This window comes from Prosthecobacter debontii, from assembly GCF_900167535.1.
In the GTDB taxonomy this organism is placed as follows: domain Bacteria; phylum Verrucomicrobiota; class Verrucomicrobiia; order Verrucomicrobiales; family Verrucomicrobiaceae; genus Prosthecobacter; species Prosthecobacter debontii.
The window spans coordinates 395,395-479,796 of record NZ_FUYE01000004.1; the positions used below are offsets into that span (position 1 = coordinate 395,395).

The window sequence follows — 84,402 nt, forward strand, 5'->3', positions numbered from 1 at the left end:
GATGGTATTAACGGGGTGGCTGAAGGATTTCGCTTCAAATCTCTGATTGTTTTGGCGGGTTCAAAACCGAAGGACTCCAGGGTTTATTGAAGGGACCCGAGACTAACCTGTCGTTCATTCAATTCACGTCGGTCCTTGCCGACCAAAGGGATTGCCCAGCGAAGGCGGGTTTGCCTCCCTTTCTCAAAACTTTAAGTCCATCCATGTTGTCCTTTTAAATGGAATCGTTTCTTTTCGGTTCATTACTCGTCCGTCCCTTCGTCTGACATTGCGCCTCTCGAGTAGGCGGCACCGCACTCGGAGTCTCCGACCCAGAAGGATCAGGTTACCCCATAAAGGGGCATTCGGTGAATGCGAGTTATTGAAGAAAACGGAACTCCGCAGTTGCCCAGAGAGTCTGCACCAAACGTGCCCAAGCATCCTGCCTTTCTTCGTCCGTGGCATTGCCAGAAATGGAGGCTTCCAAGTAATCCGTAGCAAGCGCGAGTTCCTTGGGGGCTGGCTCGCGGCTGAGACTCAGGCGATAAGCCTGACGAATCCCTTGATCGTTATCCTGATTCATGACCATTGCCGCCGTGCTGCGTGCCATCTCGATCACTTGGGGGTGATTCATGAGATACAAAGCCTGAGGCGCGATGGTGCTGGTCGTTCGCTGAGCAATGGGTTGATTGATGTCAGCGAAGTCGAAGACCTCAAACAGAGGGTGACGGACATTTCGGAAAGCGGCGGTGTAAACGCTGCGGCGACTGTCGCTGAACGTGAAGTTGTATTCGAGATTTTGAACCTTGGAATCGTTGGCATTGACGGCCTTGGCATCGGTAACATTCGGACCAGCCCAGCCGGAATCCAAAGTGCCCGAGGCGACCAACATGGTGTCTCGAATGCATTCAGCGTCCAGGCGTTTGCGGTTCATGTGTGCGAGAAGACGATTGTCAGGATCATCCTTCAGTCCGGCACCGTCACTGCGCATGCGATAGGTGCGGGTCATGACCAATTCTTTAACCAATCGCTTCAGATTCCACCCGTCCTCCATGAACTTCACAGCAAGGTAGTCCAGCAGTTCAGGATGGGAAGGAAGCTCTCCAGTGATGCCAAAATTATCGGTGGTGCGCACAAGGCCCGCCCCGAAGAGCCAATGCCAGACGCGATTGACAAACACTCTAGCCGTGAGGGGATGCTCTGGACTGGTCATCCACTGAGCCAGTTGTAGGCGTCCGCTTTGTTCTTTCGGAATGGCGGGTGTGTCCGGCGTCATTGCCACTTGGATGAAACCGCGAGGCACCTTGGCTCCGAGGTTACGGATATTGCCACGGATATGGATAGGCGCGTCCTCCGGCTTTTCATCCTCAAGAACCGTCATCGCTTCCATGCGCGTCGGTCCTTCCTTCTGGACGGCTTTCAATTCCTTCTGCAGCTCATCCATTCGGCCTTTGATTTGGCTCTCGGCCTCGCTTGCTATAGCGGAAGGCATTTCAGGCATATCTGCGTCAGCCGGGACAAATTGGATAGCATCAGCCGTGACATAACCTTCAGCCCCGGCATTGGAAAGCATCACAAAGTTTTGCCCGGTCTTTTCAAACCGGTAGGTGCCGAGAGAAACGAACTGCAATCCTTTCAGACTCTCGGTGGCTTGTTTGAAATAAACCAGCTCTTCACCATCCGCGTGGAAGATGGTCGCAGGGATACGCTCTGCACGGCCAGGACCCGCGATGTAGGCCAGTCGCACTTCGTAACGACCTGCAACTGGCAGCTTGGGCGTGAAGGTCAGTGTTTTCTCACCTTTGCCTTCATTGTGATCGTGGCAGTAACCACCATTGATGTAAGGCGGGTAAAGTTTGCTCTCTTTCCAGAAGCCCACTTTTTGCGCTTCACTGTCGTCCACAACGATGCCGGGCAAGTCTGCTGTCGTCAGCGTTGGTCGTTGGCGCAAAGTCGCTCCTCCCACATCGCGCAGCTCATCTTTCAGTGTGGCGATGGCCTCGGATAGGCGGGCTACTTCTCGCTCCTTTGCTTGCATGAGGCGCTCTTCCTCTCCCTCGAAGGGCAGGGGAGTGTCAATCCAATGGGCGACATTGTCCGTGTAGTTTTTGAGCGTCTTCGTGCTCCGCATGATGCCCGCCAGCGCGTAGTAGTCCCGAGTGGAGATGGGGTCGAACTTGTGATCATGACAGCGTGCGCAGCCGATGGTCATCCCCATGAAAGACTTGCCCAGCGTATCAAGCTGCTCGTCCACGATATCCATCCGCAGCATTTGCTTGTCCTGCTCCTCATAGTTGGTTGGGCCTAGTGCGAGGAAGCCAGTCGCGGTTAAATTTTGGCGGCGCTCTGAAGCGGTCTTGGCTGGAAGCAGATCCCCCGCAATCATCTGCATGATCATGCGATCAACCGGCACATCGGCTTGCAGAGTCTCCAGCAGATAATCACGAAAACGCCAAGCATCCTTAAAAGGCAGCGAACGTCCTCCACCCGAGGATTCCGCAAAGCGGGTGATATCCATGAAATGCGAAGCCCAGCGTTCCGCAAAAGCAGGCGAGGCTAACAAGGAATCTACCATAGCTTCATACTCGGCATCGCTGAGATCTTGGGTCGAGACCCTTTCAGGAGGGAGGCCGGTCAGATCGAATGCCAAACGGCGCACCAAGACGGATGAAGGAGCTTGCTCTTCCGGTTGTCCACCCGCACGTTCCAGCCGAGCCAAGATGAATTGATCAATGGTGTTTGCTGGCCACTTCCGCTGTTGAACGGGAGGTGGCTGCGTGACCTTCGGCGATTGGAAGGACCAGAAGCTGCCATCAGCCTTCGGGCTGCTGTAGGCACCACTGGCTTCAGGGGCCTGATCTCGTGGGTCGTGAGCCCCGCTGCTGATCCACGCCTTCAGATCCTGTAGGGCAGACTCAGGCAGCTTTTGTTTGGGTGGCATCTTGAGATCGCGGTCGGCATAACTCACCGCTTTCCAGAGAAGACTCTCGTCGAGCCTGCCTGGCACGATGCTTGGCCCCGAGTCCCCTCCAGTTTCCCAGCCCGCTCGGTGATCCAGACGAAGACTGCCCTTTTGTTTCTCCGCACCGTGGCACTCCATGCAATGCTCCAGCAGCAGCGGGCGAATGCGCTTTTCGAAAAAATCAGCTGGTTCAGCCACCGCGCCAAAACCTGCGGCTGGAAGCAACGGCAAGAGCCAACGAAGGGTTCGCGGAATGGCATTCAGCATGATCGATCTAAGTAAACGAACGATACCGAAGGCCTCTTTCAACTGAGAGTCCTGAAGTGATGTGGCATTCGATATGCAGAATGAGAATGATAAACGGAATTGCCATTCGAAGCGTAACCACCTTTACTGTTCCCTTTTCATGCGTTTTTTCCCAACCAGCGCAGCCCTGCTCAGTATCTTTGTCGCATCTGCCTCTGCTCAACCTGTGTCACGACTGGTGTGGCAGCCTGTGCAAGAATACTTCATCCGCATTCAGCCCGGTAGAGCCCAGATGCCAGTCGAAGGCACGCAGCGGCTCAATTCATTTGTTTCCTACACTCATTTGGGAACCGACTTCGGGTTTCATGGGCCAGCAGAACACACGATTCAGTGGCAGAGTGATGAGATCTGTGTGCATCTCGGGCAAGATCCAGACTCTTGGGCAGGTCTTTGGCATAGTTTAGCCGGATTGGCTCGCGAGTCCTCGGAGGTGATGGATTTTGAGGCTCCTTGGCCAGTCTTTATAACGGCAAAGTACCAGCCGAAGGTGGTCAGTGTGATGCTTCAGGCTAAGGGCCAAGGTCGGCTCAAGCTGGAGATCAAATCCAACACGCAGGAGATGTTGTGGAGTGAGGTTTTAACGGTCGATAAACCCGAGTGTGAAACTTACATTCTGCCCGTGCCTTCCATGGCCATTCGGAACGCCAAGTTAATCAACTGGACGGCTGAATCTGGCAGTGAGGTGTGTGTGGACAACCTCAATCTGGGCGTGGAACTACCTGCGATTCCCTTCGATGAATACGTCGTCGCCGCATGCTACGCCAAACTCGCACGTTGTTATGATGCCAGTTCGGGCTTTGTGCGAGATCGAGCTCATACGGAGGCGGGTGCCTTCGAGTCAGTGAGCTCAACAGGCATGTTTGCCCTGATGACGGCTGCGGTTTCTCGGCCGCCACTTTCCATGGTGAGTCAGAAGGATGCCTCGAAGATCATTCGCACCATTCACAAAGCGGTCCGCAGCCTGGATCATCCCTACGGCTTGTTGCCCCACTTTGTGCGTCGCACAGCCACGGGTTACGCCATTCACCCAGGCACGGAGTTCAGTTCTGTCGATACGGCCATCTACTATCATGGTCTGCTCCTTGCGGCCGAAACTCTGCACGATGAAGACTTAAAGATGGAGTTACTCTCGGCTGTGGACCAGATCGATTTCAAGTCCCTCCATCTCACCGATGGTAGCATCAGCCATGGTTTAAAGGATGATGGTCGTAGCATTCTCCCTCACGGCTGGAATGACTGGGGGGGCGAGTCTGCGCTCGTCAAAATGTTAGAACGTATTGTCAACGATCATACGCCTCAGGTGAAAATGGAACGTCCCGGGCAGGCGTGGCAAGGCACGGGCTTTATCCCTGAAATCCAAAGTCTCTTTTATCCAGATTTTGATCGTGATGAGCCTGATTCATTGGATGGCGTGAAATGGCGTAGTGCAAGGGTGCGTATGCTGGAAGCTCAGCGCCAGTATATCCAGCGCACTTGGCCGCAGAGCCTACCCGCCCGGTTGGGAATTTACGGACTCTCGGCTGGGGAAGGAGAACATGGAGATCGCTACCAAGTGGGTGGGGTGGACTTGCCCGATCAAGCGATGATTCATCCGCACTACATCCTGATGTCAGCTTCATTGACTCAGCCCGCCGAGACTTATGCTCTCCTAGAGCGGATGGAGAAAGCGGGCTATTTCCCCCCCTGGGGACTGGTTGAAACCATCAGCATTACCGGTCACAGCTACCTACCAATGAACGGCTCGCTTAACGCCGCCTTTGAAGCTCTCGGGGCCTATCATTTGTTCGCAAAGAGCCGTGGGATCCCCGATGCCATCTATGAGGCCAGCCGCCAGTCTCCCGAGCTGCGCCGTGCGGTGGAGCTCTTTTTTCCACCGACTGCGAGGCCCATACAGTCGGCTGAACTCAGGGGAGCCCCTGGGACTCCCTGAGTTCAGAACCAACCCGAGCGATTATTTAAGAACCTCAAAAGTCTGCCCGATTTTTTTATCGAGAAATGCCCGCAATTTATCCAGCCCCTGCTCGGATTCGGCGGAGATTGGGAAGATCTTCACTCGTTTGAAGCGGTCTTTGATCCGCTCCACGTTCTCTTCAGCCCCCTCAACATCGATCTTATTAGCCAAGATAAACCAGGGGCGTTTAGACAGCTCTTTGGAATAAAGAGAGACCTCTTTGCGCACGATTTCCAGGTCCGCCACGGGGTCCCGCCCTTCAGTGCCAGCGGCGTCCACCACGAAGAGAAGAATGCGGCAGCGCATGATGTGGCGCAGGAAATCATGTCCCAGTCCTATGTTCTGGTGAGCTCCCTTGATTAGGCCAGGGATATCCGCCAAGGTGCCGCGACGATGGTCGCCAAAATGGATCACTCCCACCATCGGTTGTAGAGTGGTGAACGGATAATTGGCAATCTTGGGGCGAGCCGCGCTCAGTTTGGACAGCAGGGTGGATTTGCCTGCATTCGGAAAACCGACAAATCCAGCATCAGCAATGCTTCGGAGTTCAAAATGGAAAAAACCTTCTTCCCCTTCATCTCCAGGAGTGAATTCACGGGGCGCTTGGTGGGTGCTCGTTTTAAAATGCACGTTGCCTTTGCCACCCTTGCCACCTTTGCAGAGCACAAATTCCTGACCTACATCGGTTAGATCTGCAAATGGCTCATAACGAGTGACGATGTCGCCCGTCTCAGGATCCTCTTCCTCAATGATCTTGGAGACGACGGTTCCGCTTGGGACCTTGAAAATCTCATTATCCGCGCTCTGGCCGGTGCAAAGATTGCCCCCGCCTTTATGACCGTCTTGGGCGATCAGCTTGGCATTGAAGAAAAACTGCCGCAGCGTGTTCGTGCTGGAGTCCACCTTGAGAATCACATCCCCTCCGCGCCCTCCATCACCGCCATCCGGGCCGCCTTTGGGACGAAACTTACCGCGATGAAAGTGCATGCTTCCATCCCCGCCTTTGCCAGCGCGAGCGTAAACTTTGATTTGGTCGACAAACATGAACCGGGCATGTAACCCGGTTTCCCGCCTGACTCAAGCCGTTCGCGCTTTTATTGTCAGTATGGGGCATTTCGGCGGGTGGAAAGCCCTACTATACAGGTAACCTTAGCACTCGCGGCAGGACGGGCATCTTCTCCTGCAGGTGTTTTTGAACCCGCGAGTACCTTGACTGCTTTGCTGGTCTTTAGGGAAGAATATCGGGCAGCAAGGGGGGCGGCCCCCCGGAATCTCACAGGATGGCTTGCGCCTCATTCAGCCGTCTCACTCAGGCCGATACACCTCCAGTTTAGCTGTCACAGGATCGATTTGAACGGTGTAGAAATTGGCAGGGAGCTTTTCAGAGGAAACGGCTGGATGCTCGATGAGCGTGAAATGCCAAACTCCCACCTCAGGAAGATCTGTGGAACCATCAGGTCTGAACCGAATGGCCACATACTCACGCGATCCATCGGCCGCTAACTCTTCCTCGGAAGGCAAGGTCCATACACTGGAAAAATCTGGATTTTCACTGAGAGCGATGCCGTCCGGCAAAGTTTCACGCGGCCCTATTTTTTCGAGTTGGGTTGCGGCATGAGAGGTCTCCTCCTCTGTTGAAGAAGCATCCGCGTCACCTTCGACCCAATGAAAAAGCTGCACGGCCTGCCCCGAACGACCATCCGCTGTGACCGCTGAAGGTGCTTTATAAAAACGCAGTTCCACATCAGAGGAAAAGGTGATCGCCAGCCCTTGTGCCTCCACCAGTTTGCCTGTTAAAAACTCGCCCGCAGCTGTCAGTCGGCTAGCTCTGATGATGCTTAGCATCGGTGGTGCAGCCAAGGCCAGAAGAAGACTCAGAATGAGAATGACACACAGACTTTCGAGCAAGGTGAAAGCCTTGCTGCGTTGAGATTGGTGATGCAGTGAAAAAAGTGAACTCTTCATGATGATCTAGAGAGCTAGCGGTCAGTAAGTGCTGCTGTCCCATGCCGCATTGCGGAGAGTGATGGTGGTGGTAAAGACCCGATAATTTACCCGCTGCCGATTGAGATACTGCTTCAGGCGATCCAGATCTCTTTCATAATGCTGAGCATCTTCGAAAGGAGCTTCAGCGAGTTGACTGAGGGCCAGTGCCTCAGCATCGCCACCGCGGCCTAACCACTGGCGTGTGGAGTCCTCCTCTCCAGCCACCAAGGTCACTCGCACCTGAGGGGGCAATAGATGCTGTGTCCCCTGATGAATGCTGCCATCTGTACGCACCACAGGACTTTCTACATCGGGGGTCTGATTCTCGACATCTCGAGAATTGTAGCGGTATCCAGGTGCAATCCAGTAAGCTTTCCGGCCCGACTCCGGAGACAGCGTGTCCGATGGCACTTGAGCTGAGAACAGCAGAAGCAGGATGTTGTCTGCGATCGGGCGTGAGACCGCTTCCAGATTTTGCTGATACCAGTGACGTTGAGTGTAAACGGCGTTACCCAGCAGATCATCTCCCTGTTGAGCCACTCTTTCCGCGGGGGGGCGATACTCCATCAAGCGGTAGCGATGTTTTACCGGAATGACTCCCCCAGGCAGAAAAGCAGGCCGCCGTTCTACATTGCTCTCGAAGTGCACGTAGTAACCACGTGCGTTTAACAGATGTCCCAGTCCACGGTAAGATTGACTCAACCCTAAAGGAGCTTGAAAAAAAAGAGCGTGCCCGGGTTTGTGGGAAACATCGCCCCCAGGTGTCAACTCGACTGCAGGTAAGATCTGAAAATCCAACTCCGACTGGCGCACGTAGCCAGCCGGGGATACACTCACGTCAGATGGGGGTTGGTTAGACTGAGTTTCAGCATAGAAATAATCCCAGTAGGTATTGAGCGTGGCTTGCGAGAGATTTCGAGTGATCGTTTCAAAAGCAATCCTCGCTTCGCGGAACTGGTCCACTTTACTCTTTGTCTCCCGCCACGAACGTTGGGTTGTCTCTAAGGCCGTCATAGCCACGAGCATTAAGATCGAGAGCACTCCCATTGACACGAGTAATTCCACCAGAGTGAAACCATATCTTGTCGAGAGATTCTCACGCCTACGCTGGACCCGTGAAATGGCTTTTTCCCCAGCGGCAATTGAAAGCTGATGATGCATGGAGATCATTTGCCAGTGCGGGCGATCAGCGTGGTATGCTGGCGATAGGCCATCGGTAACACCCGATCAAAGTTGAAGTTCTTGCTGCCTGTATTAGCCACTTTGACAGTCACTCGACGCAGATAAGGATCGATGGCGTCATCTTCTGCAGCGGTGACATCCGCTGAAAGATTCACATCCGAGCGAGGGATTTTCACCTCAGCGACGTAGGCCAGATCCAGCCCGGGGTCACCCCCTTCGATCGCGATTCCTTGGTCGTCGAAAAAATAGCGCTTTTCATGAAAGGAGGAGCTTAGCAGATCCTCCCCCGTATGGGTTTCCCACTCAGCTTGGCTGACGACTCCAAGCAAGTGAGACGTGATGCGAGTTTCTGCGGCCAATCCGCCGGCATCTCGGATGTTCTTTAGCCCTTCCGGAATAATGCCTAACAAGGTGGATAAAGCCAATGCGGTTATACCTGTTGCGATGGTGACTTCAGCGAGCGAGAAACCTGATCGACGAATTTTTTGAAGAGGAAGTTTGATTTTCATTGGGGAAGGCAAGTGCAGAGTTTGAGAGAGACCTATCGAAGACGCAGAACCTTGCTTCAGCGGGCTGACGACCGCTAAAAGCCAAACCGTTGAGTCTGAAGAATTCGAAATTCGTGGTAATGATCGAGTGTGCGGCCTGCAGCATTTGTCGCGAAGTCAGGCAACCCCGCTTGAGTTGGGTCCAGGTGCCGTTCGATGAGCGTGGAACCACGAAATTCACCCGTTACTTTGTCGAGATCTGAAACTTGGTCTGCATGAGTTGACCGAGCTTTTTGAATTGTCTGCGAAATGTAATGAATGAGGAAGGTGTTCGAGCGGGTTGTGACACGAGGATAGATGCCAGCATAGGGGCGTTCACGGGTGTTATCACCGGTTAGACGATGATCTGCCCAGAAGGACTCCATTTGCTCATGACTGCTCACACCAGGAGCCGCTTGAGGCACTAGATGAATCTCGCAGATTTCGCTTGGACTGATAAAAACGCGCCCTTGAGCGAAACGCTCGTCGAATTGAACCAGTGTTTTTTCCGCATCAATCTTGTAGTGCCATTGTTTAGCCTGTGCTTGCCCCCAAAATCCGTTTTGATTCGTGGAATCGGGAAAGACTTTGTAGTTAGGCGCATCTTCATTAGGCACCGCATGGATCACCTCGCCTTTCAGCACCGAATGCATCCCAGTCGCCCGACGAATATGGGTAAAAGGCAAGATCTGATAGTTCAGATTTACTTTCCCAGCGGTGGAGAAAGGTTCACTAATGGCGTAAGGCTCGACCACAGGCATCCAAAAAAACTCCAACAGCAAATGATCCGCCGGGCTAGTGCCGCCTGAGCGGCTCGGGCCGCCAGGATGACCTCGCTGAGGTCTGAAGAGTAAGGTCCGCCAGGGATCCCCCGCTTTGACGCTCGTGGGCAGTGAGCCAAACATCACAGGTGAAGGCATCATCCGATTCGGGGAATAAAAGTCTTGTTCTGTGGTGCGGTGTTGGCTGCTTTCACTGAAGTAAGCGATGCCCTTGTCTCCCGCGACGATGTTTAGATTGCCTTCATCCGGTTTATTGATGTAAGGCCCATCGCGATGAGGACCTGGACCGTTATCAAAGTCGCCATATCGCTGAGCTTTCACCGAGGCCTCTGTATTGTAGGGTAGGTCAGGGATACGATGGTTGGCATAACCAGCCCCTTGTTTGTTAGGCACCAGCCGTTTGTCAAAATCGGTATTGCCACCATAATCGTAACCTGGCAGCTGATTGCTTACAAAGTTGGTGAAGCTATGAGCTAGGCGTTGCTTGCCATAGTAACGGTGAGGAGACCAATCCTCACTTGGCACCGTCATCTTGGCCGCTGTCAGACGATAGTCTCCATGCCGGATCATCACGGTTTGCACCACATCACTGCCTTCCAACTCCTCCGCTTCATCGATCTTGACCTGGGTATTGGCATTATTTTGAGTGCGAAAGAGACGGGGAGCACCTGCGACGGCGGGATCGAACCCGAAAAAGAAAGCCCCCATCGTATGCTTGTTGGCGACGCTCGGGGCCAAGTTATGCCGGAACAGGCGACCGCGTAGATAGGCGGTCGAGTTGGGGCCCAATTTATCACGCCCAATCAAGGAGTCCCTCTGACTGATACCCACGGCACCTCGGCTATTGAAAGTCCACCAAGCGGGAGGCTCCCGTCCTAGATCGGCACCCACAGGCCGAGCCGCAGTGCGGACCAATGTTGGCGGTTTAAGACTTGCAGCAGGAAATGCAGGCTGTAGCACCTGAACCAGCTGAGCTGGAGTTTCCTCGACGGTGACAGAGCGTCCGACATGACCTGAATAGATCTCCACAGTCAGGATCACCGGATTGCCAGTTTGCACACTTTGAAGTTCCATTGGGAGTTCTCCATTCGCTCCGACGTTAATGTCCACGTAGTTGCTGATCAGATCATAATTCAGGACGCAGCGGTGTTCATCATTCTGCTCGGCGGGTTTTACAATCCATTCGGGCTTTCCCCAGTTGGCATCAGCGGGCATGGGAGCACGCGCAGGAACCTCGCGGCCACGAAGTAGTCCTTTCAAGCCGATACCATAGCCCCCTTGCATCTGAGCTCCGGGGTGAGTCGCACGTCTGCCTGTGTAAAAAAATTCTTCGTCTTTGGGGAAAAGGCTTTGCCCATTCACACGAAAAGAAGCTAAGCCCGAAACCTTCACGGTGACATCCGGCTCCAACAAGGTATATCCAGCCCCAGGAACGAAGAACTCCAGCAGTAATCTGGCTTGCACACGTCGATAACCTGGCCGCAACGGAGTGTTTGCTTCGAGCTGATGATTCCAGTTTTCACGTTGATAGCCCGGATGCGTTTTCTCTGGGCCATAAGGGAAACCGTTGGTCAGAGGATAGGCATTTAAATTGGCTTTTTCGCCTGCTGCCGGGTTGGGCTTTGGCCGAGGCGGAAAATTGGAATACCAGCGGTCTGTTGGGCTTGTGGGCGGATTGATGCCTAGCTGTCCCTTCTCCGCACTGCCACCTCCAGGCTTACCGATGTGGGGATAAACTTCGGCCAATGGATTGTTAGGATCATTCGTGTTATCCGCGGCGCAAATGAAGTGCAACCCCACCTCCGTGATGGTTGGAAATCGTCCGATACCCTGCACATGGCGTCCTTGGTAGTTCCATTGAGAAGGCGTTACTTGGCCATGCCCTGGAAATCCCAATTTTTCTTTCAATCCATCGCTGGCATCGGGATCGTCGTCTTCTGTAGCAGAACCAAAAAAACGAGGGTCCGTGAAGGTCTTGAAAGAGGTAGGGCGAGCGGATCCTGGCGCATAACCTAACATGAAGTTTTGCGCATTTCCATCGCCATTGATGCGATCTTCCGGTTTGATTAGATTGCCATCATGCAAGTTGACGGCCCGAATATAGTCAAAGATTTCCACCAAGATTTGTGCGGTGTCTTGACCGTATTTGGTCTGAAAGCTTTGACCTGCGGAGGAAGCAAATCCTGGAATGGGTTTCGCCCATTGATCCATGAGACTGGCTAAAAGAATGCTGTTGTCCTCCTGAGTGATGTCCTGCGTCGTTGAGTCGGCCCAGCCCCGCTGAAAGATGTAGCTGCGTTTCCCACTCGCGGTGCGGAGTGTGGCGCAGTGAGCGATGAGCTGATCGAACGCTGTTCGGTAAGCCGCTCCCCGATAGCTGACTGGCCAAACCGCAATCTTGGGCATTCCGAACGGATTGGCTTCAGGAGCTCGACTGTGCGCTGTCAGGAAGAAACCCGAACGCTGAATTCTTTCTGGTTCCAGAGCTTCTCCTGCCAAAACATTTCGCTGACGATCCTCGGCAAGTAGCAATTCATCCAGGCTCGCATACAGCCGCTCACGACGATAGCGAGTCAATGCCACGGCCTCGATTTCAGGATCGCTATAAGAGCGTGTTCCAGCCCGGCTGCCTCCAGGCCCCACCTTAGGCGCGAGTTCATAGATGGACTCCTTTTGGCCCACGGTCAGAGTTTGCCCAGGAAAAAGAATCGGGCTAAGCGCCGTACTGGCCGGATGTCCTGGATAACGCTGAAACTCACCCGCCACGGGTTGGTAGCGAGCGTAACCCGCATCTTGATCATAAAAAAAGGTGGGCATGGCCCAGGGGGTGGGTTCTGAAGCGGTATTGATATTCACTTTAGACGCCTCATCATCCGTCCAGAAAGCAATGCGTCCGGTGATGGGATTATCCGCAGTGGCAGGTTTCGGCCCCACGAAGTGATTGAATTCATTGAGAGAGCCTAGGGTGCCATCTTTGAGCACATACAGCCATTCCACTGGCATCGGCACTCTCTGAGTGTCACCACCGGTAGTCCGCACGCCGCTGATTTTTTGTCCTGCCGAGGTTTGCTCCCCATACGAAAAGCCCTCCACGGTTTGGCTGCCGGCCTGCGCTCTGGGGTCCAGAATAGGAAAGAGTAGCAGCGGTTGCCCCTGTGCGGTGATGCGCACTGTAGGGCGATTCAGATCGACATAACGATGCGGATTTGTCTGCCAGTCTGGAGGGACATCGTCTTCGAGAAGCTGCCGCTCGATCTGACCGACTGAGCGTAAGATCAGCTCTGGGCTGGAATACAACTTATAGGCCGTTTGAACTTGGCCATTCGTCGAGTGGCGACGCACCACACCAGGCTGAGAAGTCCAGGCCTCCAAGCCACTCACGTTTGTATTTTGAGTCGTTGCCTTACGAAGTTGCGAGATGACGACATTGACAGCCACCTCCGCCAGTTGCTTGGCCTGCTGGCCATCGGCATGCACTTTGGCCGACTTGAGCTCGGTTTGCGAAATGGATAACATGGCTACGATGAGCACGGTCATCAGAGCTACCACGGAGAGCATCGTGACTAGAGCTATCCCCTGGTGAGGACGGCCAATAGAATGGCGATAGACGTGAAAATTCATGCGGAAGTGGGGTTGAGGAGAAACCCGCCTTCCGTGGTCGGATCGGCTATTTCATACTATATGAGTATGATATTAAATACCGCCTTATTCCTTTCTGTCTAGTATGAATTTAAATTTATCGGTGTTTGAAAGGTTCCATGCCGCCGAACACCGATCTTTCTCTCAAACTCGTCTTGATGTATTCTTGATCTTGAAGCGCTATCGCACCCATCAGATGATGAAACCATGAGTATGAACACGAAGGCGCTCAATCCCATCATCTCCGGCTGCTGTCTGGTCTTCTGGCTGATGCTATCGTCAGCTTCAGCACAGCCTGAAGGGGTCAATTACTTCGGCATTCACATCGTGGATCAGGAAACAGGGCGAGGGGTTCCTTTGATCACGCTTACTTCAGTCAATCACCAATCGTGGGTGACCGACAGCAACGGATGGATAGCCTTCCACGAGCCCGGCCTGATGAACACTGACGTGTTTCTTTACCTGCAAAGCCCCGGCTACTCGGTCCCTAAAGATGGGTTTGGTTATGCTGGTGTACGGCTCAAACCCCAGCTAGGTCAAACGGTCGAGCTGAAGGTCAGAAGAGACAACATAGCCGAGCGATTGTATCGCATCACTGGACAAGGGATATACCGTGATTCTCTTTTGTTAGGTCAATCCTTGGCATTACCTCATGCCAGTCAAACAGCGCCCAACTTAGTGCTGGGACAAGACAGTGTACAAGTGGTGCCGTGGCGTGGACGTCTCTTTTGGCTTTGGGGTGACACAAATGTCCCGCATTACCCGCTGGGAAACTTCCGCAGCACCTGCGCATGGTCCCAACTCCCAATGCAAGGAGGCTTAGCACCTCAAGACGGAGTCGCCTTGGATTATTTAAAAATGCCTGACGGAAAACTAAGGCCGATGATGCCTTCGGAGCAGCCTGGCATGATCTGGATCTTTGGTCTGCTGAACGTGACTGATGAACGCGGGAACGAGCATCTTGTCGGGCACTACGGACGCTTTAAAAGCCTAACCAAACGCGTGGAACACGGCCTCACTGAATTTGACGAGTCCCTCGGGCATTTCCGCGCTGTCAAGAAGCTGGAACCTCAGGTCTGGCAACACCCTGAGGGAAACGCCATGAGAGTCGAAAGGCCAGAGGGCAGCTACTTCTATTTCACGGAGTCTTTTCCTGTGCTGCGAGTTCGCGCAGATTACGATAGCGTACTGACTCCATCAGCCTATGAGGCCTTGGCATGGTCAGAAGGGGAAAAAACGTTTGTTTGGCAGAGTGCCCAACCCCCACTTACGCAGCAGAAGGAGGCCCAGTTGGTTCGCTCTGGACACATACGTGGAGATCAGGCTTGTTTTCAAGTTAATGACGCCGACTCCGGAAAACCCGTGATCATTCACCGATCAAGCGTCCAATGGAATGATTATCGGCAACGATGGATCATGATCGCCACGCAATCGGGAGGCACTGTCTCCCAACTCGGTGAGGTATGGTATGCAGAATCCATTGCTCCTGAAGGCCCCTGGAAAAAAGCTGTCAAGATTGCCAGCCATCCGCGCTATTCCTTCTACAATCCGCGTCAGCATCCATTCTTCGACCAGCAGGGCGGACGCATCGTCTATTTCGAGGGGACATACACGGAGACTTTTTCCGGTAATCCGGTGCCGACACCGCGCTATGATTATAACCAGCTTATGTATCGGCTGGATCTTGCAGATCCGCGTTTAGCGGCTTGCCACGAGTGAACTACTATCCCCACATTTAGGGGACACTACAGATGCAAAAGCGCAGTGGAATCTCTTGCGTCTCAGCTTTATATTTTCCATAATCAACACCCGCTCCAGGCTACTGACCTTACAAGGTCACGCCTTGAAGGGGGCCAATTTGGTTGTTTCGCCTCCGATTTATCCTGCATGTCCTCCTCTCACTTCGCTGTCCTCGGTGGCGGCATCTCCGGTCTTATCAGTGCCCTGCGGCTAGCAGAACGTGGTCATCGTGTCACCTTGATTGAGGGCTCAGATCAGCTCGGAGGCCTAGGCACTTTCTTTCAGCATGAAGGCCGCACGTTTGAGCGCTTTTACCACTGCATGCTGCCGAGCGATGGACCTTTGCTTCAGGTGCTAGAGTCATTGGGCCTGACCTCGGAGATTTACTGGAAACCGAGTTCGTTTGCCTATGCGCACCAGAGGGCCATTTATCCGCTGAATACCCCCAAGGATCTTCTGGCATTCCGTCCTCTTCCTTTCTTGGATCGCCTGCGCGTGGGTTTCACCGGTGCCTGGGGACGGGTCTGTTCTGCAAAGGGGCTGGATGATATCTCCACGGCTGAATGGCTGCGCGGGCTCTCAGGACGCCGGGCCTTTGGCACCTTTTGGCAGCCCATGCTGGAAGCTAAGTTTGGCGACTCCTACGATGATGTGCCAGCCCTCTGGTTTTGGACGCGTTTTAACCGTGAGAAGGGGGAGAGCAAGGGAGAGGTCAAAGGCTACATCCGTGGCGGCTACAAACGAATCACCGATGCCTTTCGCCAGCGACTTACCGAACTGGGCGTCACGCTCCGCATGCAAGAATCCATCCAACAGGTGGACTTGGATGAGGAGGGGAGGCCCTTCATCCAAACCGCCCAAGTTCGGCTACAGGCAGATCATCTGGTGTTAACTCTTCCCTGGCCAGTCATTCGTCATTGCGTGGGAGACAAACTCCGCCAGCAAGCGACTGTGCCTCATTGGAACATTGATTTTCAGGGCGTCATCAACCATGTGCTTTTCCTGCGTCGGCCTCTGACTCCCCACTACTGGCTGGCCACCCCAGAGACCCGCTACCCCTTCGATGGAGTGATTGAGACCTCGACACTCACCGACGAGGAGGATCGAGGAACGGGCCGACATGTTGTTTACCTGACCAAATATTTGCACAGGACAGATCCTCGTTATCTGGCATCCGATGCAGACCTTAAAAAGGAATGGCTGGCTGCCCTCCAACATCTTTTTCCCGATCTTAGCCCCAACGATGTTGAGGCAGACTATGTATTCCGGGCTCCATTCGTCGAACCTATCTACACTCGAGGTTATCTCAAAAAACGCCCGCCTGAAGTCCTCGTGCCGGGGCGTGTCAGCCTCGCCACCACCGTGCAGGTCTATCCTGTGGTGACGTCCTGGAATGGCAGCGCCATCCAAGTGCAACGCACCTTGGACTTGGCTCTGCCCTAAGAGATAGAGCTTTTAAGGTCAGGCTCCAGCTTTAGCAATCTTCTCGCAGCTCTGCACATCCAGCTTGCCCGAAGAAAGGATGGGGATGTCGGAGACACGGATCATCTTCTTAGGAATCCACAGGGGTGGCAGACCCTTTTCTAACAAGCGGTAACGCAGGTCTAGGATCTCTTGATGCTCTGGACCGCCGGGGATGGCGGTGAGAAGGATCAGTGCCTCACCTTTATCTGCATCAGGAACGCCAACGACCGCGATTTTGCGAGAGCTTTCATTCTCCAGCCCCATGGCCTTGATCAAGGCCTCCTCGACGGTCTCGTGAGGCACCATTTCACCGCCGATTTTGGAGAAGCGGCTGAGACGTCCCTCAATGTAGAGGAACCCATCAACATCCACCCGACCGATGTCGCCTGTGCGGAACCAGCCGTTCGCATCAATGACCTCGGCGGTGCGTTTGGGATCATTCAGATAACCGTCAAACACATTGGCTCCCTTGAACCAGATCATGCCGCTGGTGTGCAGAGACTGGGGTTCATTGGTTTCAGCATGCGTGATGCGCACCGCCAGCCCAGGGATGAGTTGGCCCACACTTCCGGGACGATGGCTGGGAAGCCATCCGTGCCCGCTGCCCTCCCCCCCCAGCGGGATGGGATCAGGGAGATTGACATTGGAGACCGGGGAAGTCTCCGTCAGTCCATAGCCCTCAAAAACCTTTTTGCCGAAGCGTTGTTCAAAGGCTGCGGCCACGGTGGGTGGCAGTTTTTCTGCGCCTGTGACGACGATCTTCAGGGAAGTGAGGGCCTCGCGATTGACCCCACGCAGATACCCTCGAAGGAAAGTGGGGGTGGCGATCATCAATGAAATGCGGTGCTTCTCAATGAGTTCACCGAGCTTTTTGGTTTCCAGCGGGCTCGGGTAGGTGATCAAATCCAGACCGCTGATGATGGGATACCAGAGGGTCACGGTGCTGCCAAAGCTGTGGAAAAGAGGCAGGCTCCCCAAAATGGAGTCGTTTGATTTCAGTGCCAGACGGCTGCTGAACTGAACCACGTTGGCCAGCACGTTGCGATGGGTAAGCGGAACGCCTTTAGGATTCCCAGAGCTGCCACTGGTGAAAAGCAAGACGGCTTCGGTATCGCCGCCTTTTTTGGGCACTCCGAGGATGGTGGCCAAGAGCGAGGCGGGGAGAATTTTGCTGACAGCGAGCCACAGACCGATTTGAGATTTGAGACGAGGCAGGATGCGCTCGATCAAAATGAGCTGCTTCATCGGAGGCCACGGGAACGCCTGCATTTTGCGAACAAAGATATCGGCGGTGATGTAGCGGTCCAGTCCGGCCGCTTTCATGGCAAACTCTACGGAAGACCGCCCGGCGGTGAAGTTGATGTTCACGGGGATTTTTCCAGCGAGTAAGACAGCGACGTTGGCAATGAGTCCGCCGAGCCCAGGCGGCAGGATGATGCCCACGCGCTTTTGGTTGGTTTCGGCCTTGATCACTTTCGAGAGGGTGATGGCAATGGCTAAAACACGGTCATAGCCCATTTCCTTATCGTCTTTCCCATCCACCACTTTATTGCGTGAGCCATGGCGTTTGAGCCCCAGCAGCAAGGCATAAGCCAGATGCATGCCCAGAGCAGGGTGCTCACTGAATGCGGCCTCTGAGAGGGTAAAAAGGGATTCCTGGTAAGTGGGGAGATTGACATCTGCCCCTGTGAGCAGTTTGCCAAACGCCATGATGACGGTGTCGTCGTCATAGGAGTCCTCAATGTCCAAGGCGACCTCCGTCATGTATTGCACGTACAGCGGCAGGACGGGGCAGGCGGCCTTGAGGAGAAACTCCAGCTTGGCGCCGGGGACCGTCGTGAGAGGTGTGGTGAGAGCAGCAGATTCCGCCGGCAGGTATATGATGACCGCCTCTTTTTGAATCTCTTCAGCCACGGCCTTTTGGTAAATGGCCGGATCTGTGATCTGGGATGAGATGACCAGGACGTGAATATTCTCCTGCTCCAGGTGAACTTTGAGAAGCGGTTGAAGCACAGCTCCTTCCTCAATGAGATAGACAATCCTGCGTCCTTCCAACAAGGTCTCCACACGCATCAAATCCATGTAACCCAGCCGATTGGGCAGGATCATGCAACCGTCATGGGCTGGCAGATGTTCTTTCCCCAGCAGGGTAAGGTTTTTGAGAGAGACGGGCTTTTCCGAGGACATGGCAGTATGAGGAAGAAAATGGCAATTCAGAGTAAGCGATGATGTATGCGCATTTCCAGCGGTAAAAGGATCATCCGAAGTTCTGAAAACATTTTCTGATCCTTTAGCACCGGATTTTTCGCAGGATTCGTCACAAAGGCCCTTTGGCCTGTAAAATACAATCCAGCTTGCCATGATACCTTCACCCACTCCATCTTGGGCCATGACCACGCACACGTTCCCATCTCACGATGGCACTGAACTCTTCTACCGGGCGTGGTTACCTTTCTACCAAGCGAAGCACGCCATTGTGATTCTTCATCGGGGTCACGAACACTCGGGCCGCATGCAAGAGCTCGCTGGGTCCCTGGACTTGCCTGATACGGCCATTTTTGCTTGGGATCAACGTGGTCATGGACAGTCCACGGGGAAGCGAGGAGGGGCGGATAATCTGGGGGTGATCATCCGAGACCTGGAGTCATTTTTTCAGCACATCGAAAAAACCTACGCAATTCCGCGCGAATCGACCGTGCTGGTGGCTCACAGTGTTGGCGCTGTCGTGGCGTCGGCCTGGGTTCATGACTATGCGCCGCGTCTCCGTGGGCTGGTGCTCGGCACGCCCGCCTTTGATGTGAAGCTGTATGTGCCTCTGGCGCTGCCTCTGCTCTCCCTGAAGGAAAAGCTGCTGCCAGGCGGTGTCGTGAAGAGCTATGTCAAATCCCGCGTCTTGACTCATGATCCCGATCAGCAGCGGGCTTACAATGAGGACAAGGCCATCTTTCGAGAGATCTCCGTCAATATTCTGCTCGACCTTTACGCCACTGCCAGACGCGTAGTGGCGGATGCTGCTGCCATTCGCGTGCCGACGTTGGTCTTCAGTGCCGGGCAGGATTGGGTGGTGCACACAGGCCCCCAACGCGCTTTCTTTGAGCGGTTAGGCTCCTCGGATAAAGAATTTCACACCCTGCATGGTTTCTACCACGCCATCTTTCACGAGGCTCAGCGCGAGGTGGTCTTCCGTAAAGTGCGGGCCTTTGCCCAACGTCTGTTCGATACGCCGCCTCCTGCACCTGCGCCTCTTTTAGATGCGGACCTGCGCGGCCACACTCGGACGGAAAGGGATGAATTGGCGGCCACTCGGGACTGTTTATCCTCGCGGCTGAGCCGCCGAGTTTTTGGCAGTGTGGGGCGTTTGAGCCGAGGCATCGCTCTGGGCTGGCAGGCTGGATTCGATTCAGGCCGCACCCTGGATTATGTTTATCGGAACAAGCCTTCCGGTCGTTTCCTCGTCGGTTGGTTGATGGACAAGGCCTACTTGGACAGCCCGGGCTGGACAGGGATCCGCTGGCGAGGGCAGATGCTGCAAAAGGTTTTGGCTGAAGTCCTGGCTCAGGCTGGCCCCAATCCTCATCTAGTGGACATCGCCTGCGGCGGCGGACGCTACGTCCTGCAGATGCTGCATGACCATCCGGAGTTGAACGCGACGGCGACTTTGAGGGATTACCAGCAGCCCAATCTCGACACGGCGCAGGCGACCGCTGAGGCACTTGAGCTGAAAGACCGGGTGAAATTTGTGTCAGCGGATGCTTTTGATCGGGCATCCCTTGAGGCATTGAATCCGAGCCCCTCCGTGGCTGTCGTGTCGGGATTGTATGAGCTGTTCAATGACAACGCGCCGATCCAAAGGTCACTGCAGGGCCTTGCTGACGCGATGCCAGCCGGTGCTCAGCTCGTTTACACCAATCAACCTTGGCATCCTCAACTGAAATTTATTGCCCATGTTCTCAGCAATCGCGAAGGTAAGCCCTGGATTATGAGGCGACGCACACAGGAGGAAATGGATGACTTGGTTCGAGCGGCGGGTTTTGTGAAGGAACGTCAGGAGATTGACCCAGCGGGCATCTTCACCATCAGCGTGGCACGGAAGCAGTAATCTCATGTCCCCGCCGCCGTCCCGCCCCACGTTTCTTCAAGCTGCTCAGGTCAGTGCGCTTACCAGCCTTTGCTTCTTGGTGATCTATAACGTGTGCAACTGGCTCACATCCCTGCGGCCAGATGTCCAGACGGCCGCATTTGGTTGGGAGCGCTGGATTCCCGTGTGGGATTGGATGATTCTTCCTTATTGGTCTTTGGATGCCTTTTTTGTCGTTGCTCCCTTTCTATGCTCCGACCGGCAGGAACTCTCCCTGCTGAAACGACGCCTAGTGGCGGCCAATGTCATTGCGGGTGTGTGCTTCCTGATCATTCCGCTTGAGTTGGCCTGGACTCGCCCTCAGGTCACCGGGATGTGGGAGCCCTGGTTCCGTGCGATTCAGAGCATGGATGCTCCGCACAATCTCTTCCCCAGCTTGCACATCGTCCTGCGCACGATCATGGCGGTTCATTATGCTCAGCATTCACGCGGGGTGATGCGTTCCTTGTTGCATGTTTGGTTCAGCCTCATCGGTCTGTCCACACTCCTGACTTGGCAGCATCATCTGGTGGATGTGCTCGGCGGCTTTCTTTTGGCTGCCGTGGTGTTTCATGTCGCCCCGAAGGGGGATGGCCGCTTGAATGGTAATCGCCGAGTCGGAGGTTATTACTTGGCTGCCACTGCGGTTCTTCTGTTCGCCTGCCGCCTGGCACCTCCGTGGACGTTGGCCTTGGCTTGGCCTGCGGCAGCCTGCGGAACAGCGGCTGCGGCCTACTTTGGCCAAGGGGCCCGTGTGCTCCAAAAGACTCGAGGGCGTCTGCCTCGCGTGACTCAGTGGCTGATGGCTCCGTGGCTCTTGGGGCAGGAGACGTCCTGGTGGTGGTATCGCCGCCAATCTCCCGAGTATAACAAGCTGACCTCTCATGTTTGGATGGGGTCTTTGCCGGATGAAAAAACGGCCGTGGAACTGATCGAGGCAGGTGTCACGGACATGGTGGACTTGACCGCGGAATTTGATGCCCCCGAAGCCTTTCTGGTCCAGCCGGGGTATCGTAACTTTCCCGTGGCGGACCTCACTGCACCGACGCGACAGCAGTTGCTCACTCTTGCCGAACACATCGAGCGTGTGCGCAAGGAAGGCATCGTCTTTGTCTTTTGTAAGGCTGGTTATTCACGCACGGCTGCGGCCATCGGCGCATGGTTACTTCAAAGCGGTGGCACCACGGAAGCTGCGATCCGCCAGATGCAAGAGGCGCGGCCAGGCATGATCATTCGTCCAGAGGTGGTCAGAGCACTGCATGAACTGGAAGCTTACATGACCGCTCCTGGCCGAGCGCCGGTTTTGAGTTGAAAACCGAATGGCTGCGCATCAAAACATCAATCTCCTGTGATTGAAATGCTGGTCGGCCTTATTCCCGTTTTCTTCGTCGTCCCCCTTTGGATGGCTGGCGGCAGCCGTGTGTTCTCAGGCTCCCGTTGTTCGCGAGATTCATGGGCCGCTTTGTCTTGTATAGGATGGGCCGGGATGAAGTTTTGGCTCGCCGTCGAGATTTACAAGACATTCAGATTGTGCCAGCTCGCCCTGCCAGAAGCGACCAGCGCTTGGTCCGTTGGGGTGGGCATGCTTTCTTTTGGCCTCGCTTTCGGTCTCAGTGTTTCTGGAGCGAGCGACTTCTTCGTGGCTTTATCTTGGGGCACGGGTCGAAGCTTGCCCTCGCTACTGGACAGGCCGTTCGGGGCAGCAGGATGGGCGGACTTCTGGCAGCGCTGGGGAACGCGCGCTGAAGTCGGACAGCAGGGGATGGCGCTAAGCGTCGGTTGGATTCGTTGCACTTGGTTTCTACTTAGCGTGGGACTCTGGGCAGGGTTCCATTCCGTGATGGGAGTGTGGCTAATTGTTCAATCGATGTTCTTGATGTTGGATTTATGGTTAGGTCGATCGGCTTTTTGGCAGCACCGCATCCCCCAAGGAATCAAGGTCGTGATCGTCATGCTGACCTTCGTTCTGGGCCTGCCTCTGCTCTACAGTGAAGGGCTGAAAGTCGCTTGGAGCCAATGGCAGACGCTTTTTTTGCCCCCTGCCGACAATCTTTACTCGTTAATGTTGGAGGCCCGCCTCTCCACTTCTCGCGTGTGTTGGCTTTTATCGTTAGGCGGTGCCTTGATGCTGTTACCGAGCCCAGAATGGTTTGGGAATCGGAGTGTTCGCTCGCGTATCGGCATTAAGATCGTTGGAGGTGGGCTGTGTGGGGTAGGGGTTATCGCCACGCTACCTCTCTTGCCAATGATACCGGATTCATTTCAGGAGATGGGTAAGCACGTATTAGGTCGCCTGTATTCAGATGGAAATTCAGAGGTTTATATTGGAGCTCAGGGCTGGCTTTACCCACAAAAGGAGCTGGATCGTTTTGTTCAACGGCCGACGCAAGTCCGGCAGACTGAAACCTTGCTCAAGCTGCTGCCAAAGCTGCAAGCACAAGGCGTTCATTTGTTGGTCTTGCCTGTGCCCGATAAAATCATGCTCCAGCCCGAGTTCGTGCTGCCCGCCTCGTATCGAGGACCGATTTATCCACCGGGTTATCATGCCGCGCTTCATTCACTCAAGGAGGCGGGTGTGGATGTTTTGGATTTGACCTCGAAGCTCTGGCTATCCCGACAGCGCCGTCCCTTGCACTTTCGACAGGATTCACATTGGCGCTGGGAGGCGATGAAAGAGATGGTTGTCCAACTTGCCAGGCATATTCGAGAACACTATCCCCAAGTCATTAAGGATCAAACTCCCCTCGTTGATGCCTTTTTTATCGAACGACATGCGATCGGTGACCTCGCACAGTCTTTGCGGCCATCGACTCCTGACTCATGGTGGGTTCCAGAGACTACCCACTTAGTGAGCTTGAGCGGACTCACAGATGCCGAGCCTTCCCCGGTGGTGGTCTGTGGGGAAGAACTGATCCGAGTGTATGATGATTCTCAGCTCAGCTTCCCTCCCGAGACATCGGACTCTTTTGCGGGTTTTCCCATTCAACTTGCAGCCCTTCTAGGTCGAGCCGTTCTGACTGCAGATATCGACAAGCTTTTTCGAACGAGCATGCCATCTTTTGATGGAAAACTTGTCATCTGCGTGATCCAGGCAGGTGATCTTTAATTTCCATCACCTTCTGTCGCATAATAACCGCAACGGTCCGGCGCTTGAATGTGACGTCGTTAGGTCAGAGAAGTCCTACTGACTCTTAAAAAGAAGTGGCGGTGAGAGAGGGATTCGAACCCTCGGTAGCGGATAAGGCTACGCATCTTTAGCAAAGATGTGCTTTCGACCACTCAGCCATCTCACCAAAATTGTGTCCCGCAGTGCGGGTGGGTGTGACTATTAGCGCGGTATCTGCCCTGACGTCAACGCAAAAGATTCAGTTTAGTTCATAAAACAGAATCGTCATTTCCCAGGCTGGTTCTTCTGCGTAGCCTAGGGGTATGAATGGAACTGTGATCGCTCGTCCCGGCACCTTAGAAAAGGCTTTGAAGCTCAACTTGGCCCATCGTGTGTATGGCACATTCGCTGAAATCGGAGCAGGCCAGGAGATCGCAGATTGGTTTTTCCGAGCAGGTGGGGCCTCAGGGACTGTGGCTAAGACGATGTCTGCCTACGATATGACTTTCAGTGACGAGATCTATGGCAAGAGTGCCCGCTATGTGTCTCGCCAGCGGATGGTATCGATGCTGGATCATGAGTACCAGATTGTGTTGGATCGTCTTGGCGAGCAGCGAGGGGAAAAGACCACCTTTTTTGCTCTGGCAGATACAGTCCGGGCGAAGGGATATCGTGATACGAATGAAGAGTGTCATGCGTGGATGGGCTTGCGCTTCCAGACTGAACCCCAGGGGCCGCCCAATGATATTCAACTCCATGTTCGTTTGTTGGATGCGACCAATGCTCGGCAAGCCGAGGCGCTAGGTATCTTAGGGGTGAATCTTCTTTATGGCGCTTATCTTCTGAGGGATCATTTGCCGACCTTCCTGCTCAGTCTGATGGATGAACTCTCTCGCTGGCGTGTCGAGATCGATATGGTGGACTTCAGCGGCCCGGCCTTTGAGGGACCGACCTTTCAAGATCGACTCGTGGCCCTGGAGTTGGTGAGAAGTGATCTGGCAGACGCGGCTCTTTTCGGGGCTAATGGCGAGATTTGGCAGGCTTCGGACATCCTCTATAAGCGGCCCGTGCTCCTGAATCGCGGCAGCTTTGATCCCATTACACGGGTCAATCTGGACATGTTAGAGCAGGGGAGGCAGGCTTTTCGGAACGACTTTGGCGAGGAGGCAGATACTCACATCGAGATCCTGGAAATCACCATGCACAATCTCCTTTGTCACAAGGACTGCGCCATGGAGTATGATAACTTTTTGGCCCGTGCCAGCGTGCTTCAGTCGCTGGGGAAAAATGTTCTGATTTCCAAATATGCAGAGTTCCATCGGCTAAGTCATTTTTTTGCCCGACATACCCGTGAACCAATCGGGATTATTTTGGGGTTGCCCCTTTTTGAGGAACTCTTCAATGAGCGCTGGTATGTGGATCTTGAGGGGGGACTGATGGAAGCCTTTGGCCGCTTGTTTCGGAATCAGGTGCGACTGTACGTTTACCCGGCAGGGGATCCGATGACGGGGCAGATCCGCACGGCGCGTCAGTCTCGAGTGACCAAAGAGCAGCGTCATCTGTTGGACTATCTCTTTGAAACCGGCTGTGTGCAGGAAATCCCCACGGGTGTCGATGGACAGATCTTCCAAACCAGTGCCGATGTGCGCCAGATGATTCAATGTGGCGATGAGCGATGGCGCTCGCTTGTTCCCCCCGTGGTTTTACAGACATCCCCGTGGGGGGCACTGTAGGAAGCTCGTGGCGTTTAATCAGAGAGTTTTTGAAAAGGTGGCGTCCTGTGTAACTCCTGGCAACGCTTTCGGTAACTACTGGGGTCTTGTTATGAAGATCTCCCATACTTTATCCACTGTCATTTGTCGTCTGGGGTTTATCCTGAGCCTTTCCGTGATGGCGGAAGACGCAGGGCCTTCCGAGTTGGTGACATTGAACAATCAGTATGAGGCGGGATTGAATCGAGCTAAAACCCCAGTGCTAGAGCGCTATTTAGTCACCCTCGGCGGTTTGCTCGATACGACGACCCGAGCAGGTAACTTGGAAGCCTCCTTGGCCGTGAATAAAGAGTTGGAATCCGTCAAGGCGACCGGCAGAACAACCTCGTTTGGGGAAAATCTTCCTGAACTCAAAGCTGCGCGTGATCAGTATCAAAAAGAACTGATGGGTGCCACTCAGCCGCTGCATGAGCGTTATATCACCGCCTTGGAAGCGCTGGTTACGAGTTATACCAAACGTGGATTGTTGGATGAGGCTTTGGTGGTGAACCGTCAGGTCGAAAAAGCGAAAGCTATGGCCATTAGAACAGCACCACCGGCAGCGGCTCAGTCTTCGTCACGCCGTCCGGCAGATGCGGTCTTTTTTCAGGGTAAATATTATAAGACTTTTGATTCCGTAGTGAGCTGGACTCAAGCGCAGGAGAAGTGCGTGGAGATGGGGGGACAGTTGGCTACGGTCTCCAGTGCAGCCGAGAATAGCCAGATCATCCAGATGGCGATGATGGGCAAACGAGATGCTTACTGGCTGGGGGCCACGGATAAAGTCAAGGAAGGCCAGTGGGTCTGGGTGGACGGCAGGCCCATGACCTACACGAATTGGGGGCGTTATCAGCCTAACAATAAGCAATTGGCAGAACACTATCTGGTGGTGATTGTGAGATCCAAAAATGCCAGTCTCAATAAAACTTGGTCAGATCAGCCCAAAACGGCGGATGGGCATCGTCCAGGATTCATTTGCGAGTGGAGGTAAAGCGGACGGCCATCCATTCGCTAATGCGTTCCTGTCGCTTTATGGATGCAAGTTGACTCGCCAATTCCTGGCGTATCTCTGCGAGGTGGGCATACCGATCTGAATGGTCGTCTAAAAGCCTGATGAGGTGCCACCCCAGTCGAGTTTTAATTGGCGAACTTGTGCTGCCTATTTTCAATGTTTTAAGGGCTGCCAAAAACTCTGGAGGCATTCGTTTCTCGGTCATCCAACCGAGCTCTCCCGCTCGAGTTTTGGATCGAGAATCGTCCGAATAGGCTTCGACAAGAGTCGCCCATGGCTCGCCTTGGAGAAGCTTCTGATGAAGGTTTTCAATCAGTTGGGAGCGATCTTGCCTCGATGATCCATTTTGGGCTACGAAAAGGTGAGCCACTCTCCATGCATGAGGAATGCGCCACTGTTCACGGAGGTGCGGCGGATTGTATGCCTCAGCGAGGTCAGCTTCAGTCGGATGAGAGAAGGTGGCGAGCTGATCCTCCAACCAAGCTTCATCGAGAAGTTTTTCGCGAATAGAGCTTTCGAGTTTGGACTCGTTCAATTGCTGGTTGGCAAGACGGGTGCGGCGTTCCTCATCGTTCTCCCATTGCCGCTGCCAAAGTTGCCACTCCTCCTTCAGACGCAGGCTGACATCGGCGTGAAAGGCAGTGTCGTGGATTCGAGCTTCGCGGATCGCTTGTTGAGCCCGCAGAGTCGCACTCACCAGTGGCGTGGAAGGAGATTCTCCTTGTCGAAACGCAAGGCCGATGGCCGTTGGATGAAGCTCATCGATCGATAACGTAACTGATTTATCGAGAAGTTGCTCCCGCATATCGTGGCGATACCGCCAAGCTAGAAGCGCTAAACAGGCGAGAGTAAACGGCAGTATCCAGGCTTTCATGGATCAGTGCGCAGGAACGGGGCTCGGAACTGCGAGCTTGAGTTGAGATCTTCTCACTCGAGGTGGCATGGCACGCATTCCCTCCATCTGTTTTAAAAATGCTTCCAGATCACCTCCACACTCTTTCAGCACTTTTTCAAACGCTGGGACCAAGTCATGATAGGCGGCAGCCGTGTTGAGGCGTGCGTTGTTGACTGGAGTTTTAAACCAGCGATCCAACTTTAGTGTACCGCCCTGACGTCGATTGAACTGCTCAAGGCGAGATCGTAATCGCGTGAAGGTTTCTTGTTTGATTTGCCGACGTTTTTCATCGGTGATCTTCTGGTCAGCATACAAATTCTTCAGTTCCTGGCGTGTGCGTAAGAGTTCGTGGACAAACTCCGTCTCCAATCGGGTTTCCCGCTCATACTCCTCCAGTTCATCCATCCTACCATGAGCCTTGAGCCAGCGGCGAGTGCCTTCTCGGCCTACGGCCGTGGCTAGGGCTTCATTGAAATCTGTATCGCCATTCAGATAGATGCGTTGATGGGTGAGTTCATGAAAAATCAGTTCAGCAAGGTCGGCGTCATCGCGGCCAATGAAGGTGTTTAACAGAGGATCTTTGAGGTAGCCAAGAGTCGAATAGGCCTCCACCCCTGCCACATAGACATCAAGTCCGTCTTCTTTGAGCTTAGCGGATTCAGCCAGGGCTAAGTCTTCTCTGAAAAAGCCGCGGTATTTGACACTCCCCACGAGAGGATACCACCAGCGCTTGGCTTCGACGCTGAACTCAGGGGCCGCAAATATGACCCAGACCACGTAGCGACGTCCAAGGTTGGAGTATCGTTCATATTGCCCTTTCGCGGGGAGGCCTAGATGGGTTTCAGCGTAGGCCAAAATGTCGCGGGTGATAGCGAGCTTTTGCTTCAGCAAAGGCTTTGTCTTGGGATCCATCATCACCGCAGGCACGGGTCGTGCTTTCCGCATGATTTCCAACTGTCCCTTGAACGCCTGCGAGTAAAATCCCACCGTGGAACAGGAAGATAGAAAATAGCAGCTAACGAGAATTAACCTGCGTATCCACGTGTCTAATTTGTTGCCTTTATGCGCCATCGCGTCACGATGCATGTAAATTTCCGCGCTACCAACCCGGAAGTTTTTTCAAACCATCCATCCCCCCTCAACCATGTCCTTCATTCACGACGACTTCCTGCTGTCCACTAAGACTGCGAGCCGCCTGTTTCATACGTTCGCCAAGGAGGAGCCTATCCTTGATTATCACAATCATCTGCCCCCAAAGGATATCGCAGAAAATCGGCAGTTCAAAAACCTCCATGAGATTTGGTTAGAAGGTGATCACTACAAGTGGCGTGCTATGCGCTGCAATGGAATTCCTGAAGAACTCATCACGGGCAGCGCCACGCCAAAAGAGAAGTTTATAGCTTGGGCCAAAACGGTGCCGCATACGGTGCGTAATCCGCTGTATCACTGGACCCACTTGGAACTGAAGCGTTACTTTGGAATCGATACGCTGCTGAATGAAAAAACGGCCGAGGCTATCTGGGAGCAAACGGAGGCTGCTCTGGCGAAGCCGGAAATGAGCACGCGTGGCATTTTAAAAACTCAGAAAGTGCGTGCTCTCTGCACCACGGACGATCCGAGCGATGATTTGGCTTGGCACAAAGCCTGTGCCGCTGACGGATTCGAAGTTGGAGTCTATCCCACTTTCCGTCCGGATAAAGCCATTGCCCTTAGCAATTCAGAAACTTGGAATGCCTGGTGTGATAAATTGGCGGCCACCACGAATACAGACATCAATAATTTCGGTGCCTTGCTTCAAGCGCTGGAGAAAAGCCACCAACAGTTTCATGATGTCGGCTGCCGTCTGAGCGACCACGGCCTCAATCGTTGTCATGCTCACTTTTCCACAGAGGCTACGGCGACTCGCATCTTTGAACGTTGTCGGAGTCACCGCACCAAGAGGCTTTATCCTGAAGATGTGGAAGCCTTTGGCACGCACATCATGATGCATGTGGGGCGGTTGAATGCCCAAAAAGGCTGGACCATGCAACTCCACCTGGGGCCTGTGCGCAATAACAACACCCGCTTGGCCAAAAAAGTGGGTGCCGACGTGGGCTGCGATAGCATCGGCGACTTTCCTCAGGCTGAGGCTCTCAGTCGCTTCTTGGACGCACTCGATACCGAGAATGCTTTACCGAAAACGGTGCTGTATAACGTCAATCCCGCAGACAACTATGTCTTCGGCACCATGGCCGGAAACTTTGCGGATGGGACAACACCTGGGAAAGTGCAGTTCGGCTCTGGCTGGTGGTTCGTGGACCAGAAAGAAGGGATGGAATGGCAGATCAATGCGCTCAGCAATCTGGGCCTGCTCAGCCGTTTCATCGGCATGTTGACTGATAGTCGCAGCTTCATGTCCTTCCCTCGCCACGAGTATTTCCGTCGCACCTTGTGCAATTTGCTCGGCAGCGATGTCGAGGCTGGATTGATTCCAGATGACGATGAACTGGTGGGCAAGATGGTGAAAAACATCTGCTACGCCAATGCCAAGGCCTACCTACAGCTTCCCGTGAGCTGATCGGCGCGGTCGATCCACCTCTGAAAGCACTTATTCTTGCATGCCCATGCCTTGACACCTGGCATGGGCATGCTTTTTGGAAACTGCATGTCCCTCATCGCCAATCTCTATCCGTTGCTCAAACCCTGGCTCTTTCGCATGGATGCGGAAAAGGCACATGAATGGACCACCCGCATGATGCGAGTCGCTCATGGTCTAGGCATGCTGACTGCGGGGCAGGAAAAGCTGCCGCAGATGCCAGTGGAGTGTCTGGGATTGAAGTTTCCCAATGGGTTGGGTTTGGCCGCTGGCATGGACAAATCCGCTTCGGCTGTCGAAGCGTGGGCAGCGCTGGGTTTTGGGTTTGTTGAGGTTGGCACACTGACTCCACGCCCCCAGCCGGGGAATCCGAAGCCGCGTTTATTCCGTCTGCCTGAGCATGACGCATTGATTAATCGCATGGGGTTTAACAATCCCGGGATTGATGCTGCGGTGAAACGCTTGGCTCGCCGCAAGACCAAGGCTGTTGTTGGAGTCAATATCGGCAAAAACTTCGACACGCCCAATGAACGTGCCGTCGACGATTACCTCATCGGATTGCGCAAAGCTTATCCGGTGGCGGATTACGTCGCGGTGAATATTTCGAGCCCCAATACCAAAGGATTGCGGGATCTTCAGGCTGAGGATTCTATCCGGGCCTTGCTCAGTGCCCTCAAAAATGAACAGTCGAAGCTCGCCAGTGAGTATGGGCATCAGAAGCCTGTTTTGGTCAAAATCGCTCCCGATTTGGACGGACAGCAAATCGAAGCGCTCGCCCGTGTCTTCAATGAGTTGTCGGTGGACGGTGTCATTGCGACGAACACGACCATCAGCCGAGAATCTGTGGCAGGGCACCCCCTACAGAAAGAAGCTGGAGGACTCAGCGGTGCGCCAGTGCGTGATCGTTCCACGCTGGTGATTCAAGCTCTGCGTATGCTCTTGAAAGAAGAAACCCCCATTATCGGCGTGGGAGGCATCCTCTGCGGTCAAGACGCACTTGCGAAGAGGCAGGCAGGCGCCCAGTTGGTGCAGGTTTACAGCGGTCTTGTTTTTCGAGGTCCAGCTCTGGTTCATGACGTCGTGCGGGCCATAGCGGAGCAGGGATAATGTGGAGACTGTGAATATGCCGAAGCCTCCACAAATCTATGCCAAACATCCTGCGTGTTTGAATCTAGAGGCAGGAGACCATTGGTGGTGTTCGTGTGGCCTGAGTGGCCATCAGCCCTTTTGCGATGGTGAACACACGGGGACGGGATTGGGACCCAAAAAGTTTACCTTGAGCCTCCCGACTCAGGTGAGGTTGTGCAATTGTAAGCAAACTCAGACTCCGCCTTTCTGTGACGGTAGCCACCAAGTGGTTTGATTCCCTATGAAGGTGGGGCGCGAAATCAGTCACACGCCGCCTTGCTGCCGCACCGCTTCATATAGGGTGATGGCGACAGCCGTGGCGAGGTTTAAGCTGCGGGTGCCACGCATGGGGATGCGCAGTACATGGTCGGGCTGAAGCGCCATCAGAGAAGGGGGGATGCCGCGGGTCTCTGGACCGAAAACCAGATAGAGATCCTGGTGGGGGTCTGAGAAATCCGGCTCCCAATGAGGCCGTGTGCCCTGGACTTCCACATAAAAGAACTCGGCCTCCGTAGAGGCTTGGTCACGCATGGCTTGCCAGTCGTCCCAGACATGGACATCCACCTCGGCCCAGTAATCCAATCCGCTGCGTTTGAGATACTTATCTTCCAGGCTAAAACCCAGCGGTTTGATGAGATGCAGCCGGGCTCCAGTGGCGAGACAGAGTCTTCCCACGGCTCCTGTGTTGTGGGGGATCTCCGGCTGATATAAAACGATGTGCAGCATGCGGAGATTTCTGTGCACCCGGATGACGGTTTTGACAATCCTCCTCCTCTCCTGCAGGCACTTTGATCCGTGTGTTTGTGACCGATCTCCGTGCAGTTGTCACGAATGTGCGTCTTCGAGAAAGTCGCCTGTCCCCTGGGCGTAATGTCAGCCTCCTCTTGCATGACTCTTCGCCGTCTCACCCTCCTTCTCTCCGCAGCCGCACTCACGGCCACCTCTCTCGAGGCCCAGAACATCCGTGCCGGTATCATCGGTCTGGATACCTCCCATGTGCTTTCGTTTTCGAAAACCCTGAACGCGGATCCGCAAGACCCGGAAGTGATGGGGGTGCGTATGGTGGCGGCCTATCCAAAAGGATCGCCAGATATTGAAGGCAGTGTCAAGCGGGTGCCTGAATACACGGAAAAGGTTAAGGCCATGGGAGTGGCTATTGTGCCGAGCATCAAAGATCTCCTCGATCAAGTGGATGTCGTGTTTCTGGAGACCAATGACGGTCGCCCTCACCTCGAACAACTCCGGCCCTGTCTGGAGGCTGGAAAGCCGGTCTTCATCGATAAGCCCATCGCGGGCACGCTGACCGATGCCATCAAAATTTTTGAGGAAGCCAAGGCCGCCGGCGTGCCGGTTTTTTCCTCGTCTTCATTGCGCTTTGGCAAAGGCACCCAGGCGGTGCGAAACGGCAGTGTCGGCAAAGTGATGCGCGCTGAAACCACGAGTCCCGCCTCGTTGGAAGCCACCCACCCGGACCTTTTCTGGTACGGCATTCATGGCGTTGAGAGTCTTTTCACCGTGATGGGAACGGGCTGTGTGTCGGTCAAGCGTGGCACAACGGCGGAAGGTAAGATTACGGTTACGGGCACCTGGGAAGGTGGCCGCACGGGCACATATACCGAAGCTAAAGGTTATACCGGTAAAGCTGTGGGGGAAAAAGGTGAGGCCGCGGTTGGTAGCTACGATGGGTATGACCCGCTACTGTTTGCTGCCGTGCATTTCTTTCGCACGGGCGTAGCTCCTGTGAGCCCCGAGGAAACGCTGGAAATCTATGCCTTCATGGAAGCTGCGGATGAGAGCAAGCGCCAGGGAGGGGCTGAGGTCACGCTGAAATCCGTGATGGACAAAGCGCGAGCTGCGGCTCAAAAATAACGCAAGTTCAGCATCGTTGCCTCCCATAACAGGGGGGCGGGAACACTGCAAAACGCTGGGTCGGAGGGCACCTAAACGCCGCCGCCGAGCGTTTTTGTGTGTACAATAGTTTTCAACAATCGCTCAACGTTTCCGTCAGACACGACTGTGTGCTGAAACGCATTTCGAAAACCTATCAAACCATGAAAAACACCAATCGACTCACTCAAATCTTGGCCTACTCCAGCATGCTGGCCTTTTCCCTGGGCCAGGGTTTTGCAGACATCAAGAGCCCGGAGACCAAAATGGCACCAGGAGAATTCCACGGTCGCTTGCAGATGGATAACTCCTCTCTGCCGAACAATGGCCAGTTACAAATGAGCTATGCGACCGTGGTGGATAAAATCCTCCCCAGCGTGGTGACCATCTTTGCCTATGGGGGCAAGTCCGAGGAACAGCCTCAAATCGAAGACATTCCGCCTCAGCTCCGGCCCTTCTTCTATCGTTATTTTGGCGAAGATGGTGTCCCTGATGAGGACCAGCAACAACCGCGCAATCGTCGTGGAAACCCGCGCCAGGAAGCCCCGGCCCGCCCGAATGGCGTGGGCTCCGGTTTCATCGTCTCTGCGGACGGTTACATCATGACGAACAATCACGTGGTGGGCGGATCAGACAAACTGGAAGTCGTCGTTGAGAACAGCGGTATCACACGCACCTACGTGGCCAAAGTTATCGGCACGGACCCTCTAACGGATGTGGCACTGATTAAGATCGATGCCAATAACCTGCCTCAAGCCATTTTGGGTGACAGCGATAAACTGCGCGTGGGTGACATCGTGTTGGCCGCAGGTGCCCCCATGGAGCTGAACCGCTCGGTGACGCAGGGCATCGTCAGCGCCTTAGGACGCAGTGGCATGAATATTGTGAGCCAGGGACGCACGGCCGGTTATGAAGACTTCATTCAGACCGACGCTTCCATCAACCCCGGTAACTCCGGGGGGCCTCTAGTGGATGCCCTGGGCCGCGTGGTGGGGATCAATACGGCTATCTTGTCCCGCTCGGGCATGAATGCCGGGATCGGTTTCGCCATTCCTGTCAATATGGCTCTACGCATCGTTGAGGACCTGATCGATAGCGGCACGGTTCGCCGCGGATTCCTGGGCATTGAGCTTGAGGACTTAGATCGTGAGAAAGCGGAGCTCTTTGGTCTGGAAGATCAGGGCGGAGCCTTGGTGCGTCGAGTGACCAATGACTCACCCGCCGAAGCCGCTGGGCTCGAAGTGGGAGATGTGGTCACTGCAGTGGATGGACTCCGCGTCGAAGGCAGCAGCAAGCTGCGTCTGATCGTGAGCAGCAAGAAGCCTGGCACTGAAGTGACCATGAGCGTGCTGCGTGACGGTCAGCGTATGCCGATCAAGGCTAAGCTGGGCGAACTGCCTGGCAACGGTGCCCCCGTCGCATCCAATAACAACGGTCCGCGCGGAGGCGGCACTGGTACCAGCATTGCCGAAATCATCCCAGGCGTCACCGTGCAGAATCTCACGCCTGCTACCCGTGAGCGTTATGACATTCCTCAAGAAATCACCGGGGTGATCGTGACCAAGATCGATCCAGAAAGCAGCGCTGCCGGTATGGGTATTGAAGAAGGGGACGTCATCATGTCCGTGAACAAGAAAAACGTCCGCGCTGTCGGTGAAGCCAATGAAATGGCTCGTGGCAGCGAAAAGAATGTCTTGCTCAAGGTCTATCGTGGCGGTGATACCATGCTTTTCATGGTGAAGACCGGTAACTGATTCTGATCAGATCGAAGACTCCTAAGCCCGTGGCTCCGAGTGAGAGTCACGGGCTTTCTTTTTGCAGGGTTGAGAAAGCTGGATCTGAATGCATACTGATCCCGTGACAGGTTCATTTCAGACTCCTCGTGGCAACTCCGCAACGCCTGTGTTGCCGGAAAGGCCACGCGTTGCTCCAGTGCAGCCAAAGTCGCTTCCCGAGTTGGAACCGCCCTTTCACGTCATTCTTCACGACGACGACACGCACACGTATGACTATGTCATCGAGATGGTGATGTCGATTTTCGGCTATGATCTGCTGAAGAGCTACAAAATGGCCTGTGAAGTGGATGAGAGTGGGCGTGTCATTGTGGTGACATGCCATAAAGAACTCGCCGAACTGCGGGTGGAGCAGATTCATGAATACGGAGCAGACCCGCGCATGAAAGAAAGCCAAGGCTCCATGAAAGCCACCATGGAACCTGCGGAATGAACTGAAACTTTTGTTGGGTGGCTGGGTTACTAGAGAGCCATGAAAGTCAGGCTCACCTCCCTATTGCTCACCATCATCTCCCTCACGGCTCAAGGCCAACAGGCTCCCAGCCCAGAAGAGCGTGCCAAGCGCCTGTTTGATCTCTCGGATCGAAATCGCGATGATAAGCTGACGCGAGAAGAACTGCCTGAGCGCCTCAGGCCTAATTTTGATCGTGTGGATGCCAATAAGGATGGCTTCATCTCTCGGGCAGAGCACTTGGCGGTCATGAGTCGCCAAACACCTTCAAGACCCTCACCAGAGAATGCCCGGCGTCCTCTCCTGGAAGGCATCGAGGCCAAGCTCGATTTACCTTATGCGGATACCGAAAATCCACGGCAACGTCTGGATCTCTATTTGCCCAAGCTGCGTAAAACTGACAAGCCTTTACCAGTTGTCGTTTTCATTCATGGCGGTGGTTGGCGCAATGGTGACAAAGCCACAGGTGCTAATAATGTCGGGCGTTATGTGACCAGCGGCGAGTATGCGGGTGTTTCCATTGGCTACCGCCTGACGGGGGAGGCAAGATGGCCGGCCCAGATCCACGATTGCAAAGCTGCGATTCGTTGGATCAAAGCCCACGCTCAAGAATACAATCTGAATCCCGAGAAGATTGGGGTTTGGGGCTCCTCCGCGGGGGGACATCTCGTCTCTATGCTAGGCACCAGTGGAGACGTGAAAGAGTTGGAAGGTACCTTGGGCAAACATCTGGATCAGAACAGCAAAGTCGCCTGTGTGGCTAACTACTATGGCCCGGAAAACTTCCTCACGATGATTCGGCAGCCGAGTCAAATTGACCGAACCAAGGGCGCGGAATACCCAGAGGCCTTGCTGCTTGGCGGTGCAGTTCCTGAGCGTGAAGAGACGGCTCGGGAAGCTTCCCCTGTGACTCATGTGTCTGCGGGTGATGCCCCATTCTTTACCGCGCATGGCACGGAAGATCCCTTGGTGCCCTTTGCTCAAGGCGAAGAAGTTCATGAGGCCCTCAAGAAGGCTGGTGTGCCATCCATTTTACAGCAGATGACTCATGGGGGGCACGGCTTCCGCAGTGAGCTCTTGGACCAACGCTTGAAGCAATTTTTCGATAAGTATCTGCGGGGCATCGAGTCAGAAATCGATAGCTCTCCGATCACTGTGGAGACCCGACAGAAGAAGTGACTTATCTCTTGGGTCGGTGACGCAAAACGGCCCGGAGAGAGCATTCAAAATCTGCTCAGAGCAGGATCTGAATGCCATTCCGGGCCGTGATTAAATACGATCAAAGGTGCCGTGGCTTATTTAGCGGCTTTTTCCTTTTTCTGTGGCTTGGGAGCTGGGGGCTTAGGCTCGACGTAGGGTGGGTTGGTGTAGGCCCCTGGAGCCACGTCTTGGAGGTTGGCTGGGACATCGGCTTGAAGTTCACCGAGAGCCCAGCGGATACCGCCGATGAGGATGTCTTGGAACACGGGGTTGGTCCAGATGTCTTCGCGATGACCCATAGAGGTATACCAAACGCGACCTTCACCTTCTTTACGTGCCCAAGTGCTGGGGAATGGCGGGCGTTTGTATTCGTCACCTTTCATCGCAGGTGCATCCATCACACTGAGGACGTGGATATCTGGAGTGAAGTCCTTCAAAGAATACCATTCTTCATGGAAGGTGTAGTCCGTGCCCAGTTTTTCAAAGCCGGGGAACTTGGGATTGATGACCGAGTTTTTAGCTTCTTGCTGAGCTCCATGTTTGATGAACTCGCCGCCGAGGAAGCGGACATAGGAGTCGGCCTTGTCACCATGATTCAAATAGCGATCCGGGCCTTTGGTGGCCTCGTTGTTGGTATGGAAGGTATCGCTAGCGGAATGAGTCCCGATGAATCCTTTGCCGCTTTTGACAAACTCGAAAAGAGCCTGCTTGCCTTCGGCAGTCATGGCTGGCTGCTTGTCCGTGCCTTCTTCAAGCAAGTTGCCTGTGGTGTAGAAGAACACCGCGTCGAATTGGTTCAGGTAATCTTTGCTAAATTTAGAACCGTCCTTGGAAAACTCAAAGTCCCAGCCTTGCTTGGCACCTAAATCGAGCAGCACTTTTTCCGCAAAACTAGGCTGACCATTTTTCCAGGAGATGACGCTGTGTTCGTATCCACTGGACTTGGTAAAGAACAGAATGCGCGGCTTCTTGGCAGCCGTAGATGCAAAAACAAGACTGACGGCCAGACCAAGACAGGCCAAAGGAGCGAGGATTTTCGGAAACATGGTGGGTGGCCCTTCTATCGCTAGAGCCCCCACGTGTAAAGCCTCCGCCGCAGATTTATGCGGGTGTGGACACCCAGTGAATCACTGGCACTGAGCGAACCTTGGCTTCGACATTGTAGGCGGCTAAAAGTAGCGCACTGAAGCCCAAATCACTGAGCAGGGAATTCCGGAAGAAGGTCCATGTCGGGGCAAAGGCTGGCAGACCGGTCGTCATGGCCTGGACGAAGCCCGCCAGATCTTTGGTGTAATAAGGTTTCACCCACCAGCAGAGGGCGTTGGTCACCACATAAAAAGCCACGCCACAGGCAATAACGCCTAACAGAGTCTGCACAATATTGACCTTGCCTCGCATCTGACCCGCCCACCAAGCGGCTCCAGCATACAGACCATAGGTGAGAAATACTTCAGCTCGACCATCGGCCAACGACCACATCTGAGCCCCCATGGCGGCAAAGTCGACTCCCATCAACAACGCTGGCCAGGCCCACCAAGGCATGGAACCCCGCGGGAAAACCAAGGTGCCAGTGAATGCGAGAGCCATCCATGGAGCGAAATTGGGAAGCAGGGTCATACCATCGACTCCGAGCTTTACCCACCGCAGCGCCAGAGCTGCCAGAACCAACAGCAGCGGAATCCAGGGTAGGGAAGGGACAGAGCGGGAAGAGGACTTCATGAATGGTGAGAATAAGTCGAGATGAGGACCATGCAACCACAGGGTGCGGACATTACAGCTTCTCGGGTTCTTGAAGCAATTGAGCGACGCGGGCCAACAGACGCCCAGCACCGCCGCCATCAAGGATACGATGGTCAAAGCTCAGAGTCAGTTCAGCTTCCGTGACAGGGATGAACTGCTTCACTTCGTCACTCCAGTGAGGAACTTTGCTGCCTGCACCAAGGCCCAGAACCAAGTTCTGCTCGGGAAGAGGAATAGGAGTGGCCCAGACGATTCCGAACGTTCCAAAGTTAGTCACTGTCGCGATACCTGGACGGTTAATGTCCATGGGCAGGCGGCGAGCGCGGGCGAGTTCAACGAGCTTGTTGTAGGTGGGGACCAACTGCACCAGCGGAGTCTTCTCCACTTCACGCAGCACGGGCACGAGCACTCCATCTTCCACCTCCACGGCAAATCCGATGTCTATCGCACGTGGATGAACGATGCGACTGCCGATGAGACGTCCTGCCACAGCCGTGTTTTCAGCGAGCGCTAAAGCCAGCGCCCGGATGATGTAGAGAGCTGGCCCAGGTTTGGGATTGGTTTTTTTTCGGTGGGACAGGATAGCATCGAGGATGACAGGACTGCCCACGGTCGCGAGTGGACGGCTCCAACTGCGACGCATGGAGTCTGCCACAGCAATACGCATCGGTGAAGCCGGGGTAAGACGATGCTGCTCTAGACCTCGAAGGAAGTTTTCGAAATCCTCCACGGTAACACGTCCTCCCGCTCCTGTGCCCGCAATGCCAGCTAGATCTGAGGCGTTCAAGCCAAGCTCATTCATGCGGGCACGCATGCGCGGTGAAATGTAGCTGGCTCCGGTAGCTCCGGCGGGAACAGGCAAGGCACCGCCTACAACCGGCTCCACCTTGGGTTGGTAGTCGGTGATGTTGTCCTCTTCATTGAACTGGAAGTGCAGTGAATCTGCGCTCGGCATGTTCACGGGCGTCTGGCTGGTGACGGTCGGCGCAGGGCTTTCGGTAAAACCGAGTGATTGCGCATCTTCATCCGAGACATCAAAGGCAGCAAGGCTGGAGCCTACAGCATAGCTTTTCTGCACTAGTGCGGTGATGCCTGAAACCTCGCCTGCACAAGGGGAGGAGACAGCCATCGTGGCCTTGTTGGTCTCCACCTCGAAAATATCAGTGCCAGCTTCAATGCGCTGTCCCGGCTCGATCAGAATGCGAACAATCGTGGCCTCGGCAATGGACTCGCCCAATTGGGGCATCAGGATAGGAATGGTCGGCATGAGGGGAAAGAAACAGGATGCAAGATGGAAGCTGGCTGCGGTTCGTCAAGACAGCGCAGTGCCGAAGAAACAGCCTCTAGAGATGAGGGAGGATCCCCCTGGCTTTCAACATGAACTTCCAAAAAAAAGCCGCTGTCAGTCAACCTGACAGCGGCTTGGACTCGAAAGGGCTTAAACAGCCCCTGGCTTATTTGCCAGGAACGCCATACACGGCCACTTCGCAATAATGGTTCATCTCGTTGGAGGTGTTACCATTGCTGTAAAGGCGGACATACTGAGCCTTGGTGTTTTTGCCGTCGATCACACGGCCATGGTTGGTTTCAATGTAGGCAGGATCACTGCCGGCACCCATTTTCAGAGTGTCGTCATGGTCAGAATTGAAGAGGGTGGTGACTCCCGTTTTGAATTCCTTGTCATCAGAAACCTGGACGACGACGTCCACGTAGGCCTGAGCCTGCTTGTGGTAGTGCCAGACGGCAATCTTGTTGATGGAGGTTGGAGCACCCAGATCGATCTGCACCCACTGAGGGCCAGGAGCCAATTCCACAAAGCAGCCGTCAGAACCATCGGGATCACCATCAGTCACGAGGGTGAGGTCACCGATGATCGGCGCTGGGTCACTGGAGGTCACTTCCTTGTCCTGGGCCAGATTGACGGTGCCTTTAGGAGCCATGAAGGACTTCACGATCTTGGACGGATCGGGCTGCTCCAAGTTTGGCAACTTGGCAGGCACTGGAGTCCCGATGAACATCGGTTTCGGAAACTCGATTTTGATTTCTTCCATGTCCTCAGCGGAGACGGAGGTGCAGAGGGCTGCGATGGCAGCGAGTGCGACTGTGGTGTGTTTCATGTGTGGGGGAAAGGTTGGTGTATCTTGGACCGCAGAAACGGTGAATTGATCGAAAAATGAAAGTTAAAAACTGAAAACTGCAAATGGCAGGTCTTGGGGAACGCTACACACTTGCAGTTTTCATCATGAATTTTTCGCTGACTTAGACGGTAAAGTCTTCTGGCGTGAAGTTGTACTTCTGGCCAGTGCGCAGGCACTCGTAAGCTTTGAGCACCGTCACGCAGGACTTGAAGGCCTGCATGACGTTACAGGTCAGATGTGAAGGATCCTTGCGCTGCACGGACTCAATAAAATTGGCCACGTGAGGTGTGTGTGGATACACATCAAGGATCACAGGGATCTCCCATGGATCCAGTGCTTTGGATTCACGAGCATCCGCCACAGCCTTAGCCACGCCGGTTACAGCATAGGATTTCGGAGCGGGCTTCACCCAGCTACGCGTATGTTCCCAGAATTTGTTCTTCACACTGTCCGGGGCTTTCACCAGCAGTGGGTTATCTCCTGTGGTCCACTGGGTCCAGTCTTGTCCAGGTTCGGCATAGACTTGGTTGTAGGTGGGGCTCTCGGAGATGATGGCAGAACCGCTCACGCCCATGTGCTTTTCATAGTAGCCCTGACTGCCGGTAGTGGTCAGCACCTGGTAGTAGGCGCGCATCACTCCCTCAGGCAGCTTGTATTCGTACAAGCACATGACGTTGTCAGGCAGCTCAAACTTAGCTTTCGGGGTGCCATCTGGGCCCGCAGTGCCATCGTAGTAATCGACACCACCCGTCGCATACAGCGAAACTGGGGTCGTTTCATACATCCAGTTGAACATGTCAATCTGGTGCGCACCGAGGTCGGAAATCGGACCGCCACCGTATTTGGCAAACCAGCGCCAGTTACGGAACTCTTCCATGCTGCCGAAACCGTATTTGGCCAGCATCTCGCTCGGGATTTCCTGCTTTTTCGGAATACCCAGCGGCTGGGATGCTGCGACACCACGGTTCCACTGACCGTAACAATGAGTGACACGACCCAGAAGGCCATTCTTCACGATCTTTTCCCGGAGGTGGATGTAACGCGGGTTGGAGTGACGCTGGTGACCGATCTGGAAAATACCGTTGTTTTCGCGGCCAGCTTTCACCATGTCGCGGGCACCTTCGATGGTGTTCGACATCATCTTCTCGCAATACACGGACTTGCCTTTCTCCAAGCACATGCGGGAGAAAGGAGCGTGCAGGTGGTCAGGAGTGGCGATAAACACCGCTTCGATATCTGGCTGTTTTTCCAGCATCTCTTCGATGGTTTCATACTGAGCCACAGGACCTTCGACTTGGTGCTTGTTCTCGTATTCCATGCGCCGGGCCACCGGATTACGATTGTATTTCCAAATATCGCAGACGGCCACCCACTGGATGCCGCTCATGATCTTGGAGGCTGCCACGCGCAAGCGGTCGCCTTGGGCTCCGCAACCGACCAAGGCACACTTGACGGTGCGGCCAGCTTCGCTGCCCTGAGCAATGGCGCTCTTGCTTGTCGCAAGATACAGACCCGCTCCGCTCACCGCGCTGGTGCGCAGAAAAGAGCGGCGATCCATGAATTTGGAAAGCCCGCTGGGCTTCGTTGGTAAGGAAGGTGTACTCATAGCTTCACGTTAGTTTACGAAGTGCAGCTGCGATTAGCCCTCAGAAGAGACGGATTTTTTGGCGCGGCCACGACCGATCAACCCATCCACAGAGAGGTAACCGCTCTTGTTGGTGTAAAGTGCGATAGCGGTCAGCAAGATCCCGACACCGATGTTAGCCGTCAATTCCATGTCATCAGGCAGAGCGGCCAGACCGAAACCGAGAGAGAGGAAGGTCAAACCGGCGGCAAAGAGAGCGAACTCGCTGAAAATACCCACGGCTGCCCAGATACCCACGGCGATCAGAGCATAACCAATGCTATGAGCATACGACTCGATAGCGGACTGAGGAAGGATCGCGGAAAGCATGCTGTTTTCCGTCATCAGCTTCGAGATCAATCCTGTCTTGGTCTCGTAGTTGGCAGAGTTGAAGGTGGCTGCGGCACCATCACCCGCACGGAATTTATCCACACCAGCCATGAAAAGACGCATCGCCACCCAAAGACGTGTGATCAGATTCGCGAAAGCAAGGTCAAGACGGGTGCAGCAGGAGGATTTATGGTCGGACATGTGGTTATTCTTGGTTTTTCTATAGAGGAGAGGCGAGTCTGAACAGGGCACTTGGAAAATCCAGCAAAATTTAGAAGCTGGAGGGTTGGGGGCCTGAACTGTTCCTCTCAACTTAGAGAACGGCACAGAATTGCCCTGCCTATCGACTCAATTCATGGCGGATTTCATGCTTTCTTTCTCTACAGAAGCTTGCCATCGCTAGCCCGAACTCGTAGAAAATAAATTCTCCTGAAAAAATGAGCGCTGATTTCTCTACCCCCCAACTTCCCCCTCTCGGAATTCTCGAACCCTTGGGCGATGAAGATCGTGACATCCTCAGTGGCTACGGTGAGTTCCGTCCTGTTCAACCGGGCCAGCACCTGATTGAAGAAGGCATGGCCCAGACAGGCCTTTTTTATATCATTTCAGGTAAGCTTCATGCCACGGCCATGCGAGGTGGGCACAAGGTGCTGCTCGGCAGTGTTCAATCGGGTGAAACGGTGGGCGAGATCAATTTGCTGGATCCGTCTGCAGCCAGTGCCTCCGTGACGGCAGTGGATTTTAGCCAAGTTTGGTTCATTGATTCCAAGAGTCTTGAGGCCTACATCAATGAATATCCTCGTCCGGCCGCATGGCTGTTGATTGGAGTCGGTAAGACCATCGCTCGTCGCTTGCGCTCCGTGAATGAGAAAATCGCCAGCTTCTATGGCGGTTGATGCACCCTTTCGAAGACTTGACTTCAAAAACAAAAACGCGGGCTATCAGCAGCCCGCGTTTTTGTTTGGTCAATTTTACGAGCAATAAAACGCTTAACTAGCCTTTTTGGTGGCAGGCACTTTCTTCACCGCAGGTGCGCCAAGATTGTCCTGCAAGGCGTTGGACGTGATGCCGAGGAATTTAGAGGCCTTTGCAGCATCTTCCTCGTAGTGGCGAAAAGCCATGCGAGACAGTTCGCGTTCCACCCAAGGGAGGAGCTCGATGTCAGGCGTGGTCTGGGCCGTATGGAGCAGCATGGTGAGTGCATCTCGCATACGGGTGACGGTGGTGGCTGAATTACCATGCCGACTGCCTGTGCTGCCCAACGGAATATCGGAAGGCAGGAGGACATCAGAATTACAAAGCGCGCAGGCACGTTGAATGGTGTTTTCGAGTTCGCGCACGTTTCCAGGCCAGTCGTAGGCTTCGAGAAGAGCCAGCGCATCTTCGGTGAAGCGCATGGTCGGTCCTCGACGGCGAGCGGACTGGCGATGCAGGAAAAACTCAGCCAACAGACGCACATCTTCGCGGCGCTCCCGAAGCGGCGGGATATGGATGCGCACGACGTTCAGCCGGTAGAACAGATCTTCACGGAAGGTTCCCTTAGCCACTTCCGCTTCCAGGTCCTTATTCGTTGCGGCAAGAACGCGCACATCGCACTTCAGCACCTGATTGCTACCGACTCGGCAAAACTCACCTTCCTGAAGAACGCGCAGCAATTTGCTCTGAACAGCCAAAGGCATGTCGCCAATCTCATCCAGAAACAGAGTGCCTCCATCGCACTGCTCAAAGCGGCCGATGCGTTGAGTGACAGCTCCAGTGAAGCTGCCTTTTTCGTGGCCGAAAATTTCACTCTCCATCAGATTGTCTGGAATGGAGGTGATGTTGATGCCGACAAACTCCTTTTGAGCCCGGGGGCTGAACTTATGGATGGCACGAGCCACTAATTCCTTACCGCATCCGCTTTCACCCGTGACCATGACCGGCGCGTCACTCCGGGAGACACGGCCAATCATTTTAAACACGTCCTGCATCGGCCCCGAGCGGCCAATGATCGTCTCCTGAATCGTCTCGGCAGGGATTTCAGCCGCTTGTGCACGGGTGACTCGGCGGGATTCGTTTGCCCTGAGGGCGCTTTCCACTACGGTGCGAAGCTCATACGGAAGCTTTTCTTTGCCCAGCACATCGTAAGCCCCCAGACGCATCGCCTCGATCACATTGCTGGTGGACGCAATCCCACTGAAAAGGATCACCATGGCATTGGGATCCGTCTGGCGGAGGCGCTTGAGCAACTCGATGCCTGAGGTGCCAGGCAGCCGAACCTCAGCGAGGACAAGATCGGCACGGCTTTTTTGAAAACTGGCTAATGCCTCTTCGGCACGTTCCGCTGTAATAACGGCGACTCCCGGCGCTTTTAGGTGACTGGCAGCCCAGACAAGAAAGTCGGGATCACTATCCACGATAAGAATTCGAGAGTCCGAGGTATCTGCCATGTGTAAATTTCAATAAGTTCCTATCTTGAATCGGTCATGGCGTCAACTTGCGAATGATGCCACGCCAAGACTCTAGCCCTGCGAAACGATGCAGTCTTGAGAAAAGAAAACTTCTTTCGTCCTCCGACGATGGTTTTCAGCCCGTTTTAAGCCGTCTCGGCCATTTTGGGCACCAAGTGCTCAGCTGCTTTAGCAGCCTGTTCCTTCAATTCTGGATTTGCATTTTTCTGCTCGAACTCGCGGCACCAGCCTTTGATTTCAAGTTCATTGAAAATCTTACCGATGACTCGCCTCAGAAGTCCTTTGAGGTTTGGGAGTTCCACATCCTGCAGACTACGGATCGCAGCCTCCTTGTAAGTCTCCAGCATGAGAGTGGCCTTATCATAGGCTCCCGTTTCTTCGGCCCACTGGCGAATGGTCGGTTTATCTGGCAGCGAACGGGCTTGTCCATTCCAGAGGGCTTCCATGGTCTCTTTAACCTCCCCTTTCCCACGCTCACGTAGCAGAGCCAAGATGATGCTTGGACGAATGGTCACCCCATTATCCGCAGCCGAGTCATCGCCTAAATCATCCAGATCATCCCGGATCTGATAAGCGATGCCCAAATTTTCGCTGTATGAATGCAAGGCATCCGCAGTGTCGTCCAACTGCCCGGCCAGCGCAGCACCGATCTTCAAGGCCACCTCAAAGGCGGGTGCAGTCTTACTCCGGAAGATCTCCAAAACCTGCGTGTTACTGAGTGCCACAGGATGATTATTCCAGAGCAGCTCAGCTCCCTGGCCTCGGCACAACTCGCGCTGTCCTTCCGCCGCCACTTTCAGACACGCACTGCGAATGTGGCTGGCACACTGCATCTCAGCGAGGAGACGATAACCCTCACCGATGAGCAGGTCGCCCACATTGAGTGCGACGGGCGTCCCATGCTCTGAATGCAGCGTAGGTTCGCCGTAGCGCTCGGCATCGTTATCCTCGATATCGTCGTGGATCAGCGAAGCTTTGTGGAAAGCTTCCACGGAAATGGCTGCCAGTTTGAGGTCATCTGAAATAGGGCCTTCAGGATCTTCGCGCAGAGCTTGATAGGCGGCTACGGTGAGAAAGGGGCGCCAACGTTTACCCGCACGTGCCAGCCAATCACGGGCAATCTGTTCGGTTTGGCAGGTCGGTTTGCCGAGAAGGGCTTCGAGCGCCTCGGGCGTGAACCAAGTCTTCACCTCGTCGTGCAGCGAATTCAGATTCAGACGACGGGTTTTGTCTTCACTGGTGAGATGGATGTAATCCCAAACCCAATCCACATCGACAGTGGTGTCGATGCAGTCGTCCTGTAAGAGCGGCACAGCTACGGCCGGGATGGCTGCGGCTTCGACATACGGGAAAGTGCGCTCAAGAACCGGCAAGCAGGAGATCCCCACGATTGCCTCGATTTTGCCCGTTTGAATCAGGGACATGACAATGGCACTGCCCTCCGCCACCAGGACGGCATATCCCAGTTTCTCCGCTTCGTTCTGAAAGTCCTGAATGCTGCAGAGACCACACTGCTTACACAACAGACCAAATTCATCAAACGGGGCAGGGCACTTGCTTTCGACGCGAAGGCACTTGGGCATCAGCAAAAGGCGTTTTTCAAAAGGCACGGTGGCCAGAGACTCGCGCCAGCTTTCATTGGCTAATAACACGCCTGTGTAGTCGCGATAAGCCGGGTCGATCCCGTGAAGTGCCATGATTTTGTCCGTATGCACCTGCAATTCTTCAATTGGCAGAGGGGGCACCAGTTTGGTGGACTCCGCGTATTCACGGACTTTCAGCAGGACAAAATCTCGATCCTGCTTCGTTTGAGGAATGTTTTTCTTCGGCTGCCGAAACCGTCTGACAAGACCAGGGATGGCTGGCGGTAAAGTGGCGGAACGGACGGCGGCAGTGGACATTGGTAAAAAGAAACGAATAGCAGGGCTTAAAGGCGACAGTGAATCTCAACAGCAAGATGCAAGTCCTTGTCAAAACGGCCAGCATGTAACCGTGCCGCCAGTTGGAAGTCTTGCAAGGATTGCGCACGAATGTGCGAATTTTGCCATTTCATCTCGGAGAAATCAAAAGGACAACTCATTGGCTAAGGGTATGCGGAGGGGGCGATTGTCTCCCGCTCAATAGCGATGTGATCCAAGCGCCTCTGATCATGGGCGCAAAAAGACTCTCTACGATGCTTAAATTTTAACACTTAACTTTAACCTCAATAGAGGTTAAAGCTTTTAGCCGACTTTTTATTTAGGAATTCGGTGCGAAATTTGCTTTTCACCCCTGAAGGTTCATGAATAATTTCCTCTATAGATGAACTCGACCCACGATCTTTTGTCATCGTCATTCAATCCATTTGGTGGGGGGACTATGATGGGAGCAACCGCTTCCATCAAGCAAGGCGATACGGTGTTTCAACGATATGTATTGAAACGAGTTTTAGGAGTGGGGGGAATGGGCGTCGTCTGGCTTGCCCAGGATATGAAGCTTGAGCAGGAAATAGCTCTCAAATTCGTGCCTGAAGCGTTGCAGCATGATCCTGATGCCATCAATGATTTGAAAAATCAGACCAAATTAGGTCTGAAACTCACCCATAACAATATCGTTCGAGTCTTGGGCTTCGAGGATGATGAAAGGCTTGCCGCCATCTCGATGGAGTATGTGGATGGGGCCACTTTGGCCGCCATGCGTGTGGATCAGCCCGCGCAAGTTTTTGAAGCAGACAGTCTCCATGTTTATCTGCTTCATATCCTTGATGCCTTGGAATATGCCCATGAGCAGGAGAAGATTGTACATCGGGATCTCAAACCAGCAAATGTGATGGTGAATTCCGAGGATCGAGTCAAAGTGGCCGACTTTGGTATCGCCTGTAGTCTCAGAAATTCCGTAGGTCGCGTAATGTCTCTTCCTCAGCGGACTGGCTCTGGTACGTTGAACTACATGAGTCCTCAGCAGTTGTTAGGGGCACCAGCTTCTATCGCTGATGACATCTATTCCTTGGGGGCAACAGTTTTTGAACTCATGACGGGAACCCCGCCATTTCACTCGGGCGATATCAACATGCAAATCCGAGAGATTCCTGCTCCGAGCATGGCACAAAGGCGGGCTGAAAATCGGGCGATAGGTGAAGAAATCCCCCCTGCCTGGGAAGAGGTTGTGGCAGCAGCTCTAGCCAAAGACGCATCCTTACGACCCAGTAACGCTGCAGAATTTCGCAAAGGATTGCTCGGCCAACCCTTCCGACGGGGAACGGGAACCGGTGCAGTCACGAGCTCAACGGCTGCCGTCGCAGCACGCTACTCTGGGCACACCACAATCCCACTTTCGGCCCCCAAAGTAGACCGTTCTCCTTTCCCGACTGCAATTTTGACGGCGGCTTTGGTTTCCATATTGATCGTAGGTGGCGGATTGATTTTTTTGAATCATGGATCGTCTGAAGTGCCCCCGATCCCAGATCCTGAGCCCAAGATCGCAGTTCAACGATACATCGATCAGGACTTAAAGGCGACCAGCTTTGAGAAAACGGAGGCCTCCTCGAGTGCTAAACGCGAAAAGTGGGATCGCTTATTGAGCGATCTCCGAATCATTGATTATCAAGCTGAGGCTCGACTGCGCGAAATTGTGAGACGTGCAGAAGATCGGGCTGATTACTGGAAAGAGCAGGAAGATAAAGAAGACCAACAATATCAGTTGGCCTTGCAAAACCTGCGAAGTTCGTCCGAGACCGCCCGCAAAGAATGTGAAAGCCGTGATTTAGGTGCTGCTGCAAAAGCGGATTTATGGAACGAAATTGTGCTGAAAAATGCAGGTGTGTTAAGCATGAATGACAAGGGTACAGAGCACATCGCTTTGTTAGGTGAAGCCCGCAAGCAGGCATCGGAATGGATGGCCAAAGCCAAGGACGAAACTCCGTTAGTTCCACCTCAAGAAGCAGCTGTCTTTGCAATGTCGCCTGCGGCAACGTGGTCCACCGAAGGTAAAAAGAAGCTTCTTCAAGCTGTTCAAACCGCAATGACTCAGCGAGGACAGCCTACGGGGGGCAGCAACGGAATCTGGTCACCCGCAACGTTTTATGCGTTGGTTTCCTGGCAAAAAGCTGAAAAGCTCCCAGCAACAGGTATTCTTGATCTTCCAACCTTAACTCGTTTAGGGCTCCACATGATGCAAGAACCCTCCGAAGTCAAAGTTGTGACTGGGGGGACAACGCGGCAATCGAGTTCACCCTCTGGAGGCTCATCAAGTTCTGGGGGAAGTGCCTCGTGGGAAGATGTGGCGAAAATGAAGGTCTTACAGGGTGGGACTCCACCGATGGGGCGCCCCCCAGTGCCGATGTTTCGCCCTTAATTTTCACACCAGAGATTTATCACTCCCGAATGATTACTCTCCCTGCGTCCCTCTGTCATTTTGATTTTGAGCGTTTCCAACGTAAAGATCCCCTCGGGGAGAGCTGGAGAGCCATTAATCGCCAGTCTGGAGAAAAGGTCGATCTGAGGCTCTTACCCGAGTGGGTTTCTACGGCCTCTCTGGAAGCTTTTATCAGTTCATTGACTCATCTCAATCACCCCAATCTCATTGCGACACGCGGCCTTGCCGTTGAACCACCTCTTGCTGCAGTCGTTCTGGAAAGCTATGACGGAGAAACGATTCTGCAAAGGCGAGCACGGCGCCCTCGGAGATACTTTGAAGTCTCGGAGATCAAGCCTTGGTTAAGGAGTATGGTCGAGGTGCTGGAATATTTGCACGAGATGCAGATACCGCACGGAGCATTGTATGGCGGGAGTTTTCTAATCGATGGTACCGACTTAAAATTGACCGATCTAGCCGTTTCGCGCTTACTGCGTCCACAACCTCAATTCGATGGAGCTTCAGCACTGCCTCCCGCTGTGCTAAGCCCCCAGATTCTCCAGGGACACCCTCCCTCGGTCGCTGACGATATCTATGCCTTAGGTGCCCTATTGTATGATTTGCTCACAAGCGTCCCTGTTTTTTCGTCCGGAGATATCGCAACGCAAGTGGTAAACACGGTGCCCGTTTCAGTTCATGAACGGCGGGCTCAATTGGAGATTCAGTCGGTTCCTATTCCTCATGCTTGGGAAGCTTGGATAGCTTCAGCCTTGGCTAAAGATCCAATTCAAAGACCATCACTAGGAGACTTGGCTGAATTACTGCGTAGCGGAACATTTCGTGGGTCAGGTGCTAGTAACTCTGGCTTGAGAGCATCCTCCAAAGCGTCAGATGGTGCTCAGGCAGGGGCACCTATTGCATTGCCTCTATCTGAACGTTCATCCATATCAAAGGGCTCCGAAGACCCGAGTTCCAAGCCTAACGCTCCATCGATTTTTTCCAATCACCTCCTGATCATCGGAGGAATTGTGCTCTGTGTCCTTGTCTCGGGCGGCTTACTTTACTTTCTCAAAATTGCACCGCGCAATGAATTCCGAGGAGATCTCACCAAAGCTTTCATGGAGGCCCAAGCTTACGACCTGGAACATTCTTCCGAGCATGCCGCTGTTTTAGACCACTGGGATGTGTTTATAAGGAATTGGCAGACACGTGTGACAGTTGAATATCCTGATTTTCAACCGATCCTCCAAGCTGCAAAAGAACAAAGACAGACTCGTGCAGATGAGAAGGATCATGCCGAGGAATTGGCGCGACAAGAGGCCGAGGAGGCTCGGCGGCTTTATTTAAAAAAGGTTCGCGCACAGTATCTAACTGTTCAGGCTAAAGCAGCTTCGTTGTCGGAACAAAAGCCCCTGGCTCTCGCAGCCTGGGAAGCTTTTCTCAAGGAGGCGGATATCGGATATCAAGGGGCTAAACCAGACGAGTTGAATCAGGAATTAACTGATGCACGGGCCAGCAGAGATTCGCTATTAAAAGCGATTGAGGAAGAAAAACGTTTGCTTGAAGAGCAGCGGCAAAAGGCAGAAGGCGAGTTGGCGCGGCTCCGGCAATTCACCGCGGATCCCAATGCTGGCGCAGCCTACAAGATTGGTTTGGTTGAAACATTTCTGAATCAGATGAGCGCCGCGCCGCCGGATGTGCTGGGCGATTCTAAGATCCTAGAAATGCGCCAAGCAGCGGAAACACTTTTACCCGCCTTGCAGCTTCAAGCTGAATCAGAGACTCCAAAAGAACCTTTGGATATCAAAGGGATCTTTCCTGATCTACCCACCAAGGATTTTTCGGAAAATGGCCGGAAGCGTCTTTTAAAAGAAGCTCAAGCCCTCATGAAAGAACAAAACTTCTATTCCGCTGAGCCGGACGGAGGCGCGGGAAAAAACACGCATGAAGCCATTCTTGCATTCCAAAGAGCCAAAAACCTAGTTCCCAGTGCTGCCCTTGATACACGCACTCTTGTTGCATTAGGAATTCTTGACTGGAAGGACGATCCCTCGCCGATGACTTCAACAACCGTTGCTCGGCGTAGAACCACCAAGAAACCTCAGGAAGAAGAAAAGGGCTTTTTCCGAAAAGTCGGTGACGGAGCCACTAATGTTGGCAAATCCATTGGAGGATTTTTTACCGGCGAGAAGAAGAAGTGAACGAAAGCAATTACTCATCAAACGCGAGCCAAGACGATACGAAAACCAATTCGACTGCTCCGTGTTTCTGGTGCACAGCGCATTCGAGCCGCAGGTCGCCGGAGTGGAGCCGCATCGTACCAGCTGCCTCCACGCACAACCCTTTGTCCATCATTGCTCTTATGGCAAGGATCGACCGTTAGATCCGAAGGATAAGGCGCATAATGATCCAGGCACCATTGGAAAACATTTCCCGTCATGTCGCATAGGCCATATCGATTGGCCCCTCGATTTCCATCCAGCGGAAAAGTAGAAATGGCATGTGTAATCGCAGTCGCCTCAGAGCCTCCTGTTCGTGAACTGCTTGTTTGAGGTATTCCGTCGTCACCCGCACGGCACGAAAATTCCCACTCTGCCTCAGTCGGCAATCGATATTGGAACCCCAAAGGAAGCTTATCTTCGGACTGCTCCATTAGCGTTAGCTTTTCACAGAACTCGACAGCTTCAAACCAAGTCACATTTTCGATCGGAAAATGATCACTTTGGTCGTGAAATTTGGCAGGATTATTATTCATGACAGCCTTGTACTGAGCTTGCGAGATGGGATTTTGTGCCATCCACCAGCTGTGGCTGAAACGGACTGGATGCTGACTCTCATCTTGCTGCCGGCCGCGTTCAGTCATGGGGCTCCCCATATCAAATCGAGTCCCAGCCGCAGGAACTGGTTGGAGGAATAAATCCAAGATTCCACGACGAGGGCGCAACTCCTCATGAACCAACTGCAGGCGAATTTTTTTGGGCCGGGGCTTAGAGCGAGGCACGATCCCTGTCCGAGTCATCAAAGCCTCGGCTGTAATAACATTGGCGATTTCTTGCCATTCAAATTTTTCGCGAATGCTGGAGCGTTCACAGCATAACAAAATCCGCATCGGCGGTGTTCCTTCTTGCTCTAAAACGATGGGTGAATCGGCAAAAAGTCTGACACTTTGCCCCCGATCTAGCAAGTCTCGCCGGACGCTAACTCGATGCAGACCGATCTCAAAATCAATGGTGATGTGCTCAACGGCCGTCCGACCTGGCTCTTTTAAATGAAATTCAATGGCAACACTTTGACCTAACAGCAAGTGGGGAGGCAGGCCTAACTCTAAGTGCACCGGCACAATGACTGCTATCGGATCTTCGGCACCTTGCTCGTCGGACTCTCGTAACTGGGCAAATGCTTCAAGATCATAGGCCGAGTCCTTGTCGACAGGGGTTCCTGAACTATTCAGGAGTCTCGACATGCTGCGTAAGACCTGACTGGATAGACGCTCCGAGCTAACAAAGGCGACTCGGTCGAGCCCCAAGGATCTCAGCCGATCAAGATGCTGTCTTTGACTGTTGATTTCGGCCTGTGCGCATTCAAACCCTAGAGGACGTTCGGTGAATTCCTTGTCAGCGATGTGGATGAAAAGCGGAATCCCATGAGACAAGGCCATATAAGCCTCCCATTGCGTATAGGACACTTGAGCAAAATTTCCAAGGGAAGCCCGAAGGCTCGGGTATCCGGCCAAAAAATTGGGGTGGGCTTGCAGATAAGCCTCAATCTCTAGAGGTTTAGCCACACTTCCTGTAGCATCTCCAACGAGATGGACTACGGCCATGCTTTCAGAGATGTAGCGGCTTAGCTTTTCTAAAAGAGTCATTCCGCTCACAGCAAAGTCACCTTGCTCTACGACTTTGCAGGGCATATCCGGCCCCATCAGGTCACTTCGGAGGAGCTGACGACTACGCTCAAATTCACGCGTAACAGCACTCAAGAAGATTTGCCGAAACTCATGGGCAGGCATACGGAATTTTACCCGTAACCTATAATGAGATAGCTCATTAGACCAACTAAAATCGATGCCAAATGCACGATTGTCGTCGTTTCAAACCACCGTGCCACGGCTCTTGCTCTTACTCCCCTTGGATTTAGGAGGCGTTCCTGGGATGCCTTCTTCTTGGAGGATGGTGTCTTGGGGCAGGGGAGCTGCCTCAGCGTCAGACTGCGGTTCTGCTTCGGTAAAGGGGGTTTGCTTCTGATATAGATCCAGGCGGGTTTTGAATTCTTTCTCAAGCACTTGGCGTTCTTCAGAACCGACCTCCTTATCTTCCGAAAGCAGGGTCATGGCTTTCTTCTGCCAGAGCACCGCCTCTAAATATTCGCCATTGCGAGCAAGGCACGCCGCTTTGGTGTCAATCATTTCGTAGCGCTGCTCTTCCCCCGCTTCGTCCATAATACGGAGAGCACGTGAGGCGAGTTGGACGGCTTTTTCGCCATTGTGAAGGCTTTCATCGGGGCAGGTCGAAAGAAACCACGCCAGATTGTTGGATGCCCACGGATCATCGCTACGTGCTGCACGCTGATACCAAGCTCCCGCACGACGGTAATCCACAGGAACACCTGTACCTGAATAATAGAGGTTGGCCAGACGACTCATGGCGGGCACAAAGTCCTGCTGAGCGGCACGGAGATAAAACAAGGCTGCTTTGGATGGATTCTTAGAGGCTCCCACCCCTCTTTCGTATTTAGCGGCCAGGGCAGTTTGAGCAGGGGCGTGATTTTGTTCGGCCGCTTTTTCCAGCCATTCGGTAGCTTTGACAGGATCAAGCTTGACGCCGCGTCCCAGATCATACGCCATGGCAACGGCATGTTGTCCAGGCGCGAAGCCACTCTCGGCTGACTTACGATACCACTCGAAGGCTTTGGCTTCGTCTTTTTTGACACCCACGCCATCTTCATAAAGAGAGCCCATGACGAATTGGGCCCGAAGGTGCTTTTGCGCAGCGGCTTGCTCCATCCATTTGACACCTTCAGCCTCATTCTTGGTTATTCCCTCTCCGGTAAGCAGGCGTAGACCCAACTCAAATTGTGAATCGGCATCACCTTTCTCAGCCCAGGCTCGAAGCTCCCGATCATTGATCAAGTCTTGCTGCTGAGCGCTTAATGTGATGGAAAACAGGCAGGCAACAGCGATCACACAGGAAAGGATTTTCATGACTGAAGAATTGATGTTTCGAAAATCGTCGAGAAGACAGACAAACTTACGGCAGCAGTGTTCGATTGAGCGAAAGATGTTCATCTACTTTAAACGACAACCTGCCCAAAAGCTCCAAGCAGAAAGCGCCTGGGCGGTAGAAAACTGTAAGATTATCGGAAGTTTTTAAATTTTGGACGATCAAGACGCACAAAATTCTTGAGTTTCCTGATGTCATGGTTGATAATTCAGGGCTGTTGAATTCTTGACTTTGAGAATCCATAAGTTAACGATCGTGGTAAATTATGGATTCTATGGAATTAGCTTGCGCTTACCTTTGATACTGGTTATTTTTTCATCAGAGTCTGCAAAATTTTTCTTCGTTAGGCTTTAGCTCCCACCTTATGTCGAACACCCTACAACCCGAAACCAAGGATCATGCCAAGCTGGCGGATTTCATCCTCTTCAGCCAGCGTGAGTTCTTGCTAAATTTGTCGAAGGAGTTGAATCGGGATAACATCTCGTTTGCCCAATTTTTCTTACTCAGTTACTTGGCTTCGTCCAAAGAACTGACCATGACGGACATCGCGCGCAAAATGGGTCATTCAACCGCTGCCGCGACGGGTTTGGTGGATCGCCTCGAAAAATTGGGTTACATGGAGCGCACCCATGCGATTGATGATCGCCGTAAAGTGATGGTGCGAGTAACTTCCAAAGGCCTTGACCTCGTGAGTCGCCTTCGTGACGAGCTTCAGCATCAAATCGCTTCGGCTATGGATGAGACGGAAGCTACAGATGCCGCTTCCTTTATGACCTCCTACCGAATGATGGATACGGTTTCCGGTAAGTGATGAGGTAGCAGAATTTTAGGCGCATGGAGCTTGCTTGCTTCATGCGCCTTTTTCGTTTTCGATGTTTTAAATGGATACTTCTTCGCGAAACGACCTGTGGATGACTTTTCCACTCTTGAACGAATTGCCTCAGTTCAAGCATCGATTTACCCTGAGGCATCCGACGATACCTGTGGATGCAGAGAGGGCAGAGGTCGTTGCACGATTATGGGATTGGCATCACCAGCACGCCCGAGAGATGGGCTTTGAGGAGGGAGCCATGTGTATTGCCGAGCAGGTGCATGGAAATCAGGTGGCCGTAGTCGAACAGGCTCCAAACCTCCCGATTCCTGCTGCAGACGGTATTGTGACAGCTACCCCGGGCCTCGTCATTGGCATTTATGTGGCGGATTGCGGGGCCCTGTATTTGGCGGACCCTGAAACTGGCGCCTGCGGGATTGTTCATTCGGGCAAGAAGGGGTCTGAACTTGGTATCGCTGCGGTAGCGATTCAAAAAATGCAGGAGCATTTCGGAAGTCAGCCTCGGAATATTCGAGCTCAGCTCGGCCCATGCATTCGAGTCCCCGCTTACGAGGTCGATTTTGCTTCTCAAATTCGGACTTCTTGCCTTGATGCAGGGGTCCTTCCCGAACATTTCGCCGATTGCGGAATCTGCACATCCTCAGACTTGCAGCGTTATTATTCCTACCGCATTGAGAAAGGCCGCACGGGCCGTTTGCTAGCATTACTGGGACGGCCTGCAACGACTTAATTATTTATCCCCTTCACGTGGAGCTTTCCTCACCTGCGAAGATCAATCTCTGGCTACGAATTCTAGGCCGACGCGACGATGGTTTCCATGAAGTCGAGACTCGGCTCTGTCAGATCGGCATCGCTGACACGGTCCGCATTGAACAAGTCTCATCCGTGCCAGGGATCGCGTTGACCTGTAACGTCCCTGGGATCCCAGTAGATGAATCCAATCTAGCGATCAAAGCCCTTCGAGCGTTTGAAAACAAGGTAGGTAAAACGGCGGGTTGGCGGATTCATTTGGAAAAGAGGATACCATCTGGCGCAGGTCTAGGCGGCGGAAGCAGCAATGCGGCAGCGATCCTGCGTGGAGCCAATGAACTGACGGGCAGTCCTCTCAACCTCGCGGAACTCCTGGAAATAGCTGGCCATATCGGAGCTGACGTGCCCTGCTTCCTCCTGCATACAACTGCGGCCGACGGGACGGGCAGGGGAGAAAAAGTCGTGCCTGTGGAATTTTCCTGGAAACTGCCACTGGTTCTGATCAAGCCCAGCTTTCCGATTCCGACTCCCTGGGCCTACCAACGGTGGCGAGATTCTCAGGAACTGCCGGGGGTTCTTTACGCTCCTCAGATCTGTCCTTGGGGGGAAATGGTCAATAGCCTTGAGCGCCCTGTGTTTGAAAAACACCGTTTCCTGCCAGCTCTAAAAACATGGCTCCTTGAGCAGAAAGGCGTCCGCGCTGCACTGATGTCGGGGTCAGGGTCCACCATGTTTGCCATCACAGAATCTGGGGCAGATGCTGGAGAAGTAGCTGAAAAAGCCAAGGCTTGGTGCGGAGATACCGCTTGGGTGCAGCCAACGGAAACTCTCCGGTGAAAAAGTTGGGGCCGGGCGGCTCCCGATTCCACCCGGCCCCTTTTGTTTGCATCAACCTCAACACTGACCTGTGTTTCCACAGGGGTGATGACAACAACCAATCACTCTCAAGACCAGTTTTGGGGGACTACTCCCGCCATCACTGTTGATGAGTTAGATTCTCTTCTTTGAGAGTCGTTGAAAAGAATTTGAATTTTTTTCCATTTTTTTTGGCTCGTTGTAAAAGTCACTCCTGTCCCCCATCTGCGGGGCTTACGCGGGTGCTATTTGGGGGTTTTAATGGCGGCGGATGAAAACCAGCCCCCCTCGATCCTTTATACGGCTTGCAAGCGCCTTGCTGTTGGCGGTCGCCGGGCCTGTCTCCGGCGAGATTTCGACACGGCTGACGGATACGATCAAACACGGCGTCGGCTCGATCAACCTCTTAAAAGACGTCAGCTCTGCTCAGTTTGCGCAACAAGTCACCGGCACTGGCAAACTCTTTTTCGGTGTCGATGTTAACGAAAACGCCTCAGGAAACGAATCCGCTGACTCCATTGGCGTTGCGCTTAAAGGCGTAAGTCTAACGGTGACGACCACCACAGGTACCTACGTTTTCAGTGATTTTTCGACCAGCACGACAGCGGTGCTTACCGAAGCGGGGGGAAAGCAGTCGTCCTCCTACTATACCCTTTTTGGCCAAACGGGCAGCAGCCAGATCACAGGTTCGACTGCGGGTTTTGATCTCAGCCAATTCGATGATGTGCTTTCCATCTCGAATGTGAGCTTCACGGGCGAGGTCATTTCGGCACAGATGAGTGTGACCTTGTTGAATACGGGGACAGCGAATGACATGAACAGCAGCTTTTTCGATTTTTCGGGAGGCTATGAAGACCTTGCCTTTCTGAGTCCAAGGGATGCTTTAGCGCTAGAAAGTGCGGAGATTGGCCTCAGTGCCGCTCCCACTGGAATCATTTATTCAAACAATGCCCCCGTAGTCACCACGACGGATACAACAGTGGCTGTGGTGCAATCAGCTAAAACTAAAGAGACGACCACGTCGTCCTCTCTGATATCCGCTGCACCGGCGGCACCCGCACCTTCCGTCATTCTCGGTCTCCTCTTGGTGTTATCCGTTCTTGTGTTGGAAGGTGTGCGTAAGTCAACGAATCAAAAAACGCCCAGCCCTCCAAATCAATGAAGCCGACAGGGATGCCGTCTGGACTCAATCGTTGGTGGGGAGTGGCTTTCAGCGCTGCTATTCTTCTGATAGTCTGGCCGTGGCCGGGAGTATGGATGGGAATCCAATCCCTGCGTTTGATGATGCGTATCGGGACAATGCTTGGTCTACCCGTCATATTTGGCGATCAACAGCTTCAAGTAGGTGGTCTAGTCGTTCCGTGGTCAGATGATTGTGCCGGAGTTGCCTTTTTTGCGATTCTTCCCTTGTTGGCATGTTGGCGTTCTTGGCGTGAGAACTCGCCTGCCACATTGTGGCAAACCTTGCTGTTACCTTGGTTGTTAGCTGCTGCGGCGAATGGGCTGCGTGTATCAGGTATTTTGGTATGTCGTTGGTGGTTGCAGCCCGCCGTGGAGAGCTTGCAGATGCATCACTTCCTGGGATTTGTATCGCTGCTGCTTGCCGTGGTGGTCATTCTGCCCTCGTCTCATACGCGTGAGTTGAGAGTTCAAGTTTTACATCTGGCAGGGCTCTTAGCCTTATTAACTCCACAACTTCAGGCCCCAGGCGGATGGCTCATCGCGCTTTGTTCAATGGTGGTGCTTGCGATGCGAATGCGTCGAGCAGACGCCATCTCGCGACGCTTTACCAATGTTGGCTTTACCTTATTGTGGGGTCTTGCTGCAGCATGGATCGGCTTCAGCCAAATGGAGTCTTTGTGGCTTCCTTGGCTGTTGGTCTCCCCCTTCTTCAGTCGGTCATCGATGCCTCTGTGTGGCTGGCTCCTCTTGCCGGGTTGCTTACCTTTGATCGCCATCCAGCAACCTTGGTCGGGAATCATCCTTTTGCCGATTTGCGTTGTCATTCTGAGATGTCTTCACTGGAGCCCCAAGACTCCAGACGCCTCCTTTTCAATCACGCCTTCGATGTGGCGACAATCGTTCGCGACATTGGCCGTCATGCTGCCCTTTGCTGCCATCGGATTGGGCAAGCAAGCTGTCTTGCGGCAAGAAGTCCCGGTTGCTACCCTGCGGCCGCAGTTGGTTGCTCCTGCTCAGTATGAACTCCACTTGGAGCGACAATCGCCACAGATACGAGTGGATTGGATCGGGGCTCAAGGCGGAGGCCGCCATCACACCCTACCAGTGTGCATGGCTTTTCGAGGAGAACATCTCCATACGGTTCATGATGTCTCAGCAGTCTGGACGGATGGTAAGGTGTGGCGGCGAGAGTATTTTCTGCATGAAGGACAACTTCTAGATCGGTATCCGGCATACTTGAAAAGCAGCTTTTGGCCGACAAGGAGCAGCGGCGTTCACCTGATTTTCTCGGCCCTCAGTCATGCGATGAGTGCCCAAGAATTTGCTGAGATGACCGACGCCCTGGCAAAACGCGTCTTTCAGCACCAGCGAGAGCTTTATCAAACTCATGCTAAGCGACCGCTGGACCCTGCGTTAACTCTCGATAAGACGCAGATTGCTGAAACGCATACTCAGGCGTCAGATTAACAATCTCTTGGTATCCATCTAGCCATCAAAGGATTCTCAAACTGATCTTTTGATCATTTTGGTTGCGAGCGGGGACTCGAGGTCTATCAAATAGTATGGATGATCTCATGGCCGCTCGTGCAACGATGGCCTTTTCATTGGGATTCCACATCATCTTTGCTGCCATCGGGATGACCATGCCGTTTTTCATGTCAGCGGCTCACTATTTTTATCTCAAACGAGGAGATTCCGCCTATTTGGAGCTGACGAAACTTTGGATGAAAGGCGTGGCAATTCTTTTTGCCGTGGGCGCTGTGTCTGGCACGGTTCTATCGTTTGAGTTAGGCCTGCTATGGCCTGGATTCATGCAGCATGCTGGCCCCATTATAGGCATGCCGTTTTCCTGGGAAGGCACAGCTTTTTTCCTGGAGGCGATAGCCATCGGCCTCTTTCTTTACGGGTGGAAACGAATGCATCCTTGGGTCCATTGGGCCACCGGGCTGGTCGTCGGTATCTCGGGGTTTGTCTCCGGTATCTTTGTGGTGGCAGCCAATGGTTGGATGAATGCTCCTTCTGGGTTCGATTGGGTGGCTGGTGCTGCTCAGAATGTAGATCCCGTGAAGGCCATGTTTAATCAAGCCTGGCTACACCAGACCATTCATATGCAATTGGCCGCTCTACAGGCGGTCGGTTTCGCTGTAGGGGGCATACACGCAGCCCTCTACCTACGAGGTAAAGCTTGTGACTTTCACCTCCGTGCCATTAAAATCGCCATGACCTTTGGAGCCATCGCGGCTCTGATCCAACCCCTCGCAGGCCATTTTGCTGGTCAACGAGTCGCGAAATTTCAGCCTGCAAAATTGGCTGCGATGGAAGGCCACTTTGAAACCCGTGCCCAAGCTCCTCTTTACATCGGCGGTATTCCCAATGTGGAGAAACGGGAAATGCAGTGGGGCATTCCATTGCCAGGCATGCTCAGTTTCATCGTTCACGATGATTTCAATGCCGAGGTTACGGGATTAGATCGGTTCCCAGAGGAGGAATGGCCGCCCGTGGTCATCTGCCACATCGCGTTTCAGATCATGGTCGGTATTGGCTTTGCCATGGCTGCCGTCGCTATGCTTTATTTTTGGTTTGCTCGAAAGGGTGCCTTTCCGGCTTGGTTTCTGGGCATTCTCGTTCTTTTCATTCCCCTTGGAGCGTTGGCCATCGAAGCGGGCTGGGTCGTGACGGAGTTAGGGCGTCAACCCTGGATCATCTACGGCATTATGAAGACTCGTGACGCAGTCACTCCAGTGCCAGGCATGGTCTATCATTTCTACCTTTTCCTCGTGTTGTATCTTGGGCTGGCTATGGCCACGATCTGGCTGTTTGCCCGACAAGTCCACGCGGCTCAAAGTCGCATCCCCCAGAAGTTTTCATGATCGAGATCCTTATCGGTTTCATTGGGGCTTCGCTCTGGCTTTACATCCTCCTCGGAGGCATTGATTACGGCGCGGGTATCCTTGAATTGCTACCCGCGGGTTCGCTGAGAGAATCACAAAAACGGGTCATCAATCAGGCCATGGGCCCGGTTTGGGAAGCCAATCATATGTGGCTCATTCTGATCGTGGTCATTCTTTTCATGGGATTTCCAGGCATCTTCACCACACTGATGATCTCGCTGCATCTGCCTATGTTAGCGCTACTCATCGGCATCGTGATCCGTGGGGCCGCCTTTACTTTTCGCCACTACGATGCCATTCAGGCTCCCACCAGCCAGCATGTGTATACTGTTTTGTTCGGGATTTCCAGTCTTTGGACCGCTTTTTGGTTAGGCGTTATCGCCGCCAGTCTCAACCGTGGAACCATCGATCTCGAAAGCCGTGACCCGTGGCAGGCTTATGTCGCTCCATGGTGGGGGCTGTATCCCGTGGCGGTGGGTGTCTTTGTGATCTGCATTTTTGTTTTTCTTGCCGCTGTCTATTTGATCGGCGAGACGGAGGACAGCTCTTTACGTCATCACTTCACTCGCCGTGCTCTAAGTTTAAATTGGTTGGTGGTGTTTACCGGAGGGATGGTTTTCCTTGCCTCACTCACTGAATCGCAAAGCTTGGTCAGTGCCTTCCTCAAATATCCCGTTACCGTCGTCCTCATGGCTCTGGCCACTGCTCTTTTTGCTGCGCTTTGGCTGTTGATTCGAGCGGAACGAATCCGCCTGACCCGAGTGGTCGCCTCAGGGCAGGTTACCCTCATCCTACTCGGTTGGGTGGCGTTATATGCGCCGAATGCAGTCCTGACCCAGCAAAAGCCCCTGAGCTTTTACGAAACAGCCGCCCCTCCGGCTACATTATGGCAGCTTGTTCTGGCCTTGCTTATTGGCAGTCTCTTCATCTTCCCCAGTCTGTTTTATCTCTTCAAGGTCTTTAAAATGAAGCATTGATTTTCATTGCAAAATATCAAAAACGGAAGGACAACCTTGCTTCGCATCCAGGGCACACATCCTCTATAATAAATACATTACCTATCTGAAAAATACGTATCCTCATGGGAATACGGCGGTGCGCAGCAGCAGAGGAAACGGAGGGTTTGTGTGGCCGTGATCTGATGCCAAGCTCCTGGGGGGATCAGGATGGCATCACCCGGCGAGACCGTTTGTTCCGCACCATCGATTTCCATGGTGCCTGTTCCCTCAAGGATGAAATAAAACTCCTCGCTCAGCTTATGATAATGACGCTCGGTCGGTTGCCCCACGGGCACGGTGGCCTCCGCTAGGGACTGATTCTGCACGGGGGCATTGGTGCGGTCCAGGATGCTCCGGATGGTGCTGCCATCTTTCGTGGTAAATGGAACCTGCTGAGAAAGGGGGTTGATGGTCATGCGTATGCACGCATGGTCGGAGATGCGTGAGTGCCGCGCAAGTTTCATTGCATCCTTATGACCTTCGACACCCAGCATTGCCGCGCTTTGATCACAGGGGCCTCCTCAGGTTTGGGCGCTGAGTTTGCCCGTCAGCTGGCACCTGAGGCGAGAGCTCTTTTTCTCACCGGGCGTCGCCTGGATGCGCTGGAAGCGGTGAAGGCAGAATGTTTGGCCTTAAACCCCCAATTGCAGATCCATCTCTGCACGGGAGATATCGCCACGGATGAGGGCAGGGGACGGGTCCTGGAAAACCTGCAGACCTCGGGTTTTCAGCCCAATCTCCTGATCAATAATGCAGGCATGGGGGACTACGGCACGGTGGCAACGGCAGAGGCAGGTAAGTTGCGTGCGCAGATGGACCTGAATATGACGGCTCTGGTCTTGCTGACCCATGCCTGCCTGCCACGGATGCAAAGACCGGGGGGGATCATCAACATCAGCTCGCTAGCCAGCACCTTACCCATGCCCGCCATGGCGGTCTATGCCGCTAGCAAAGCCTTCGTCACCAGCTTTTCTGAAGCCCTCGCGGTGGAGTTGGAGCCCGACCACATCACGGTGACCTGTGTCTGCCCTGGGCCGACCCCCACTCGATTCAGCCAGACCGCTCGCCGGCCCGATGGAGAAGACACTGATCGAGGTGGGCAGGGGCTCTTGCGCATTCCTCCGCAGCAAGTTGTGGCAGAGGCCTTACAGGCACTCCGTGCTGGGCAGACCTGCCTTTATCCTGGGTTCGGTGTTCGTTGTGCTTCACGCCTCTTTCGTCATTTACCACGCGTGCTACTCCGTGTTTTGTTGCGTCGGCGTTTTGCTAAAGGCAGCGTTTGAGAAAACCAAGAACCCCTTCACTTACGTTTTCATTAGGAATGAACAGGCCCCCCGATCCCTCGCTCACCCCCATGGACCAGCGTGGTCCCAGCCCCTGGCCTAGTCCGCCCAAGCGCGGTTTTTTCGGCAATCTGATCCGCTTCATCCTGCTGATCATCATTGGCACCCTCCTCGTGCTGCCGTTCACGCCGTTTGCGAGCAAGATCAAAAAGGGGTTGAAGGAGCTGATTGCCGCCGCTCAGCAAGAGCGCACGCGGGTGGTGACCAAAGAAGTGGAAAAGGTCGTCGAAGTCCCCACACAGATCATTAAAGAGGTCGTGAAAGAGGTGGTCAAGGAAGTGCCTGCGCCCCCACCACCGCTGCCGGAAAACTACATTCCGCGCAAAGATGTGGATGTCTCCACCTTCTACAATGGCATCACCATCAAGACCCAATTGCTGACGGAGCAGGGGACCTATGCCAGCCTGGAGCGCCTGAATCCAGAAGCCTACAAGGCCGAGTTCCAACTCTCGGTCAAGGTGCCCAAGGCCAACCAAAGCGTTCAAGAATTGTCCCGCATCAATCCTCAACTGCCCACCTTGCTGCCAGATTTGGATGCCATGCTACCCACTTCGAAGGTGTCCGGTTTCTACCACAAGCTTTACGAGAATAAAACCAACGGCATCCAGCGTGACATCACTCGCCTGAACCGCATTCTGGACCGGCATAATTTCTTCGACTGCGAAACCATCCTGGAACTCACCCATCCCGTCAGCCAACGCAAAGCGTTGCTAATCCAGTCCGAGATGGACGTCGTGGCTGATGGCTCTGATGGCGATCGCATGGCCACGCTGGATGAGTACATCTACATGTCGGATTATTATCAGCCCTTCACGAGCTACGCTTGGGGCAAGAAGACATCGACGCCCAATCCGCTGCTGTCCCGCTGGGAAGAGCGTCTGAAAAAGGCGGAGGCTGAGTATGCCATCAAGGGCCTGAGTGCAGACCGAAATCGGGAACTCAAGGCCGCTATTGGACAACTCAAGCTTGAGATCGCCGAGATGAAGTCTCGCAGCAGCCTCATCGCCGAAAAAGATCCGTTCATCGTCATTTCACTGTTGTTCCGCCCCTACGCCGCCACCAACAAGCACACCCCGAGCATTGGCGACTATGCGGTGGTGATCCATGAGGGGAAAATGTATCCGGCCATTTGCGGTGACTACGGCCCGAGTCAAAAAATGGGCGAGGCCTCGCTCTTCATCGCCAAAGCGGTCAATCCCAAAGCCTCACCGTATCGCCGCCCCGAAAGTGACCTCAAAGTGACTTACCTGATTTTCCCAGGCACTGCAGAGAAACCCAACAGCCCACCGAATCTGGAACGTTGGCACAGTCAGTGTGCGACCTACTTGAAAGAAATCGGCAGCAGCAATGCCGAGCAGTCGCTGCATCGCTGGGAAGATCCCTTCAAGAAACCCGAGCCTCCGGCGACACCGAATCCACTGGGGGGCACCACAACCACTCCGGTTGCTACCGGGGCAGTACCAACCGGGACGACTGCGCCAGCAGGAGGCGGTGCTGTGGCAACACCTGCATTGAGTCCGACAGGAACACCCACACCGTCCAACACGCCTGACAATGGCGGAACAGGTCCTGGGCCAGCCACCCCAGCACCCACACCGACCGACATTTCTGCGCCAACGGGTCCGGCCGCGCAATCGCCAACGCCAGCGACGCCAACCCCGCCGGCGACAAGCGTCAATTCCTCAGAAGCCAGCAAGCCGTAATTTCCGACTTAGCAAACCACGACCTTGCATCTCGATCAGCCGGCAAAGGCCACTTTGGGCCGTGAGTCGTGGTTGGATGGACGATGAACATGCTGATTGCAGGTTGCCCACGGGTTGACGAGAAATAGGGCGGTACAAGCACCTAAAAAGGCAGGCTCTGGGCTTCTTTAATAACTACATACAATGTATGTAATGTGAAGTGTTGACGAATTCACCGGAATGTGCTTGCGCGGGTCTTACTGAGTATTACTCTTATTACGCTGATTCTTCGAACCTTTCAGCTCGCTTGGTTGCTTTCTACCCTCCAAGCACTGCCCGTCAGAGGCCTTACTCTGACGGGCATTTTTTACCCCTAACGCCGACATGAAAATTTCGATATCTTACGAGACGGCCACAAATAATCCGAACCAGATTCTCACGGTCCAAATTTTAGCGCCCGAAGAAGCTGGAGATATATTTCGAAGTTTCGTGAGTAGGATTTTTCCGGGCGAAGTCCTAAAATATGCAAGCTTGGGTGGTTTGAACCGAGAACAGTGGTCCATTGAGGTTCCAGAATTTACTCTCAGAAACGCGAGGCTCATTGCTGGCGAAATCAATAATCATTTATCTGAAAAAGCAGAGGAGACCGGGCGCAAATTTCGTCTGGAGTTCGGGGAGAAATTTAGAGAAATTGAAAATTTATAAAGCTCTTGACTCCTTTGAGAGAAGAGCCTTAAGCTAATTGCGCCGCGTAGAAACGGCCTCGGAGTAGAAACCGAGTCAGTCAGCAAACAATGAAAGGTTCGGAAGCACAGCGACGCGTGCCCAATGGGATTTCGCGTATACGCCCCCTCTTTTTTGAGTGGGTGCTAAGCCCTACTCGGCATGATCCGAGAGACGGGCGACCTAAAGAGGACATTCAACTCTTGCTACCGCTTCAGTTCCCTTCGCAACCGGCGAGGGCTCATGAAAAAGAGAAGATCCACGGCTGAAGTTCTCCTATCCCGAGTCCCTAAGCGCTCCAAGCGACCCTCATGGATGGCGCTGGAGTCGCCGCCCATTTCCCCCGATGGCATGAGCGACAAAGAAGCTCATCTCTGGTGGGTATCTGTCCGCGTGAAACCACAGCGGGCTAAATCTGGCAGACCAGCGGGCCACCGTGAGGGCTTGCGTGTAGCGGATGAATCCGCCGCCGTTGGAACTGCCCGCCGTGCCTCCAATCGAACCGTGGGGGCGCGGCGTCAGACTTTCCGCCTTTTGGCACGTCCAGGAACTGACCTGGCTGCTACGGATCACCCAAGCGGGCAAACCTGCCTCCCCTGCTCTGGGCCTAACACACTGGAGGCACAACCCATGAAACCCAAGAAGCCCATAGGGACTCATGTCGGCCTATCGCGCATCCGGCTGATTGGTCGGAATAGTGGACTCAGGCGGTGTGAGCTTGGGGGGCGGAGAAATCGGAGCTCAGAGGGTTGGCCGTTTATCATTGGAAGTTCAGATAGAAGGATTTCTCATCTCTTCAAATCTATTGAAAGTCTCCATAAAATGCGCGTTGACCATACGTAAAACACCTGTCTAGTTATGGAAATTACAGTTTATGTTTGACGCCGAAGTGAACCATCAGCTCCTCGCGGAAATCCGCCATGTACGAGTGATTCTGTCCCGCTGGATCATCTTTCAGGTCGTGTTGGGTGCGCTTTGCTCTTGGCAGTGCCTTTTATTACGTCCATGAGCAGGCGAGAAAGCTCAAGGAAGCTGAGATGAGGATAGCCTTTGCTGGAAACCTGGAGAGTCGCCTTGTGCGTGAGATCTCGAAGTTGGTGGAAAAGATCAGCACTCCGAAGGAACTCCCCCGTTCGCCTTCTGGTCAGGTGCTCTATCCCGGACCATCAGCGCCACCCAAGTTTCCCTCAGGCACTCGCTTTGTATCAGATCCAAGTCAGCCGAAAGGTTATCGAGCTGTGAACGAGTGAGGCCTTGAGAGTGTCTTTTTGCATCACGGTTATGTCATTAAGAGAAAGGTCATTCGAAAATTCGGAGGCTGTAAAGCCTGGGGATTCTCATCGGCTGAAATCGCTCTGGCTCTATGGGGGCATCTTTATCCTGTCGATTTTGCCAGTCTTGATTTGGGCACTCGTCCAACTGTGCGGCCACACGTGGTTGCAAGACAAGCTGACCAGTCGGCCGCGTGGTCCGCATGAGAAAAATGCTCTCCCGGAGCCAATAATCAAGACATCTTAAACAATTGAACTTCAGCGCCAAACGCTGACTTTTTACGTTCTGTTGGTACGCTCTTATCGACCCTCATAAGGGGCCTTTGGCACAACGGGCTGCTGTCTCAGCAAATCGAAACAGTGCCAGTATCCCCCGCCCGGCAGCAAACTCACCCGCCCTGATCGGCGCGGAAAGCGTGCCCAGAGGGGCAATCCCTCCAGAAGGAACACCCCTCAACTTGCAACTTAACAAACTGCGTCTCAGGGCTGGTTTCCAGGTTTTTCCGTCCAGCCCTGACCTGCATTTCTCGAGTGGGTGTGATCTCGACAAGGCGACCTATCCAAGTGGATGGCCATTTGAAGTGTTTGCTGTGCCTGGAGGGTCAAATCTCTCCTCGTTTTGGCAGGTTTTCAAAAAGCTGAATTTCTCGTTTTGTATGGGGCCGACCACCAAATTCATGAATGGCAGTCGACCACGAAAGAAGAAGACCGCTGAGCAACGTGAGATTTCAAACTTGTATGCCTTTTACCCGTAACCACGCCAAAGCGGCAAATGTAAGCGAGAGGCAAGCCGAATCCGATTTTTGGCTCTACTCTGGCATGGTGATTTTCTCCATACTGCCCGTCATTATATGGGCCGTGATTGAAATGGGTGAAGGTATCTACGCCCACACTGTGTTGTCCCCATGCAGATGCTCAGTGGAGGAGGTTGCACTGGATGAGACCGAAACACGTTGAGGTTTTTAAGGGTTCGCCGTGGTTGAAGGACGAAATGCCCCGCCGAAACCGAGGGATCAGACTCCGGATATCCAATCCGCGGAGCCTCGATTCTTAAGGGCCGGGCCAATGTTGGCGCACCAGAGCAGCGCGTGAAAACCCCCGCAAATGTGACTATATTTAATAATCAATATTTGTTTATATTCAGTCTTTTAAGCCTGCTTTTCACGTCAATTTGATCATTTGGCTCGATCTGAAGAAACACTGCATTCACATGGCAAAAATGCGGTCCATGCGGTCGGTGAGCATCTTGAGGCCATTGGGGTTGAGGCCACCGCGTTGCTCGCTGATCGCCCAGCCGGTGTAGCCGATGTCATCGAGTGCTTTCATGATCGCGGGCCAGTTGTTGTTACCTTCCGTCAGGTCACAGTCGAAGCCTTTCCAGACACCTTCGTCCTTCATTTTCTGGGTGCTGTATTCTTTGACGTGAATGCGGTTGATCCGTTTCCCCAGCACCTTAATCCACTGCTCCGGCCAACCGTAACGCAGCACGTTTCCGATATCGAAATGCCAACCGACGATGGGATCACCAATTTCATCGAGAAAACGCACGGCCTCCAGGGGGCTCAAGATAAAATTGTTCCAGACGTTCTCGATCGAGATTTTGACGCCCAATTCTTTGGCCAGGGGGACGGCCTTTTTGATCTGCGTAATGGAACGTTCCCAAGCGAGATCATAAGGCACCTCTTCATTGCACACCCCCGGCACCACCAGAATGGAGTCTGTGCCATAGGCCTTGGCGTCACGGAGGGTGGTCAGCACCCCCTGGAGGCCCTCCTCACGGATTTTTTCATCATTGTGCGTGAGGGTTTGCTTCCAATGGGTGTGGCAACAAACGCTGGCAGCCTGGAGACCCGAGGTGCCTAAGGCGTCCAAGACTTCCTGCTGATTCATGCCCCCTGCAGGTTCGACCCCCTCATAGCCTGCGGCTTGGGCCGCCTGATATTTTTCAATCAAGGTTCCTTTAATCCCAAGTGTGCCCCCCATGATGGCCTTCCGAAGCTGGCGGGTCGGACTGGCGGCGAGGGACGAAGCCGGCCGTGAGAATGCAGTTGCTGAAGTGATAGCGGCTCCGAATGTGCGACGGATGAAAGTGCGGCGGGAGGTCATGAGAGATCCAATCAATACGTCGCGATCATGCCAGGCCTGTCGCAGCATTGGCGAGAGACAAAAACAAAAAATCGGCAGCCTGATTTCTCAAGCTGCCGATAAGGGGTTTCAATCAAAGGAAGACGGGCAGCTTACTTTTTCTGCTCGACGACGGGTGCAGCATTGGGATCTGCCTCAGGCTTGATTTCCGTTTTAGGAGCGGTAGGCAGTTCGATCGGAGGAGTGGAGACTGAGGGAGCCGATGGCGCCGGAGCCAGAGGGGCTGCCGGGGGCGATGCAGGAGCGGCCCCAGGCGTCGGCATTGAGAAGGAAGGAGCTGTCGGCGATGCCGCTGCACCTGTCGGAGGTGCTGGAGCGGGCTCCGCCTTCGCTTCGACCTTAACGATCTCACTGCGCTTCTTGAAGAAGTTATTCACCGTGTACTCAGAGACTTCGAAGGCCCATCCTGCGAACTTCTGTTCTTTGGCGAGTTTTTCTTCCAGGCTCTTTTTCTTGGAGGCAAAGGCTTCGTCGGCCTTCTTTTTGTCTTCTTCCTTCTCATCCTTCACCGCTGGGCGAGCTTTGGGAATATCTGCACTGACATCGACGGTGAGGTAATAACGATCACTCCCGCCCTTGGACTGCTTGGCGGCACTGAGGTTGTAGGTGAAGCCGTCGAAGGTGACGATCTTCGCCTTCACCGCATCTTTCATCACCTCGGCCACTTTGTCTGTAGCGACTACATCGTTGAAGGTCGGTGCAGACAGCAAGCTACCCAGGGTGACTTTGGTGTTGTCCAAGCCCTCGCCGGACTTAGCGTCGAGTAGTTTGAATTCGGTTTCAGTGACTTCGCTGCGACCAGCTTTCCAGCCTTCTTCGGCTTGTGCCGGAGTTACCGTGATCTCTTTGATGTCCTTCACGTCGATGAAGGATTTATCCAGCCAGGACTCGGGTTTGGGTTCCAAGTCAAAGAAGGAGTTACTGACGACCCAGATGGTTTCGCCATCATCGGGAATGCGGACGAAGCGCTGGGTGCCGCCATCAAAAGCGGTGCTGCTACGGCCACCGGCAATCGAGATGGATTCACCGAGGATCAGGGATTTGATGATCTTATCCCCTTCCCCGATCAACTCAATCTGAGTGCCGACCCCCTCGGTGCCTTCCCCGGGAGGGAGCACCTTGATCTCAGCCCAGGCACCTTTTCCGACCTGCTGCTTGTTAGCTACCCGCTGCTCGTATAGCTCACTTAAGGCCGAATTGATGCGGTCCACACTGGCGGCATACCCCCCGCGCTCAGCCACACGAGCGGATTTGCCATCTTCATTGACGATGATGGTCGCTTCGGAGGAGGCATCGCGAATGCGCAGTTTTTTAACGGCCGTGACTTCAAAATCAGGCAACAACCGCTCACGGCTTTTCACACCGCGGGTGACGGCGGTATTCATGACGGCATTCTGCTGATTTTGATAGATGACGGCGGCGCCGATCAAGGCACCCAGCACGACTAGCAAAATAATGATCTTCTTCATGGATGATGGTTCTAACGAAGAGAGTTGATGAAACGAGGGTCAGACAGCAGCGGTTTGGATGCGGCGACGGATGGCGAGAGCCAAGCCAACACAAATCACCAGGAGCGGCACGACCAGGAAGTTCAACAGCGTGATCATGGACTCGGTGAAGTCGATGTCCTTGTTCTGAGCTTTCTTGATCTCACGGATCTCACGGTTGATGGAGACTTGAGTCACGCGCAGTTCCTCCAGTTCCTTGATCTGACGAGGGTCAGCCAACTGTCCGTTTTTCACACGAAGAGGGCCCATTTTTTGAGCGGTTTCATCCAGCTTGGCCTGCAGAGCTTGCAGCTTCGGACGGAAGTCGCGTTCCACCTTCTCACGCAGCTCGTCCATCTTGGTGAAAGGACGCTGAGTGGAGGCACGGCTGCGAATTTGAATCAAATCCCCGCCACCGCTGAGCATTTCCACGGTGTTCAGCATGAGTGGAAGATTGGAGTTCACAGCGACGAGACCCCCAGTCATGCCATCCTGCTGCACGCAGAGCGCATCGAACATCATGTCAGCATCGGAGAACAGTACCACGACGCCTTCGTTGCTGACGGATTCTTTGATGGTGCCATCGGAGATCTCGATCTCTTTTTTTGCTTCTGGCTTCGCATCAGCCTTGGGTTCTTCGGCTGCTGGAGCAGGGGCTTCCGCGGTTTTCGGAGCGGTCGCATCTTCCTGAGCTCCACCGGATTCAGGAGAAGCCGCAGGACCTTTGGGTTTACCACCCGGGAAAGCGGTTTTGAACTTACCAGTCAAGCGCACGACCATAGGCTGGCGGCGGCCACTCGGGTTGAAGTTTGTCAGACGCTCGCGGGTCAATCTTTCGGCCTCCGTGGAGTCGATCAATTCACTGGCTTCTGAGCTGCTGACCAGGACGGTGGATTCGATGCCTTCTTTTTTGTCGAAGGTCAAAGAACCCGCCATCAGCATGCGCAGAGACTGAAGGTCCGAGGTGATGCGGTCTGTTGGGTTGAGGGCCTCCCGAGGCAATTGCAACTCGACGGGGTTTTGTCCGCCCTGTGCCATGCCACGATAGTTCACGTCGGCAATGATCTGAGTTTTATTGTACGTGACACCCCAAGCTTTGAAGAGATTCGGAAGATCCGAAGCTGGATTGATCACACCACCAGGTTGGCCGGTCATCGGGTTCGGCTGGTTGCTGTAAACTCGCTGCGCCACGATGCTCTGTGGATCGACAAGAGCGATCACTTTGCCGCCTTTTAGCAGATACTGATCGATCGCATATTCTGCGAGTTCGTTGATATCCGCAGGGTGAACGACCAGAAGCGTGTTGATATCGGCATCAATTTTATCCGCTCCCATGGGAACCTCACGCACTTCATAATCCATGCGCAGACGCTGAATCAGAATCCACGGATCTTGCCCGCGCTGACGCTGATAAGGGAACATCGGAGAACCCATAATCGGCATGGCACTCATCACCCCAATGATGGTCTTGGAGTTCTTGGAAACCTTCTGGATGGCACGAGCCACATTATATTCCAAGGCGGTCTCCTCATTGGGATTCAGGAAAGGCAGCACTTCTTTCTGGGCCGCCGACTGGATGGCCATGCCCAGATAGATGTTATCGCCGTTCTGGTTCACCGTCATGCCTTGGAGGTCATCTTCACGAGCCCGGTCTTCGTCTTCCGTATTCGGATTCGGATTCAGTTTCTCGAGGATGAGTTTGCCCTTGGCCGCCTTTTGGAATTCCAAAAGCATGTCTTGGACGGCACTGGCGTGCGTCTTGAGCATCGGCGGCATAACACGGTCTTCCGTCGTCACGTAGAAACGGATGGTGACCGGTTTGTCTGGATTGAGCCGATCCAGAATGTTTCGGGTGCCCTGGGAGAGGGTGTAGAGTTTATCTTCCGTCAGATCGACCCGGAAGTTGCCCAGTCCGAGGCCGCCCACGAGGAAGTTCAAAGCCACGACAATGGCGATCACCAGCAGCGCGGTGATGCCTGCGGTTCCTTCTTTGCTGTTCAGATTCATAAAGAGTCTCAGGTGTTGAAGTGTGTTCCCATTAAGCGCGCTTCGAGCGCAGACCGATGTGTGTCGCGATCAAGGACACCACGATAACGGAGATGAAATAGAGGACGTCACGGAAGACGAAGATGCCCTTGGTCATCTCAAAGAAGTGGTCCATGAAACTGAGGTAACTCACAAAACGCACGGAAGATTCCAAAGAGCTGGGCAGCGTCCTCACGATCGAGTCCACGATGCCGGGATAACCGATCAAAGTCAGACCGATGCAAAGGGCCACAGACACGATGAAGCAAACCACTTGGCTGCGAGTATAGGCACTGACAGCACTGGTGACCGCCAAGCAACCTAAGGCATACAAATAGCTGGCCACATAGCCGGTGATGATTGGACCTGGATCTGGATTTCCCAGCCAAGAAATCGTGATCACTACAGGGAATGTGAGGGAGAGGCCGATGAGCCAGACCAAGGCAGCCGCGACGAATTTACCGATGATAGCCTGCCAGGGAGAAAGTGGCATGGTCATCAACAATTCGAAGGTGCCAAGGCGATGCTCTTCTGACCACAGGCGCATGCCGACAGCGGGAGCCAACACGATGTAAATCCAGGGATGCCAGAAGAAGAAGGGCTGGGTCAGGGATGCATTGTCCGTATCCAAAAGCCTACCGAAGAAGAAGGTGAATCCCATCGACGCCAGGAGGTAAATGACGACAATCACATAGAGCACAGGCGAATTGAAGTAGGAGAGGAACTCCCGCTTGAAGATCGCCAAAGTGTTTGCGAAATCTCTGCTTTTCATGAGGTGATTTTAAAAGATCTGAAAGAGTTCTGGAGGAATCATTTCGCCGTATCCGGACGCGTAATGGCGCGGAAAACTTCGTCTAAAGTATTGACTCCCGGCACGAGCTTTTTGAGCTGATCAGGGGTGCCATCAGCCACAATTTTACCGCGATCGATGATGATCGCTCGGGAGCAAGCGGCTTCCACTTCTTCCAGAATGTGCGTGGAGAAGATGATGGCCTTACTCTCGCCCATGCGGCGGATCAGGCCGCGCACTTCATGTTTCTGATTCGGGTCCAGACCATCGGTTGGCTCGTCCAAAATGAGCACATCAGGATCGTGAATGATGCTCTGGGCAAAGCAGGTGCGATGACGATAACCTTTGGAAAGGGTATCCACGCTCTGGTTGCGAACAGAGTCCAGGAAGCACAGTTCAAGCACGCGATCGATGGCCTTGTTACGGGCTGTTCCTGTAAGGCCACGCATCTCTGCACAAAAACCCAGGAAGCTGGCCACGGTCATGTCCGAATACAAAGGGGCATTTTCCGGGAGATACCCAATGGAGCGCTTGGCTAACTCGGGTTCTTCCAACATGTCAAAATTGCCGATTTTAATGCTTCCAGAGGTAGGACGGAAATAACCCGTCACCATTCTCATCGACGTGGATTTGCCGGCACCGTTCGGCCCTAGAAAGCCGAGCACCTGGCCTTTTTCGACAGAGAAGGAGACGTCATCCACCGCCACCTTGCTGCCGAACACTTTTCGGAGGTTTTGAACTTGGATCATACTGTCACTATCATGGTTGTTGGGGGTTGTCGTAGAGAGGAGCCTTGTGAGACAATGAGTCACTCCCTTGCGTTCAAAAACGCGAGGGCGTTTTATGGGTGACACCGTTCATTTTGCAAACGAATTTTCCTCTTCAAAGGCCTGAACGTCGGTCACTTTTGCAAAAGTCAGAATAAATGAATCTGATGAAGGCTATGATACGTTTCTATCCTTCCGCGTTAAAACCTGAACACTTACCAGACCTGCTCTCGGCTTCTTCAGGATCAGTCTCGGTCTTTGGGGATGCTCAGTTCGGACGTTCCCTCCATTTTAATGGGAGGCAGTTTTTCGGCTAATAGTGCTCTCAAGTCATGAAGAACAGCGCTGTGTTGAGCACTCGACGCGAGATTCGTGTACTCATGGGGATCTTCTTGATGATCGTAGAGCTCGATGCCATCCCGACCTTCATTCCACTCTGTGCAACGCCACCGATCTGTGCGCACACTGCGCCCCCAGAATTCGGCGTTAGCTCCTCTTCGAGCTTGAGTGAAGGCCGCGTTATGGATGGAGGATGCGGGATTTTCGAGGATCGGGCGCAGGCTCTGGCCCTGCACATGCGCTGGGAGCGGGACTTCGCATAGATCACACAAAGTCGGATAGAGATCCAGCAGCTCAGCGAGAGCCGCCGTGCGTTGTCCATTCCCTGCACTTCCGGGAGCTAAAATGATCAGAGGCACCCCTGCGCTTTCCTCAAACAAGCTACGCTTATGCCAGAGCTCATGCTCTCCCAGATGCCAGCCGTGGTCACTGGTGAAGATCACGACGGTGTTCCCCAGCAGTCCCTGCTCGCGTAAGGCATCCATTAGTTTACCGGCCTGAGCGTCCACATAGCTGACACAGGCCAAATAAGCTCGGATGGCAGCCTTTCGTTGTTCCGGTGTGGCCGAGAGTGTGTAACCAGGCACGGCTCCGTTACGGGCTGGCGCAGGAATATCCGCCACATCGTCGGCGGGTGCCTCGGGGAGGGTGATGCTGTCCAGGGGATAAAGATCGAAGTATTTGGCCGGAGCTACCAGAGGTAGATGGGGACGATGAAAACCGACGGCGAGGAAGAAGGGCCTTTCGGAGTCTCGTTTTTTTAACCAATCCATCGCGGTGAGGGCAAAACCTCCGTCACAGAGCGTTTCATCGGAGACGGGGATCTCCTGCCAGGAAAGTCCTTGTCGTTTACCGGTTTTGATTTGCACCACCGACTCTCGTTTGGGCGGATAAGGACGCTCATCCTTGAAGGGGGTGCCAAAGTCCCAAGCCTGCGGATCATCCATGCTCTCTAGGCCTGTGGGAATCCCAAGGTGGAAGATCTTACCACAACGTGCCGTGGAGTAGCCCTGTTGACGAAAATGATGGGGCAGCGTCAGCACTCCCGGGACATTGTCATACAGGTTGTCCGCATTATCCGTAACACGCGTCTGGTTAGGCCTCAAACCACTCATCATGGAGGACCGGGAGGGATTGCAGTGCGGGAACTGACAGTAAGCGCGGCTGAATAGAACGCCACGCTTCGCCAGCGCATCCAGATGTGGCGTCTTGGCTTGGGGATGACCGTAACAGCCTAAAGTCACCGCCAGATCATCGGAGACCATCAGCAGGACGTTAGGTTTTGCGGAGGCTGCCGAGAGAGGAAGAGCCAGAATGGCAGCGAAAAGACAAGGAGCCAGGAGGAGACGCTGGATCATAAGTGGCTCCAGAAACGTCCCCCAGCACGGACTCTATCCTCCTTATTGGGCAGGGATCTCGTTCAGGGTGTAATAAGCAACGGAGTGCAGGAGCGGGAGTCCTTCGCGATTCTTCACCCCTTCCAGATGTAATTCGTGTACGTCTCCTTTTGTCAGAGGACTGATCACAAGACGGACCGTTTTACCATCGTCACTGACCTTCACGGAGCTGATTTTCGGAATGACCTCATCCACCTCAGGGCCACCATAGTCTTCACGATAGGCATACGTGAACTCGCGCATGGAGTAGCTTGAGAGATGACCTGCCGTGGCCGGATCTACAGGTTGAGTGAAGCTAACCTCGAAGCCATCGGGCTTGGCACGCATCTCGTGAATCTCAAAGGGCAGCTTGCCCGTCCATTCAAGTTTTTCAAAGCAGTAAGGCTTGCCCCCTCGAGCGCCCCAACCACGATCACTGCCCCCCACATACAAACGACCATCGGCATCCATTCGTCCACCGATGAGACCGCTGGCGAAACCACTGCGAAATGGAATCACGACACCTTGTTTGATGCCATTGACGGTTTCCAAAAACACGCGACTGACATTGCTGTGACTCTGATCCGCAATGAAGAGTTGTTTGGCAAACGGCCCAAACTTCCCTTCGCTCTCGTCGCAGACAATGAAGGTGGGCGAGTTGCCAATTTTCCCATGCACCAAATAAACGGATGGCGGTAGCAGTTGCTTAATGCGTTGACGTTCTTTGACCATGCGATCTGGATCACCTGTCGGGTTGGTCTGACCACGCTTACGGTCCCCAAGAAAAGCCTCGGGAATCGGGTCGATCGGACGCTCTCCCATGTTCGGAGCCATGGAGTACCATTCGTTGCCCGCAGGGTGACCCTGAAAGCTTCCTGGAACAAGGTGCTGGAGGGTTGAGGAACCATGCCAAGGACCTTGATTATCGACATAATAGACTTCTCCTTCAGCATCGAAACCGATGCCTCCTGGACTCCGAATGCCACTGCAGGTGGGCACCAAGCTGCCATCCGGTTTGATCTGCACCGCCCAGCCTCTGAATGGCACCTTGCTTGTGAATGACCCGGTCAAACACAGGGTGACCCAAAGATCCCCAGCCTTATCAAAGCGACTTCCAATGGCATATTCGTGGTAGTCCCCCGAGACACCCCACTGATCATTGATCGTCTCGAAGACATCAGCTCGACCATCACCGTCTTGATCTCGAATCCGAGTGACTTCGTAACGTGTGGTGGCATACAACGCGCCATCTTTATAGGCGAGGCCAAGAACTTCATGAAGACCCGAGGCGAACAATTGGAAACGCACCTTCGCAGGTTCCTGGGCATGCTCAACGGTCCAGATCTCCCCTCGCCGCGTGCCGAGAGCCAGTTTCCCCTGGGGAAGCAGTTCGATTGAGCCGACTTCCAAGGCGGTCTCGGTGGGAGTGGTGAAGGTGGTGATTCGATAAAAGTCTGACTCGACGGGCTCAGCAGCCCAGAGACCCGAAGTGATCACTGCAAAGCAGCTTGAGAGGAAAGCTTTTTTCATGAGATGAAAATCCTGATTTGAAAAGACGACAGGGAGAATCACTCCGGCCACGAATAGGTGAGAGTGATTTCACGCATGGCCTCAGTCAGGGGGACTAACAATTGATTCCCCACGGCGATTCCGCCGGGTGCATGAACGACAAACTTGTTTTCAAAACGACGGCCTTCTAAGGTCAGCTCACCGCCCTCGACGATGAACCCGGTGTCTTTGGGCTGAATACGTCCCGTGGCGACTTGCAGAAAGGTGCCTTGTGGTAAAGGCGCAGAGAACTTCAGCCTGCGCTTGAATTGCTGATGATCGGCCTCACCGCGATCCTCGACCTTCACACCTTTCCATTCATACATGAAAGTCGGGCAGCGTTTGGCATCCAGAAAATATCCCTTCCAAGTATAACCGGAAGCACGGTCCTGCTTTTCTGGCCAAGGAGACTCGGTGGAGGTCAATACAGCCAAGGGTTCAGCCTGAGTTGGACTGAAGACGTCGTAACCCAGCGGCGGCTGATAGCCTCCCCCACGGCTATTCCAATGTTTGGAGGCATCCATAAAAGCTCCACGCCAGACTAAAGCTAGATTCATCTGCTCAGCACTCCAGGCGATGTTGACTCCTCCTGGATATCCCACAGCGATGCCTCGATTACCGGCTCCAGCGATGAAGTTGCGATAAATCAGAGGCTCATCTTTAACGACCAAAGGAATCGGCTCGAAGTCTTTCTTTTGCTTGCCTTTAGCCCCCTGCTGCCACCCTCTGGGAGTCCACTGTGAAAAGGGGGTAATATCAAAATTGCTCCCCTTCCACGCCGCAAAGACCGCGATCTCCCCCTTGGCTTGGAAATACTCTAAGCGGAAGTCATGGAGGCCCTGTGTCAGTTGAACGCTCGCCTCCTTGATCTCATATGGATGAATTCCGTCGTGTTCGACAAGGGTCTTGCCATCCAGCTTTAGCCGGATGCCGTCATCTCCAGCGATGTAAAAGCGATAACTGCCCGTGCGCGGAGCCTCCAGCTTGGCGGTGTAAACGATACCAAACTCGTTTTTGTAATCATCCAACTGCACCTGCACGAGGTTGTCGGGAATGGCCCCTTCGCGATGCGGCTTCAGTTGAGAAAAGTCGGGCAGAGCGGTCCAAGCGCCGAGGTAAAGAGCAAATCGTAAGTCCTGCAATCCCTTCCCCAGAGGCAGTACTTTCATCTTGCCGTTCATCGTCAAGGCATGCCCCGGAAAGGTACAGACAAAGGGGTAGTCCCCGGTCTTTTCAGGCGCGGTGAAGCTGAGTGTCTCCGTTTCGTGCGGATTGAGCATGCGTGAGTGGAGCCAGATGCGTTTGTCATCAGGCACCCAGTTCCGTTTCAGAGCCTCTTCCGCGTTCTCCATCTGCTTGAGTGCCATGGCGGCCGTATCCGTGCCGGGCTGACAAAAAACGATGTTATGAGGAAGGTCATCCCCATTCTCGAAGATGACTTTGACAGGCTGCCCTGGCCTCACGGTAAACTCCGTGAGGTCATACTTCATCTGGGCCGTCATCGTTTTGATGCGAATCACAGACGCTTTCTCGCCCGAGCTCTTTGGATTTGGCGAAGCTGCCTTGGCGGGAGTATTCGCGGTATCTTTAGCCGTCGGCTTGGTGCCAAGTTGATCGGAGTCAACCCTCAGGGGGCGTAACCAAATGTTGCGATAGCGCACGGGATTGAGGTGATCTTGAAGCAGAAGGTCTCCTTCTTGATCCGGGGCATCGAACTCGCGTAGGTACTGCACCACAATGCCATTGTGGATGACCGTTAACCGCGCCTTCTGATCGGGCTTGGCACGCTCAAAAAAGATGTCGTAGGTCTGCCATTCCCCGGGTTTGCGACTGGCATTCACCATCGGCGGGTATTGGCTGTAGAGCCCAGCCGCCTGACCGTCAGGATAGGTGTCGTTCTGGTAGGAATCCAGCACCTGGATTTCGGGGAAGCCACCGATATAGACTCCGCTGTTCCCACGTCCTTGGCCGTTGCCTGAAACGGTGCTTGGTGTGGCCCATTCAAGGTGCAATTGATAATCTCCACGGAACTTTTTCCGTGTGCGGATGCTGCCGCTTTTTCCCACGATCTCCATGCACCCATTCTCCACCTTCCACTGCGGCTGGTCATCCCCAGGCGGCGAATCCTTGCGCGGCTCGCGTTTCCACTGGGAGAGATCCTTGCCATCGAACAGCACCATCGCATCCGAAGGCGGAGCCCCCGCCTTCTCCGGCGTGCTGAATCCCGGCGGCGTGATCACCGGCGGTCGCGGACGCTGCATGTCATGCGCCCGATAGACACCGCCCGGCGTCATCGGTTGTTCTTTCTTGGGTTCCGCCGCATGTAGAGTGCCGGTCAAACCGAAGGCCAGGAGGAAAGAAAAACGCATGGTGATCAAGACCCGAACAAACGCCCTGCCCTCTGGGGGTCTATCATCGGGGTGGCGTCCTTTGTCGCGCAGGAGCGCGGACTCCGAGCAAGTAGCGCCGTTGAGCCTCAACGGCCTTCTCTCGGTCGGGATTCCGTTGTCACGGCGGTTGGGGCCCAACCGCCCTACTTGGGCTCTGCCTTGCTGGATGAAGCGCGGCCTCCCGAGTCCGCAGCGGGTCGCCGGAGCGTTGGATGAGGAACTGCCGGAACCCAAGCTTGGCAAAGTGCTTGAGTCATGGGCGGGTTGATTTGTTAAGCATCGCCAAAGATGTGGTGCTATTACGACAGGGCCGCTATGAACAGCGTGCCATCTAGCGAGGACGCGACAGCTTCCTTCGGCTAAACAAACACGCTATAATGCGTCACATCCCAGCCGACGCCAAACAACAACTCAAGGCTGCCTAAGGGCTTAAGTCCTTGCCATTCATACCTGCCCCATTTTCCCTGATGAGCCTTTTTTCCCAATGCAGACTGGCGCGGAAGAAAACCTTGTGAAAGCTGTGCCAGACATGCCTGACTCCGCCCTTCACTCAGATCTGGACTACATCTCCCGCTATCTCAGCCAAGGAAAGGCCGTGGTGGTCGTCGGCGCAGGCTTCAGTAAGAATGCGCAGCCGAAGCTGCGGCGTGATGGAGCAACGGCCATGACGGTCAAAATGCCGGACTGGAATGAACTGGTCCGACGCATGGCCGAAGAGCTGCATCCGAGGGATCCTGCTGCCCTGGAGCGCTGTCTGAATTCAGGCCACCTTCAAGTAGCCCAGCAGTATGAGGCGAATGAGGGACCCGAGGCTCTCAAAAGCTTCATCAAACAAGCGCTCCACGCGGTCCGCGTGGAGCCTGGAGAGCTGCACCATCAGCTTTTAAAGCTGCCTTGGGCGGATGTGCTGACCTTTAATTATGATAGCCTGCTAGAGGAAGCGGCCCTGGATTTCCAGCCTCCACAATACACAACGATCTACTCTCAGGCCAATCTGCTTGGTGCCTCCCGGCCGCGGATCATCAAGCTACATGGCTCCATGCCTGACGGGCCGTTTGTCATCACGGAGGAGCACTTCCGCACGTATGCCCAGGACAGGCCAGCTTTTGTGAACACAGTCCGGCAGCTCATGATCGAGAACACACTCGTGCTCGTCGGCTTCTCCGGCACCGATCCAAATTTCAAGCTGATCCACGGTTGGGTACGCGATCTGTTCGAGGCGGACATCCACCGGGTTTACATGTGTCATGTGAATGGCTTCAGCCTTCCTGAGGCCAGGCTCTTCCGCAAGACTTACAAGATCCATCTAATCAACCTGGCCGAACTGTTTAATCCGGGCACGCAGGTGTCGTATCCAGAGAATCTTGAGAGGCTTTTCACCGAACTACAAACCCGCTGCAAGATCAAGGTGGCTTCCCTTCCCATGCCAGACATGCCGCAGTGGCCCGGGGAGGTGCCGTGGCATTTCATCGCTCCGGACGAATTGGAAAAGCAGTCTTCGGACGGCCTCATTCAAATCAACGATTTGTTAGGCGAATGGCGCAGGCAGCGTGAAAGCTATCCAGGCTGGCTCGTGGCCCCTCTGGACATTCGCAGGCAGATCACACAATACACGGACTTCTGGCCCCACCCTCTGGCAACGAAGATGGCTGAAGGAACCGCGCCATCGGAAGTTGAGCTAGCAATCCTTCAGGAGCTTAAGTGGAGGTGGGATGTCTCACTGGACATCATCCACTATTCATGGGCACGGTGGGTAGAGGCAGCCGTTCAGCGCGCTGGAGATGCAAAGGCACTACCTGAGCACTCACGCAGGGCGCTGCGGGACCTGCGTCTGCTCCTCCTCCAGATCCATCGGGAAAACATGAATGAGGTAAACTTTACGCTCATCCTGGAAACTTTCCGTGCTGAGCGCGAGAACGATGCCGGGTTGGACGCGTGGCTATTGCATGAGGAATGTCTGCTGGCGTTTTACTGCCTGGACTTCGACCGCTTTGAGCCTGCCCTGGAAAGATTTGTCTCAGTCACCGCACCTAGCTTAAGACATGCCCTGAGGAAGATCGGGTGGCTTGCGGAGCAAGGAAAGATCGATGGAGTGAAGAAGCTGGCAGACATTGTGATCAAAGATCTTGTTCGGCAGGTGGACGAGACACAGAAGGACATCCTCAAACTGTCACTCGAAGGCTGGGCTCTGCTCTTCCACCAGATTACCTATCAGATGAGCATGCCAGATGTGGCAGCGGGAATTCCGAACCATCGGGACCGCCGGCGTGAGTTGAAAAGAGTGGAGTGTAACCCATGGGACAGGATTGAGGAACTCCGAAGCGCCATCGCCCTGGCCACGCCCAGAACCCCAAAGAAGCCTGAACGTGCGGGATTTGACCCAGGAACCTCCACGCACACGATCTCACTCTTTCCCCAGGGCATGGGCCAGGAAGAAATCTTAGCCTTCCAATATCTGCGGCTTTTTGACGAGGTAGGGCTGCCACACCACCCCGGCATTTTGAACATGGGAGGACCGACGATGGTGAAGGCCGCGCAGATGCTCATGCCCATTGCATTCAAGCGGGCGGTGGCCACGCGAATCCGAAATACTGACAAGACCCTGCAGGAAGAGCTGGGGAGAGGCACTGTGCTCCGCCTGCGCGCGGAAGATGCAGACTGGCTCATCAGTCTCTGCCTGCGCGGTCTGGCGCAGATGCTGCCGCGGCTGCAGGAGAATCTGGGTGCGCTGCGCAGCCACTATGCGGGCCGGGGCGCGCCCTACCTGTGGGACCTAGCATCCCGCCTGACACTCAGGATGACAACCATCCAGTTAGACGAGTTTTTTAACCTGCTGTGCCAGTTCCACGAGCACCCGGGGATCCATGCGGAGTTCATGACTTGGCGGTCCTGGGGCGAGGGACTGCGCAGGGTGCTTTTTTCAGGGACTCAAGACCAGTTGTCAGTGTGGCTGCCGGTGCTGGCGCGCATTCCGTTCGGGCCTTCAGCACATGGGGAAAATCCATGGATTACTCTGCCGTTTGAGCCATTCACCGCAGTGGAGCAGGCTCACATTTCCGATCATCACATAGGCTTCACCTTAGAGGAGGAAAATCTACAATCATGGCTGAACGGCCTGCGATCTCCGCAGGCTGGACGGCGGTGCGCTGCCTTCAACAGGCTGTCCTATCTATCTCAGACCAGCGCCTGGAATCCCGCGTGGTCTGAGGCCTTTGAACAGGCGCTGTGGACCCACAAGAACTCTGATGGGCTTCCGGCATGCAATCCGGGCCCCAGCCGCGTGTTTCTCGGCCTGCCGGAGCGGATTTCAGAAAATGCCAGGAGGCATCTCAAGGCCCACCTCCTGCGTGACGCTATCCCTCCTGTCAGCGAAACAGCCAGCGATGGAACCACCAAGTATTCCGGTGGCAATGCAAAGCACTACCTGCAGGAACTCGTCATACTGGCATCCTGGCCCTGGCAGCCTCCAGAGGAAAGAGCCTTTGGCATCACGTGGGAAACAGCGGAGGCCAGTCAAATCCTGCACCGGGCCCTGGAATGGTGGGATGCTAGCCAGAGGTACATCCTTGAAGAGCTTCTAAATGGAAAATCCGAATGGGAGCGACCACGCGAACTCCTCCAGGTTTTTGAGCAGGGGCTTTGCTGCGTGCTGGCACACTTGTCGTCTGGCGCAGGGCAGGCAGACATTGATCGTTTGATGAAGGTGGCAGCCGACATGAGCGCAGCAGGTTTCCAAGTGCCCAGGCTAGAGGTGGCCAGCTTCATGACGGACCGGCGTGATAACATGCAGCGGCATGATTTGCTGGTGGCATTAATCACTGGCGAACTCCTATCACTGGATGAGGAGCGCGTAGCATCCGCAGCTTATGCCGTAAGGCTGTGGATGGAGTGGCCTGAGGCAGAGGGAGGCAGGGTCAGCAACGTGCCTCAGCAGTTGCTGACCCTGCTCGTGAACCGTGTGAGATTCCGTATGGAACCGGGCCTGGATGACGTCCTGTCGGTATGCGGACGTCTGGCCATCTCTGAGAACTGTCCGTTCGGCACAAGCCATCTTCAGGCCCTTGAAGACGGGCTGAGATTTCTGCTGCATGAGACCGCCTTCTCTACAGCAAAGGAGTCGGGCTGGGAACCTGCGGATGAGGAGCACGATGTGTTGATGTGCAAGTTGCGGGTAGAGTCGGCCCTACTCGCCAAGAGTCTGGCGCGCCTGCATGACAAGGGTGGCGAGCCAAGGCCTGAAATCGTTACAACATGGCTCGATACGGCTGCCAAAGATCCCTTGCCCGAGGTGCGCCGTGTCCTGTGGGGAATGGAGCCCACCTCCGTAACAACGGCCGCCTGACACCGCGTTGAAAGTGGGCAGGTGTTTCAGAGCTCGATACTCCAGTTTTAGAGACTTGGGATCTACAACAGCCTCAAGATTCGCCCTCGTCGCAGCCGATCAGGACAGTCCTGTCCGCTGCGGGGAATCCAATCAGACTGCTTCATGAAATCCTGGCCCCGAGAGTCCGAATTCTTGAGTTCCCCCCTTTGAATCACCTAGAGCGTATTAAATAATACTATAACCGCAAGAAGCGAACCAACCCATGGCGTCTTTGGCGGTGACCTTTGAGAACGCTACGCTGATGGCTGCATCTAGTTGCTCCGGTGTGCGGGCCTCCAGGCTGCGCAGCGAGTTCTTGATCTTGCTCCACATCTTCTCAATCGGGTTGAGGTCCGGCGAGTAAGCTGGAAGGAAGCGC

At 54.0% G+C, this 84,402-nt stretch carries 59 protein-coding genes and 1 tRNA gene; 29 read left to right on the plus strand and 31 right to left on the minus strand.

The genetic code is table 11. From position 1 onward, the window contains the following. Positions 1 to 358: 358 nt before the first annotated feature. The gene (locus B5D61_RS08380; RefSeq protein ID WP_078812880.1) at positions 359 to 3,208 is read right to left on the minus strand and encodes a DUF1553 domain-containing protein; all 2,850 of its coding nucleotides are present in this window, start codon (positions 3,206 to 3,208) and stop codon (positions 359 to 361) included. Positions 3,209 to 3,347: 139 nt separating this feature from the next. Here B5D61_RS08380 and B5D61_RS08385 point away from each other — a divergent pair, with 139 nt between their 5' ends. After that, positions 3,348 to 5,177 (plus strand): hypothetical protein, encoded by a 1,830-nt coding sequence (locus B5D61_RS08385; RefSeq protein WP_139373140.1) that lies wholly within the window; start codon positions 3,348 to 3,350, stop codon positions 5,175 to 5,177. A 21-nt stretch (positions 5,178 to 5,198) separates the two neighbouring features. Here the strand turns inward: B5D61_RS08385 and obgE are convergent, their stop codons facing one another. The 5 genes from obgE to vccA form a co-directional block, all read right to left on the minus strand. After that, positions 5,199 to 6,242, minus strand: coding sequence for a GTPase ObgE (gene obgE / locus B5D61_RS08390; RefSeq protein ID WP_078812882.1), 1,044 nt, complete (start codon positions 6,240 to 6,242; stop codon positions 5,199 to 5,201). A gap of 261 nt (positions 6,243 to 6,503) precedes the next feature. Next, positions 6,504 to 7,163, minus strand: coding sequence for a Verru_Chthon cassette protein D (vccD, locus tag B5D61_RS08395; protein WP_078812883.1), 660 nt, complete (start codon positions 7,161 to 7,163; stop codon positions 6,504 to 6,506). A gap of 21 nt (positions 7,164 to 7,184) precedes the next feature. Next, the gene (gene vccC / locus B5D61_RS08400) at positions 7,185 to 8,354 is read right to left on the minus strand and encodes a Verru_Chthon cassette protein C (RefSeq protein WP_078812884.1); all 1,170 of its coding nucleotides are present in this window, start codon (positions 8,352 to 8,354) and stop codon (positions 7,185 to 7,187) included. Beyond that, positions 8,351 to 8,875, minus strand: coding sequence for a Verru_Chthon cassette protein B (gene vccB / locus B5D61_RS08405; protein ID WP_078812885.1), 525 nt, complete (start codon positions 8,873 to 8,875; stop codon positions 8,351 to 8,353). The genes vccC and vccB overlap by 4 nt, the downstream gene beginning before the upstream one ends. A 74-nt stretch (positions 8,876 to 8,949) precedes the next feature. Beyond that, positions 8,950 to 13,296, minus strand: coding sequence for a Verru_Chthon cassette protein A (gene vccA / locus B5D61_RS08410; RefSeq protein ID WP_078812886.1), 4,347 nt, complete (start codon positions 13,294 to 13,296; stop codon positions 8,950 to 8,952). Positions 13,297 to 13,521: 225 nt separating this feature from the next. Between vccA and B5D61_RS08415 the strand changes: the two genes are divergently transcribed. Then, on the plus strand, positions 13,522 to 15,033 hold the full coding sequence (locus tag B5D61_RS08415) for a glycoside hydrolase family 183 protein (RefSeq protein WP_176159301.1): 1,512 nt from the start codon (positions 13,522 to 13,524) through the stop codon (positions 15,031 to 15,033). 168 nt (positions 15,034 to 15,201) lie between these two features. Next, positions 15,202 to 16,497, plus strand: coding sequence for an FAD-dependent oxidoreductase (locus tag B5D61_RS08420; RefSeq protein WP_078812888.1), 1,296 nt, complete (start codon positions 15,202 to 15,204; stop codon positions 16,495 to 16,497). An 18-nt stretch (positions 16,498 to 16,515) separates the two neighbouring features. Here B5D61_RS08420 and B5D61_RS08425 read toward each other — a convergent pair whose 3' ends face one another. After that, the gene (locus B5D61_RS08425; RefSeq protein WP_078812889.1) at positions 16,516 to 18,705 is read right to left on the minus strand and encodes an AMP-binding protein; all 2,190 of its coding nucleotides are present in this window, start codon (positions 18,703 to 18,705) and stop codon (positions 16,516 to 16,518) included. Positions 18,706 to 18,907: 202 nt separating this feature from the next. Between B5D61_RS08425 and B5D61_RS08430 the strand changes: the two genes are divergently transcribed. From B5D61_RS08430 to B5D61_RS08440, 3 genes are all read left to right on the plus strand, one after another. Then, positions 18,908 to 20,617 carry a bifunctional alpha/beta hydrolase/class I SAM-dependent methyltransferase gene (locus B5D61_RS08430; protein WP_078812890.1) on the plus strand — a complete coding sequence of 570 codons (1,710 nt, stop codon included), beginning with the start codon at positions 18,908 to 18,910 and terminating at the stop codon, positions 20,615 to 20,617. 4 nt (positions 20,618 to 20,621) lie between these two features. After that, positions 20,622 to 21,947 carry a phosphatase PAP2/dual specificity phosphatase family protein gene (locus B5D61_RS08435; RefSeq protein WP_078812891.1) on the plus strand — a complete coding sequence of 442 codons (1,326 nt, stop codon included), beginning with the start codon at positions 20,622 to 20,624 and terminating at the stop codon, positions 21,945 to 21,947. 174 nt (positions 21,948 to 22,121) lie between these two features. Next, a complete protein-coding gene (locus tag B5D61_RS08440; RefSeq protein ID WP_176159302.1) occupies positions 22,122 to 23,741 on the plus strand; it encodes an alginate O-acetyltransferase AlgX-related protein in 1,620 nt (539 codons plus the stop codon). Between the two features lie 96 nt (positions 23,742 to 23,837). Here the strand turns inward: B5D61_RS08440 and B5D61_RS08445 are convergent. Then, positions 23,838 to 23,928: transfer RNA gene (locus B5D61_RS08445), tRNA-Ser, on the minus strand. A 136-nt stretch (positions 23,929 to 24,064) separates the two neighbouring features. Here B5D61_RS08445 and B5D61_RS08450 point away from each other — a divergent pair. Next, positions 24,065 to 25,474, plus strand: a complete 1,410-nt coding sequence (locus B5D61_RS08450) for a hypothetical protein (RefSeq protein WP_078812893.1) — start codon at positions 24,065 to 24,067, stop codon at positions 25,472 to 25,474. A 91-nt stretch (positions 25,475 to 25,565) separates the two neighbouring features. Further along, positions 25,566 to 26,483: a C-type lectin domain-containing protein gene (locus tag B5D61_RS08455; RefSeq protein WP_176159303.1), complete on the plus strand. Its 918-nt coding sequence runs from the start codon at positions 25,566 to 25,568 to the stop codon at positions 26,481 to 26,483. Here B5D61_RS08455 and B5D61_RS08460 read toward each other — a convergent pair. Together B5D61_RS08460 and B5D61_RS08465 are read right to left on the minus strand one after the other, a co-directional pair. Further along, on the minus strand, positions 26,464 to 27,378 hold the full coding sequence (locus tag B5D61_RS08460) for a peptidylprolyl isomerase (protein WP_078812895.1): 915 nt from the start codon (positions 27,376 to 27,378) through the stop codon (positions 26,464 to 26,466). The genes B5D61_RS08455 and B5D61_RS08460 overlap by 20 nt on opposite strands. 3 nt (positions 27,379 to 27,381) lie before the next feature. After that, positions 27,382 to 28,485: an aminopeptidase gene (locus B5D61_RS08465; RefSeq protein ID WP_078812896.1), complete on the minus strand. Its 1,104-nt coding sequence runs from the start codon at positions 28,483 to 28,485 to the stop codon at positions 27,382 to 27,384. A 58-nt stretch (positions 28,486 to 28,543) separates the two neighbouring features. On the opposite strand from B5D61_RS08465, the gene uxaC reads away from it, so the two are divergent. From uxaC to B5D61_RS08480, 3 genes are all read left to right on the plus strand, one after another. Next, positions 28,544 to 29,956, plus strand: coding sequence for a glucuronate isomerase (gene uxaC / locus B5D61_RS08470; protein WP_078812897.1), 1,413 nt, complete (start codon positions 28,544 to 28,546; stop codon positions 29,954 to 29,956). An 87-nt stretch (positions 29,957 to 30,043) separates the two neighbouring features. Continuing rightward, positions 30,044 to 31,081 carry a quinone-dependent dihydroorotate dehydrogenase gene (locus B5D61_RS08475; RefSeq protein ID WP_139373141.1) on the plus strand — a complete coding sequence of 346 codons (1,038 nt, stop codon included), beginning with the start codon at positions 30,044 to 30,046 and terminating at the stop codon, positions 31,079 to 31,081. Between the two features lie 16 nt (positions 31,082 to 31,097). Further along, positions 31,098 to 31,337 (plus strand): CDGSH iron-sulfur domain-containing protein, encoded by a 240-nt coding sequence (locus B5D61_RS08480; RefSeq protein WP_078812951.1) that lies wholly within the window; start codon positions 31,098 to 31,100, stop codon positions 31,335 to 31,337. A gap of 29 nt (positions 31,338 to 31,366) precedes the next feature. Here B5D61_RS08480 and B5D61_RS08485 read toward each other — a convergent pair whose 3' ends face one another. After that, positions 31,367 to 31,828: a tRNA (cytidine(34)-2'-O)-methyltransferase gene (locus tag B5D61_RS08485; RefSeq protein ID WP_078812898.1), complete on the minus strand. Its 462-nt coding sequence runs from the start codon at positions 31,826 to 31,828 to the stop codon at positions 31,367 to 31,369. Between the two features lie 162 nt (positions 31,829 to 31,990). On the opposite strand from B5D61_RS08485, the gene B5D61_RS08490 reads away from it, so the two are divergent. The 4 genes from B5D61_RS08490 to B5D61_RS08505 all read left to right on the plus strand — a co-directional run bounded on the left by B5D61_RS08490 (position 31,991) and on the right by B5D61_RS08505 (position 36,412). Further along, positions 31,991 to 32,971 (plus strand): Gfo/Idh/MocA family protein, encoded by a 981-nt coding sequence (locus B5D61_RS08490; protein WP_078812899.1) that lies wholly within the window; start codon positions 31,991 to 31,993, stop codon positions 32,969 to 32,971. A 182-nt stretch (positions 32,972 to 33,153) separates the two neighbouring features. After that, entirely contained in the window at positions 33,154 to 34,743 is a 1,590-nt protein-coding gene (locus B5D61_RS08495; RefSeq protein ID WP_139373142.1) for a Do family serine endopeptidase, read from the plus strand. A gap of 88 nt (positions 34,744 to 34,831) precedes the next feature. After that, on the plus strand, positions 34,832 to 35,215 hold the full coding sequence (locus B5D61_RS08500) for an ATP-dependent Clp protease adaptor ClpS (protein WP_078812901.1): 384 nt from the start codon (positions 34,832 to 34,834) through the stop codon (positions 35,213 to 35,215). Between the two features lie 39 nt (positions 35,216 to 35,254). Continuing rightward, positions 35,255 to 36,412 carry an alpha/beta hydrolase gene (locus B5D61_RS08505; protein ID WP_078812902.1) on the plus strand — a complete coding sequence of 386 codons (1,158 nt, stop codon included), beginning with the start codon at positions 35,255 to 35,257 and terminating at the stop codon, positions 36,410 to 36,412. A gap of 116 nt (positions 36,413 to 36,528) precedes the next feature. Here B5D61_RS08505 and B5D61_RS08510 read toward each other — a convergent pair whose 3' ends face one another. From B5D61_RS08510 to B5D61_RS08535, 6 genes are all read right to left on the minus strand, one after another. Next, a complete protein-coding gene (locus tag B5D61_RS08510; protein WP_078812903.1) occupies positions 36,529 to 37,479 on the minus strand; it encodes a ThuA domain-containing protein in 951 nt (316 codons plus the stop codon). Positions 37,480 to 37,534: 55 nt separating this feature from the next. Then, positions 37,535 to 38,152 carry a DUF6580 family putative transport protein gene (locus B5D61_RS08515; RefSeq protein WP_139373143.1) on the minus strand — a complete coding sequence of 206 codons (618 nt, stop codon included), beginning with the start codon at positions 38,150 to 38,152 and terminating at the stop codon, positions 37,535 to 37,537. Positions 38,153 to 38,204: 52 nt separating this feature from the next. Then, positions 38,205 to 39,440, minus strand: coding sequence for a 2-oxo acid dehydrogenase subunit E2 (locus B5D61_RS08520; RefSeq protein ID WP_078812905.1), 1,236 nt, complete (start codon positions 39,438 to 39,440; stop codon positions 38,205 to 38,207). Between the two features lie 187 nt (positions 39,441 to 39,627). Continuing rightward, complete coding sequence (locus B5D61_RS08525; protein ID WP_139373144.1) at positions 39,628 to 40,290, minus strand: discoidin domain-containing protein; 663 nt, start codon at positions 40,288 to 40,290, stop codon at positions 39,628 to 39,630. A gap of 142 nt (positions 40,291 to 40,432) precedes the next feature. Further along, positions 40,433 to 41,869: a Gfo/Idh/MocA family protein gene (locus B5D61_RS08530; protein ID WP_176159305.1), complete on the minus strand. Its 1,437-nt coding sequence runs from the start codon at positions 41,867 to 41,869 to the stop codon at positions 40,433 to 40,435. An 81-nt stretch (positions 41,870 to 41,950) separates the two neighbouring features. Continuing rightward, on the minus strand, positions 41,951 to 42,466 hold the full coding sequence (locus B5D61_RS08535; protein WP_078812907.1) for a hypothetical protein: 516 nt from the start codon (positions 42,464 to 42,466) through the stop codon (positions 41,951 to 41,953). 236 nt (positions 42,467 to 42,702) lie between these two features. Between B5D61_RS08535 and B5D61_RS08540 the strand changes: the two genes are divergently transcribed. Next, a complete protein-coding gene (locus B5D61_RS08540) occupies positions 42,703 to 43,161 on the plus strand; it encodes a Crp/Fnr family transcriptional regulator (RefSeq protein WP_078812908.1) in 459 nt (152 codons plus the stop codon). Positions 43,162 to 43,254: 93 nt separating this feature from the next. On the opposite strand, the gene B5D61_RS08545 is transcribed toward B5D61_RS08540, so the two are convergent. Both B5D61_RS08545 and B5D61_RS08550 read right to left on the minus strand, forming a co-directional pair. Then, a complete protein-coding gene (locus B5D61_RS08545) occupies positions 43,255 to 44,694 on the minus strand; it encodes a sigma-54-dependent transcriptional regulator (protein ID WP_078812909.1) in 1,440 nt (479 codons plus the stop codon). Positions 44,695 to 44,840: 146 nt separating this feature from the next. Beyond that, positions 44,841 to 46,616 carry a polyprenyl synthetase family protein gene (locus B5D61_RS08550; protein WP_078812910.1) on the minus strand — a complete coding sequence of 592 codons (1,776 nt, stop codon included), beginning with the start codon at positions 46,614 to 46,616 and terminating at the stop codon, positions 44,841 to 44,843. A 400-nt stretch (positions 46,617 to 47,016) separates the two neighbouring features. On the opposite strand from B5D61_RS08550, the gene B5D61_RS08555 reads away from it, so the two are divergent. Both B5D61_RS08555 and B5D61_RS08560 read left to right on the plus strand, forming a co-directional pair. Next, positions 47,017 to 49,047, plus strand: a complete 2,031-nt coding sequence (locus B5D61_RS08555) for a serine/threonine-protein kinase (protein ID WP_078812911.1) — start codon at positions 47,017 to 47,019, stop codon at positions 49,045 to 49,047. 29 nt (positions 49,048 to 49,076) lie between these two features. Continuing rightward, a complete protein-coding gene (locus B5D61_RS08560; RefSeq protein ID WP_078812912.1) occupies positions 49,077 to 51,248 on the plus strand; it encodes a protein kinase domain-containing protein in 2,172 nt (723 codons plus the stop codon). A gap of 17 nt (positions 51,249 to 51,265) precedes the next feature. Here B5D61_RS08560 and B5D61_RS08565 read toward each other — a convergent pair whose 3' ends face one another. Next, positions 51,266 to 53,056, minus strand: coding sequence for a formylglycine-generating enzyme family protein (locus B5D61_RS08565; RefSeq protein WP_078812913.1), 1,791 nt, complete (start codon positions 53,054 to 53,056; stop codon positions 51,266 to 51,268). Between the two features lie 81 nt (positions 53,057 to 53,137). Next, positions 53,138 to 54,247: a tetratricopeptide repeat protein gene (locus tag B5D61_RS08570; RefSeq protein ID WP_176159306.1), complete on the minus strand. Its 1,110-nt coding sequence runs from the start codon at positions 54,245 to 54,247 to the stop codon at positions 53,138 to 53,140. Between the two features lie 383 nt (positions 54,248 to 54,630). On the opposite strand from B5D61_RS08570, the gene B5D61_RS08575 reads away from it, so the two are divergent. From B5D61_RS08575 to B5D61_RS08605, 7 genes are all read left to right on the plus strand, one after another. Further along, a complete protein-coding gene (locus B5D61_RS08575) occupies positions 54,631 to 55,077 on the plus strand; it encodes a MarR family winged helix-turn-helix transcriptional regulator (RefSeq protein ID WP_078812915.1) in 447 nt (148 codons plus the stop codon). A gap of 100 nt (positions 55,078 to 55,177) precedes the next feature. Further along, a complete protein-coding gene (locus B5D61_RS08580; RefSeq protein ID WP_217698943.1) occupies positions 55,178 to 55,828 on the plus strand; it encodes a purine nucleoside phosphorylase YfiH/LACC1 family protein in 651 nt (216 codons plus the stop codon). A 17-nt stretch (positions 55,829 to 55,845) separates the two neighbouring features. Further along, positions 55,846 to 56,685, plus strand: coding sequence for a 4-(cytidine 5'-diphospho)-2-C-methyl-D-erythritol kinase (ispE, locus tag B5D61_RS08585; protein WP_245846508.1), 840 nt, complete (start codon positions 55,846 to 55,848; stop codon positions 56,683 to 56,685). Positions 56,686 to 56,974: 289 nt separating this feature from the next. Next, on the plus strand, positions 56,975 to 57,865 hold the full coding sequence (locus tag B5D61_RS08590; protein WP_139373145.1) for a hypothetical protein: 891 nt from the start codon (positions 56,975 to 56,977) through the stop codon (positions 57,863 to 57,865). A gap of 119 nt (positions 57,866 to 57,984) precedes the next feature. Next, on the plus strand, positions 57,985 to 59,352 hold the full coding sequence (locus tag B5D61_RS08595) for a hypothetical protein (RefSeq protein ID WP_176159308.1): 1,368 nt from the start codon (positions 57,985 to 57,987) through the stop codon (positions 59,350 to 59,352). A gap of 95 nt (positions 59,353 to 59,447) precedes the next feature. Then, a complete protein-coding gene (locus B5D61_RS08600; protein ID WP_078812920.1) occupies positions 59,448 to 60,755 on the plus strand; it encodes a cytochrome ubiquinol oxidase subunit I in 1,308 nt (435 codons plus the stop codon). Then, positions 60,752 to 61,753, plus strand: coding sequence for a cytochrome d ubiquinol oxidase subunit II (locus tag B5D61_RS08605; protein ID WP_078812921.1), 1,002 nt, complete (start codon positions 60,752 to 60,754; stop codon positions 61,751 to 61,753). Before B5D61_RS08600 ends, B5D61_RS08605 begins: the two co-directional genes overlap by 4 nt. A 77-nt stretch (positions 61,754 to 61,830) precedes the next feature. On the opposite strand, the gene B5D61_RS08610 is transcribed toward B5D61_RS08605, so the two are convergent. Next, positions 61,831 to 62,190: a cupin domain-containing protein gene (locus tag B5D61_RS08610; protein ID WP_078812922.1), complete on the minus strand. Its 360-nt coding sequence runs from the start codon at positions 62,188 to 62,190 to the stop codon at positions 61,831 to 61,833. A 57-nt stretch (positions 62,191 to 62,247) separates the two neighbouring features. On the opposite strand from B5D61_RS08610, the gene B5D61_RS08615 reads away from it, so the two are divergent. From B5D61_RS08615 to B5D61_RS08625, 3 genes are all read left to right on the plus strand, one after another. Further along, positions 62,248 to 63,057, plus strand: coding sequence for an SDR family NAD(P)-dependent oxidoreductase (locus tag B5D61_RS08615; RefSeq protein ID WP_078812923.1), 810 nt, complete (start codon positions 62,248 to 62,250; stop codon positions 63,055 to 63,057). 38 nt (positions 63,058 to 63,095) lie between these two features. Then, positions 63,096 to 64,820: a glycoside hydrolase family 75 protein gene (locus tag B5D61_RS08620; RefSeq protein WP_078812924.1), complete on the plus strand. Its 1,725-nt coding sequence runs from the start codon at positions 63,096 to 63,098 to the stop codon at positions 64,818 to 64,820. 363 nt (positions 64,821 to 65,183) lie between these two features. Next, complete coding sequence (locus tag B5D61_RS08625; protein WP_078812925.1) at positions 65,184 to 65,504, plus strand: hypothetical protein; 321 nt, start codon at positions 65,184 to 65,186, stop codon at positions 65,502 to 65,504. A 2,495-nt stretch (positions 65,505 to 67,999) separates the two neighbouring features. Here B5D61_RS08625 and B5D61_RS08640 read toward each other — a convergent pair. The 8 genes from B5D61_RS08640 to B5D61_RS08675 all read right to left on the minus strand — a co-directional run bounded on the left by B5D61_RS08640 (position 68,000) and on the right by B5D61_RS08675 (position 79,639). After that, the gene (locus tag B5D61_RS08640; RefSeq protein WP_245846509.1) at positions 68,000 to 68,947 is read right to left on the minus strand and encodes a sugar phosphate isomerase/epimerase family protein; all 948 of its coding nucleotides are present in this window, start codon (positions 68,945 to 68,947) and stop codon (positions 68,000 to 68,002) included. Positions 68,948 to 69,030: 83 nt separating this feature from the next. Then, positions 69,031 to 70,407, minus strand: coding sequence for a DUF4340 domain-containing protein (locus B5D61_RS08645; RefSeq protein ID WP_078812928.1), 1,377 nt, complete (start codon positions 70,405 to 70,407; stop codon positions 69,031 to 69,033). Between the two features lie 39 nt (positions 70,408 to 70,446). Further along, a complete protein-coding gene (locus B5D61_RS08650) occupies positions 70,447 to 72,432 on the minus strand; it encodes a GldG family protein (protein WP_078812929.1) in 1,986 nt (661 codons plus the stop codon). Positions 72,433 to 72,463: 31 nt separating this feature from the next. After that, positions 72,464 to 73,222, minus strand: a complete 759-nt coding sequence (locus B5D61_RS08655) for an ABC transporter permease subunit (RefSeq protein ID WP_078812930.1) — start codon at positions 73,220 to 73,222, stop codon at positions 72,464 to 72,466. 38 nt (positions 73,223 to 73,260) lie between these two features. After that, positions 73,261 to 73,989 (minus strand): ABC transporter ATP-binding protein, encoded by a 729-nt coding sequence (locus tag B5D61_RS08660; RefSeq protein WP_078812931.1) that lies wholly within the window; start codon positions 73,987 to 73,989, stop codon positions 73,261 to 73,263. Between the two features lie 263 nt (positions 73,990 to 74,252). Next, positions 74,253 to 75,704 (minus strand): sulfatase, encoded by a 1,452-nt coding sequence (locus B5D61_RS08665; protein WP_078812932.1) that lies wholly within the window; start codon positions 75,702 to 75,704, stop codon positions 74,253 to 74,255. Positions 75,705 to 75,746: 42 nt separating this feature from the next. Then, positions 75,747 to 77,252, minus strand: a complete 1,506-nt coding sequence (locus B5D61_RS08670; RefSeq protein ID WP_078812954.1) for a DUF7133 domain-containing protein — start codon at positions 77,250 to 77,252, stop codon at positions 75,747 to 75,749. A 38-nt stretch (positions 77,253 to 77,290) separates the two neighbouring features. Further along, complete coding sequence (locus B5D61_RS08675; RefSeq protein ID WP_078812933.1) at positions 77,291 to 79,639, minus strand: 3-keto-alpha-glucoside-1,2-lyase-like domain-containing protein; 2,349 nt, start codon at positions 79,637 to 79,639, stop codon at positions 77,291 to 77,293. A gap of 550 nt (positions 79,640 to 80,189) precedes the next feature. Here B5D61_RS08675 and B5D61_RS08685 point away from each other — a divergent pair. Beyond that, the gene (locus tag B5D61_RS08685) at positions 80,190 to 84,002 is read left to right on the plus strand and encodes an SIR2 family protein (protein ID WP_176159310.1); all 3,813 of its coding nucleotides are present in this window, start codon (positions 80,190 to 80,192) and stop codon (positions 84,000 to 84,002) included. A gap of 207 nt (positions 84,003 to 84,209) precedes the next feature. Here the strand turns inward: B5D61_RS08685 and B5D61_RS27070 are convergent. Beyond that, positions 84,210 to 84,402: transposase (locus B5D61_RS27070; RefSeq protein WP_176159311.1), on the minus strand; the 193-nt coding region annotated here is incomplete at its 5' end.

What these genes read in the sequence shown, in the direction of transcription:
- B5D61_RS08530 (WP_176159305.1), bottom strand. Translation starts at nt 41,869, where the DNA reads ATGGATCGCCGCTCTTTTCTGCGCACCAGCGCGGTGAGCGGAGCGGGT.
- vccB (WP_078812885.1), bottom strand. Translation starts at nt 8,875, where the DNA reads ATGAAAATCAAACTTCCTCTTCAAAAAATTCGTCGATCAGGTTTCTCG.
- B5D61_RS08560 (WP_078812912.1), top strand. Translation starts at nt 49,077, where the DNA reads ATGATTACTCTCCCTGCGTCCCTCTGTCATTTTGATTTTGAGCGTTTC.
- B5D61_RS08380 (WP_078812880.1), bottom strand. Translation starts at nt 3,208, where the DNA reads ATGCTGAATGCCATTCCGCGAACCCTTCGTTGGCTCTTGCCGTTGCTT.
- B5D61_RS08600 (WP_078812920.1), top strand. Translation starts at nt 59,448, where the DNA reads ATGGATGATCTCATGGCCGCTCGTGCAACGATGGCCTTTTCATTGGGA.
- B5D61_RS08385 (WP_139373140.1), top strand. Translation starts at nt 3,348, where the DNA reads ATGCGTTTTTTCCCAACCAGCGCAGCCCTGCTCAGTATCTTTGTCGCA.
- B5D61_RS08595 (WP_176159308.1), top strand. Translation starts at nt 57,985, where the DNA reads ATGATGCGTATCGGGACAATGCTTGGTCTACCCGTCATATTTGGCGAT.
- B5D61_RS08435 (WP_078812891.1), top strand. Translation starts at nt 20,622, where the DNA reads ATGTCCCCGCCGCCGTCCCGCCCCACGTTTCTTCAAGCTGCTCAGGTC.
- B5D61_RS08415 (WP_176159301.1), top strand. Translation starts at nt 13,522, where the DNA reads ATGAGTATGAACACGAAGGCGCTCAATCCCATCATCTCCGGCTGCTGT.
- B5D61_RS08660 (WP_078812931.1), bottom strand. Translation starts at nt 73,989, where the DNA reads ATGATCCAAGTTCAAAACCTCCGAAAAGTGTTCGGCAGCAAGGTGGCG.
- B5D61_RS08455 (WP_176159303.1), top strand. Translation starts at nt 25,566, where the DNA reads ATGAAGATCTCCCATACTTTATCCACTGTCATTTGTCGTCTGGGGTTT.
- vccC (WP_078812884.1), bottom strand. Translation starts at nt 8,354, where the DNA reads ATGATCTCCATGCATCATCAGCTTTCAATTGCCGCTGGGGAAAAAGCC.
- B5D61_RS08460 (WP_078812895.1), bottom strand. Translation starts at nt 27,378, where the DNA reads ATGAAAGCCTGGATACTGCCGTTTACTCTCGCCTGTTTAGCGCTTCTA.
- B5D61_RS08440 (WP_176159302.1), top strand. Translation starts at nt 22,122, where the DNA reads ATGAAGTTTTGGCTCGCCGTCGAGATTTACAAGACATTCAGATTGTGC.
- B5D61_RS08645 (WP_078812928.1), bottom strand. Translation starts at nt 70,407, where the DNA reads ATGAAGAAGATCATTATTTTGCTAGTCGTGCTGGGTGCCTTGATCGGC.
- B5D61_RS08540 (WP_078812908.1), top strand. Translation starts at nt 42,703, where the DNA reads ATGAGCGCTGATTTCTCTACCCCCCAACTTCCCCCTCTCGGAATTCTC.
- B5D61_RS08465 (WP_078812896.1), bottom strand. Translation starts at nt 28,485, where the DNA reads ATGCATCGTGACGCGATGGCGCATAAAGGCAACAAATTAGACACGTGG.
- B5D61_RS08420 (WP_078812888.1), top strand. Translation starts at nt 15,202, where the DNA reads ATGTCCTCCTCTCACTTCGCTGTCCTCGGTGGCGGCATCTCCGGTCTT.
- B5D61_RS08590 (WP_139373145.1), top strand. Translation starts at nt 56,975, where the DNA reads ATGAAAACCAGCCCCCCTCGATCCTTTATACGGCTTGCAAGCGCCTTG.
- B5D61_RS08425 (WP_078812889.1), bottom strand. Translation starts at nt 18,705, where the DNA reads ATGTCCTCGGAAAAGCCCGTCTCTCTCAAAAACCTTACCCTGCTGGGG.
- B5D61_RS08480 (WP_078812951.1), top strand. Translation starts at nt 31,098, where the DNA reads ATGCCGAAGCCTCCACAAATCTATGCCAAACATCCTGCGTGTTTGAAT.
- vccA (WP_078812886.1), bottom strand. Translation starts at nt 13,296, where the DNA reads ATGAATTTTCACGTCTATCGCCATTCTATTGGCCGTCCTCACCAGGGG.
- B5D61_RS08665 (WP_078812932.1), bottom strand. Translation starts at nt 75,704, where the DNA reads ATGATCCAGCGTCTCCTCCTGGCTCCTTGTCTTTTCGCTGCCATTCTG.
- B5D61_RS08610 (WP_078812922.1), bottom strand. Translation starts at nt 62,190, where the DNA reads ATGACCATCAACCCCCTTTCTCAGCAGGTTCCATTTACCACGAAAGAT.
- B5D61_RS08545 (WP_078812909.1), bottom strand. Translation starts at nt 44,694, where the DNA reads ATGGCAGATACCTCGGACTCTCGAATTCTTATCGTGGATAGTGATCCC.
- B5D61_RS08620 (WP_078812924.1), top strand. Translation starts at nt 63,096, where the DNA reads ATGAACAGGCCCCCCGATCCCTCGCTCACCCCCATGGACCAGCGTGGT.
- obgE (WP_078812882.1), bottom strand. Translation starts at nt 6,242, where the DNA reads ATGTTTGTCGACCAAATCAAAGTTTACGCTCGCGCTGGCAAAGGCGGG.
- B5D61_RS08565 (WP_078812913.1), bottom strand. Translation starts at nt 53,056, where the DNA reads ATGCCTGCCCATGAGTTTCGGCAAATCTTCTTGAGTGCTGTTACGCGT.
- B5D61_RS08490 (WP_078812899.1), top strand. Translation starts at nt 31,991, where the DNA reads ATGACTCTTCGCCGTCTCACCCTCCTTCTCTCCGCAGCCGCACTCACG.
- B5D61_RS08510 (WP_078812903.1), bottom strand. Translation starts at nt 37,479, where the DNA reads ATGTTTCCGAAAATCCTCGCTCCTTTGGCCTGTCTTGGTCTGGCCGTC.
- B5D61_RS08685 (WP_176159310.1), top strand. Translation starts at nt 80,190, where the DNA reads ATGCCTGACTCCGCCCTTCACTCAGATCTGGACTACATCTCCCGCTAT.
- B5D61_RS08550 (WP_078812910.1), bottom strand. Translation starts at nt 46,616, where the DNA reads ATGTCCACTGCCGCCGTCCGTTCCGCCACTTTACCGCCAGCCATCCCT.
- B5D61_RS08580 (WP_217698943.1), top strand. Translation starts at nt 55,178, where the DNA reads ATGACTTTTCCACTCTTGAACGAATTGCCTCAGTTCAAGCATCGATTT.
- B5D61_RS08505 (WP_078812902.1), top strand. Translation starts at nt 35,255, where the DNA reads ATGAAAGTCAGGCTCACCTCCCTATTGCTCACCATCATCTCCCTCACG.
- B5D61_RS08430 (WP_078812890.1), top strand. Translation starts at nt 18,908, where the DNA reads ATGACCACGCACACGTTCCCATCTCACGATGGCACTGAACTCTTCTAC.
- B5D61_RS08675 (WP_078812933.1), bottom strand. Translation starts at nt 79,639, where the DNA reads ATGCGTTTTTCTTTCCTCCTGGCCTTCGGTTTGACCGGCACTCTACAT.
- B5D61_RS08655 (WP_078812930.1), bottom strand. Translation starts at nt 73,222, where the DNA reads ATGAAAAGCAGAGATTTCGCAAACACTTTGGCGATCTTCAAGCGGGAG.
- B5D61_RS08475 (WP_139373141.1), top strand. Translation starts at nt 30,044, where the DNA reads ATGTCCCTCATCGCCAATCTCTATCCGTTGCTCAAACCCTGGCTCTTT.
- B5D61_RS08555 (WP_078812911.1), top strand. Translation starts at nt 47,017, where the DNA reads ATGAACTCGACCCACGATCTTTTGTCATCGTCATTCAATCCATTTGGT.
- B5D61_RS08495 (WP_139373142.1), top strand. Translation starts at nt 33,154, where the DNA reads ATGAAAAACACCAATCGACTCACTCAAATCTTGGCCTACTCCAGCATG.
- B5D61_RS08515 (WP_139373143.1), bottom strand. Translation starts at nt 38,152, where the DNA reads ATGAAGTCCTCTTCCCGCTCTGTCCCTTCCCTACCCTGGATTCCGCTG.
- B5D61_RS08605 (WP_078812921.1), top strand. Translation starts at nt 60,752, where the DNA reads ATGATCGAGATCCTTATCGGTTTCATTGGGGCTTCGCTCTGGCTTTAC.
- B5D61_RS08570 (WP_176159306.1), bottom strand. Translation starts at nt 54,247, where the DNA reads ATGAAAATCCTTTCCTGTGTGATCGCTGTTGCCTGCCTGTTTTCCATC.
- B5D61_RS08670 (WP_078812954.1), bottom strand. Translation starts at nt 77,252, where the DNA reads ATGAAAAAAGCTTTCCTCTCAAGCTGCTTTGCAGTGATCACTTCGGGT.
- B5D61_RS08615 (WP_078812923.1), top strand. Translation starts at nt 62,248, where the DNA reads ATGACCTTCGACACCCAGCATTGCCGCGCTTTGATCACAGGGGCCTCC.
- B5D61_RS08485 (WP_078812898.1), bottom strand. Translation starts at nt 31,828, where the DNA reads ATGCTGCACATCGTTTTATATCAGCCGGAGATCCCCCACAACACAGGA.
- B5D61_RS08500 (WP_078812901.1), top strand. Translation starts at nt 34,832, where the DNA reads ATGCATACTGATCCCGTGACAGGTTCATTTCAGACTCCTCGTGGCAAC.
- B5D61_RS08650 (WP_078812929.1), bottom strand. Translation starts at nt 72,432, where the DNA reads ATGAATCTGAACAGCAAAGAAGGAACCGCAGGCATCACCGCGCTGCTG.
- uxaC (WP_078812897.1), top strand. Translation starts at nt 28,544, where the DNA reads ATGTCCTTCATTCACGACGACTTCCTGCTGTCCACTAAGACTGCGAGC.
- B5D61_RS08535 (WP_078812907.1), bottom strand. Translation starts at nt 42,466, where the DNA reads ATGTCCGACCATAAATCCTCCTGCTGCACCCGTCTTGACCTTGCTTTC.
- B5D61_RS08525 (WP_139373144.1), bottom strand. Translation starts at nt 40,290, where the DNA reads ATGAAACACACCACAGTCGCACTCGCTGCCATCGCAGCCCTCTGCACC.
- vccD (WP_078812883.1), bottom strand. Translation starts at nt 7,163, where the DNA reads ATGAAGAGTTCACTTTTTTCACTGCATCACCAATCTCAACGCAGCAAG.
- B5D61_RS08575 (WP_078812915.1), top strand. Translation starts at nt 54,631, where the DNA reads ATGTCGAACACCCTACAACCCGAAACCAAGGATCATGCCAAGCTGGCG.
- B5D61_RS08450 (WP_078812893.1), top strand. Translation starts at nt 24,065, where the DNA reads ATGAATGGAACTGTGATCGCTCGTCCCGGCACCTTAGAAAAGGCTTTG.
- B5D61_RS08640 (WP_245846509.1), bottom strand. Translation starts at nt 68,947, where the DNA reads ATGCTGCGACAGGCCTGGCATGATCGCGACGTATTGATTGGATCTCTC.
- B5D61_RS08625 (WP_078812925.1), top strand. Translation starts at nt 65,184, where the DNA reads ATGAAAATTTCGATATCTTACGAGACGGCCACAAATAATCCGAACCAG.
- B5D61_RS08520 (WP_078812905.1), bottom strand. Translation starts at nt 39,440, where the DNA reads ATGCCGACCATTCCTATCCTGATGCCCCAATTGGGCGAGTCCATTGCC.